Source organism: Pseudarthrobacter sp. NPDC058362, from assembly GCF_042723515.1.
Lineage (GTDB): Bacteria > Actinomycetota > Actinomycetes > Actinomycetales > Micrococcaceae > Arthrobacter.
On record NZ_JBHXIW010000001.1, the window covers coordinates 673,225 to 786,675 of the forward strand.

114 protein-coding genes and 1 tRNA gene (2 of these 115 cut by a window edge) are annotated in these 113,451 nt (G+C 65.2%); 75 read left to right on the top strand and 40 right to left on the bottom strand.

The genetic code is table 11. From position 1 onward, the window contains the following. The 6 genes from ACFWIX_RS03200 to ACFWIX_RS03225 form a co-directional block, all read left to right on the top strand. Positions 1-3,046, top strand: the 3' portion of a protein-coding gene (locus tag ACFWIX_RS03200; protein ID WP_377214662.1) for a DNA-directed RNA polymerase subunit beta'. Its footprint begins 854 nt before the window's first position; the window shows 3,046 of its 3,900 coding nt (coding positions 855-3,900); its start codon lies off the left edge, out of view; the stop codon is at positions 3,044-3,046. A 402-nt stretch (positions 3,047-3,448) separates the two neighbouring features. After that, the gene (gene rpsL / locus ACFWIX_RS03205) at positions 3,449-3,823 is read left to right on the top strand and encodes a 30S ribosomal protein S12 (protein WP_009358312.1); all 375 of its coding nucleotides are present in this window, start codon (positions 3,449-3,451) and stop codon (positions 3,821-3,823) included. A gap of 1 nt (position 3,824) precedes the next feature. Then, positions 3,825-4,295, top strand: coding sequence for a 30S ribosomal protein S7 (gene rpsG / locus ACFWIX_RS03210; RefSeq protein ID WP_003803829.1), 471 nt, complete (start codon positions 3,825-3,827; stop codon positions 4,293-4,295). 69 nt (positions 4,296-4,364) lie between these two features. Next, on the top strand, positions 4,365-6,479 hold the full coding sequence (gene fusA / locus ACFWIX_RS03215) for an elongation factor G (protein WP_377214663.1): 2,115 nt from the start codon (positions 4,365-4,367) through the stop codon (positions 6,477-6,479). A gap of 261 nt (positions 6,480-6,740) precedes the next feature. Beyond that, on the top strand, positions 6,741-7,931 hold the full coding sequence (gene tuf, locus ACFWIX_RS03220) for an elongation factor Tu (RefSeq protein WP_377214664.1): 1,191 nt from the start codon (positions 6,741-6,743) through the stop codon (positions 7,929-7,931). A gap of 111 nt (positions 7,932-8,042) precedes the next feature. Next, complete coding sequence (locus tag ACFWIX_RS03225; RefSeq protein WP_377214665.1) at positions 8,043-8,168, top strand: hypothetical protein; 126 nt, start codon at positions 8,043-8,045, stop codon at positions 8,166-8,168. Positions 8,169-8,170: 2 nt separating this feature from the next. Here the strand turns inward: ACFWIX_RS03225 and ACFWIX_RS03230 are convergent, their stop codons facing one another. After that, positions 8,171-9,607 (bottom strand): GH1 family beta-glucosidase, encoded by a 1,437-nt coding sequence (locus ACFWIX_RS03230; RefSeq protein WP_377214666.1) that lies wholly within the window; start codon positions 9,605-9,607, stop codon positions 8,171-8,173. A gap of 398 nt (positions 9,608-10,005) precedes the next feature. On the opposite strand from ACFWIX_RS03230, the gene rpsJ reads away from it, so the two are divergent. The 23 genes from rpsJ to map all read left to right on the top strand — a co-directional run bounded on the left by rpsJ (position 10,006) and on the right by map (position 23,006). Continuing rightward, positions 10,006-10,314, top strand: a complete 309-nt coding sequence (gene rpsJ / locus ACFWIX_RS03235; RefSeq protein ID WP_003803825.1) for a 30S ribosomal protein S10 — start codon at positions 10,006-10,008, stop codon at positions 10,312-10,314. Positions 10,315-10,331: 17 nt separating this feature from the next. Then, complete coding sequence (gene rplC, locus ACFWIX_RS03240; RefSeq protein WP_377214667.1) at positions 10,332-10,982, top strand: 50S ribosomal protein L3; 651 nt, start codon at positions 10,332-10,334, stop codon at positions 10,980-10,982. Between the two features lie 4 nt (positions 10,983-10,986). Continuing rightward, entirely contained in the window at positions 10,987-11,610 is a 624-nt protein-coding gene (gene rplD, locus ACFWIX_RS03245) for a 50S ribosomal protein L4 (protein WP_377214668.1), read from the top strand. Beyond that, positions 11,607-11,912, top strand: a complete 306-nt coding sequence (gene rplW / locus ACFWIX_RS03250; RefSeq protein WP_009358306.1) for a 50S ribosomal protein L23 — start codon at positions 11,607-11,609, stop codon at positions 11,910-11,912. Before rplD ends, rplW begins: the two co-directional genes overlap by 4 nt. 29 nt (positions 11,913-11,941) lie before the next feature. Then, positions 11,942-12,781 carry a 50S ribosomal protein L2 gene (gene rplB, locus ACFWIX_RS03255; RefSeq protein WP_050684394.1) on the top strand — a complete coding sequence of 280 codons (840 nt, stop codon included), beginning with the start codon at positions 11,942-11,944 and terminating at the stop codon, positions 12,779-12,781. A 12-nt stretch (positions 12,782-12,793) separates the two neighbouring features. Next, complete coding sequence (rpsS, locus tag ACFWIX_RS03260) at positions 12,794-13,075, top strand: 30S ribosomal protein S19 (protein WP_003803803.1); 282 nt, start codon at positions 12,794-12,796, stop codon at positions 13,073-13,075. 38 nt (positions 13,076-13,113) lie between these two features. After that, positions 13,114-13,479: a 50S ribosomal protein L22 gene (rplV, locus tag ACFWIX_RS03265; protein ID WP_009358304.1), complete on the top strand. Its 366-nt coding sequence runs from the start codon at positions 13,114-13,116 to the stop codon at positions 13,477-13,479. After that, positions 13,480-14,313 (top strand): 30S ribosomal protein S3, encoded by an 834-nt coding sequence (gene rpsC / locus ACFWIX_RS03270; RefSeq protein WP_377214669.1) that lies wholly within the window; start codon positions 13,480-13,482, stop codon positions 14,311-14,313. Then, positions 14,314-14,730, top strand: coding sequence for a 50S ribosomal protein L16 (gene rplP / locus ACFWIX_RS03275; protein WP_050054315.1), 417 nt, complete (start codon positions 14,314-14,316; stop codon positions 14,728-14,730). A 2-nt stretch (positions 14,731-14,732) separates the two neighbouring features. Next, positions 14,733-15,062: a 50S ribosomal protein L29 gene (gene rpmC / locus ACFWIX_RS03280; RefSeq protein ID WP_013601828.1), complete on the top strand. Its 330-nt coding sequence runs from the start codon at positions 14,733-14,735 to the stop codon at positions 15,060-15,062. Beyond that, positions 15,059-15,364: a 30S ribosomal protein S17 gene (rpsQ, locus tag ACFWIX_RS03285; RefSeq protein ID WP_009358300.1), complete on the top strand. Its 306-nt coding sequence runs from the start codon at positions 15,059-15,061 to the stop codon at positions 15,362-15,364. Before rpmC ends, rpsQ begins: the two co-directional genes overlap by 4 nt. 493 nt (positions 15,365-15,857) lie before the next feature. Next, positions 15,858-16,226 (top strand): 50S ribosomal protein L14, encoded by a 369-nt coding sequence (rplN, locus tag ACFWIX_RS03290; protein ID WP_009358299.1) that lies wholly within the window; start codon positions 15,858-15,860, stop codon positions 16,224-16,226. Between the two features lie 3 nt (positions 16,227-16,229). Next, positions 16,230-16,592, top strand: a complete 363-nt coding sequence (rplX, locus tag ACFWIX_RS03295) for a 50S ribosomal protein L24 (RefSeq protein ID WP_377214670.1) — start codon at positions 16,230-16,232, stop codon at positions 16,590-16,592. Beyond that, a complete protein-coding gene (rplE, locus tag ACFWIX_RS03300) occupies positions 16,592-17,173 on the top strand; it encodes a 50S ribosomal protein L5 (RefSeq protein WP_066277862.1) in 582 nt (193 codons plus the stop codon). Before rplX ends, rplE begins: the two co-directional genes overlap by 1 nt. A 79-nt stretch (positions 17,174-17,252) precedes the next feature. After that, positions 17,253-17,651: a 30S ribosomal protein S8 gene (gene rpsH, locus ACFWIX_RS03305; protein WP_079596674.1), complete on the top strand. Its 399-nt coding sequence runs from the start codon at positions 17,253-17,255 to the stop codon at positions 17,649-17,651. A gap of 18 nt (positions 17,652-17,669) precedes the next feature. Then, a complete protein-coding gene (gene rplF, locus ACFWIX_RS03310; RefSeq protein WP_377214671.1) occupies positions 17,670-18,206 on the top strand; it encodes a 50S ribosomal protein L6 in 537 nt (178 codons plus the stop codon). Between the two features lie 2 nt (positions 18,207-18,208). Then, entirely contained in the window at positions 18,209-18,592 is a 384-nt protein-coding gene (gene rplR / locus ACFWIX_RS03315) for a 50S ribosomal protein L18 (protein WP_079596676.1), read from the top strand. Then, entirely contained in the window at positions 18,589-19,311 is a 723-nt protein-coding gene (gene rpsE, locus ACFWIX_RS03320; RefSeq protein WP_377214672.1) for a 30S ribosomal protein S5, read from the top strand. The genes rplR and rpsE overlap by 4 nt, the downstream gene beginning before the upstream one ends. 2 nt (positions 19,312-19,313) lie before the next feature. Then, positions 19,314-19,520, top strand: a complete 207-nt coding sequence (gene rpmD, locus ACFWIX_RS03325; protein WP_377214673.1) for a 50S ribosomal protein L30 — start codon at positions 19,314-19,316, stop codon at positions 19,518-19,520. Then, entirely contained in the window at positions 19,521-20,006 is a 486-nt protein-coding gene (gene rplO / locus ACFWIX_RS03330) for a 50S ribosomal protein L15 (protein ID WP_377214674.1), read from the top strand. Positions 20,007-20,222: 216 nt separating this feature from the next. Beyond that, on the top strand, positions 20,223-21,533 hold the full coding sequence (secY, locus tag ACFWIX_RS03335; RefSeq protein ID WP_377214675.1) for a preprotein translocase subunit SecY: 1,311 nt from the start codon (positions 20,223-20,225) through the stop codon (positions 21,531-21,533). A gap of 5 nt (positions 21,534-21,538) precedes the next feature. Then, positions 21,539-22,108 carry an adenylate kinase gene (locus ACFWIX_RS03340; RefSeq protein ID WP_377214922.1) on the top strand — a complete coding sequence of 190 codons (570 nt, stop codon included), beginning with the start codon at positions 21,539-21,541 and terminating at the stop codon, positions 22,106-22,108. A 70-nt stretch (positions 22,109-22,178) separates the two neighbouring features. Further along, a complete protein-coding gene (gene map, locus ACFWIX_RS03345) occupies positions 22,179-23,006 on the top strand; it encodes a type I methionyl aminopeptidase (protein ID WP_377214676.1) in 828 nt (275 codons plus the stop codon). A gap of 156 nt (positions 23,007-23,162) precedes the next feature. Here the strand turns inward: map and ACFWIX_RS03350 are convergent, their stop codons facing one another. The 3 genes from ACFWIX_RS03350 to ACFWIX_RS03360 all read right to left on the bottom strand — a co-directional run bounded on the left by ACFWIX_RS03350 (position 23,163) and on the right by ACFWIX_RS03360 (position 26,499). Continuing rightward, the gene (locus ACFWIX_RS03350; RefSeq protein WP_377214677.1) at positions 23,163-24,521 is read right to left on the bottom strand and encodes an ABC transporter substrate-binding protein; all 1,359 of its coding nucleotides are present in this window, start codon (positions 24,519-24,521) and stop codon (positions 23,163-23,165) included. A 110-nt stretch (positions 24,522-24,631) separates the two neighbouring features. Next, positions 24,632-25,540, bottom strand: a complete 909-nt coding sequence (locus tag ACFWIX_RS03355; RefSeq protein WP_377214678.1) for a carbohydrate ABC transporter permease — start codon at positions 25,538-25,540, stop codon at positions 24,632-24,634. Next, complete coding sequence (locus tag ACFWIX_RS03360) at positions 25,537-26,499, bottom strand: carbohydrate ABC transporter permease (RefSeq protein ID WP_377214679.1); 963 nt, start codon at positions 26,497-26,499, stop codon at positions 25,537-25,539. Before ACFWIX_RS03360 ends, ACFWIX_RS03355 begins: the two co-directional genes overlap by 4 nt. Before the next feature lie 202 nt (positions 26,500-26,701). Between ACFWIX_RS03360 and ACFWIX_RS03365 the strand changes: the two genes are divergently transcribed. The 8 genes from ACFWIX_RS03365 to ACFWIX_RS03400 all read left to right on the top strand — a co-directional run bounded on the left by ACFWIX_RS03365 (position 26,702) and on the right by ACFWIX_RS03400 (position 31,959). Continuing rightward, the gene (locus ACFWIX_RS03365) at positions 26,702-27,643 is read left to right on the top strand and encodes a P1 family peptidase (RefSeq protein ID WP_377214680.1); all 942 of its coding nucleotides are present in this window, start codon (positions 26,702-26,704) and stop codon (positions 27,641-27,643) included. Between the two features lie 172 nt (positions 27,644-27,815). Then, positions 27,816-28,037, top strand: a complete 222-nt coding sequence (gene infA, locus ACFWIX_RS03370; RefSeq protein ID WP_009358723.1) for a translation initiation factor IF-1 — start codon at positions 27,816-27,818, stop codon at positions 28,035-28,037. 70 nt (positions 28,038-28,107) lie between these two features. Next, positions 28,108-28,221 (top strand): 50S ribosomal protein L36, encoded by a 114-nt coding sequence (gene rpmJ, locus ACFWIX_RS03375; protein ID WP_009358722.1) that lies wholly within the window; start codon positions 28,108-28,110, stop codon positions 28,219-28,221. Between the two features lie 184 nt (positions 28,222-28,405). Beyond that, a complete protein-coding gene (gene rpsM, locus ACFWIX_RS03380; protein WP_003803743.1) occupies positions 28,406-28,780 on the top strand; it encodes a 30S ribosomal protein S13 in 375 nt (124 codons plus the stop codon). 57 nt (positions 28,781-28,837) lie between these two features. After that, positions 28,838-29,239: a 30S ribosomal protein S11 gene (gene rpsK / locus ACFWIX_RS03385; RefSeq protein ID WP_009358720.1), complete on the top strand. Its 402-nt coding sequence runs from the start codon at positions 28,838-28,840 to the stop codon at positions 29,237-29,239. Positions 29,240-29,370: 131 nt separating this feature from the next. Then, positions 29,371-30,381, top strand: coding sequence for a DNA-directed RNA polymerase subunit alpha (locus ACFWIX_RS03390; RefSeq protein ID WP_377214681.1), 1,011 nt, complete (start codon positions 29,371-29,373; stop codon positions 30,379-30,381). A gap of 68 nt (positions 30,382-30,449) precedes the next feature. Further along, on the top strand, positions 30,450-31,037 hold the full coding sequence (gene rplQ, locus ACFWIX_RS03395) for a 50S ribosomal protein L17 (RefSeq protein WP_377214682.1): 588 nt from the start codon (positions 30,450-30,452) through the stop codon (positions 31,035-31,037). A 31-nt stretch (positions 31,038-31,068) separates the two neighbouring features. Continuing rightward, complete coding sequence (locus tag ACFWIX_RS03400) at positions 31,069-31,959, top strand: tRNA pseudouridine synthase A (protein WP_377214683.1); 891 nt, start codon at positions 31,069-31,071, stop codon at positions 31,957-31,959. 6 nt (positions 31,960-31,965) lie between these two features. On the opposite strand, the gene ACFWIX_RS03405 is transcribed toward ACFWIX_RS03400, so the two are convergent. Then, positions 31,966-33,348, bottom strand: a complete 1,383-nt coding sequence (locus ACFWIX_RS03405) for a sensor histidine kinase (RefSeq protein WP_377214684.1) — start codon at positions 33,346-33,348, stop codon at positions 31,966-31,968. 541 nt (positions 33,349-33,889) lie between these two features. Between ACFWIX_RS03405 and ACFWIX_RS03410 the strand changes: the two genes are divergently transcribed. Continuing rightward, positions 33,890-34,660 (top strand): response regulator transcription factor, encoded by a 771-nt coding sequence (locus ACFWIX_RS03410; RefSeq protein ID WP_377214685.1) that lies wholly within the window; start codon positions 33,890-33,892, stop codon positions 34,658-34,660. 13 nt (positions 34,661-34,673) lie between these two features. On the opposite strand, the gene ACFWIX_RS03415 is transcribed toward ACFWIX_RS03410, so the two are convergent. The 19 genes from ACFWIX_RS03415 to ACFWIX_RS03505 form a co-directional block, all read right to left on the bottom strand. Then, positions 34,674-35,159 carry an Hpt domain-containing protein gene (locus tag ACFWIX_RS03415; protein ID WP_377214686.1) on the bottom strand — a complete coding sequence of 162 codons (486 nt, stop codon included), beginning with the start codon at positions 35,157-35,159 and terminating at the stop codon, positions 34,674-34,676. A gap of 87 nt (positions 35,160-35,246) precedes the next feature. Beyond that, the gene (locus ACFWIX_RS03420; RefSeq protein WP_377214687.1) at positions 35,247-36,131 is read right to left on the bottom strand and encodes a type II secretion system F family protein; all 885 of its coding nucleotides are present in this window, start codon (positions 36,129-36,131) and stop codon (positions 35,247-35,249) included. 7 nt (positions 36,132-36,138) lie between these two features. Next, complete coding sequence (locus ACFWIX_RS03425) at positions 36,139-37,071, bottom strand: type II secretion system F family protein (protein WP_377214688.1); 933 nt, start codon at positions 37,069-37,071, stop codon at positions 36,139-36,141. A 10-nt stretch (positions 37,072-37,081) separates the two neighbouring features. Continuing rightward, complete coding sequence (locus ACFWIX_RS03430; protein WP_377214689.1) at positions 37,082-38,641, bottom strand: CpaF family protein; 1,560 nt, start codon at positions 38,639-38,641, stop codon at positions 37,082-37,084. Continuing rightward, on the bottom strand, positions 38,638-39,837 hold the full coding sequence (locus tag ACFWIX_RS03435; protein ID WP_377214690.1) for a CpaE family protein: 1,200 nt from the start codon (positions 39,835-39,837) through the stop codon (positions 38,638-38,640). Before ACFWIX_RS03435 ends, ACFWIX_RS03430 begins: the two co-directional genes overlap by 4 nt. After that, positions 39,834-40,589 carry a Flp pilus assembly protein CpaB gene (locus ACFWIX_RS03440; RefSeq protein WP_377214691.1) on the bottom strand — a complete coding sequence of 252 codons (756 nt, stop codon included), beginning with the start codon at positions 40,587-40,589 and terminating at the stop codon, positions 39,834-39,836. The genes ACFWIX_RS03435 and ACFWIX_RS03440 overlap by 4 nt, the downstream gene beginning before the upstream one ends. Before the next feature lie 35 nt (positions 40,590-40,624). Then, on the bottom strand, positions 40,625-41,659 hold the full coding sequence (locus tag ACFWIX_RS03445) for a pilus assembly protein TadG-related protein (RefSeq protein WP_377214692.1): 1,035 nt from the start codon (positions 41,657-41,659) through the stop codon (positions 40,625-40,627). Further along, positions 41,647-42,021, bottom strand: a complete 375-nt coding sequence (locus tag ACFWIX_RS03450; protein WP_377214693.1) for a TadE/TadG family type IV pilus assembly protein — start codon at positions 42,019-42,021, stop codon at positions 41,647-41,649. Before ACFWIX_RS03450 ends, ACFWIX_RS03445 begins: the two co-directional genes overlap by 13 nt. Before the next feature lie 64 nt (positions 42,022-42,085). Next, complete coding sequence (locus tag ACFWIX_RS03455) at positions 42,086-42,298, bottom strand: Flp family type IVb pilin (RefSeq protein ID WP_377214694.1); 213 nt, start codon at positions 42,296-42,298, stop codon at positions 42,086-42,088. 293 nt (positions 42,299-42,591) lie between these two features. Further along, the gene (locus tag ACFWIX_RS03460; RefSeq protein WP_377214695.1) at positions 42,592-42,795 is read right to left on the bottom strand and encodes a Flp family type IVb pilin; all 204 of its coding nucleotides are present in this window, start codon (positions 42,793-42,795) and stop codon (positions 42,592-42,594) included. Between the two features lie 246 nt (positions 42,796-43,041). After that, positions 43,042-43,920, bottom strand: a complete 879-nt coding sequence (locus tag ACFWIX_RS03465; protein WP_377214696.1) for a type II secretion system F family protein — start codon at positions 43,918-43,920, stop codon at positions 43,042-43,044. Positions 43,921-43,929: 9 nt separating this feature from the next. After that, positions 43,930-44,694 carry a type II secretion system F family protein gene (locus ACFWIX_RS03470; protein WP_377214697.1) on the bottom strand — a complete coding sequence of 255 codons (765 nt, stop codon included), beginning with the start codon at positions 44,692-44,694 and terminating at the stop codon, positions 43,930-43,932. 179 nt (positions 44,695-44,873) lie between these two features. Continuing rightward, the gene (locus ACFWIX_RS03475) at positions 44,874-46,343 is read right to left on the bottom strand and encodes a CpaF family protein (protein WP_377214698.1); all 1,470 of its coding nucleotides are present in this window, start codon (positions 46,341-46,343) and stop codon (positions 44,874-44,876) included. Then, on the bottom strand, positions 46,340-47,539 hold the full coding sequence (locus tag ACFWIX_RS03480) for a CpaE family protein (protein ID WP_377214699.1): 1,200 nt from the start codon (positions 47,537-47,539) through the stop codon (positions 46,340-46,342). Before ACFWIX_RS03480 ends, ACFWIX_RS03475 begins: the two co-directional genes overlap by 4 nt. After that, complete coding sequence (locus ACFWIX_RS03485) at positions 47,539-48,192, bottom strand: Flp pilus assembly protein CpaB (RefSeq protein WP_377214700.1); 654 nt, start codon at positions 48,190-48,192, stop codon at positions 47,539-47,541. Before ACFWIX_RS03485 ends, ACFWIX_RS03480 begins: the two co-directional genes overlap by 1 nt. 172 nt (positions 48,193-48,364) lie before the next feature. Further along, positions 48,365-49,405: a pilus assembly protein TadG-related protein gene (locus ACFWIX_RS03490; RefSeq protein ID WP_377214701.1), complete on the bottom strand. Its 1,041-nt coding sequence runs from the start codon at positions 49,403-49,405 to the stop codon at positions 48,365-48,367. Further along, positions 49,405-49,812, bottom strand: a complete 408-nt coding sequence (locus ACFWIX_RS03495) for a TadE/TadG family type IV pilus assembly protein (protein ID WP_377214702.1) — start codon at positions 49,810-49,812, stop codon at positions 49,405-49,407. The genes ACFWIX_RS03490 and ACFWIX_RS03495 overlap by 1 nt, the downstream gene beginning before the upstream one ends. Before the next feature lie 112 nt (positions 49,813-49,924). Continuing rightward, positions 49,925-50,116, bottom strand: a complete 192-nt coding sequence (locus tag ACFWIX_RS03500; protein ID WP_377214703.1) for a Flp family type IVb pilin — start codon at positions 50,114-50,116, stop codon at positions 49,925-49,927. Positions 50,117-50,348: 232 nt separating this feature from the next. Continuing rightward, positions 50,349-51,011: a prepilin peptidase gene (locus ACFWIX_RS03505; protein WP_377214704.1), complete on the bottom strand. Its 663-nt coding sequence runs from the start codon at positions 51,009-51,011 to the stop codon at positions 50,349-50,351. A 296-nt stretch (positions 51,012-51,307) separates the two neighbouring features. Here ACFWIX_RS03505 and rplM point away from each other — a divergent pair, with 296 nt between their 5' ends. The 3 genes from rplM (at position 51,308) to glmM (ending at position 53,865) form a co-directional block, all read left to right on the top strand. Next, the gene (rplM, locus tag ACFWIX_RS03510) at positions 51,308-51,751 is read left to right on the top strand and encodes a 50S ribosomal protein L13 (RefSeq protein WP_377214923.1); all 444 of its coding nucleotides are present in this window, start codon (positions 51,308-51,310) and stop codon (positions 51,749-51,751) included. Positions 51,752-51,789: 38 nt separating this feature from the next. Beyond that, on the top strand, positions 51,790-52,293 hold the full coding sequence (gene rpsI, locus ACFWIX_RS03515; protein ID WP_050054349.1) for a 30S ribosomal protein S9: 504 nt from the start codon (positions 51,790-51,792) through the stop codon (positions 52,291-52,293). A 210-nt stretch (positions 52,294-52,503) separates the two neighbouring features. Further along, entirely contained in the window at positions 52,504-53,865 is a 1,362-nt protein-coding gene (gene glmM, locus ACFWIX_RS03520; protein WP_377214705.1) for a phosphoglucosamine mutase, read from the top strand. Positions 53,866-53,931: 66 nt separating this feature from the next. Here glmM and mscL read toward each other — a convergent pair whose 3' ends face one another. The 4 genes from mscL to coaA all read right to left on the bottom strand — a co-directional run bounded on the left by mscL (position 53,932) and on the right by coaA (position 57,500). After that, a complete protein-coding gene (gene mscL / locus ACFWIX_RS03525) occupies positions 53,932-54,336 on the bottom strand; it encodes a large conductance mechanosensitive channel protein MscL (protein ID WP_377214706.1) in 405 nt (134 codons plus the stop codon). 10 nt (positions 54,337-54,346) lie between these two features. Continuing rightward, positions 54,347-55,588, bottom strand: a complete 1,242-nt coding sequence (locus ACFWIX_RS03530) for a glycosyltransferase family 87 protein (RefSeq protein ID WP_377214707.1) — start codon at positions 55,586-55,588, stop codon at positions 54,347-54,349. A 104-nt stretch (positions 55,589-55,692) separates the two neighbouring features. After that, entirely contained in the window at positions 55,693-56,529 is an 837-nt protein-coding gene (locus ACFWIX_RS03535) for a D-alanyl-D-alanine carboxypeptidase family protein (RefSeq protein WP_377214708.1), read from the bottom strand. A gap of 5 nt (positions 56,530-56,534) precedes the next feature. Continuing rightward, a complete protein-coding gene (gene coaA / locus ACFWIX_RS03540; RefSeq protein WP_377214709.1) occupies positions 56,535-57,500 on the bottom strand; it encodes a type I pantothenate kinase in 966 nt (321 codons plus the stop codon). A 146-nt stretch (positions 57,501-57,646) separates the two neighbouring features. On the opposite strand from coaA, the gene glmS reads away from it, so the two are divergent. The 9 genes from glmS (at position 57,647) to ACFWIX_RS03585 (ending at position 71,770) form a co-directional block, all read left to right on the top strand. Then, positions 57,647-59,539 carry a glutamine--fructose-6-phosphate transaminase (isomerizing) gene (gene glmS, locus ACFWIX_RS03545; protein WP_377214710.1) on the top strand — a complete coding sequence of 631 codons (1,893 nt, stop codon included), beginning with the start codon at positions 57,647-57,649 and terminating at the stop codon, positions 59,537-59,539. Between the two features lie 81 nt (positions 59,540-59,620). Next, positions 59,621-61,051 (top strand): hypothetical protein, encoded by a 1,431-nt coding sequence (locus tag ACFWIX_RS03550; RefSeq protein ID WP_377214711.1) that lies wholly within the window; start codon positions 59,621-59,623, stop codon positions 61,049-61,051. 50 nt (positions 61,052-61,101) lie between these two features. Then, the gene (locus ACFWIX_RS03555) at positions 61,102-61,449 is read left to right on the top strand and encodes a holo-ACP synthase (RefSeq protein ID WP_377214712.1); all 348 of its coding nucleotides are present in this window, start codon (positions 61,102-61,104) and stop codon (positions 61,447-61,449) included. Positions 61,450-61,474: 25 nt separating this feature from the next. Further along, complete coding sequence (locus tag ACFWIX_RS03560) at positions 61,475-63,058, top strand: NAD(P)H-hydrate epimerase (RefSeq protein WP_377214713.1); 1,584 nt, start codon at positions 61,475-61,477, stop codon at positions 63,056-63,058. 66 nt (positions 63,059-63,124) lie between these two features. Then, entirely contained in the window at positions 63,125-65,380 is a 2,256-nt protein-coding gene (glgX, locus tag ACFWIX_RS03565) for a glycogen debranching protein GlgX (RefSeq protein WP_377214714.1), read from the top strand. Continuing rightward, positions 65,377-67,701: a malto-oligosyltrehalose synthase gene (treY, locus tag ACFWIX_RS03570; protein WP_377214715.1), complete on the top strand. Its 2,325-nt coding sequence runs from the start codon at positions 65,377-65,379 to the stop codon at positions 67,699-67,701. The genes glgX and treY overlap by 4 nt, the downstream gene beginning before the upstream one ends. Continuing rightward, a complete protein-coding gene (gene treZ, locus ACFWIX_RS03575) occupies positions 67,698-69,476 on the top strand; it encodes a malto-oligosyltrehalose trehalohydrolase (protein WP_377214716.1) in 1,779 nt (592 codons plus the stop codon). The genes treY and treZ overlap by 4 nt, the downstream gene beginning before the upstream one ends. Before the next feature lie 5 nt (positions 69,477-69,481). After that, positions 69,482-70,522, top strand: coding sequence for an L-glyceraldehyde 3-phosphate reductase (gene mgrA, locus ACFWIX_RS03580; RefSeq protein ID WP_377214717.1), 1,041 nt, complete (start codon positions 69,482-69,484; stop codon positions 70,520-70,522). Positions 70,523-70,684: 162 nt separating this feature from the next. Next, positions 70,685-71,770 carry an inositol-3-phosphate synthase gene (locus tag ACFWIX_RS03585; protein WP_377214718.1) on the top strand — a complete coding sequence of 362 codons (1,086 nt, stop codon included), beginning with the start codon at positions 70,685-70,687 and terminating at the stop codon, positions 71,768-71,770. A 201-nt stretch (positions 71,771-71,971) separates the two neighbouring features. Here the strand turns inward: ACFWIX_RS03585 and ACFWIX_RS03590 are convergent, their stop codons facing one another. From ACFWIX_RS03590 to ACFWIX_RS03605, 4 genes are all read right to left on the bottom strand, one after another. After that, complete coding sequence (locus tag ACFWIX_RS03590; protein WP_377214719.1) at positions 71,972-72,925, bottom strand: DUF559 domain-containing protein; 954 nt, start codon at positions 72,923-72,925, stop codon at positions 71,972-71,974. A gap of 166 nt (positions 72,926-73,091) precedes the next feature. Continuing rightward, positions 73,092-74,768, bottom strand: coding sequence for a formate--tetrahydrofolate ligase (locus ACFWIX_RS03595; protein ID WP_377214720.1), 1,677 nt, complete (start codon positions 74,766-74,768; stop codon positions 73,092-73,094). 10 nt (positions 74,769-74,778) lie between these two features. Further along, positions 74,779-76,044 carry a D-inositol-3-phosphate glycosyltransferase gene (mshA, locus tag ACFWIX_RS03600; RefSeq protein WP_377214721.1) on the bottom strand — a complete coding sequence of 422 codons (1,266 nt, stop codon included), beginning with the start codon at positions 76,042-76,044 and terminating at the stop codon, positions 74,779-74,781. A gap of 61 nt (positions 76,045-76,105) precedes the next feature. Then, entirely contained in the window at positions 76,106-77,584 is a 1,479-nt protein-coding gene (locus ACFWIX_RS03605) for a 6-phospho-beta-glucosidase (RefSeq protein ID WP_377214722.1), read from the bottom strand. 70 nt (positions 77,585-77,654) lie between these two features. Between ACFWIX_RS03605 and ACFWIX_RS03610 the strand changes: the two genes are divergently transcribed. The 6 genes from ACFWIX_RS03610 (at position 77,655) to tsaD (ending at position 82,895) form a co-directional block, all read left to right on the top strand. Further along, on the top strand, positions 77,655-78,746 hold the full coding sequence (locus ACFWIX_RS03610) for a carbohydrate kinase family protein (protein WP_377214723.1): 1,092 nt from the start codon (positions 77,655-77,657) through the stop codon (positions 78,744-78,746). A gap of 61 nt (positions 78,747-78,807) precedes the next feature. Beyond that, on the top strand, positions 78,808-80,028 hold the full coding sequence (alr, locus tag ACFWIX_RS03615) for an alanine racemase (RefSeq protein WP_377214724.1): 1,221 nt from the start codon (positions 78,808-78,810) through the stop codon (positions 80,026-80,028). Then, entirely contained in the window at positions 80,025-80,597 is a 573-nt protein-coding gene (gene tsaE / locus ACFWIX_RS03620; protein ID WP_377214725.1) for a tRNA (adenosine(37)-N6)-threonylcarbamoyltransferase complex ATPase subunit type 1 TsaE, read from the top strand. Before alr ends, tsaE begins: the two co-directional genes overlap by 4 nt. After that, entirely contained in the window at positions 80,597-81,262 is a 666-nt protein-coding gene (tsaB, locus tag ACFWIX_RS03625) for a tRNA (adenosine(37)-N6)-threonylcarbamoyltransferase complex dimerization subunit type 1 TsaB (RefSeq protein WP_377214726.1), read from the top strand. The genes tsaE and tsaB overlap by 1 nt, the downstream gene beginning before the upstream one ends. 41 nt (positions 81,263-81,303) lie before the next feature. After that, entirely contained in the window at positions 81,304-81,786 is a 483-nt protein-coding gene (gene rimI, locus ACFWIX_RS03630) for a ribosomal protein S18-alanine N-acetyltransferase (protein WP_377214924.1), read from the top strand. Continuing rightward, complete coding sequence (tsaD, locus tag ACFWIX_RS03635) at positions 81,783-82,895, top strand: tRNA (adenosine(37)-N6)-threonylcarbamoyltransferase complex transferase subunit TsaD (RefSeq protein ID WP_377214727.1); 1,113 nt, start codon at positions 81,783-81,785, stop codon at positions 82,893-82,895. Before rimI ends, tsaD begins: the two co-directional genes overlap by 4 nt. Positions 82,896-82,955: 60 nt before the next feature. Here tsaD and ACFWIX_RS03640 read toward each other — a convergent pair whose 3' ends face one another. Beyond that, entirely contained in the window at positions 82,956-84,107 is a 1,152-nt protein-coding gene (locus ACFWIX_RS03640) for a glutamate--cysteine ligase (RefSeq protein ID WP_377214728.1), read from the bottom strand. Between the two features lie 377 nt (positions 84,108-84,484). Between ACFWIX_RS03640 and ACFWIX_RS03645 the strand changes: the two genes are divergently transcribed. Together ACFWIX_RS03645 and ACFWIX_RS03650 are read left to right on the top strand one after the other, a co-directional pair. After that, on the top strand, positions 84,485-85,918 hold the full coding sequence (locus tag ACFWIX_RS03645; RefSeq protein ID WP_377214925.1) for a glycoside hydrolase family 3 protein: 1,434 nt from the start codon (positions 84,485-84,487) through the stop codon (positions 85,916-85,918). Between the two features lie 75 nt (positions 85,919-85,993). Further along, a complete protein-coding gene (locus ACFWIX_RS03650) occupies positions 85,994-86,812 on the top strand; it encodes a shikimate 5-dehydrogenase (RefSeq protein ID WP_377214729.1) in 819 nt (272 codons plus the stop codon). Positions 86,813-86,818: 6 nt separating this feature from the next. Here ACFWIX_RS03650 and ACFWIX_RS03655 read toward each other — a convergent pair whose 3' ends face one another. Further along, the gene (locus tag ACFWIX_RS03655; protein WP_377214730.1) at positions 86,819-88,045 is read right to left on the bottom strand and encodes an SAM-dependent methyltransferase; all 1,227 of its coding nucleotides are present in this window, start codon (positions 88,043-88,045) and stop codon (positions 86,819-86,821) included. A gap of 53 nt (positions 88,046-88,098) precedes the next feature. Between ACFWIX_RS03655 and ACFWIX_RS03660 the strand changes: the two genes are divergently transcribed. Further along, entirely contained in the window at positions 88,099-88,494 is a 396-nt protein-coding gene (locus ACFWIX_RS03660) for a hypothetical protein (protein ID WP_377214731.1), read from the top strand. Here the strand turns inward: ACFWIX_RS03660 and ACFWIX_RS03665 are convergent. Then, positions 88,419-89,360: a DMT family transporter gene (locus ACFWIX_RS03665; protein WP_377214732.1), complete on the bottom strand. Its 942-nt coding sequence runs from the start codon at positions 89,358-89,360 to the stop codon at positions 88,419-88,421. The two genes, ACFWIX_RS03660 and ACFWIX_RS03665, sit on opposite strands and share 76 nt — an antisense overlap. 227 nt (positions 89,361-89,587) lie before the next feature. On the opposite strand from ACFWIX_RS03665, the gene groES reads away from it, so the two are divergent. The 12 genes from groES to ACFWIX_RS03725 all read left to right on the top strand — a co-directional run bounded on the left by groES (position 89,588) and on the right by ACFWIX_RS03725 (position 108,016). Further along, positions 89,588-89,881, top strand: a complete 294-nt coding sequence (gene groES, locus ACFWIX_RS03670) for a co-chaperone GroES (protein ID WP_003805290.1) — start codon at positions 89,588-89,590, stop codon at positions 89,879-89,881. A 79-nt stretch (positions 89,882-89,960) separates the two neighbouring features. Then, entirely contained in the window at positions 89,961-91,571 is a 1,611-nt protein-coding gene (gene groL, locus ACFWIX_RS03675) for a chaperonin GroEL (RefSeq protein ID WP_377214733.1), read from the top strand. Positions 91,572-91,679: 108 nt separating this feature from the next. Beyond that, a complete protein-coding gene (locus ACFWIX_RS03680; RefSeq protein ID WP_377214734.1) occupies positions 91,680-93,203 on the top strand; it encodes an ATP-dependent DNA ligase in 1,524 nt (507 codons plus the stop codon). Between the two features lie 101 nt (positions 93,204-93,304). Beyond that, positions 93,305-95,407 carry an acyltransferase family protein gene (locus ACFWIX_RS03685; RefSeq protein ID WP_377214735.1) on the top strand — a complete coding sequence of 701 codons (2,103 nt, stop codon included), beginning with the start codon at positions 93,305-93,307 and terminating at the stop codon, positions 95,405-95,407. 216 nt (positions 95,408-95,623) lie between these two features. After that, positions 95,624-97,135 carry an IMP dehydrogenase gene (gene guaB / locus ACFWIX_RS03690; RefSeq protein WP_377214736.1) on the top strand — a complete coding sequence of 504 codons (1,512 nt, stop codon included), beginning with the start codon at positions 95,624-95,626 and terminating at the stop codon, positions 97,133-97,135. Between the two features lie 89 nt (positions 97,136-97,224). Next, a complete protein-coding gene (locus ACFWIX_RS03695; RefSeq protein WP_377214737.1) occupies positions 97,225-98,361 on the top strand; it encodes a GuaB3 family IMP dehydrogenase-related protein in 1,137 nt (378 codons plus the stop codon). Positions 98,362-98,437: 76 nt separating this feature from the next. Then, entirely contained in the window at positions 98,438-100,177 is a 1,740-nt protein-coding gene (locus ACFWIX_RS03700; RefSeq protein WP_377214738.1) for a glycerol-3-phosphate dehydrogenase/oxidase, read from the top strand. A 42-nt stretch (positions 100,178-100,219) separates the two neighbouring features. Then, entirely contained in the window at positions 100,220-100,708 is a 489-nt protein-coding gene (locus ACFWIX_RS03705) for a PTS sugar transporter subunit IIA (RefSeq protein WP_377214739.1), read from the top strand. Between the two features lie 58 nt (positions 100,709-100,766). Beyond that, on the top strand, positions 100,767-101,606 hold the full coding sequence (locus ACFWIX_RS03710; RefSeq protein WP_377214740.1) for an SURF1 family protein: 840 nt from the start codon (positions 100,767-100,769) through the stop codon (positions 101,604-101,606). After that, positions 101,603-102,106 carry a DUF3817 domain-containing protein gene (locus ACFWIX_RS03715; RefSeq protein WP_377214741.1) on the top strand — a complete coding sequence of 168 codons (504 nt, stop codon included), beginning with the start codon at positions 101,603-101,605 and terminating at the stop codon, positions 102,104-102,106. Before ACFWIX_RS03710 ends, ACFWIX_RS03715 begins: the two co-directional genes overlap by 4 nt. Before the next feature lie 72 nt (positions 102,107-102,178). Further along, positions 102,179-103,768 (top strand): glutamine-hydrolyzing GMP synthase, encoded by a 1,590-nt coding sequence (gene guaA, locus ACFWIX_RS03720; RefSeq protein ID WP_377214742.1) that lies wholly within the window; start codon positions 102,179-102,181, stop codon positions 103,766-103,768. Between the two features lie 129 nt (positions 103,769-103,897). Then, positions 103,898-108,016 carry an AAA family ATPase gene (locus ACFWIX_RS03725; RefSeq protein WP_377214743.1) on the top strand — a complete coding sequence of 1,373 codons (4,119 nt, stop codon included), beginning with the start codon at positions 103,898-103,900 and terminating at the stop codon, positions 108,014-108,016. Between the two features lie 8 nt (positions 108,017-108,024). Here ACFWIX_RS03725 and ACFWIX_RS03730 read toward each other — a convergent pair whose 3' ends face one another. The 3 genes from ACFWIX_RS03730 to ACFWIX_RS03740 form a co-directional block, all read right to left on the bottom strand. After that, positions 108,025-108,789, bottom strand: a complete 765-nt coding sequence (locus ACFWIX_RS03730) for a Flp pilus assembly protein CpaB (protein ID WP_377214744.1) — start codon at positions 108,787-108,789, stop codon at positions 108,025-108,027. A gap of 116 nt (positions 108,790-108,905) precedes the next feature. Then, entirely contained in the window at positions 108,906-109,169 is a 264-nt protein-coding gene (locus ACFWIX_RS03735; protein ID WP_377214745.1) for an FmdB family zinc ribbon protein, read from the bottom strand. A gap of 134 nt (positions 109,170-109,303) precedes the next feature. Beyond that, positions 109,304-109,936, bottom strand: coding sequence for a 5-formyltetrahydrofolate cyclo-ligase (locus ACFWIX_RS03740; protein WP_377214746.1), 633 nt, complete (start codon positions 109,934-109,936; stop codon positions 109,304-109,306). A 66-nt stretch (positions 109,937-110,002) separates the two neighbouring features. Between ACFWIX_RS03740 and galU the strand changes: the two genes are divergently transcribed. The 4 genes from galU to ACFWIX_RS03760 all read left to right on the top strand — a co-directional run bounded on the left by galU (position 110,003) and on the right by ACFWIX_RS03760 (position 112,689). Continuing rightward, entirely contained in the window at positions 110,003-110,908 is a 906-nt protein-coding gene (galU, locus tag ACFWIX_RS03745; protein WP_377214747.1) for a UTP--glucose-1-phosphate uridylyltransferase GalU, read from the top strand. Between the two features lie 4 nt (positions 110,909-110,912). Next, a complete protein-coding gene (locus ACFWIX_RS03750) occupies positions 110,913-111,533 on the top strand; it encodes a GNAT family N-acetyltransferase (protein ID WP_377214748.1) in 621 nt (206 codons plus the stop codon). A gap of 81 nt (positions 111,534-111,614) precedes the next feature. Continuing rightward, complete coding sequence (locus tag ACFWIX_RS03755; protein WP_377214749.1) at positions 111,615-112,547, top strand: hypothetical protein; 933 nt, start codon at positions 111,615-111,617, stop codon at positions 112,545-112,547. Positions 112,548-112,616: 69 nt separating this feature from the next. Continuing rightward, positions 112,617-112,689 (top strand) — tRNA-Ala (locus tag ACFWIX_RS03760). Between the two features lie 20 nt (positions 112,690-112,709). Here ACFWIX_RS03760 and ACFWIX_RS03765 read toward each other — a convergent pair. Both ACFWIX_RS03765 and corA read right to left on the bottom strand, forming a co-directional pair. Further along, positions 112,710-113,216 (bottom strand): hypothetical protein, encoded by a 507-nt coding sequence (locus ACFWIX_RS03765; protein ID WP_377214750.1) that lies wholly within the window; start codon positions 113,214-113,216, stop codon positions 112,710-112,712. Between the two features lie 4 nt (positions 113,217-113,220). Then, on the bottom strand, positions 113,221-113,451 hold the end of the coding sequence (gene corA, locus ACFWIX_RS03770; protein WP_377214751.1) for a magnesium/cobalt transporter CorA. Its footprint extends 765 nt past the window's final position; the window shows 231 of its 996 coding nt (coding positions 766-996); its start codon lies off the right edge, out of view — the gene reads right to left on this strand; its stop codon occupies positions 113,221-113,223.

The following is a 113,451-nucleotide window of genomic DNA, read 5'->3' on the forward strand; positions in this document are numbered from 1 at the left end:
GGGCCAGCGCAAGACCCGTGCCCTCAAGCGCCTGAAGGTGGTCAACGCGTTCCTGACCACCAACAACAGCCCGCTTGGCATGGTCCTCGACGCCGTCCCGGTGATCCCGCCGGAACTGCGCCCCATGGTCCAGCTGGACGGTGGCCGCTTCGCGACCTCCGACCTCAACGACCTGTACCGCCGCGTGATCAACCGGAACAACCGCCTCAAGCGCCTGCTTGACCTGGGCGCTCCGGAGATCATCGTCAACAACGAGAAACGCATGCTTCAGGAAGCTGTTGACAGCCTCTTCGACAACGGCCGCCGCGGCCGTCCCGTCACCGGCCCGGGCAACCGTCCGCTGAAGTCCCTGAGCGACATGCTCAAGGGCAAGCAGGGCCGTTTCCGCCAGAACCTCCTCGGCAAGCGCGTCGACTACTCCGGCCGTTCGGTCATCGTCGTTGGCCCGCAGCTGAAGCTGCACCAGTGCGGCCTGCCCAAGCAGATGGCCCTGGAGCTCTTCAAGCCGTTCGTGATGAAGCGCCTGGTCGACCTCAACCACGCGCAGAACATCAAGTCGGCCAAGCGGATGGTTGAGCGCTACCGCCCGCAGGTCTGGGACGTCCTGGAAGAGATCATCACCGAACACCCGGTGCTGCTCAACCGTGCACCTACCCTGCACCGCCTGGGTATCCAGGCGTTCGAGCCGCAGCTTGTTGAAGGCAAGGCCATCCAGCTTCACCCGCTGGTGTGTGGTGCGTTCAACGCCGACTTCGACGGCGACCAGATGGCAGTGCACCTGCCGCTGAGCCCCGAGGCGCAGGCTGAGGCACGCATCCTGATGCTGTCCTCGAACAACATCCTGAAGCCCTCTGACGGACGTCCGGTCACCCTGCCTTCGCAGGATATGATCATCGGCCTCTACCACCTGACCACCAAGCGCGTTGGTTCCGCAGGTGAAGGCCGCGTCTTCGGTTCGGTTTCCGAAGCCATCATGGCGTTCGATGCCCGCGAGCTGCACCTGAACTCGCAGGTTAAGATCCGCCTTGAAGGGTTCGTACCGTACGCCGGCTGGGAAGCTCCGGAAGGCTGGGAGCCGGGTCAGCCCGCACTCGTCCAGACCTCCCTGGGCCAGGTTCTCTTCAACGAAACCCTGCCCGAGGACTACCCCTGGGTTGAAGCTGTTGCCGACAAGGGCGAACTGTCCCGCATCGTCAACGACCTCGCCGAGCGCTACCCGAAGGTCGTCACCGCGGCAACGCTGGACAACCTGAAGGATGCCGGTTTCTACTGGGCCACCCGCTCCGGCGTCACCGTTGCCATCTCGGACATCGAGGTTCCGGCCGCCAAGCCGGAGATCCTCGCCGGTTACGAGGAGCGCGCGGCCAAGATCCAGGGCCAGTACGACAAGGGCCTGATCGACGACGACGAGCGCCGCCAGGAACTGATCGAGATCTGGAACAAGGCCACCAACGAGATCGCTTCGGTGATGCGCGAGAGCCTGTCCCCGATGAACACGATCAACCGCATGGTGTCCTCCGGTGCACGTGGTAACTGGATGCAGGTCCGCCAGATCGCGGGTATCCGTGGCCTGGTGGCCAACCCGAAGGGTGAGATCATCCCGCGTCCCATCAAGTCCTCCTACCGCGAGGGCCTGTCGGTGCTGGAATACTTCATCGCCACCCACGGTGCACGTAAGGGTCTTGCCGACACTGCGCTGCGTACCGCCAACTCGGGTTACCTGACCCGCCGTCTGGTGGACGTCTCTCAGGACGTCATCGTCCGCGAAGAGGACTGCGGCACCGAGCGTGGCCTGGTTACGCCCATCGCCGTCGCCGATTCCAACGGTGAGCTGGTCCTGGACGAGAACGTCGAGAACAGTGCCTACGCACGTACGCTGGCCGTCGACGTCGTCGACTCCGAGGGCAAGGTCCTCGCAGCCGCCGGCACCGACTGCGGCGACGTCGTCATCGACGAGCTGTTCAAGGCAGGCATCACCGAGGTCAAGGTCCGCTCCGTACTCACGTGTGAGTCCAGCGTCGGCACCTGCGCGCTCTGCTATGGCCGTTCGCTGGCCACCGGCAAGACCGTGGACATCGGCGAGGCCGTCGGCATCATCGCTGCACAGTCCATCGGTGAGCCCGGTACCCAGCTGACCATGCGTACGTTCCACACCGGTGGTGCAGTTTCCGCCAGCGGTGGCGACGACATCACCCAGGGTCTGCCCCGTATCCAGGAGCTCTTCGAAGCCCGTACTCCGAAGGGTGTTGCGCCGATTGCCGAGGCAGCCGGCCGCATCACCATCGAAGAGTCCGAGCGCCAGATGCGCCTGGTCATCACCCCGGATGACGGAACCGAAGAGATCGCGTACCCGGTCCTGCGCCGTTCACGCCTGCTGATCGAAGACGGCGACCACGTTGCCGTCGGCCAGAAGCTGATCAACGGTCCTGTGGACCCCAAGCAGGTCCTGCGCATCATGGGTCCCCGCGCCGCACAGAAGTTCCTGGTGGACGAAGTGCAGGGCGTGTACCGCAGCCAGGGCATCGGTATCCACGACAAGCATGTCGAGGTTATCGTCCGCCAGATGCTGCGCCGCGTCACGGTCATCGAGTCCGGCGAATCGGACCTGCTCCCCGGCGAACTCGCCGAGCGCAGCCGCTTCGAGGACGCCAACCGCCGCGTTGTATCCGAGGGCAAGACTCCGGCATCCGGACGTCCCGAGCTCATGGGTATCACCAAGGCGTCGCTGGCCACCGAGTCCTGGCTGTCCGCAGCTTCCTTCCAGGAGACCACCCGCGTCCTGACGCAGGCGGCCATGGAAGGCAAGAGCGATCCGCTGCTTGGCCTCAAGGAGAACGTCATCATCGGTAAGCTGATCCCGGCCGGCACGGGCCTCCCGCGCTACACCGAGGTCACTGTCGAGCCCACTGAAGAAGCGAAGGCCAACCTGTTCACTGGCCCCAGCGCATTCAGTGACTTCTCGTACGACACCCTGGGCGGCGACGGAGCTCCTGAGTTCCACGCCATCCCGCTGGATGACTACGACCTGGGCAACGACTTCCGGTAAACGGTGATTCTTGCCGGCCCCGTCTCGCCCTGCTTTGGCAGGGGGAGGCGGGGTCTCCTCTTTAACCCAACTGGGGGAGTGGGGCCGCCGATTAAGGGGTGGGGGCCGTCCATGCTAGACTTGTTACCAATTGTTATTGTGGCAGTGGATGAGAGCGCCGGCTCCAGCTGAAAGGCTGAGCCAGAGCGACGTTTCCGGTTTGCAGGGTTCTTGTGCAACGTATGCCACATTTTTGCATGCCTAGGGAACATTGCAGACGCTTTGCCGGCCCTGGTGTGCGATCCGACTATTAAAGGCTTCGCCTTCGCCGCCTGGAGTTCAACTTCAAGGCCCGGGCGGCGGGGCAACGCAACAAGAGAGTGGCCGGAAGCGGCTGCTCCGGATAAAACGGAGAACACGAGAGTGCCTACGATTAACCAGCTGGTCCGCAAGGGCCGCACGCCTAAGGTCTCAAAGACCAAGGCTCCCGCGCTTAAGGGCAGCCCGATGCGCCGCGGTGTTTGCACCCGCGTCTACACCACCACCCCGAAGAAGCCGAACTCGGCTCTGCGTAAGGTGGCACGTGTGCGCCTCAACGGCGGCGTGGAAGTAACCGCCTACATCCCCGGTGTTGGCCACAACCTGCAGGAGCACTCCATTGTGCTCGTTCGCGGTGGTCGTGTGAAGGACCTTCCGGGTGTCCGCTACAAGATCGTCCGTGGCGCCCTCGATACCCAGGGTGTGAAGAACCGTAAGCAGGCACGCAGCCGCTACGGCGCAAAGATGGAGAAGAAGTAATATGCCTCGCAAGGGTCCGGCCCCCAAGCGGCCGCTCGTTTCGGATCCGGTTTACGGCTCCCCGCTGGTAACCCAGCTCATCAACAAGGTGCTCGTTGACGGCAAGAAGTCCACGGCAGAGCGCATCGTTTACGGTGCACTCGAAGGCGCACGCGCCAAGTCCGGCGGCGACCCCGTTGCAGCCCTCAAGAAGGCCATGGACAACGTCAAGCCTTCCCTCGAGGTCCGCTCCCGCCGTGTCGGTGGCGCCACCTACCAGGTTCCGGTTGAGGTCAAGCCGGGCCGTTCCACCGCACTTGCACTGCGCTGGCTGGTCGGCTACTCCAAGGCCCGCCGCGAGAAGACGATGACCGAACGCCTCCAGAACGAAATCCTGGATGCATCCAACGGTCTCGGTGCCGCTGTGAAGCGTCGCGAAGACACCCACAAGATGGCCGAGTCCAACAAGGCCTTCGCACACTACCGCTGGTAATACTTCCCGGACGCCGCCGGCTCAACCGAGCCGGCGGCGAACGTGTAGTCCATCCCAAAAGGAGACCCCGTGGCACAGGACGTGCTTACCGACCTTAGTAAGGTCCGCAACATCGGCATCATGGCCCACATTGATGCCGGCAAGACCACCACCACCGAGCGCATCCTGTTCTACACGGGTGTGAACCACAAGATCGGCGAAACGCACGACGGCGCTTCGACCACTGACTGGATGGAACAGGAAAAGGAACGCGGCATCACCATCACGTCTGCCGCCGTGACCTGCTTCTGGGAAAACAACCAGATCAACATCATCGACACCCCCGGCCACGTGGACTTCACCGTTGAGGTTGAGCGCTCCCTGCGCGTCCTCGACGGCGCGGTTGCCGTCTTCGATGGCAAGGAAGGCGTTGAGCCGCAGTCCGAGACCGTTTGGCGCCAGGCTGACAAGTACAACGTTCCCCGCATCTGCTTCGTCAACAAGATGGACAAGCTGGGTGCTGACTTCTACTTCACCGTAGACACCATCATCAGCCGCCTCGGCGCCAAGCCGCTGGTCATGCAGCTGCCCATCGGTGCAGAGAACGACTTCATTGGCGTCGTGGACCTGCTCTACATGCGCGCACTGGTTTGGCCCGGCGACGCAAAGGGCGACGTCACCATGGGTGCCAAGTACGAGATCCGCGAGATCCCGGCTGACCTCCAGGAAAAGGCTGAAGAGTACCGCGCAGCGCTCGTAGAGACCGTTGCAGAGTCCTCCGAAGAACTCATGGAGAAGTACCTCGAGGGCGAAGAGATCTCGATCGACGAGCTCAAGGCCGGCATCCGCAAGATGACCATCAACTCCGAGCTGTACCCGATCTTCTGCGGTTCTGCGTTCAAGAACCGTGGCGTTCAGCCCATGCTCGATGCCGTGGTGGACTACCTGCCGAACCCGCTCGACGTCCCGCCGATGGTCGGCCACGACCCCCGCGACGAAGAGAAGGAACTGACCCGCAAGCCTTCCGCTGAAGAGCCCTTCTCCGCACTGGCCTTCAAGATTGCCGCGCACCCGTTCTTCGGCCAGCTCACCTTCATCCGCGTGTACTCCGGTCACGTGGAAGCAGGCGCCCAGGTGGTCAACTCCACCAAGGGCAAGAAGGAGCGCATCGGCAAGCTCTTCCAGATGCACGCCAACAAGGAAATGCCCGTCGAGGGCGCTACCGCCGGCCACATCTACGCTGCGATCGGCCTGAAGGACACCACCACCGGTGACACCCTTTGCGACGCTGCCAACCAGATCGTCCTGGAATCCATGAGCTTCCCGGAGCCGGTGATCTCGGTTGCCATTGAGCCGAACACCAAGGGTGACCAGGAGAAGCTCTCCACGGCCATCCAGAAGCTCTCCGCTGAGGACCCCACCTTCCAGGTGTCCCTCAACGAAGACACCGGCCAGACGATCATCGCCGGCATGGGCGAGCTCCACCTGGACATCCTGGTGGACCGCATGCGCCGCGAGTTCAAGGTCGAGGCCAACGTGGGCAAGCCCCAGGTTGCCTACCGCGAAACCATCAAGCGTGCTGTGGAGCGTCACGACTACACGCACAAGAAGCAGACCGGTGGTTCGGGCCAGTTCGCAAAGATCCAGATCGCGATCGAGCCGCTGGACACCGCCGAGGGCGAGCTGTACGAGTTCGAGAACAAGGTCACCGGTGGCCGTGTTCCGCGTGAATACATCCCGTCTGTCGACGCTGGTATCCAGGATGCACTGAATGACGGTGTCCTGGCCGGCTACCCGGTGGTCGGCATCAAGGCGACGCTGGTTGACGGCGCCTACCACGATGTTGACTCTTCGGAAATGGCGTTCAAGATCGCCGGCCGGATGGCTTTCAAGGAAGCCGCCCGCAAGGCGAACCCTGTTCTGCTCGAACCGCTGATGGATGTCGAGGTCCGCACCCCTGAGGAATACATGGGTGAAGTTATCGGTGACCTCAACTCCCGCCGTGGCCAGATGCAGTCCATGGAGGACGCACAGGGTGTCAAGGTCATCCGCGCGCACGTTCCGCTGTCCGGCATGTTCGGCTACATCGGTGACCTGCGTTCGAAGACCCAGGGCCGCGCTGTGTACTCCATGACGTTCAACAGCTACGCCGAGGTCCCGAAGGCAGTTGCCGACGAGATCATCCAGAAGACCCGCGGCGAATAGTCCTTCGGACGCTCGCAGCGAACAACCTCGGCTGGGCCTTCCGGTTCCGGAAGGCCGAGCCGGTGCAGATGGCCGGAAGCGGCCGGCACAGTCCGTTCAACCGGATTCCGGCCATCTGCACGAACAGGCTCAAGGGACTAGTATTAGTTCCTGAATCTGCAATTTCACCAATCCAAAGCCCCCAAGTAGACTTGCCTGAGTTTCTGCCGCGAGAAGCGCGGCCGAAGGGCAAGCCATTTGAAAACGTTCTAGGAGGAACCTGTGGCAAAGGCAAAGTTCGAGCGGACTAAGCCGCACGTCAACATCGGCACCATCGGTCACGTTGACCACGGTAAGACGACGCTGACGGCCGCCATTTCCAAGGTGCTGTACGACAAGTACCCGGATCTCAACGAGAAGCGCGACTTCGCGTCGATCGACTCTGCTCCCGAAGAGCGTCAGCGCGGTATTACCATCAACATCTCCCACGTGGAGTACCAGACCGAGAAGCGTCACTACGCACACGTTGACGCCCCCGGTCACGCTGACTACATCAAGAACATGATCACCGGTGCTGCCCAGATGGACGGCGCAATCCTCGTGGTTGCTGCTACCGACGGCCCCATGGCACAGACCCGCGAGCACGTTCTGCTCGCCCGCCAGGTTGGTGTTCCCTACCTGCTGGTCGCGCTGAACAAGTCCGACATGGTTGAGGACGAGGAACTCCTCGACCTCGTCGAAATGGAAGTTCGCGAACTGCTCAGCTCGCAGGGCTTCGACGGCGACGAGGCACCCGTTGTGCGCGTTTCCGGCCTGAAGGCGCTGGAAGGCGACCCCGAGTGGGTCAAGTCCGTTGAGGACCTGATGGCTGCAGTCGACGAGTCCGTTCCGGACCCCGTACGTGACCGCGACAAGCCGTTCCTGATGCCGATTGAAGACGTCTTCACCATCACCGGCCGTGGCACCGTTGTTACGGGCCGCGCCGAGCGTGGAACCCTCGCCATCAACTCCGAGGTCGAGATCGTCGGTATCCGCCCGGTCCAGAAGACCACGGTTACCGGTATCGAGATGTTCCACAAGCAGCTCGACGAAGCATGGGCCGGCGAGAACTGTGGCCTGCTGCTCCGTGGCCTGAAGCGCGACGATGTCGAGCGTGGCCAGGTTGTCGTCAAGCCGGGTTCCATCACCCCGCACACCGACTTCGAGGCAAACGTCTACATCCTCTCCAAGGACGAAGGCGGACGCCACAACCCGTTCTACTCGAACTACCGCCCGCAGTTCTACTTCCGTACGACGGACGTTACCGGCGTTATCACCCTGCCTGAGGGCACGGAAATGGTTATGCCCGGCGACAACACTGAGATGACCGTTGCGCTCATCCAGCCGATCGCAATGGAAGAGGGCCTCGGCTTCGCAATCCGTGAAGGTGGCCGCACCGTTGGTTCGGGACGTGTTACCAAGATCATCAAGTAACTCTTGCTGACCTGAAGGACAGCCCCGCTGCTACTGCAGCGGGGCTGTCTTTTCTTTAACGCGTTCCGTCACCGGCCGCTGTTACTGTTGCAGGGTCGAAAGGAGTCCACCGTGGACTGGCTCATCTTCCTGATCATCGCCGCAGCCGTGGTGGCCGGCGTGTTCTGGGCGAAGAAGTATTTCCGGCACGAGATTGACCGTGCCAAGCGGATCAACCGGGCCAACAAGAACCAGTAGGACTAGTCCCGCGTGACCTTCCGTGCCATGGAGAGCGTCCGGTACCAGTAGAAGGACTGCTTCGGGGTTCGTTTCTGTGTTTCGAAATCGACATGGACCAGCCCGAACCGCTGTGAATAGCCGGCGGCCCACTCGAAGTTGTCCATTAGTGTCCACACGTAGTAACCCCGCAGGTCCACGCCGTCAGCGGCGCCCCCGGGAGCCGTCGCATCAAGGGCTGCGCGCAGGTGTGACGCCAAGTAGCTGACCCGCCGCCCGTCGTCGTACGTCCCCGAGACCGTGTCCGGCTCCGGGAAGCTGGCACCGCCCTCGGTGATGTAAACAGGCGGCAGGGCGGATTCATAGCGGTCCCGGAGCTCCGCGAGGAGGACCCCGAGGTGGTCCGGTGCCACGGGCCAGCCGAATCCGGTGCTGCCGTACTCCGGGTAGCCCACCTCGTGGAATGGCAGCCTGGCTACCGACTTATGTACGTCGGCCGGGATCGAGGCGCTGCCCCGGCCCAGAGCTACCCTCACCGGGAAGTAGTAGTTCAGGCCGTAGAAGTCCAGCGGCTGGTGGATGGTGCGCAGGTCCTCGTCCGAAATACGGCCTATCGAACGCAGCCAGGGGCGGGCATAGAGCGGGAGGCGGGGGTAGCGGCCCAGCAGCACCGGATCCGCGTAGATTCGGTTCATGAGGAGGTCGTACAGTCGGGCCACCAGGCGGTCACCCGGCGTCCGTCCCGCCGGCCGTACCGGCGCGTGCAGGTTGGTGATGCCAACCGTGCCGGTCACGCCGGCTGCTCGGAGGGCCTGCGCGCCGAGCCCATGGGCCAGGAGCTGGTGGTGGATGGCCGGCAGCGCATCGAACAGCAGCGCGTGTCCGGGGGCGTGGACGCCGAGCGCGTAGCCGTTCAGCGTGACCGATACCGGCTCGTTCAGGGTGACCCATTGTGCGACGCGGTCGCCGAACCGTTCGCCGGCGGCCGCTGCGTACTCGCCAAACCGCAGCGCGGTCTCGCGGCTCAGCCAGCCGCCGTCGTGCTCCAGCGGCAGCGGCGTGTCCCAGTGGTACAGCGTAGCCATGGGGGAGATACCGGCGGCGAGGAGCTGGTCGATCAGGCGGTCGTAGAAGTCCAGGCCCTCGTTGTTGATAGCCCCGCGGCCGTCCGGCTGGATGCGGGGCCAGGACAGCGAGAAGCGATAGGAGTCCACTCCGAGTTCCCGCAACAGGGCCACGTCCTCCGGCAGCCGGTTGTAGTGGTCGCAGGCTACTGCGGGGGAGTGCCCGTCAATGATGGTCCCCGGTTTCTCGGCGAAAGCGTCCCACCCGGACGGTCCGCGGCCGCCGGTGCGGAGCGCGCCCTCGATTTGGAACGCGGCGGCTGCCACGCCCAGGACGAACGACGGCGGGATGCGGCTGGCAAGGTCAGTCGCCGAATCGGTGCTTTCCAGCGTCATCCCACTATCATCCATTCACGGAGCGGGACAGGCAATGGCTGCGCCAAGCCATGTGGATAAGGGCTGATTCGCTTCTGCCGCAGATTTCCGGCATACTAGATGAGTTGTTCAAGCGCTTCTTCGCGTCCCGATCCGGATAATGCCGGATGCCAGGGTCCAAGTGGAAGACCAAACATAACCCACCCCAATGGAACTGCGGAAATATGCGTGAAACTGCGCGACACGCCCGACCGCGGGGGTCGGTTGCGCCGGCAAGGTGAGGAACCCGGATTCATCCGGATTCAGTTTGTGCGGCGGATGGTGGTTACGACCTCAAATGCTTCGGCAGCCATACAACGAGTAAGTGAACAGGGCAGCCCTAACCAGGGGAAGCACAGACTGAAAGAGAGTCAGGCGACATGGCGGGACAAAAAATCCGCATCCGGCTGAAGTCATACGACCACGAGGTCATTGACGTTTCAGCACGGAAGATCGTTGAGACGGTCACGCGCGCAGGCGCAACGGTAGTGGGCCCCGTGCCGCTGCCGACGGAGAAGAACGTGTACTGCGTGATCCGCTCTCCGCACAAGTACAAGGACAGCCGCGAGCACTTTGAAATGCGCACGCACAAGCGTCTTATCGACATCATCGATCCCACGCCCAAGGCCGTCGACTCGCTCATGCGCCTCGACCTGCCGGCCGACGTGAACATCGAAATCAAGCTGTAGGGAGGTGCTGAGAGACTATGACCGCAACCCGTAACGTAAAGGGCCTGCTGGGCACGAAGCTCGGCATGACCCAGGTCTGGGACGAGAACAACAAGCTCATCCCCGTCACTGTGGTCCAGGCAGACTCGAACGTCATCACCCAGCTGCGCAACGCTGAGACCGATGGCTACGTCGCCGTTCAGATCGGCTATGGCCAGATCGACCCCCGCAAGGTCACCAAGCCGCTGGCTGGTCACTTTGAGAAGGCAGGCGTCACGCCTCGCCGCCACGTCGTCGAACTCCGTACCGCAGATGCTGCTGAGTACGAGCTGGGCCAGGAGCTCTCCGTTGAGCTCTTCGAAGCCGGCCAGAAGATCGACGTCATTGGCACCACCAAGGGTAAGGGCTTCGCCGGTGTTATGAAGCGTCACGGCTTCTCCGGTGTCGGCGCTTCCCACGGTGCCCACAAGAACCACCGTAAGCCCGGTTCAATCGGTGGCGCATCCACCCCGAGCCGCGTCTTCAAGGGCATGAGAATGGCCGGCCGCATGGGCGCCGTTCGCCACACCACGCTGAACCTCACGGTCCACGCGGTTGACGTCGAGAAGTCGCTGCTCCTGATCAAGGGTGCCGTTCCCGGTGCCCGCGGCCAGGTCGTCTTCGTACGCACTGCCGTGAAGGGAGCCTAGTTCAATGGCTAACACTGTCCAGGTTGACCTGCCTGCAGAGATCTTCGACGTTCAGACCAACGTGCCGCTGCTGCACCAGGTTGTCGTTGCCCAGCTCGCTGCTGCTCGCCAGGGTACCCACAAGACCAAGACCCGCGCCGAGGTTTCCGGTGCAGGCCGCAAGCCGTTCAAGCAGAAGGGCACCGGCCGCGCCCGTCAGGGTTCTATCCGTGCTCCGCACATGACCGGCGGTGGCGTTGTCCACGGTCCCACCCCGCGTGACTACAGCCAGCGCACCCCCAAGAAGATGATTGCTGCTGCACTGCGCGGCGCACTGTCTGACCGGGCACGCAACGGCCGTATCCACGTTGTTGCAGACCTGGTTGAAGGCTCCAAGCCCTCCGCCAAGACTGCACTGGCTACGCTGCGCGGCGTTTCCGACCGCAAGAACCTGCTGGTCGTTATCGAGCGCGCCAACGATGTTGCTGCACTGTCAGTGCGCAACCTCGCCGGTGTTCACGTTCTGTACGCAGACCAGCTGAACACCTACGACGTTCTCGTGTCTGATGACGTTGTCTTCACCAAGGCTGCCTACGACGCATTCGTTGCCGGCAAGGCAGTGGCAAAGAACGAGGAGGATGCCAAGTGAGTGCAGCCACCATCAAGGATCCGCGCGACGTTGTGCTTGCACCCGTCGTTTCGGAAAAGAGCTACGGCCTGATCGACGAGGGCAAGTACACCTTCCTGGTGGACCCCCGTTCGAACAAGACCGAGATCAAGCTGGCCGTGGAGAAGATTTTCTCCGTCAAGGTCGAATCGATCAACACCATCAACCGTGCCGGTAAGCGCAAGCGCACCAAATTCGGATGGGGTACCCGCAAGAACACCAAGCGTGCGATTGTCACCCTCAAAGAAGGCACCATCGACATCTTCGGCGGTCCGCTCTCGTAGCGGAGACCACTTTAACGAGGAAATAAATTATGGGAATCCGTAAATACAAGCCGACTACCCCGGGCCGTCGTGGCTCGAGCGTAGCGGACTTCACCGAAATCACGCGGTCGACGCCGGAAAAGTCGTTGGTACGTCCGCTGCCCAAGAAGGGCGGCCGTAACAACACCGGTAAGATCACCACCCGTCACAAGGGTGGTGGACACAAGCGCCAGTACCGTCTGATCGACTTCCGTCGCCACGACAAGGACGGCGTCAACGCCCGCGTTGCCGAAATCGAGTACGACCCGAACCGTACGGCTCGCATCGCGCTCCTGCACTACGTTGATGGCACCAAGCGTTACATCATCGCTCCCAACAAGCTGTCCCAGGGTGACGTTGTAGAAGCAGGTGCCGGCGCTGACATCAAGCCCGGTAACAACCTGCCGCTGCTGAACATCCCGGTGGGTACCGTTATCCACGCAGTTGAACTGCGTCCGGGTGGCGGCGCCAAGATGGGCCGCTCCGCCGGTGCATCCATCCAGCTCGTTGCCAAGGAAGGCCGCTTCGCCCAGCTGCGCCTGCCTTCCGGCGAAATCCGCAACGTTGACGTGCGCTGCCGCGCAACGGTCGGCGAGGTCGGCAACGCCGAGCAGTCGAACATCAACTGGGGCAAGGCCGGCCGTATGCGGTGGAAGGGCGTCCGCCCGACCGTCCGTGGTGTCGCCATGAACCCGGTTGACCACCCGCACGGTGGTGGTGAGGGTAAGACGTCCGGTGGACGTAACCCCGTCAACCCGAACGGTAAGCGGGAAGGCCGCACGCGCCGCCCCAACAAAGAGAGCGACAAGCTTATTGTGCGTCGCCGTCGTACTGGCAAGAACAAGCGATAGGAGCCTGGACACATGCCACGCAGCCTGAAAAAAGGTCCTTTCGTTGACCAGCACCTCTTTGTGAAGGTAGCCAGGGAAAACGAAAAGGGCACCAAGAACGTCATCAAGACCTGGTCCCGCCGTTCGATGATCATCCCCGACATGCTCGGACACACGATCGCCGTACACGACGGACGCAAGCACATCCCGGTGTTTGTCACTGAGTCGATGGTCGGGCACAAGCTCGGCGAATTCGCTCCCACGCGGACTTTCCGCGGCCATGTCAAGGACGACCGTAAGGGCAAGCGCCGCTAGGCGCCTGCACTTACGTCAAAGACGAGAGAAGGAAAGCAATGGAAGCCAAGGCAATTGCGCGTCACATCCGCGTAACGCCTATGAAGGCCCGGCGCGTCGTCAACCTTGTTCGTGGATTGCAAGCGAATGAGGCTCTGGCAATTCTGAAGTTTGCCCCGCAGGCAGCTTCGGAGCCGGTATTCAAGGTAGTACAGTCGGCAATCTCCAACGCCCGGGTCCTCGCGGACCGCGACGGCGTGGCGTTTGACGAAGGTGACCTCATCATCAGCGAAGCGTTTGTTGATGAAGGCCCGACCATGAAGCGGTTCCAGCCGCGTGCCCAGGGTCGTGCATTTCAGATCAAGAAGCGCACCAGCCACATCACCGTGGTAGTCGCTACCCCGGAGAAAGAGGAGGCTCGCTAAGTGGGACAGAAAGTAAACCCGCACGGGTTCCGACTCGGCATCACCACCGATCACGTATCGCACTGGTTCGCTGACAGCACCAAGGCCGGACAGCGGTACAAGGACTTCGTTCGCGAAGACATCCGCATCCGCCAGCTCATGTCCACGGGCATGGAGCGCGCAGGCATCGCCAAGGTCGAGATCGAGCGCACCCGTGACCGCGTCCGCGTGGACATCCACACGGCACGTCCGGGCATCGTCATCGGCCGCCGCGGAGCAGAAGCAGACCGCATCCGCGGCGAGCTCGAAAAGCTCACCGGCAAGCAGGTCCAGCTGAACATCCTCGAGGTCAAGAACCCCGAGATGGAAGCACAGCTTGTTGCCCAGGGCGTTGCTGAGCAGCTGACTTCCCGCGTGGCTTTCCGCCGTGCGATGAAGAAGGCCATGCAGTCCGCACAGCGTGCAGGTGCCAAGGGCATCCGTATCGCCTGCTCCGGTCGACTGGGTGGCGCTGAAATGTCCCGCTCGGAGTTCTACCGCGAAGGCCGTGTGCCCCTGCACACCCTCCGCGCGAACATCGACTACGGCTTCTACGAAGCCAAGACCACCTTCGGCCGCATCGGCGTGAAGGTTTGGATCTACAAGGGTGACGTCACCGCCAAGGAACTGGCCGCCCAGGCCGCTTCCGCCCCGTCCCGCGGCCGCTCCGGCGACCGTCCGGGCCGTCCGGGTGGCGCTGACCGTGGTGACCGCCGCCGTCGTAACGACCGCCCGGCCGCCGAAGCAGCTCCTGCTGCCGAGGCACCCGCGGTTGAGGCTGCACCCGCTGCAGCAGTAGAAGGAGGACAGGCTTAAATGCTTATCCCACGTCGAGTCAAGCACCGCAAGCAGCACCACCCGGGTCGTTCCGGCGCTGCTACGGGCGGCACCAAGGTCACCTTCGGTGAGTACGGCATCCAGGCCCTGAGCCCGGCATACGTCACGAACCGTCAGATCGAGTCTGCACGTATCGCGATGACCCGCCACATCAAGCGTGGCGGTAAGGTCTGGATCAACATCTACCCGGACCGTCCCCTGACCAAGAAGCCGGCCGAAACCCGCATGGGTTCCGGTAAGGGTTCGCCGGAATGGTGGGTCGCAAACGTCAAGCCGGGCCGGGTTCTCTTCGAGATCTCCGGCGTCGAAGAATCGGTAGCACGCGAGGCACTCCGCCTGGCAATCCACAAGCTCCCGTTGAAGGCACGCATTCTGCGTCGCGAAGGTGGTGAATAGAAATGGCAGTAGGATCCAAGGATCTGGCTCCCGCACAGCTGGACGGTTTCGACAACGAGCGTCTCGTTGAAGAACTCCGCAAGGCCAAGGAAGAGCTGTTCAACCTGCGTTTCCAGTCCGCCACCGGTCAGCTGGAGAACCACGGTCGCCTGCGCGCGGTAAAGAAGGACATCGCCCGCATCTACACCGTTCTCCGTGAGCGCGAGCTGGGCATTCGTGCCGAGGTTGCCGCACCGGTTGTGGAAGCCAAGGAAGAGAAGAAGTCCAAGAAGGCTGCAACCAAGAAGGCCGAGCCGGCTGAAACGGTTGAGACCGAGGAGGATGCCAAGTGAGTGAAAAGGACCAGAACGTGACGGAAACTGCTACCGCAGCCACGGCTGAGCAGCGCGGTTACCGCAAAACGCGTCGCGGCTACGTGGTCTCGGACAAGATGGAAAAGACCATCGTTGTCCAGGTTGAGGACCGCGTGAAGCACGCACTGTACGGCAAGGTCATCCGCCGTACCTCCAAGGTCAAGGCACACGATGAGAACAACACCGCCGGTATCGGCGACCTCGTTGTTATCGCCGAGACCCGTCCGCTGTCCGCCACCAAGAACTGGCGGCTCGTGGAAATCCTCGAGAAGGCCAAGTAGCAGCTGCTGCTTCGCCGTGTGGCCCCTGCTCCGTTCGCGGAGCGGGGGCTTCCTCGTTTAACTCCCACGGGTTGTGTGCGCGTCACGGAGAGCACGCTTTTGGAACCAGTACGACGGCGGGACCGCGGCTTTCCGGGGGAGGGGCAGCCGGGGCGGGCCAAAAGGCTGCCGTGCGTGACGCCGTCGTCCGTCTTGCGGGGGAGCGCTGCCGGGTGATATGGGGATCCCGCCGAAACGTGCTAGGATATTGAGTTTGTATGGCGCCTTTTGCGCGCCGTCATCAACCTCGTAAACAAGCGTGCCGCAGCATAGTGCCCCCTTGCGCCCAGGAGCAGTCCTGGACCGGATGGGAGCAACTGCTTCCGGCACGGGAGTTTAGGCCTGGTCTGGCAAAATCCAGGCAGGTCAAGAGACACCCCGATCAACCGTTCCGCAAGGCTCATTCCGTAGCAAGATCACGGCCTGAGAACCGGCGCGACGCAAGGAGTAAATAGTGATTCAGCAGGAGTCGCGGCTCAAGGTCGCCGACAACACGGGTGCTAAGGAAATCCTTACCATTCGCGTTCTCGGTGGATCCGGTCGTCGCTACGCAGGCATCGGTGACGTCATTGTCGCCACCGTCAAGGATGCAATCCCTGGCGGCAACGTAAAGAAGGGCGATGTTGTCAAGGCAGTCATCGTCCGTACCAAGAAGGAACGCCGCCGTGCGGATGGTTCCTACATCAAGTTTGACGAGAACGCAGCTGTAATCCTGAAGGGTGACGGTGACCCCCGCGGTACCCGTATCTTCGGACCGGTTGGTCGTGAACTGCGTGACAAGAAGTTCATGAAGATCGTTTCTCTGGCTCCGGAGGTGCTCTAGTCCATGGCTGCAAAGATCAAGAAGGGTGACCTGGTTCAGGTCATCACTGGCGCCAAGGCTGAGCGCGGCGGCGACCGCGGCAAGCAGGGCAAGGTCCTGCGCGTGTTCACCGACACCAACCGCGTGCTGGTCGAAGGCATCAACCGCGTCACCAAGCACACCAAGGCCGGTCAGTCCCAGCGCGGCACCAACACCGGTGGCATCGAGGTTGTTGAGGCCCCGATCCACATCTCCAACGTGGCTCTGGTAGACCCGTCCACCAAGAAGCCCACCCGCGTTGGCTTCCGCACCGAAACCGTTGAGCGCAACGGCAAGAAGCGCGAAGTCCGCATCCGCGTGGCCAAGAGCTCAGGGAAGGACATCTAATGACTGAGACTCTCGAGACTCCGGCAACGAAGATCGTTCCTCGTCTGAAGACCAAGTACGCCGAATCCATCAAGAGCACGCTCATTGAGGAATTCAAGTACGAAAACGTCAACCAGGTTCCGCGCCTCGTCAAGGTTGTTGTGAACATGGGTGTTGGAGATGCCGCCAAGGACTCCAAGCTGATCGACGGCGCTGTCCGCGACCTCACCCAGATCACCGGCCAGAAGCCGCAGGTAACCAAGGCCCGCAAGTCCATCGCACAGTTCAAGCTGCGCGAAGGCATGCCCATCGGTGCACACGCAACTCTGCGTGGCGACCGCATGTGGGAATTCCTGGACCGCCTGGTCACCCTCGCCCTGCCCCGTATCCGGGACTTCCGTGGCCTGAGTGGCAAGCAGTTCGATGGCAACGGCAACTACACCTTCGGTCTGACCGAGCAGGTTATGTTCCACGAAATCGACCAGGACAAGATCGACCGCGTCCGCGGTATGGACATCACGGTTGTTACCACTGCCAAGACCGATGACGAGGGCCGCGCGCTGCTGAAGGCGCTTGGTTTCCCGTTCAAGGCCGAAGACTAATCCAACTACGTAAAAGGTCCGGCGGTGCTGCCTGAGGGCACTCCGCGGAAACCGTTACGAGGAAGGGCAAGAGCCCACCATGACAATGACAGATCCTGTCGCAGACATGCTCACGCGTCTGCGCAATGCAAACTCGGCATACCACGACACCGTGTCCATGCCGTACAGCAAGCTCAAGGCACGCGTTGCTGACATCCTGAAGGCAGAAGGCTTCATCGCCGGCTGGAAGGAAGAGGACGCTGAGGTTGGCAAGAAGCTGACCATCGAGCTCAAGTTCGGTCCGAACCGCGAGCGTTCCATCGCTGGCGTTCGCCGTATCTCCAAGCCGGGCCTGCGTGTTTACGCAAAGTCCACCAACCTGCCGCACGTGCTCGGTGGCCTGGGTGTCGCAATCCTGTCCACCTCTTCCGGCCTCCTGACTGACAAGCAGGCCGGCAAGAAGGGCGTGGGCGGCGAAGTCCTCGCGTACGTCTGGTAACGGGAAAGGAAGAGAATAATGTCACGTATTGGACGTCTCCCCATCACCGTTCCTGCCGGCGTTGAGGTCAAGGTTGACGGCTCTGTCGTCAGCGTCAAGGGTGCCAAGGGCGAGCTGAACCACACTGTGGCCAGCCCGATCGAGGTCACTCTGGAAGCAGACACCCTGACTGTCGCCCGCCCGAACGACGAGCGCGCCTCCCGTTCACTCCACGGCCTGACCCGCACCCTGATCTCCAACATGATCGAGGGCGTTACCAAGGGCTACGAGAAGAAGCTTGAAATTGTCGGTACCGGTTACCGCGTTCAGGCCAAGGGATCTGACCTTGAGTTCGCTCTGGGTTACAGCCACCCGGTCAGCGTCACCGCTCCGGCTGGCATCACCTTTGCAGTTGAGGGTCCGACCAAGCTCTCTGTTTCAGGTATCAACAAGCAGCAGGTCGGCGAGGTTGCTGCCAACATTCGCAAGCTGCGGAAGCCGGACCCCTACAAGGGCAAGGGCATCCGTTACGCCGGCGAGGTCATCCGCCGCAAGGTCGGAAAGGCTGGTAAGTAACCATGGCCATCTCAATTAACAAGAAGCGTACGAACAAGAGCAAGTCTGCTTCGCGCAGCCGCCGCCAGCTTCGTATCCGTAAGCGCATCTCCGGTACGGCTGTACGTCCTCGTCTGGTCGTCAACCGCTCCGCACGCCACGTATTCGTCCAGGTTGTCGATGACACCAAGGGCCTGACCGTAGCGAGCGCCTCCACCCTGGAAGCCGACCTTCGTGCATTCGACGGCGACAAGACTGCCAAGGCCAAGCGCGTTGGCGAACTGGTTGCCGAGCGTGCCAAGGCTGCAGGTATCGAAGCTGTTGTCTTCGACCGTGGTGGCAACAAGTACCACGGCCGGATCGCCGCCGTCGCTGACGGTGCACGTGAAGGTGGGCTGTCGCTGTGACGGAAGCAAACAAGGAAAAGGACACTGTGTCTGCAGATCAGAAGGCGACTGAAGCCGTAGCTGCCGCTGAGACCACTGCCCCCGCAGCTGCCGACGACCGCCGTGGCGGCGCTCGTCGCGGCGAGCGTGGCGACCGTGGCCAGGGCCGCGGCGACCGTGGTGGCCGTGGCGGCCGCGACGGCGGCCGTGAAGCCGAGAAGAGCCAGTTCGTAGAGCGCGTTGTCACCATCAACCGCGTTTCCAAGGTGGTCAAGGGTGGTCGTCGCTTCAGCTTCACCGCCCTGGTCGTCGTTGGTGACGGTAACGGCATGGTCGGCGTGGGCTACGGCAAGGCCAAGGAAGTTCCCGCTGCAATCGCGAAGGGTGTTGAAGAGGCCAAGAAGTCCTTCTTCCGCGTCCCCCGCGTTGGCAACACCATCCCGCACCGCGTTCAGGGTGAAGCCGCTGCCGGCGTCGTAATGCTGCGTCCGGCCTCTGCCGGTACCGGTGTTATCGCCGGTGGCCCGGTCCGTGCAGTACTGGAGTGCGTGGGCATCCACGACATCCTCTCCAAGTCGCTCGGTTCCTCCAACGCGATCAACATCGTTCACGCGACCGTTGACGCGCTGAAGCGCCTCGAAGAGCCGGCAGCAGTGGCAGCACGCCGCGGCCTGCCGCTGGACGAGATCGCTCCCCAGGCGCTGGTGAAGGCTCTCCTGAACCCGAAGGCAGGTGCCTAGTTATGGCTAAGAACCTGGTCCCCTCCGACGTTCAGTTGGAGATCACTCAGATCAAGTCCGCCATTGGCGGCAAGCAGAACCAGCGCGAAACCCTGCGGTCCCTCGGCCTGAAGCGGATCGGACACACCGTTGTCCGCACCGCCGACGCCGTGACCGTTGGCATGCTCAACACGGTTCCGCACCTGGTAAAGGTAGAGGAGGCGAAGTAAATGGCAGAGAAGACTGCTGAAAAGGCGCAGGCTGCTGAGAAGCAGAATGCCCTGAAGGTTCACCACCTGCGTCCCGCCCAGGGTGCCAAGACCGCCAAGACCCGTGTTGGTCGTGGTGAGGCTTCCAAGGGTAAGACCGCCGGTCGCGGTACCAAGGGTACGAAGGCCCGCTACCAGATCAAGGCTGGCTTTGCCGGCGGCCAGCTGCCGCTGCACATGCGCCTGCCGAAGCTGCGCGGTTTCAAGAACCCGTTCCGCGTTGAGTTCCAGGTTGTGAACCTGGACAAGCTCAACGAGCTGTTCCCCGAAGGTGGCGCTGTCACCGTGGAGAACTTGGTCGAAAAGGGCGCCGTTCGCAAGAACCAGCCCGTCAAGGTGCTGGGCACCGGCGACATCACCGTCAAGGTTGACGTCACCGCCCACGCATTCTCGGCCAGCGCGGCTGACAAGATCGCTGCTGCAGGCGGAAGCACCACCACCCTCTAGGGTGATGGGGCAACAGCCTGTTCGTTGAACTCCCGGTATCTGGCCTTCGGGTCCGGATGCCGGGAGTTTTTCATTTCCGCCGGGCGTGTTTTCGCCGCCATCCGGCGCATCCGGGCTGCTGCCGATTGTTCGCATGGCGCATGCAACGGTTAGACTCGGTTGTTGGGATTTATAGATCCCCATCACATCACTCTTCTTCACACCACAGGAGGACGCTTGCTTAGCGCATTTGGCCGGGCCTTTCGCACGCCTGATCTGCGACGCAAGTTGTTGTTCACGCTGGGAATCATCACCATCTTCCGCTTGGGCGCCTTCATTCCCTCGCCTGGTGTGGACTACCAGAATGTCCAGCAATGCTTGCAGAACGGTCAAACGGCAGGCGGGCTGTACCAGCTCGTAAACCTGTTCAGCGGCGGGGCCCTGCTGCAGGTGTCGATCTTTGCCCTGGGCATCATGCCGTACATCACGGCCAGCATCATCGTGCAGCTCCTCCGGGTGGTCATTCCCCGCTTCCAGGAGCTGTACGAGGAAGGCGCGGCGGGTCAGTCCAAACTCACCCAGTACACGCGCTACCTCACCATTGCACTGGGCCTGCTGAACGCCACCACCCTGGTGTCGCTGGCCCGTTCGGGGCAGCTCCTGCCCGGCTGTGCATTGCCCATCATCCCCAATGACAGCGTGGTCACCACCATTCTGCTCATCATCACGCTGACCGCGGGCACCGGCCTCATCATGTGGATGGGCGAACTGGTCACGGAGAAGGGCGTGGGCAACGGTATGTCGCTGCTCATCTTTACCTCCATTGCTGCCACGTTCCCCACCTCGCTGGGCGCGATCTGGACCTCGCAGGGCCCGGGGACTTTCTTCATCGTCCTGGGCATCGGCCTGCTGACGGTGGCACTGGTGGTCTTCGTGGAACAGTCGCAGCGACGCGTTCCCGTGCAGTATGCCAAGCGGATGATTGGCCGCCGGACCGTCGGCGGGACCAGCACCTACATCCCCATCAAGGTCAACATGGCCGGTGTTATCCCGGTGATCTTCGCCTCCTCCATGCTCTACCTGCCCGGGTTGATCTCGCAGTTCAACCAGCCGCAGGCCGGCGAGCAGATGCAGCCGTGGGTCGAATGGATCAACAACAACCTGGTCCGCGGTGACCAGCCGATCTACATGGTGCTGTACTTCGCCATGATCGTGTTCTTTACCTACTTCTACGTCGCGATCACCTTCAACCCTGAAGAGGTCTCGGACAACATGAAGAAGTACGGCGGTTTCATTCCGGGTATCCGCGCCGGGAAACCGACCGCTGACTACCTGCAGTACGTGCTCTCCCGTATCACGCTCCCCGGCGCCCTCTACCTGGGCTTCGTGGCGCTGATACCGCTGGTGGCACTGGTGCTGATCAACGCAAACCAGAACTTCCCGTTCGGTGGCACCTCGATCCTGATCATGGTGGGCGTTGGTCTGGAAACCGTCAAGCAGATTGATGCGCAGCTACAACAACGTCACTACGAAGGGCTTTTGCGATGACGAGAATGCTGATTATTGGACCTCCCGGTTCCGGCAAGGGAACGCAGGCGGAACGGATTTCGGAGCGCCTCGGCGTCGTGCCGATTTCCACCGGGGATATTTTCCGGGCCAACGTCAAGGGTGAGACCCCGCTTGGCATCGAGGCCAAGAAGTACATGGACGCCGGCGACTTCGTTCCGGACAGCGTGACCAACAAGATGGTCCGCGACCGCCTGGGCGAGTCTGACGTCGAGAGCGGCTTCCTTCTGGACGGCTACCCCCGGACCACCGCGCAGGTGGACTACCTGGACCAGATCCTCGCGGAGGAACAGGAGAAGCTGGACGTCGTCCTGCAGCTCACCGCCGATGATGAGGAACTGGTAAGCCGCCTCCTGGGCCGTGCCAAGGAAACCGGCCGGAGCGACGACAATGAGGCCGTCATCCGCCACCGCCTTGACCTCTACCACGAGCAGACTGAAGCCGTGGTAGCCAAGTACGCCGAACGCGGCATCCTGACCCAGGTTGACGGCATCGGCGCCATCGACGAAGTGACGGACCGCGTCATGCAGGCCATCAAGGCAGCACAGGCAGCCTGATCCAGGCCACCGGACATTGAGGCTCCTCCCCGATCAAGGGAGGAGCCTCAGCCATTTGAAAGGACACACCATGGCGTTTGGCCAGCCCCGCATCGAGTACAAGACCAACGAGCAGATGCGCACCATGCACGAAGCCGGACTGGTGCTGAGCCGTGCCCTGGACGCTGCCGTGGCAGCCGCCGCGCCGGGGGTCACCACCAAGCACCTGGACGACGTCTTCGCCGCTGTTCTCAACGAGGCGGGCGCGAAGTCAAACTTCCTTGGGTACCACGGCTTTCCCGCAACGATCTGCACCTCCGTTAATGAGGAAGTGGTGCACGGGATTCCCGGCAGCCGAGTCCTGGAGGGTGGCGACATCATCTCCATCGACGGCGGCGCGATCGTCAACGGCTGGCATTCCGATTCGGCGCGGACCGTCATCGTGGGCACGGCCAGCCCTGAGGACCAGCGCCTTTCGGACGTGACGCGCGCGGCGATGTGGCGTGGGATAGCCGCACTGGCTACCGGCACGCACGTAGGCGACATCGGCGCCGCCATCGACGACTACGTCTCGTCAGTTCCGGGCAAGCCCCTGGGCATCCTCGAAGACTACGTGGGCCACGGCATTGGCTCCGAAATGCACATGGCGCCGGACGTCCTGAACTACCGCACCAGCCACCGCGGCCCCAAGATCAAGCCCGGCCTCTGCCTGGCAATTGAGCCCATGCTGGTGCTCGGCGGCATCGAAACGGCCGTCCTGGAGGACGACTGGACCGTGGTCACCACGGACGGCAAGCGTTCCTGCCAGTGGGAGCACTCCGTTGCAGTCCACGAAAAGGGCATCTGGGTGCTTTCAGCGCCCGACGGCGGTGCGGAGCACCTGGTGCCCCTCGGCGTCACCCCGGTACCGATCCCGTAAGGTCCGCGCCGCTTGTCGATGCCCGCTACGGTTTCGGACATGCGCCCCTCGATCCCGGGGTGCGGAAGTCCGAAACCGTAGCGGACGTCCGGATCTGAATAATCCCTGGCGGCCACCCACTACGGTGGCGGCCAGGGATTTTGCGTATCAGGAGGACTAGGCCTTCAGCTTGGGCTTGACGTCCTTGGTGTACAGGCCTTCGAGCGTAGTCTTCAGTTCGGTCATGGTGGCCTTGACGTCCGCCTTTTGGGTGAGGATCTTTGCCGCTGCCTTGGCCATCTCCTGGTCAGCGCCGGGAAGGAAGGCCCTGGCGTTGTCCTGGACCCGGGTGACGGCAAGCTGGTCCATGGCGGTCTTGATCTGCGGCGTCTTGGCCAGGACCGCGGTCATGTCGGCTGACTTGCGGATGGGCATGTAACCGGTAGCCGCAGAGAACTCCGCGGTGTTCTCCGGCTCCGTCACGAACTGCAGGAACATGGCAGCCGCCAACTGCTCCTCGCGGGTCACGCCACTGGGTATCCCCAGGCCGGCACCGCCCGTGGGGCAGACCTCCGTCTTGGCCTTGGAGCCGCCCGGCAGGAATCCCACGCCCACGTTGAAGGACGCGGATTTGAGGATGCCGATCAGCGATCCAGTGGAGGACACGGTGGCGGAAGCGAGGCCGGCCGCGAAGTCGTCCGCGGAGTCTTTGGACGAGACCCCGGCCCAGCTGTCCTTGTAGACCGAGTCCTGGACTTCCTGGAGGGCGGCAACGGATTCCGCCGAATCGCAGGTGATGTCCCAGTCCTTGGACCACGCGCCTCCTTCGCCCCAGAGATTGTTCTGCAGCGTCCAGCCGGCGTAGCCCGCCAGGGCCGGGTGCATGAACGCGTACTGCGCGCCGGAGGCGGCCTTGAGCTTGGGCGCCCACTCGGCGAATTCCTGCCAGGTCGCCGGCGCCCTGTCCGGCAGGCCTGCGGCCTTGAAGTGGTCCTTGTTGTAGTAGAAGAGCGGGGTGGAACGGCCGTAGGGCAGCGCCCACTGCTTGCCGTCGTACTTGTAGTCGTTGACCAGTGACGTACGGAAATCGTCCAAAGGAACGTTCAGTTGGCTGATGAGTGAGTCCAGCGGAATGATGCTGTCGTTCAGGTAGTAGCGGAACCACCAGACGTCTGAGAGGACCACCAGTGCGGGCAGGCCTGATTTCGCCGCCTGTGCCGTCTGGAACTTCTGGGCGATTTCCTCGTAGTTGGCTCCTGCGGTCACGAGGTTGACCTTGATGTCCGGGTATTTCTCCTGGAACTTCGAGATCATGGCCTTTTCTACGTCCTGCGACTTACCGGGGTGGTTGGACCAGAAGTCGATGGTCGCCGCGGGCCTCACATCCTTGAAATCCAGGTCTGCGGCCGTTGTTGACGAGTTCCCGCCGGTGGAGGGGCCGCTACAGGCGGTCAATGCGGCGACTCCCGTTCCTGCGCCCGCCAGGGAGAGGAAGAGCCTGCGGCCAAGCGCAGGGATTACTGGGTTTGCTGCCAAGGTAATGCCTTTCTGTGGACCGGGACAGTGTGCTGTAGCGCAGCCGCGCCCGTTTCTTGATGCGGTGGAGGGGAGAAAGATTTACGTACGATGGCGGTCGGCTGGTTAGGTCAGCCGGTGACGCTTCCCTGGGTCAGGCCTGCCACGATGTAGCGCTGCAGCATGGCAAAGACGACGAGGATGGGCAGGATCACCAGTACCGCGCCGGCCATCATGATGCCCCAGCCGGCGCCGTTGCCTTCGGAGTTCTGCAGGAGCGTGAGGCCCACTGGCAGGGTCATGCTTTCGGGCCGGTCCGTGATGATCAGCGGCCAGATGTATTCGTTCCACTCGCTGACCACGGTAACCAGGGCAACGGTGGCGATGGACGGCAGCGATACCGGCACCACCACCTGCCACAGCCGGCGCCAATGCCCGGCACCGTCGATTTCGGCCGCTTCGAGGATGGAGCCGGGAAGGGTGAGGAAATGCTGGCGCAGCAGGAAGGTGCCGAATGCCGTGCCGAGCCCCGGAAGGATAATCCCCCACAGGGTGTTCTTGCCGCCGAGGCCCGCGATCAGGATGTAGTTCGGCAGGATCGATACTTGCGGCGGAACCATCAGCGCCACCAGGATCAGGACGAAGATCAGCTTCTTGGCCGGGAACCGCACGAACACCAGGGCGTACGCGGTCAGGACGGCAAGCACCACTTTGATGGTGGAGCCGATGAGGGTGACCAGGGTGCTGTTGAGGAAGAACTGCCCAAAGGGGACCGTGGTCATGGCCACCCGGTAGTTCTCCGGGTTAAGCGATTCCGGCAGCACCCTGAGGTCCAGGGTTACGATTTCGCCCGGCTGCTTGAAGGAGCTGAGCACCATCCACAGCAGCGGGAGGAAGACCACGAGGGTGGCTGCCGCCAGCGGAAGGTACCCGCCGGCCAGCGTCCGGGCCAGGTTCGCCCAGGAAAACGGGCCGGCCGGCACGCCGGAGGCGCCGCCGTCGTGCGTTCCCTGTGGCCGGGGACTGGTTGCGATGCTCATGAATAATGCACCTTCCGCTCCACGAAACGGAGCTGCAGGACTGTGATTACCAGCAGGATGGCGAACAGCACCACGGAGATGGCTGCTGAATATCCGGCCCGGTTGTAGGCGCCGAAGGCCTGGAGGTACGCCTCGTAAATAAGGGTGCTGGTACCGGCTCCCAGCGGTGTCATTATCCGAATGAGGTCAAAGGCCTGCAGGGAACTAAGCATCGTGGTGATGAGGAGGAAGAACGTGGTGGGCGAGAGGAGCGGCAGCGAAATGCTCAGGAAGCGCCGCATGTTTCCGGCGCCGTCCAGGGCGGCGGCCTCCATGACGTCCTTCGGCAGCGACTGGAGCCCCGCGAGGAATACCACCGCGCAGTAGCCGAGGTTCTTCCACACGTAGACGATGATCACCATGGCCAGCGAGAGCTGTGGATCGTTGATCCACTGCGGACTCTGCTGCCCCAGGCCGCGCAGCAGCCATGCAAGCACTCCGTAGCCGGGGTCGAAGATGAAGAGCCACACCAGGCCGACGCCCACGCCCGAAAGGACGTAGGGCGCAAAGACCGCGGCCCGGGCAAAGGTCGTCCCCCGGACCTTCCTGTTAAGGGCGAGTGCCACCAGCAGTCCCAGCACCATGGATCCGCCCACCGTCAACAGCGTAAACACTGCTGTGGTGCCCAGGACGTTGGCCGCATCAGGGCTGGTGAAGAAGGTCAGGTAGTTGTCCAGGCCCACCACTACGGCTGAGGCTGAGCCCAGCGTCCAGTCCAGCGTGGAGTAGTAGATGTTGTTGAGCAGCGGGAGGTAGGTGAACGTCCCGATCAGTGCGAGGTTAGGCAGCGCCAGGGCAAGGAAGACACCGAAATCCCGGCGGGACCGGGCCGACCAGCGCTTGTGGGGGACGGGGCCTGGCGCAGCAGCGTCCGGTGCGGGCGGCGCGGCGGTGCTGGTCTCCGAGAGGTGAATAGTCATGGATCTCTCACGGAATGGGCCTGGCTTCAGGCCGGCGGGAGGGGAGTCGGTTCTCACTTCACCACATTCCTTCAGTCGCAAAGCCGGAATACCGGCCGCTTCGCCGAGTATTGGCCGAGCCTTCCCTCCACGTTCACCGATCGTTCTGCCCCTTCCCAACTGGGTCGCGACCTAGTTGGGGAGTGGGGGGAGAATAGGTGGCATGGGAGCGGCGGGAGCTATCACTGACGTGCCGGGGATCCGGGTGGGCCATGAGCAGAAGTCCGACGGCGGCTGGCTGACCGGCGTGACGGTGGTCCTCCCACCGCCGGGGACGGTGGGCTCCGTGGACGTGCAGGGCGGCGGGCCCGCCACGCACGAGACCGATGCGCTCGATCCCACCACCCTGGTCAGCCAGGTGGACGCCGTCGTTCTCACCGGAGGCAGCGCTTACGGCCTTGCGGCAGCAGCGGGAGCGCAGCGCTGGTGCGAGGAACAGGGTCGGGGTTTTGCCGTCCCCGGGGGAGTGGTGCCGATCGTCCCGGCGGCCGCGATCTTCGACCTCGGCAGGGGCGGGGACTTCTCGGCGCGCCCGACGCCGGACATGGGCTATGCGGCCACGGCCGCCGCCGCTTCGCAAGGGGAAGGGCATGAGGTAGCCCGCGGAAATGTCGGTGCCGGCACCGGTGCTCTCATAGGGAGGGGTCGGTTTAAAGGCGGAATCGGCGCGGCCTCCGTCACGTTGGAGGACGGCATTGTCGTGGGGGCACTTGCTGTGGTGAACGCGCTCGGCCTGCCGTTCGACGCGACCGCCCAGCAGCCTGAGCCCGGCCGCGGTGCCCCGCTCAACACCACTCTTGTCGTTGTCGCCACCAACGCCGCCCTGGACGTCGCCGAATGCAAGAGAACGGCTTCCGCCTCGCACGCCGGGATCGCAAGGGCGCTCAACCCAAGCCACACGCTGGCGGACGGGGATACCGTCTTCTGCCTGGCGACCGGGGCGGTGGCACTCGGCGGTGCCGATGAAGCTGCCCGCCGCCTTGGCATGATCACCCTGCAAAGTGCGGCAGCCGACGTCGTACGTTCCGCGGTCCTGGACGGGGTGGCGCGCGCTGAAGCCGTGCACACTGCCGCGGGAGAATATGGTGCGTACCGCAGTGTTTAGGTTATGATTGCCAATTTCTCATTTCCGGCCGGACAGGGTAGTGTTGTTTGTTGGTTGTCTGGACCGCCGCGCCCTTTTGGGCTCCGGAACCGGCAATCGATCCAACAAAAACGTTCGTGGCCATGCCCGGTGCAATCCGGCAGGGCTGCGGCAACAACAGTTAGCGGAGGGTATGGCCAAGAAGGACGGGGTCATTGAGATCGAAGGCGTTGTGACCGAGGCGCTGCCTAACGCGATGTTTCGCGTTGAGCTCACCAACAAGCACATCGTCCTGGCACACATCTCTGGAAAGATGCGTCAGCACTACATTCGAATCCTTCCGGAGGACCGCGTAGTGGTGGAGCTGAGCCCGTACGACCTCACCCGTGGTCGTATCGTCTACCGCTACAAGTAAATTGCTGGGCGGCGCCAGCGCAAGCCGGCCGCTGCTCCAGCTGACCAACTGTTACACGCAAAGGAATGCCATGAAGGTCAAGCCGAGCGTCAAGCAGATCTGCGAAAAGTGCAAAGTGATCCGCCGTAATGGCCGGGTCATGGTGATCTGCGAGAACCCGCGCCACAAGCAGCGCCAGGGCTAATTTCCTTCTCTGAAGGAAATCCTGGGTTGCTAACCCACGCAAGTAAATAAAGGCAGCACAAGCTGATCTGGAACACCAAGCTCTAACGAGTCCGGACAGCTAACCCCCGGTCGGAGGCTGGGGCCGTACGGAATGTGCGGGTGTACTGCCTACGACCTCCGGTTTATCAAGGAGTACTGCCACTATGGCTCGTCTCGCTGGCGTAGACATTCCCCGCGAAAAGCGGCTGGAAATTGCGCTTACTTACATCTACGGCGTGGGCAAGACCCGTGCACACGAAACCCTGGCTGCCACTGGCATCAGCGCTGACGTCCGCGTTAAGGACCTCACCGATGCACAGCTGGTTGAGCTGCGTGACTACATTGAAGGCAACTACAAGGTTGAGGGTGACCTTCGCCGCGAAGTAGCAGCCGACATCCGCCGCAAGGTTGAAATCGGCAGCTACGAAGGCCTGCGCCACCGCAAGGGCCTGCCCGTACGCGGTCAGCGTACGAAGACCAACGCACGTACCCGCAAGGGCCCGAAGCGTACCGTCGCCGGCAAGAAGAAGGCTCGTTAAAATCCCGTCCGGGATTTTTGACGGAGCTTTCCCCAATAACTTTCTGTAGGAGAAAAAATGCCCCCGAAGACTCGTGGCGCGGTTCGCAAGCCGCGTAAGAAGGACAAGAAGAATATCGCGCTGGGCCAGGCGCACATCAAGAGCACGTTCAACAACACCATCGTGTCCATCACGGACCCGACCGGTGCTGTGATCTCCTGGGCTTCCTCCGGTGAGGTTGGCTTCAAGGGCTCGCGTAAGTCCACCCCCTTCGCAGCACAGATGGCTGCCGAAGCTGCTGCAAAGCGTGCCCAGGAGCACGGCATGCGCAAGGTTGACGTTTTCGTCAAGGGACCGGGCTCCGGCCGCGAGACCGCAATCCGTTCGCTGCAGGCCGCTGGCCTCGAGGTTGGCTCCATCCAGGACGTCACCCCCGCAGCACACAACGGCTGCCGTCCGCCCAAGCGCCGCCGCGTCTAAGGTTTCCAGCGCTGTTTGAGCTTGCCCGGACCAGCGATGGACCGGGCAAGCCCAGCGCGTTAAGTCTTCAGACCGAATTTCCACCACCTGTGTTGCGTCATATAGCGGATGCTCGCCGAAAGGAAACCTAAGTGCTCATTGCACAGCGCCCCACCCTCTCCGAAGAGGTCGTCTCCGAAAACCGCTCGCGTTTCATCATTGAACCGCTGGAACCGGGCTTCGGCTACACCCTTGGAAACTCCCTCCGCCGTACCCTGCTCTCCTCCATCCCCGGTGCCGCTGTAACCAGCATCCGGATCGATGGCGTGCTGCACGAGTTCACCACGGTTCCGGGTGTCAAGGAAGATGTCACTGAGATCATCCTGAACATCAAGAGCCTGTCGGTTTCCTCCGAGCACGATGAGCCGGTTGTTGCCTACCTGCGCAAGCAGGGCCCCGGAGTCGTCACCGCCGCGGACATTGCTCCGCCGGCCGGCGTCGAATTCCACAACCCGGATCTGCACATTGCCACGCTGAACTCGAAGGGCAAGTTCGAACTCGAACTGACCATCGAGCGCGGCCGCGGCTACGTTTCGGCAGCTCAGAACAAGTCCGGCGATGCAGAGATCGGCCGTATTCCGGTCGACTCCATCTACTCGCCGGTGCTGAAGGTTACTTTCCGCGTGGAAGCAACCCGTGTCGAGCAGCGCACCGACTTCGACAAGCTGATTGTCGACGTCGAGACCAAGCCGGCCATCGCCCCGCGCGACGCCGTGGCTTCCGCAGGCACCACCCTGGTGGAACTGTTCGGTCTGGCCCGTGAGCTGAACACCGCAGCTGAAGGTATCGAGATCGGCCCGTCGCCGACGGACGCTGCCCTGGCAGCCGACATGGCACTGCCGATCGAGGATCTGGACCTCACCGTCCGGTCCTACAACTGCCTCAAGCGTGAGGGCATCCACACCGTGGGTGAACTCGTTGCCCGCTCCGAGGCTGACCTGATGGACATCCGCAACTTCGGTGCGAAGTCCATTGACGAGGTCAAGGCAAAGCTGGTTGAACTGGGCCTGTCCCTCAAGGACTCGCCTCCCGGTTTTGACCTCGCAGCACGCGCCGCAGCAATCGAAGAGGACGACGCCGCCTTCGGCGACGACGAACTCTAAACCAGATCCTGGCCGCCGGGCAGCACCACGGAGTGCAGCCCACGGCTTCCATATGAGGAGAAACAATTATGCCTACCCCCACTAAGGGTCCGCGCCTCGGAGGCGGCCCGGCTCACGAGCGCCTCATGCTCGCGAACCTGGCAGCAGCACTGTTCGAGCACAAGCGGATCACCACCACGGTGACCAAGGCCAAGCGCCTGAAGCCGTACGCTGAGCGCCTGGTGACCTTCGCCAAGCGTGGCGACCTCGCTTCCCGCCGCCGCGTTCTCGGCCTGATCAGCAACAAGGGCGTCGTCCACGAGCTGTTCACCGATATCGCACAGGCAGTGGAGAACCGCGACGGCGGCTACACCCGCATCACCAAGATCGGCAACCGCAAGGGCGACAACGCTCCCATGGCTGTTATCGAACTGGTGCTGGAGCCCGTTTCCGCCAAGCAGGCCGTAGTTGCTGAAGCAACCGCAGCTGCCAAGCGCGATGCAGACAAGGCTGCTCCGGCTGCCGAGGAAGCTCCCGAGGCCGAGGTTGTTGAGACCGAAGCTGCCGAAGCTCCTGCCGCTGAGGAAACTGCCGCTGAAGAGACCGCAACCGAAGAGGCTCCTGCCGCTGAGGAAGCTGCCGAAGCACCCGCTGCCGAGGAGAAGGACGCGAAGTAATTCGCTGTCCGCTTCGCATAGACTTGAGTCTATGAACCACCAAAAACCCGCGGCCCCCGTATCAGGGGGCGGCGGGTTTTTGCGTATCCGGCTTGATCTTTCGTACGACGGCGGCCCCTTCAGCGGGTGGGCCCTGCAGCCTGGCCGGCGGACCGTCCAGGGGGTCCTTGAGGAGGCGCTGGAGCTGCTGGTGCGCCGGCCCGTGCGTGTAACCGTCGCCGGCCGCACGGATGCCGGCGTCCATGCACGTGGCCAGGTGGTCCATCTGGACCTCAGCGAGGCCGAGTGGCTGGGACTGCCGCGCGGGCATGAACTGGACCCCGCCGTCGCGCTTCTCCGTCGGCTCCGCGGCGCGCTGAGCCGCATCCTGGGTGACCTCACCGGCGCGGTCGAGGTGCACAGCGCCACGCCGGCGCCTGTTGGATTCGACGCGCGGTTCTCGGCTCTGTGGCGCCGCTACAGCTACCGGATCGCAGACGGTCCGGCGCTCTGGGACCCGCTGGAGCGGTACTTCACGCTGTGGCACAAGAACCCGTTGGACGTGTCACTGCTCAACGAGGGCGCGGCCAAGCTGCTGGGCCTGCAGAATTTCCTGTCCTTCTGTAAACCGCGTGAGGGGGCCACCACGGTCCGGGAACTGCAGCGATTTGAGTTCCGGCGCAGCGAGGACGGGGTGATCGTTGCTACCGTTCAGGCGGACGCCTTCTGCCACAACATGGTGCGGGCGCTGATCGGTTCCGCGCTGTACGTGGGGGAGGGCGCTGTGGAGCCGGGTTGGTTGTATGACCGGCTCCTGGCGCAAAAACGGGACGCGAAGTCCGTCCTGGCAGCCCCTCACCCGCTCGTGCTGGAGGAAGTGGCATACCCGTCAGACGGCGAACTCCTGGCCCGCGCCGAGCTGACCCGGGCGCTGCGGGAGTAATCGGTTCTAGAACGACGGCGGCGGGCCGTCTGCTGGCAGCGTCAGGGTGAACGTGCTGCCCTGGCCCTTGCCGCTCTGGCAGGAGATGGTGCCGCCGTGGCGTTCCACGATCATCTTGGTGATGGACAGCCCCAGGCCTGCGCCGGAAATCGAGGAGTTCCGCGCCGTCTCTGTCCGGAAGAACCGTTTGAACACCTTGGCGGCGTCTTCACTGCTCATACCCATGCCCGTGTCGCTGACGCTGAGCCGGATCCACTCGTCGCTGGCCCAGGCGCTGATGCTGACCTGGCCGCCGCCGGGGGAGTACTTGATGGCGTTCGACACCAGGTTGTCCAGCGCCTGCCCGATCCGCAGCGGATCCGCGTAGGCCCACAGCGGGGAAGGGACATCTGCGGTCAGCCGTATGTTCGCCCGCTCTGCCTGCGTCCGGGCTGAACCCACGCTGGTCTCCACCAGACTGGCCAGGTCCGTCCGCTTAGGGTGCACATTGAGTGCGGCCGAGGCAGAGGCGGTGAGGTCCGAAACGAGGGCCAGCAGGCGTTCGGAGTTCCGCTGGATCACCGTGAGCCGCTGGACCAGGTCGGCAGCAAGGCTGGGGTCTTCCAGGATCAGGTCAATGTTGCCGAGGATGGAATTGAGCGGGCTCCGGAATTCATGGGAAACATTGGACACGAGTTCTTCGTTTGCCGCCAAGGCCTCCACGAGATTGGTCACGTCACTGTAAACAACTACGGCGCCAGTGCGGTTCCCGTTGTCCGAAATCAGGGGACGGGCTGCGGTGGAGATGGCGCGCTGGTCTCCGTCTTCGCCGATCCAGACCAAGTAATCGGAAAAGGATTCGCCGGCAATGGCGCGCTGCAGGGGGTGTTTGTGCCGGGACAGGGGCGTGCGTTTGTCCAAGGCGTAGATCGCCTGGCGTTCCTGGTTCTGCGGGTCTTCCGTCTGGGCCACCAGTTCATGGAACAGCCGCTGCCGGTCGTTGGTCAGCAGGTGCCGGCCCTGGGGGTCGACGGCGATAATCCCGACGTCGGTGGCGTCCAGGACCGTCTGAAGCAGCCGTTCGCGTTTGTTGCTGGCGTCCAGGAGTTCCCGTAGTTTCGCGTCCTTCTGGGCGAGCTCGCGCTGCTGCATCCGGAGGTTAATGCTTGCGAAGCGGATTGCCAGCGACACGGCCAGCATCATGAGGGGAAACAGGATGGCGGAAGTGATGTCCGTGGCAGTGACGGCCGGAAACTTCAGAAGCAGGCTGGGCACCATGATCAGCAGTGGACCGATAAAACTGAGGACCAGGCTGGTGCGGGTGATCATTCCAGAGGCGGAGAGCCAGATGACCGGGAAAACCACCAGCACGGCAAGCCCGGGCAGGAGGGGCATCGCTCCGTTGCGCATCAGTCCAATAGCCAGAAAATCAAGTATAGGAATGAGCAGGTAAGGCCTATGCGGCAGGCGTTCCCATGGGACGGCAAAGCTCGCCAGGAATAAAAGCATATGGAGGAGTACGCCGGCAATGTAAAGCGGGTTGGAGAGCAGGGTGGGCCAGGCAAAGGGAGTAGCTATAGCCAGCGCCGTCACGATCAATGTGAGCGGCAGTTGGCACAAGGCGGTCTGCCCACGAAGTCCTATCTCGCGGAAGAAACGGCCCGGTCCACGCTGGAAATACGACTCAGCCATGAACGCGGTTCAGGCCCCGCATATAGTCCTGCCAGCTACAAAATTCCGCGCACGGCGGTTCCACGATCCCCATCTTCACCAAGCCCCATCTTCTCGGTTCGTATTACACATCCACTGTCATGGTAATTGACTTTTTCTAATCAATCTTCCCTCTGATGTCATCAGGCCTGCTTACTAGTAGCGTATAAAGGGTAAGAGCAGCATGTCACCGGCGCTGGGCTGGTGAGGGGGACATGTTTGCCTTGCATGGGGATAGCAGATGGATGATCTAGGTGTAGCTGTAGTAATTGAAGACGACGCGGATGTGCGCAACCTCCTCGAAGGGGTATTGAGTCAAGCCGGTTTCGAAGTCCACACAGCATCCGATGGCAAAGCCGGTGTCGAGGTGGTCCGGGAAAAGGACGCCCACGTTGTTACGCTCGACGTGGGCCTGCCGGATATCGACGGATTTGAGGTTCTGCGCCGAATCCGCCACTTCAGCGACGCTTATGTGGTCATGCTGACGGGCCGGACCGAAGAACCGGATCTGCTTTCCGCCCTCAACGCCGGCGCCGATGACTACATCGCCAAGCCGTTCCGGCCGAGGGAACTCCGTGCACGGGTCGCGGCGATGCTGCGCAGGCCCCGTCATGAGGTCAGCACAGCCGCGGCCGTGCCCGCTACCCCGGCAGCGGCTCCCAGGGAGGACCCAGCCGTGTTCCGGCACAATGGGCTGGTCCTTAACTACCGGACGCGTACCGTGGAAGTGCAGGGCGAGCCCCTGAACCTGACCAGGAGCGAATTCGACCTGCTCCACGTTCTGTTGCGTGGCCGCGGGGCCGTGTGCAGCCGGGCGGACTTAGTCCGGGCGGTCCGCGGGGAGTTCTACGATCAGGACACGTACATCAGCGAAGCGGATGAGCGGGCGGTGGAGGTTCACGTGGGCAACCTGAGGAGAAAGCTGAAAGAAAACCAGCATTCACCGCGGTGGCTGCAGACTGTTCGTGGCGTGGGCTACCGGCTGGCGCCGGCCAGGACCGACGCAGTGTAATTACCGCGAGTCCCTACCTGTGTTCCAGGTCCTGTCCGCCGGCCACGATATAGGTGGACTGGAGCTCGGACACGGTCTGGCTGCCATCGATGGCCACCCGCTCCATGAGGAGCCGTCCCTGTCCGAAATCGCCCTGCCGGACGACATTTTCGAGGAGTTCGGCCAGCTTGGAGAGCCGCTCGCCGCCCAGCATGGCGGAGGTGATCTTCAGGCTGATGGCGGCGTCGAGGCAGGCTGCTACGTCCTGGCGTTCCACGGCCGACGCGAGCCGCGTGTACCGCTGGTCCCACATGTCCGCGTAGTCCTGCGCGAAGCGCTTGGCCAGGGCGGGTCCGGCGAGTTCTGCTTCCAGATCGTCCAGTACGGCCACGTTAACGAGCGGCAAGAGATCCACCGCCTCCAGTGACGGTGCGGGTTCCGCAACCGGAGGCACCCACGACGGGAAAGCAGCGGCTGTGCTGCTCTCCTCGCTGGTGGCGCCGGGATCTGGGCTGTACATGGTTCAAGGCTACTTCCTGCAGTTCTGTTGAGGTGGTGAATTCGGGTGATCCTGTGGAAACCTTGAGGGTTGCCGTAGGTTTGTGGCTCACTGCCCGCTGAACGTGATGACGGTGTTGACCACCGCCGGGCCCAGGATGGCAATGAAGAGCACAGGGAAGATGAAGAACAGCAGCGGAAAGAGGATCATGACGGGCAGCTTCATGGCCTTTTCCTCCGCGCGCTGGCGGCGTTTGACACGCATCACCTTGGCCTGGATCCGCAGGACCTGACTGATGGCAATGCCATAGGTGTCTGCCTGGATGACGGCCTGAACGAAGCTGCGCAGCTCGGGGATGTTGGTCCGGTCCGCCAGTGCTTGATAAGACTCACGGCGGCTGCGGCCGACCTGCATGTCCTGCAGGGTGCGTACCAGTTCCTCCGCCAGCGGGCCCTTGCCGTTGGCTCCCGCACGGGCCATCGCACCCTCGAATCCGAGGCCGGCCTCGACGGAAATAAGCATCTGGTCCAGGGTGTTGGCCAACTCTAGTTGCATGGTCTTCTGGCGCTCCTGACCCTTGCTGTAGAGCAGGAGGTCGGGGATGAAGTATCCCAGGACCACCACGAACAAGCCGGCGAACTTCATCATGGGGGTTCCGCCGGTCATGGTGAGATACAAACCCAGGGTGGCGCCGATGACGCCTAGTCCAAGTTTGGAACCGAGCACTTTTCCCAGCGGCATGGACTCGGGCCGTCCAGCCAGCGAAAGCAGCCGGTCAAGAAAAGCAACGTAGGTCGGCGGCGTGAGGCGCCTGCCTACGGTTTCCAGAAGGCCGGGTGAGGTGACGTCTTCCACGACGACGGGCGCGGCGCCGCGTGCCAGCAGCTCGCTTGCCGCGGTGCGCCCCGGCTTATCCACGGTGAGGACGGACCAGGTCAGACCTGCCAGCGGGACGCAGACAAGGAAAATGGCGAGGAGAACAACAATGCTCATGGCTGCCTCAGAACTTCAGGTCGATGATTTTGCGCATCCACAGCGAACCGATGATCATCAGGATGAAGGATGCCCCGATCAGGCCCCAGCCCAATGGGTGGGTAAAGAGGGAGTTCATGTAGTTGGGGCTTACGGCTAGCAGCATCGCCACGATGCCGAAAGGCATGGCAATCAGGATGTAGGCGGAAAACTTTCCCTCCGCCGCAAGGGACTTGATGTGCCCCTTGATTTCGCTGCGCTCGCGGATGGTTTCGCCAACCTGGTCCAGGACTTCCGCGAGATTGCCGCCCACCTCGCGGTTGATCTGGATTGCCTGGGAAATCCAGACAAAGTCCTCGTTCTTCATACGCTCGGCTGTGTCATTCAGGGCGGACAACAGGTCCCGGCCCAGGCTGGTCTCCGTGATGACCCGGCGCATTTCCTCCGAAGTAGGCTTCTGGGATTCGGTAGCGGCGGCATCAATAGCGCGTAGGATACTGTGGCCAGCGCGGAGGCCGCCGGAGAGCAACTGGAGGGTGTCGCCCAGCTGGGTGTCGAACGCTGCGCGGCGCTTGCCCGCAAGGAACCCCAGCGCGAGCTTGCCCACAAAAGGAGCCATCAGCGCCAAGAGGAGTCCCACCAGTGGACCAACCGTCACGAGCCCAACCAGCATGCCAACTCCGGATCCGATGCCGATCAGCAGGAAGAATTCCGCCTGACTAAGCCGCAGCCCCGCTTCCTCCAAGTCCGCTTGGGAGAAGGCCTTGACGGTGCGCCCTTCCAAGACCCGTTCGATTGACCGCACAGCGGAGCCGGCAAAGCGGGTGAGGAATGACGGCGGCTCCGTTTCAAACGGACGACGGCGGTCCAGCGGCACCGCGGGTGCGCCCGGCACGAGCACGGCGAAGCCCAAGAGGACGACCGCCAACAGGACACTAAGGGTTCCGAGGGCAAGTGTCATGGCGCTACCGTCACCTGCCTGCCGGAGCCTGCGGAGCCGCGAACACGCCGGGCGAGACATGGATGCCCATGTCTTCGAACCGGTCGATGAAGCGAGGCCGGATACCCGTAGCCACGGGCTTCCCAAGGAAACGGCCATGTCCGTCCACGCCGGCCGAGTAGTCGAAGACGAAGGCGTCCTGGAGGGTCACGATGTCCCCTTCCATGCCTTGGACTTCCGTGACGTGGGTGATCCGTCGGGATCCGTCGCGAAGCCGGGAAATCTGTACGACGAGGTTGACGGCCGATGCTATCTGCTCCCGGATGGCGCGCAAGGGCAGGTCCATGCCCGCCATGAGCACGAGGGTTTCCAGACGGGCTACGGCGTCGCGCGGTGAGTTGGAGTGCACGGTGGATAGGGAGCCGTCGTGGCCGGTGTTCATGGCCTGCAGCATGTCCAGGGACTCCCCGCCGCGGACCTCACCGACCACGATCCTGTCGGGGCGCATACGCAGTGAGTTCCGGAGTAGCTCGCGGATGGTCACCTCGCCCTTGCCTTCGGTGTTGGGCGGCCGGCTCTCGAGCCGGACCACGTGTTCCTGCTGGATCTGCAATTCCACGGCATCCTCGATCGTGACGATGCGCTCATCGTGGGGCAGGAAGGAGGAGAGGACGTTGAGCAGGGTGGTCTTACCCGTACCGGTACCACCGGAGACGATGATGTTGAGCTTAGCCTTGACGCAGGCGTTAAGCAGTTCAGCCATTTCGGGGGTGAGGGTGCCGAAATCGATGAGGTTCTGGACTGTCAGGGGAGTCTTGCTGAATTTACGAATGGTCAGCGAGGAACCGCCCACAGCCAACGGCGGAATAACCGCATTAACACGGGATCCGTCTTCGAGGCGGGCATCCACCAGCGGGGACGATTCGTCGATGCGGCGGCCCACCTTGGATACGATCCGCTCGATGACCTTGCGGAGGTGCTCTTCCGAGCTGAAGCGGGAATCGGATAGCGTCAGCTTGCCCTTCCGTTCAACATAGATCTGGTCCATGCGGTTGACCATGATTTCGGAGACGTCGGGGTCGTCCAACAGACGCTGGAGAGGGCCATAGCCCAGAACATCGTCGGCCACATCCTGGACGAGGCGGGTGCGTTCCTCCGGCGACAATGGCACCTGTTCGGCATCGATGATGCGCATCAGTTCTTCCTTGGCGGAGGTGCGCAGCTCGTGTTCGGTGGCAGCCGCGTCGTTAAAGCGCGTGCCCATTCGTTCGAAAAGTGCGGTGGCCGCCCGGTGTTTCAGCGCTGCGAAGACATCCACAGGCTGCGCCTTAGGCGCTGGCCGGGGGCCGCCGCCGGACGCTGGAGGCGCAGTTTTTGGCGCGGCAGGCTTGATCTTGGCTGCGGACGGCGCGGGGCTGACGTACCGGGATTCCCGGCTGGGCTCCGGAGCGGTCGCCGCGTCGGGCGCGGGGGACGGCTGGGGCGATTCCAGCAGGGCTGTGCCCTTGCCGGAGCTTTGATTGCGGTTGTTGCCGTCCTGGGCTGGGTTGTTCCGGCCCTGGACAGCATTGATCCGTTCGGAGAGTTTCATCTGATAACCACCCTTCGGTGCAGTTTCCGCTGGGTCTGGGTACGCCAGGCCGGGTTGAAGCGTTCCACCAGGTGGCGGAGGCTCTTGACGGCAGGGTCCCGCTTGGATTCCTGGAGGACAGGGACGCCCCGGTTGGTAGACAAGGCCACGGCTTTAGACCGGGGGATGCTCACGTCGACCGGGGCGCCGATGGTGGATTCAACGTCCTGGATGGTGAGCCCGGACTTTGCATCCGCCATATTAAGGACCACGTGCCGTGATTCGGGCATGATCTCGAGCTGCCGGAGTACTTCCAGGCCGGACCGGAGGCCGCGGAGGCTGGGTATGTCCATGCCGCTGACCCAAACGGCATCGGTGCACTGTTCCATGGCTGCCAGGCCGATTTCCTGCATGCCTGGGGCTGTGTCCACCACTACGTACTGGAACTCCTGGGAGAGCTGCTCCAGCAGGCGGGTGACGTGTTCGGGCGTGATGTGGTCCGCGTCCACCGGGTTGGGCGGTGCGCACAGGGCGTAGATCCCGGCCGGGTGCACCGTGAGGAAGGCTTTCAGCACCAGGGAGTCCTGGCTGGCTGCCGGCGTGACCGCGTCTGTGACTGTGTGCTCGGGGTCGAGGTACAGGCCCGAGGCGACGTCGCCGAACTGGAGGTCCAGGTCAACGATGACCACGCTCATGGGCGCGATCCGGCTCAGACCGATGGCGATGTTGGTGGCGATGGTGGTCTTGCCAACACCGCCCTTGGGGGAGAAGACCCCAATCACCAGGCCCTTGCCGCCGTTTTCCGCGGGCGGCTCCTCATGATTGCGGTGGCGGGTGGCGAAGGACTGGCAGGCACGCTCAAGCAGTACGCGGATTTCCGCAGCCTCTGCGTGGGGGCTGAGGATATCGCGGATGCCGGCCCGCATGGCGTGTAGAACCAGGTCGGGGTCATCGTCACTGACCAGCACCACGCTGAGCTCGGGCAGCTGGACGTCGAAGACCTTGGCGAACGTGAGGGCGTCTTCGTAGGGCACATCCGGCCCAATGATAAGCACCTCCGGCTGTTCCTCGTCCAGCAACGAGAACAGTTCGACGGGGCCGGCCGGGAGAATGTCCGAGGCGATGGTCTGGACGCTGCCGCGTATCCCGTTCGAGACGGCGTCGCGCAGCTTCTGGTCGAACTCGACGTTGGGGGAAAGCAGGACGAAGCGGCTCACTTGTAGATCACTTCTTTGCGCTCGATAGGGGATCCGTTGTCCTTGGCGTCCAGCGGTTCCTTCGTGAGCCAAAGCCGCCCGAACTCCGAGGCAAAGACGATCTTGCCGGCGTCGATGTCGTTGACGGCAACCGTGAGCATCAGGGAACCCTCTGGAAGGGTGGTGTCCTGGGGGTTTGATCCGTCCTCGGCTTCCTCCGTACTCGCTGCCTGCGGGGCGCGCTGGACGGCGGTGACGAGGGCTTTGCGGATGCTCATCTGGGTGGTCGCGTCCTTTTCGTTTGCCGGATCAGCACCCGCTTCGAATGACAGGAACATACCCACCCGATCACCGACGGCAATCCGGCCACCGGCGATGCGCTGGGGTTCGAGCTGGAAAGAGACTTCTTGCATGCCGGCGGGTACTTCAACGGCTCCGCTCTCCTTGGCTTCTTCCGGAGCGACAAGGCGCTCGGCCAGAAGCTGCTCTCCTGGGATTAAGTCCACGGCGGCCACAGTGCCGGCTTTGTCGTCCAAGGTGGATAGGGCCGAGGTGGCCTTGCCCGCCGCCGGAACACTCTGGGTCTCCAGCGAAGCCGTCATTTCTTCGACGGGAGTGCCAGCAGGGATGGCGGTCTTTACCACGAGGACATCGACAGGTTGCGTCCCGGCCAGCGCGCGTTGGTCGGCGCCTTGTGCATATACGACGATCAGGATGGCTCCCACGATCGCCAGGGCAACCGCAGCAGTTCCGGCGAGCATGCGAGACTTCACGTTCTACTCCTAACGAAGGTTCTTGTTCTTTGGATTTACAGGACGGGCCGTGCAATGGTTGCGCCGTACTCGTCCACTGGGCCCAAGGTATAACCGTCGGCCAACGACGTGTATTTGATGAACTTGCCGATGATGCCGCGGCACTCTCCCCGGCATTCGTTGGAGGAGGTGACCCCGGGGGCCGAACCGGCACGGTTCTGGAAAGTGTTGGGAGCGATGCTGTCGCCGCTGAACTTCCAGCCAGTGACCTCGAACGCTGCGAAGGCCACCATGCTATAGATGGCACCGTTACCGGTACCGGTTACTTTGTTGAAGATGGGCAGGAGGACTGTGACCGTGCGGCCGGCGCTGATTTCGCTGGCCCATTTGTTCAACGTGTCACTACAGTTGGCGGGCGCGTTGTTGCCTGGGTCGCTGCCGCCTTCACTGACGGCCAAGTCGATGGAGCCGCCGCACTTGCCGGGGTCCTGGACCAGCCAGCCGAAGCCGCCTTCCACGGCGGCGCCCGATGGCCCGTAATTGCAGTCGGGATTGGCGTTCTTGCCGTGGTCCTGGAGCCGCTGCAGCTCGCCGTCGATCTTGTCCTTTACCTGGCATACGGAAAAGGCGAGGGGAAACGCGGTGCGCCCGGCCCGGGCGCTGCCCCACACAGCCGAGCCACGCGCTCCAACTTCTGCGGAGGGGATACCTAAGGCGTTCGCGAAGAATAGGGACACTGAATTTTCCACTCCGCCAGGTTCCTTCGCAGCCGTGGTCACGGAGACCTTACGGGCTGTTTTGTCGAGCTGGACGGAGTAAACCTTGCTTATTCCGTCCAAGGCGTTCTTGCTGGCCAGCTCGCTGGTCAGTGTGGAGGTAGTGGAACATTGGCTGCTGGCAGAGTCCCGGGCACACTTTTGGGCCAGCGCAACAGCAGAAGCGTCAGCGCCGTTCTGAAGCTGGGCGCGCTCTGAATAGATGACGCCCACATCTACGGCGATGGCCACAAAGCCCAGCAGAGCTACCAGGAGGAGGGCGACGATGACGCTGACTGCCCCGCGCTCAGGGTTTCTGGCCGCTATCCGCCGCACAGCATGACCCCTTTTCCTTGGAGGGGGAACGGCCCCGCGATTCCGGTGATGGTGGCCAAGGTGTAATTAATGGTGAGCGTGACTTGGTTACCAGCACTGCATACCTCGCTGCTGAGCGTGATGTCGGAGCTGGGAATGCTCGTGCTAACAGATGCTGCCGCGTTCTTCGCGGCGGTTCTGGCAGCGGCAGGATCGTTGGAGATTGCCATCACCCGGGCCCCGTCCCGCGCGGCGTTTGTCAAGGTGATCTGGGCGTTGTAGGCCCGGCCGAATTCGACCGTTCCAAGAACCAACAACAAGAGGAGGGGCAACAGGATAGAGAATTCGACGGCGGCCGCGCCGCGTTCGGAACCGCTCTTCACCTGTTGCTCCTCCTCTCCTTGGAAGACTGTTGTCCGGGGTTAGCGGACAATCGGATGGCCTTATCTATGTGGTCGCGGGCTTGGGCTTGACCGAGCCTGAGATGTTGTTGAAGAGATCGGTGAGGTTCGTGCCGAGCGCTGTTACGGCGATGATGATGACGACGGCGATGAGGCCGACCATGATGCCGTATTCAACCGCGGTGGCGCCCTTTTCGCTGCGGAGGCGGTTCTGCAGGTTGAAGCCGAGGGTCTGGAGGGTTGCGATGAGGGAAAGCATGATTTTTACTCCTGAGCGAGTGTCGTTGGGGTGGCTGGTCCGTCACCAGCTCTAAAAAGAAGTTAGCAAGCAAAAAAGCACTTAAGACGGGATCTTGGAACTTCCTGCGCAAAGGCTTCACGAGTTGGGTAAATCCTGCGTTTTCGCTTCGGCCCCTGCGTTTCGGGCGATTGACTTTGGTTCGTTTGCTTAGTGCACGAGCTTAGGGCTGTTAGTGAGCGAGATTAGGCCGCCGTTAGGGTCGGGAAGGCCTTGTGGTCCATGGGCGGTTGCGCGAACCAGGACCGTGGTCGTTACGTTGCGGCGGGGGCGGGGGCGGCCGGCGGTTTGACCTTGCCGGAGATGTTATTGAAGAGGTCTGTGAGATTGGTCCCGAGCGCGGTCACCGCAATGATGATGACAACGGCGATGAGGCCGACCATGATTCCGTACTCCACCGCGGTGGCGCCCTTTTCTGCGCGGAGGCGGATCATGAACTTCGTGTACAGGGAGAGCATTTCTTACTCCTGAGCGAGTTGGGGGCTGGTCCTTCACCAGCTCTGATACAAAGCTAGCAACGTGATTTCGGCCCGTGTCAATACCTTGACACATCCTGCGGAAAGCCTTTCGACGCTGTATATTTACCGCGTTTTTCCTGCGTCAACGTCGGGTTGGACGCCTGACACGACAAATGGACCCCCTCGGTTCTGGGTTCCGAGGGGGTCCGGTCTGTAGGGCGCCTGGCGGCGCTGGGGCAACGAAGGTCAGAAGAGAAGTCTTGAAATGCTGAGCGCTGCGGGCCCTAAGAGGACGATGAAGAGCACCGGGAAGATGAAGAGCATCAGAGGGAACAACACCTTTACCGGGAGCTTCATGGCCTTTTCTTCAGCCCTCTGCCTGCGCCGGACCCTTGACTGCTGGGCTTGCGTACGGAGGACTCTGGCCAGCCCGATGCCGTACTTGTCGGCCTGTACCACTGCCCTGACGAAGCTCCGCAGCTCCGCCACGGAGGAGCGGTCCGCCATCGCCTGGTAGGCCTCCTGCCGGGGGCGTCCCACCTGCATGTCCTGGAGCGTTCGGGTCAGCTCCTGGGCGAGGGGACCCTCTCCATGCTGGCCGGCACGGGCCATCGCCGCTTCGAACCCGAGGCCCGCTTCGACGGAGATCAGCATCTGGTCCAGCGTGTTCGGCAGTTCCAGCTGTATGGCCTGCTGGCGTTTGATGCCCCTGTTGTAGACCAGCAGGTCCGGGACGAAGTAGGCAAGGGCTGCGATAAACAGGCCGGTTGCGACGTTCTGGAGTGAAGGAGCGTTCCGGAACATAACAATGGCCAGGACTGCCGCTACCAGGGCAAGCAATGGTTTGATCACAAGAAGCTTTTCCAATGGCATCGATACCGGACGACCCGCCAACGCGAGCCAACGGTCCAGTTTCGCCTCGTAGCTCCCGGGCGTCAGCCGTTTGGCCACGCCCAGCATCATGGGCGCCCGCGCCGCCGCTGTGGATCCGTTCTGCGTGAAGCCCTGGCCGAGGTTTGTCCGGATGGCGAGGGCCCCGGTGTGGTCCAACGTAGCCAGCACATAGGTGAAGTAAGCAAGCGGAAGTACCACCGCAGCAATGATCAGCCAACCAACGGGAGTCATGGCGTCCTCCTAGAACTTAATCTTGACGATGCGGCTCATCCAAAAACCGCCGATGACGAACATGACCGCACTTACCGCGATCATCAGGTTTCCTGCCGGTTCGTCCACGAAAACCTTCATGTAGGTCGGGTTTACGAACGAAAGCATTACAGCAACGGCCACCGGCATGCCCATCAGGATGATGGCGGAGATCCTGCCCTCTGCGCTAAGCGACCGCACCTGGCCTTTGATCTCGGTCCGCTCCCGGATAGTGGCGGCAACCTGCTCCAGCACTTCTGCCAGATCCCCGCCGACTTCCCGGTTGATCTGGATCGCCTGGCCTACCCAGCGGAAATCCTCGCTGTCCATTCGGTCGGCCGTCTCCTCGAGGGCCAGGCCAAGGTCCTTACCGATGCGGGTTTCGTTGACGATACGGCGCAGTTCCTCCGAGGTGGGGGCTTCGGATTCCAGCCCGGCTGCCTCAATGGAACGGATTACGCTATGACCGGCCCGGAGACCTCCGACGAGCATCTGGAGAGTATCAATCAGCTGGCCCTCGAACTTGCCCTGTCTCTTGTCCGTTCGAAGCGTCAGGACCAACCGGATAATAAAGGGCGAAGCCGCTCCGAGAAGAACACCCAGGACCGGGTTGGTGAGAAGCGAGCCCACGAAGCCCAACAGCAGGGCGACCACCGCCACCAGGAGAGTGAAATCGGCCGGCCCCAGCTTGACGCCGGCGTTATAGAGCAGGTCCCGGTTGAATGGTCCGCCCGATTTGCCAAGAGCTTTGTCCACGCCCCCAACAAGCGTATGGGAGACCCTGCTCAGCGGTGTGGCTGTCTGGACCCCTTCCGGTCGGCGCCGCGCCATCGGAATGGCCCCGTTGGTCGGTCTGAGAACTACAAGGAAAAGAACCAGCAAAGCGCCAAGACACAGGACGACGGCAGTTGCCAGTAGCAATGGTGACTCCATTGCTACCGCCTCCCATAGGGTGCCATGTCTGCACCAAATACTGCCGGCGAAACCGAGATGCCCACTTCTGCGAAGCGGTCGAGGAATCGGGGACGGATTCCTGTGGATGCAGGCTTGCCCAGGAACCGGCCCTGCGGGTCCATTCCGGCTGAATAATCAAAGAGGAAAACGTCCTGCAAGGTGACAATTTCCCCTTCCATGCCCTGGACCTCCGTCACGTGCGTGACGCGCCGGCTGCCATCGCGAAGCCTGGTGACCTGGACGATCAGATCCACAGCGGATGCCACCTGCTCCCTGATGGCACGCAATGGAAGATCCATCCCTGCCATCAGCACCAGCGTCTCCAGGCGGGCGATCGCATCTCTGGGCGAATTGGCGTGCACTGTTGACAGAGAGCCGTCGTGGCCAGTGTTCATGGCCTGGAGCATATCCAGCGACTCGCCGCCACGGACTTCGCCAACGATGATTCGGTCGGGCCGCATGCGCAGGGAGTTCCTCACCAACTCGCGGATATTGACGGCGCCCTTGCCTTCAATGTTGGGAGGCCTGCTTTCCAACCGGACCACGTGCTCCTGCTGCAACTGCAGTTCGACGGCATCCTCGATGGTGACAATGCGGTCGTCTTCGGGGATAAACGAGGAGAGAACGTTCAGCAGCGTCGTTTTGCCGGTACCCGTGCCGCCGGAAACGATGACGTTGAGCCGCGCCTTAACGCAGGCGCTGAGCAGTTCTGCCATCTCCACCGTCAGCGAGCCCCATTCGATGAGGTTACGGACCGTGAGGGGTACATGGCTGAACTTCCGGATGGTTAGCGACGGGCCGTTCACGGCCAAGGGCGGAATGATCGCATTGACACGTGAGCCGTCCTCCAGTCGGGCGTCCACCAGTGGGGAAGATTCGTCGATACGTCGGCCTACCTTGGAGACGATGCGTTCGATTACCTTACGGAGGTGGTCGTCAGAGCTGAACTGCGCTCCTGTGAGGTGCAGGTGCCCGCCGCGCTCGATATAGATCTGGTCGAACCTGTTGACCATGATTTCCGTCACGGACGGATCCTCCAGCAGTCGCTGGAGGGGACCAAAACCCATGACCTCGTCGGCGATTTCCCGAATGAGGCGACGGCGTTCTTCCGGAGACAGGGGAACCTGTTCTTCATCTATGACGGCCGAGAGCTCTTCAACCGCTGATGCCCGCAGGTCCTCCTCTGACGACGCTGAATCGCCGAACCGTGTTCCCATCCGTTCAAAGAGGGCCAGGGCTGCGCGCTGCTTGAGCCCTGCGAGCGCGTCCACGGACTGTGCCGGCGGTGCCGCAGTGGCGCTCAGTGTTGCGGCCAGCGGACTGCGGGCAGGCTGTGACGGTACTTCTGCATAGGCTGCCGGCGGTGTGGCGGCCGCTGCTGCCGGGGCATCCTGCGTGGCCGCAACCGGATTTTCTGTAGCTGACTTGGCCAGCCGATCTGAAAGCCTCACGATACAACCACCCTCCGGTGCAGTTTGTTGTGGGAAGAGGAGACCCATGCCGGGTCGAAGCGGTCCACCAGCTTCTTCAAACCCTTGGAAGCTGAATCCCTGGTGGTGCTCTGCAGCACCGGGACGCCGCGATTTGTGGAAAAAGGCAGGGTCCGCGAACGCGGGACCACTGCATCGATGGGTACGCCGATGGTGGCCTCCACATCCTGGACTGAGAGGCCGCTCTTACGGTCGGCGAAATTGAGGACCGTATGGCGGCCCTGCGGTATGAGTTGAAGTTCCTTGAGGACACTGAAGCACTTGCGCAGCCCCCTGACACTCGGCACGTCCATGCCGCACACCCACACGGCATCCGTTGCCTGCTCCAGGGTCGCCAGGACGTGCTCGCCAAGGCCCGGAGCGGTGTCCACCACCACGTACTTGAACTCGCTTGCCAGTTGGTTGATGAGCCGGCTCACGTGGTCCGCGGTGATGTAGTCCGACTCCGCCGGGGTGCGGGGCGCGCAGAGGGCATAAATTCCGGCCGGGTGGACCGTAAGGTAAGCCTTCAGCACCATGGAGTCCTGGGACGCAGACCCGTGGACGGCCTCGGTGATGCAGTGCTCGGGCTCCAACAGAAGACCGGATGCCACGTCACCGAACTGCAGGTCAAGGTCCACGATGACCACGCCCATGGGCGCCACCTTGCCCAGTCCGATGGCCAGGTTGGTGGCTACGGTGGTCTTCCCCACGCCGCCTTTGGGGGACATAACGGCGACTACCCTTCCGCGTTCCTGCCCTGATTCCGCCGCCGGGGCCATGCCCCTCCGGCGGCTGGCAGAAGCAAGACATGCCCGTTCCAGCAGTACCCGGAGGTCGTTGATGACGATGTCCGGAGTGAGCACATCCCGGATCCCTGAGTGCATCGCCTTAAGTACGAGGTCCGGCGTGGGCTCGGCCACCAGCAGCAGGCTGACCTCGGGATATTGCAGGTCGAAGACTGTAGCAAGTTTCAGGGCCTCATCCGGAGTGACACCGGGACCCAGGATCAGCACCTCGGGTGGGGCTCCGGAGAGCTGGCGGAATACATCGTCGGGACCGCCTGCCAGCACTTCGGGCGTCAGGGTCTGCAGTTCGCCGTGGAGGGCTCCTGTTATGGCCTGACGAATTCTTGCCTCGAAGTCGCGGACGGCGGTGATGGCTACAAACCGGCTCATTAGTACAGCCCTCCAAGGGTGGTGACCGGGGGGTCGCTCTTGGTGCTGGAATCGGTCTGTTTCGCCAGCCAGATCGTGCCGAACTCTGCGCCGAATACGAGCTTGGCGGCGTCTGCATCGGTGCGGGCTACCGTGACAAATGCCGACCCGTTGGGCATTTGTACGCCATTCTGGGAATCCTGGGACTCGGACCCGGTCTTCTTGGTGTCAGGCGCGGCTTTCTGGACGGCTGTGACCAGGACGTCGTGGAACAGAATCCCGGTGGACTGCTTCCAGCCCTTGAGTTCGGCTGGCACACGGGCACCGGCGGGAATGTCCTCTTCGGTCTTGAACGAGGTGAAGACCGTGACCTTATCTCCGGCTTCGATCCGCCCGCCTAGGAGGCGTTCAGGAGTCAGGAGCACAGTGACTTCCTCGAGGCCCTTGGGGACTGGAACGGTGCCAGGCACCAGCTCCCTTGGGTCCACCAGGCGCGAGGCCAGGAGCTGTTCCCCCGGCTGCAGGGCTACGGAGGTCACTTTGCCGTTCTGGTCGCCGAGGCTCTCCAGTGCCCCCTCGGGAACTGCAGCCTGCGGGATTGATTCTTCCTGGACGAACTTGTTGAGCTCCTCCGCCTTAGTTCCTGCGGGTACGGACTCTTTTACGACCAGCACGTTGACGGGTTCCAGCCCTTGCGCCGCTCTGTTGTCGGCTCCTTGTACATAAACCACAAGCAGTACAGTTCCGATGACGGCTAATACCAGAGCCGCAATGCCTCCCAGTAGGCGTGATTTCACGAGATTTCTCCTTCTTCTTTAATTGGTTCGCGAGTGGAGAGGCCGGCGGCTACTCCGAGAGCCAAACTGCGGTTGCGCCGTAGTTTGGTGTTCCACCACTCGCTGCAAGCCCCTCTTCGAGGGTCACGTAGCGGGTGAAGAAGCCCTGAATGCCCCGGCAGTTGCCATTGCACGAGGGGGCGGCAGGGTCCAGATTCGTCAGTGATGGGCCTCCGCCAAACTTGTATCCGGTGACCTGGAAGGCGATAAAGCCGGTCAATCCGTACGTTGCGTGTTGTCCCGTTCCGGTCGCAGTGCTGAAGATGGGAACCAGGATGGGATCGTCCAACAGGGTGGAAATGATGGACGTGCATTCTGAGGGAAAATCGTTGCCCGGATCATTTCCGATTTCGGAGGCCGCGATATCAATGTCTGCGGTGCACCCCGAATCCCGGTCAAGCCATCCGAATCCACCCTCGGCATAGCCGTTTTGGGGAGCGCAACCGGGGTAATCCGGAGTGTTCTCGTCATAGCGCAGGAGAATGTGCGTCGGAATGGGGTCACCCGTGAAGCTGCCCGTCGAGTTAAGCTCGGCAAGCTGGCTGGGTGAAAGGTATTGCTCGAAGACGCATTGGCTAATGGTCCAGGGCAGTGTCGTCGCTCGGGAGGGCGCGCCCCAGGATGCTTCTGCTACTGCATGGATGGAAGTCGCCTCGTGTCCCAGGACCCGGGCAAAATACAAGGTAAAGCTGTCGTCCGCGGAGCCGACGGGCTGGGCGTTGGTTTCAACCCGTACCGAGGTTGCGCTGGGCTGTGTAACGGAGAAGACCCCGCTGAACCCGTCGTTGGCGTTATCGTCCGCGAGCCGATTGCCCGGATCCGTCATGGCAGTCGGGCAGCTGATCCCTTTTGCACAGTCCCCGGCGATCGCCAGGGCGGTAGCGTCAGCTCCAGTCTGAAGTTGTGTCTTCTCGGCGTACATGGCCCCGACGTCGACGGCAAGGGCGGCAAATCCCAGGAGCACCACCATGGAAAAGGCCACGACGACGGCGGCTGCGCCCCGTTCGTTGTCCTTCCGCGTGGCGAATGTTCCTGGGCCGGGACACGTCATTAACCGCCGCATCGCATTACTCCTGTTCCGTTCAGCGTCATGGGGAAGAGGCCCGGTGACCCGAACCAGCCGGAGTCGAGGAATCCGGACATGGAGGAGAGGGTCACACTGGTTGTGACTTCGACGTTGCTTCCGTCCGAACAACTGGCAGCGTTGTCTGTCACGGTGACGCCCAGCCCGTCCAGCGAGGGAGCGGCGCCCAGGGCGGTCCCTTCGACATCAAGCGAGCCGTCGTCATAGTGGATCGCAGCATGCCGCGCACCTTCCCGGGCAGCCTGCGTCAATGAGTTCTGAATGTTGAATACCCGGCCGAACTCCATGGTGCCGATGAGGATCAAAAGCAGCAGAGGAAGGATGAATGCCATCTCGACGGCTACTGCGCCGCGCTCTTTCTGTTTCGGTTTCAAACCGTCCCCCAGGGTCTATAAGGCCAGCTGATTGCCGGTCTAATGGATGGATGGCGGAACTGGTTCCGGCGGGCCCGGGTGGGCCCGCCGGAACCAGTTGCGCGTGGATCGATCAGAGCTGGCCTTCAACCTCGCCGAAGAGGAGGTTGATTCCCGTGCCGAGGGCTGTGGCGCCGACGGCAACCACGATGGCGATCAGGGCGACCATCAGGCCGTACTCCACCATCGTTGCTCCCTTTTCGGAAGCCAGGCGGTCCTTGATGCCGGCGATGAAAGCGGTCATTGAGACCATGAGAGAAGTCATTGTTATTTCCTTAAATTCGGTGAAATGGATTAATTGAATTTCAACGAATTACCAGCTACCCCATTCAATCCCAGCGGCTGGCCTTCGCTAAGACGAGATTGTCATTCGGGGAATTAGGCAACAATGCGTAGTGGTACTCGACTTTTCGGGCGCGGAAAAATGGCCGCTACTTGGAAATTGCGGGGGAGTACTCAGAAACGGACGTCCCGGCAGCGGCCGGAGGGTCGGCGGGCTAGTCCAGGAGAAGTGCGACGCCGGCCGCGGCGGCCAGCATAGACGGGCCGTGGGCCACCTCTGTACCCTTGCCACGCCGCCGTACACTGACGAGCCCAAGAGTGATGACGCCATTAAGGATGAAGCCGAGGAGCGCGCCATAGAGTAGGTGGCTCCAGCCCAAGTAGCCCAGGTACAGGCCGAGGGGGCCGGCCAGCTTGACGTCACCCATCCCCAGGCCCGACGGCGAGATAAGCGCCAGCATTAAATAGGCAGCGAAAAGGATTGCGGCGCCCAGCAGGCCGCGGACAAGTCCGGTTGCATATCCGCTGACTGCCCACGCAAGTACCAGCAATAAAGCGCCCCCGGCGAGCAGGGCCAGAACCAATGGATTCGGCAACAGATGCTGGGTGAGATCGGTCCGTGCCAACTGGGCGCCCAATATGCCCAACAAAAGAAACGCCGGCAGTTCCGGAGCACTCCCAAACCGAAGCGCGAACGCGGCGCAGGCTGCTCCGGTGACTGCCGCCGTCGTAATCCTGACAGGAAGTGCGGGGAGGTCGCCCAGGCGGGGCATGGTCCTGGCGATCAGGAGTTCCGCGAGCGGGGAGAGGACAAAGCCCAGCACGGCTGCGCCCAACGAGAGCCACGGCGAAACGTCCCCGCTCGGCGTCAATATCACTGCATCCCCCCCGCGTTCCTCAGGCCGGCCAGGACCCGGTCGGCATCCGGTAGCCCCATTTTGACCCGGAACCCCCTGACGCGCTAATCTTGGTAGTCGTTGTGCGTGTCCTATTCCGATGGTGCGTGCCCGCTTGAGAATCCAGTTGCAGGATGACTACTCGACGTGCACATTCGGAACCACAGGATGACTGGTTACATGGAGCCCTCACCTCTGTTCCGGTAGCGCGCAGACAGTAGGTGCACGAGCTAGTGACACCTAAACAAGAACGCCAGAACAAGAACGAGGCAAACACCGTGCGTACGTACACCCCGAAGCCCGGCGATATCAACCGCCAGTGGCACGTCATTGACGCCACAGACGTTGTCCTTGGCCGTCTTGCAAGCCAGACCGCAATCCTGCTGCGCGGCAAGCACAAGGCCACCTATGCATCCCACATGGACATGGGCGACTTCGTCATCATCATCAACGCTGAAAAGGTTGCCCTCACCGGCGCCAAGCTGGAGCAGAAGCGCGCATACCGCCACTCCGGCTACCCGGGCGGCCTGACCTCCGTCAACTACGCGGAACTCCTGGAAACCAACCCGGTCCGCGCCGTGGAGAAGGCCATCAAGGGCATGCTCCCCAAGAACTCCCTGGCTGCACAGCAGCTGGGCAAGCTGAAGGTGTACCGCGGTGCTGAGCACCCCCACGCCGCCCAGCAGCCCAAGACTTTCGAAATCACCCAGGTCGCCCAGTAGTCCTGGCCACCAAGCAACTTATCTATACAAGGAGAATCGTGGCTCAGAACGAAGAGACCACCGAGGCCGTCGAGGCCGAGGAAACCCTGACCAGCTACACCTCTGAAAGCTCAGCTGCCGAAGCTGCGCCGAAGAAGGAGCGCCCGGCCCTGACCGTTGCCGGCGCAGCAGTTGGCCGCCGCAAGGAAGCCGTTGCACGCGTCCGCGTCGTGCCCGGCTCCGGCAAGTGGACCATCAACGGCCGCGCGCTGGACAACTACTTCCCGAACAAGCTGCACCAGCAGGACGTCAACGAGCCCTTCAAGATCCTCGATCTCGAAGGCGCCTACGACGTTATCGCCCGCATCCACGGCGGCGGCATCTCCGGCCAGGCCGGCGCCCTGCGTCTCGGCATCGCCCGTTCGCTGAACGAGATCGACGTCGAGAACAACCGCGCCACGCTGAAGAAGGCCGGTTACCTGTCCCGCGACGCCCGTGTCATCGAGCGTAAGAAGGCCGGTCTCAAGAAGGCCCGCAAGGCCCAGCAGTACTCCAAGCGCTAAAAAGGCGCCTTCCCGGAATGTGGCCGCTGGCGCGACCACATTCCGGGGCCCGCGGCGCTTTTTATCGCTTGGCTCCACAAGCGCAAGCGCCGCTTACGCAGAAGCCCGTTCCGCCGATTGGCGGGGCGGGCTTCTGCCGTTTAACCGCCGTCCAAAGTCGTATGGCCAGCCGATTCAGGGCGTTCACGCCCCATCAACTAGACTTAGCCGGTGTCTAGATTATTTGGAACAGATGGTGTCCGGGGCCTGGCGAACGGACTGTTGACAGCAGAGCTGGCGATGAAGCTGGCCCAAGCGGCCGCCGTCGTGCTTGGCCACGACCGGGCCGCCAACGGATCCCGGCCCCGCGCCGTCGTCGCGCGGGACCCGCGTGCGAGTGGTGAATTCATCGCAGCAGCCGTGGAAGCCGGTCTTTCCAGTTCGGGTGTGGACGTCTACGACGCCGGCGTTCTGCCCACCCCCGCTGCTGCCTACCTCGTTGCAGACCTGGACGCGGACTTCGGCGTCATGATCTCTGCGTCGCACAACCCCGCGCCGGACAACGGCATCAAGTTCTTCGCCAAGGGAGGGCAGAAGCTTCCCGATGACGTCGAAGACGCCATCGAGGCTCAAATGGGCGGTGAGGCTCCGCGCCCCGTCGGCGCCGACGTTGGACGCATCCAGCGCTTCTCCGACGCCGAAGACCGCTATATTGTCCACCTCCTCGGCACCCTGCCGCACCGCCTGGACGGCCTGAAGGTAGTCCTGGACTGCGCCCATGGTGCTGCGAGCGGTTGTTCCCCGCAGCTGTTCAAGGACGCCGGCGCCGACGTCTTCGTCATTGGAGCGGAGCCGGATGGCCTGAACATCAACGACGGCGTGGGCTCCACACACCTCGGTCCGCTCAAAGCCGCCGTCGTGGAGCGCGGCGCCGACCTTGGCATCGCCCACGACGGTGACGCCGACCGCTGCCTCGCCGTCGACCACGAGGGCAATGAGGTGGACGGCGACCAGATTATGGCGATCCTTGCCGTGGCCCTGAAGGCCTCCGGCAAGTTGAAGGATGACGTCCTCGTGGCGACTGTCATGAGCAACCTGGGCCTCAAAATAGCGCTCAAGGAGGCGGGCATCAGCATCCGCGAGACGGCCGTCGGGGACCGCTATGTGCTTGAAGGCATGCGCGAGGGCGGCTTCAATCTCGGCGGCGAGCAGTCCGGCCACGTAATTTTCGCTGATCACGCCACCACCGGCGACGGACTGCTGACCGGTCTTCAGTTGGCGGCGCAGGTGGCCCTGAGCGGCCGGCCCCTGAAAGAACTGGCAAGAGTGATGACGAAACTTCCTCAGGTACTGATCAACGTCAAGGGTGTGGACCGCAGCCGTGTGGGCAGCAGCGACAGCCTGGCCGCGGCAGTCCGTGCCGCCGAAGCGCAGCTCGGCGACACCGGCCGAGTCCTCCTCCGGCCGTCCGGCACGGAACCGGTAGTCCGCGTCATGGTCGAAGCCGGGGACGAGGCCACCGCGCAGTCGATTGCCGAAAGCCTGGCGCAGGTAGTCCGCACCGAGCTTGCCCTGGAACTGGTCAGCGACTGATCCGAGAGATTAACTAACTGCGGCCCGCCTCCGTCCCGGAAGCGGGCCGCCGCGGTTCCTGGCAGGCTAGAGGTTCCGGCTCCGCAAGGAGTCGCGGATCTCTGTGAGCAGTGCAATCTGCGGGTCCTCAGCAGACTCCTCTTTCACGTCGTGCTTGATCCCCAGCCGCCGGTTTCGGAACTCGATCATGTGGTTCATGGGGACCACCACCACGAAGTAGATTGCGGCGGCGATCAGCAGGAAGTTGACGATGGCCGTCAGCAGAACGCCGAACTCCACGGCATTGCCGTTGAAGTCGACCCTGCCGAAACTGTCGAAGTTCGGCGAGCCTACGAGGCCCGCGATCAGCGGCATGAGGACCTTGTTCACTAGGGCCGTAACGACGGCGCCGAAGGCGGTGCCGATGACGACCGCGACGGCAAGGTCAACGACATTGCCCTTCATGATGAAGTTCTTAAATCCTGTCAGCATGTCATCAAACCTATCGTGGACGACGTGCTGGCAGTTCAGATCGCAGTGCCCGGAGGCTTGCTACCCAGATGGCGGCCAGGGGGAGTGCGGACCACGGCGCATCCAGCGCCGAGAGCCAGGGGGACATGCCGGCGGCCAGGTGGAGGGGCGCGACCAGCCACATGAGGACAAACGCCAGGACGACGGCGACACGCAGTCCCGGATGAGGCCATCGGTCCAGGAGGTAGACGGCCACGGGAACGAACAGCACGGCGTCGTAGGTGGCAAGGTGAGGCGAAAACGTCAGGCTCGTCGCAAGCGTTGCGATCAGCACGGTGGCGGTGTCTGCAGTCGCGCCGTGCCGTAACAGCACCGTGAGCAGCACGGCCGCGCCGATCGGCAGTGAGATGAGCGTCAGAATGGGCGCGACTGCCTGGCCCCACTCCGGCGGCAACAAGGACTGCAGCAGTGACGGCAGCCCTGTCATCTTCCAGGCCTGGCCCTCCTGCACTTCTGTCATGTAGAGCGGACTGGCAAGCGCCGCCGTCCATTGCCGGATGCCGTCGACACCGACCAGGGCCAGGGAAGCGGCCGCAATGGCGGTGACACTGACAATGAAAGCTGCCAGCGCCTTGTAGCTGCGGACGGCCAGCAACACCAGCGGTATCACCAGGACGAGCTGCGGTTTGGTGAACCCCAGTCCTAGCACCGCGCCCGCCCAGCCCGGGTAACCGTGGGTAAAGAGCCGGATGCCGATAAGCCAGACGGCCAGCACGAACGCCGAGTCCTGCCCGCTGCCCAGCGCTTCGAAAGTCGGCGGCGCTGCCAAGGCGCACAGTAGGACTGTCGTCCGCCGGTTCTGGAAAAGACGCGGTGCCAGGAACCTCAGACCCAGGAAGCACCACCACAGCAGCGCCGCGTTGAGGACAAACCATAGGATGCCGCTGAGGTTATAGGGAATCAGCGCGAGGGGGGCGTAAAGCGCGGCCACCACCGGGAGTGAGACAAACCAGGCCAGCGGTACCTCGGCCCCCAGCTCGCGGCCCTGGAGCTCTGATTGAACCGCCGGATCATAGAGGTTGTCGGCGCCGTCCAGCAGCAACCGCCCGCCGGTCCAGTGAGCCAGGTAGTCCGGAAGGAAAGCGCCCTGTGTGCCGGGGTCGATGATCCGGGCGAGGCTGCCGGCCAGTAACCCTACAGCCCCGGCAACGATGAGTAGAATCGGGTAGACCCGCAATCGCTGCGGAGTGATCAAGGCATCGATGCGCGGCACGACGCGCCGAAGCAGGCTTGTTCGACGTCCGGGTTCAGCTTCCCTTGGTTTCCCCACCATGGAAGGGACACTACAGGACCGGGAAAACCGCGGGACGGAAGCACCTAGGCATACCCCGGCGCCGCACCCGCCCCGAAGTATTCCTCCAGTGTGTGCACGCCCTTTTGCGCCATGTCCGAGGCTGCCTCGACCCCGACGTAACGCAGGTGCCACGGCTCGTAGTAGTAGCCCGTGATCGGATGGAACATCCACGGGTAGCGGACCACGAACCCGAAGCGGTGCCCGTTCGCCTTCACCCACACGGCGGCTGGCTGGTCCGCGAAGCATGGCTGAAAACCGCACGCTCCGCCGCCGTCGGCGATGTCGAAGGCCCAGCCGGTCTGATGCTCGGAATATCCCGGCCGAGCACTCGCCGTGTCCGCATCCGCCTGCCCGCGCGCTGCCACGTGGCTGTTATAGGTCGCCGTCTGCGCCGCGAAGGAGCGGTACCCGCTCGCCAGGACCAGGGCGACGCCGTCCGCCGCGGCAGCCGCGAACATCGCCTCGGCCGCCGCCGCCGTCGTGCTGTTCAGCAGTGCAGCCTCCCCGGACGCCGTGGTGGCGACCGCGGGCCGCACTAAATCTGCCGGTGCAAAATCTGCAGGGGCAAGCGGCCGGTGCTTATTGACAATCAACCAGGGACTCGTCGGGTCGGTGAGTGAAAAGCGCGACGGCTTGCCCGCTGCCGCTTTGGTTGGCGAGGGAGCGGGCCTGGCAGCCACAGTGGCGCGTGCCGTCGTCGGGCTTGCGGAGGGTGAAGTCGACGCCGGTGGAACGGCCGACGACGGCGTCCCCGCCTTGGGAGCCTCGTGCGTGCAGGCGGTCAGTACAGTCAGCCCCGTCCCGGCTGCGAGGAAGCGTGCGAAGGAGCGGCGCGACGGCGGACCGCAGTCCTGGCACATGTGTGTTAAACCTTCCTCAGGAGCATGCGGCGGATTGAGTGATCCGCGTCCTTGGTGAGCACCAGCTGCGCCCGGCCCCTGGTGGGGAGCACGTTCTCCTCGAGGTTGGGCTCGTTGATGCGCTTCCAGATATCGCGCGCGGTACGCTCGGCCTCTTCGTCGGAAAGCGTGGCGTAACGGTGGAAGTAGGACTCCGGCTGGGAGAAGGCGGTGCTCTGGAGCTTGCGGAAACGCTCCACGTACCACTCCTCGATGTAGGAGGTCTTTGCGTCCACATAGATCGAAAAATCGAAGAAGTCGCTCAGGGCGAGGCCCTGCCGGCCGTCATGGCGGGGGCGGGCCGGTGCGAGGACATTCAGGCCTTCGACGATCAGGACGTCGGGGCGGCGGACGACAACTTCCTTGCCGGGCACGATGTCGTACGTAACGTGTGAGTACCAGGGTGCGCGGACTTCTTCGGCGCCGCCTTTGATCTCGCTGACGAACCGCAGCAGGGCACGCCGGTCGTAGGACTCCGGGAAGCCCTTGCGCTCCAGCAGCTGCCGGCGCTTCAGCTCGGCCAGCGGGTACAGGAAGCCATCCGTGGTAATCAGCTCAACGTTTGGGGTGCCGGGCCAGCGCCGCAGCATCTCGCGGAGCACGCGCGCAATGGTGGATTTGCCGACGGCGACAGACCCCGCCACGCCGATCACAAAAGGGGTCCGCTGAGTCTGCTCGCCCAGGAACGTGGTGGTTGCTGCGTGAAGCTGACCTGCGGCCTCCACGTAGAGGTGGAGAAGCCGTGACAGGGGGAGGTAGACCTCGCGGATCTCCTTCATATCCAGGGGATCGCCGAGGCCCCGCAGGCGGACAATGTCCTCCTCATTGAGGGGCTGTTCCATTTGGGCGGCGAGCCGGGACCAGGTCTGCCGGTCCAGCTCGACGAACGGGGACACACCCTCGCCGTTGGCCTCGTTGCGTTGCAAAGTCACCCTAGAGATTCTGCCCCGCGCCCGGCGCAGAGCGAAATGCGGGGCTGCTGGTCAGCCCCTTCGCCGATGTGCGGTTGCCCCGGCGGACCTGTGCTGCAGGACACCTCGGTTTAGATCTCCCCGCGCCAGCCGATACTCTTGAGCCTATGTGTGGAATCGTGGGATACGTGGGCCGTTCCGTTGACGGCGTGGTTAATGGTCACAGTGCGCTGGATGTGGTCCTTGAGGGCCTTCGGCGGCTGGAGTACCGGGGTTATGACTCTGCCGGTGTGGCTGTTGTATCCGGAGGCTCCATCGAGTCCCGGAAGAAGTCCGGCAAGCTGGCCAACCTGGTGGCAGAGCTGGAGGCACGCCCGCTGCCAGAAGCTCTGACCGGAATCGGGCATACGCGCTGGGCAACCCATGGCGGCCCCACGGACCGCAACGCGCACCCGCACCTGTCCGATGGCGGCAAGCTCGCCGTCATCCACAACGGCATCATCGAAAACTTCGCCGAGCTGAAGCAGGAACTGCTTTCCAAGGGCGTGACCTTCCTGTCCGAGACGGACACCGAGGTCGCGGCGGCCCTGCTGGGCGACATCTTCCGCAACAAGCTCGGCGGCGACACCGCCAACGGCGGCCTGACCCGCGCCATGGAGCTGGCCTGCCAGCGGCTCGAGGGTGCCTTTACTCTCTTGGCGGTCCACGCGGACCAGCCGGATGTCGTGGTGGCTGCACGGCGCAACTCCCCGCTGGTGGTCGGACTGGGCGAGGGCGAGAATTTCCTGGGCTCGGACGTCTCCGGGTTCATCGACTACACCCGCCGGGCGGTAGAGCTCGGCCAGGACCAGATCGTGACCATCACGGCTGACACGGTGGACATCACGGACTTCCATGGCAATCCGGCCCAGGGCAAGGAATACCATGTGGACTGGGACCCTGCTTCGGCTGAAAAGGGCGGCTTCTCCTCGTTCATGGAGAAGGAAATCCATGACCAGCCCGACGCCGTGGCGCAGACCCTCCTGGGCCGCTCGGACATCAACGGCAAGCTGACCCTGGACGAGCTTCGCATTGACCCGGAGCTGCTCAAGCAGGTCAACAAGATCATCGTCCTGGCCTGCGGCACCGCTGCCTACGCCGGCACAGTGGCCAAGTACGCCATCGAAAACTGGTGCCGGATCCCCACCGAGGTGGAGCTCGCGCACGAGTTCCGCTACCGCGACCCGATCCTGGACTCCAACACCCTGGTGGTTTCCATCAGCCAGTCCGGCGAGACCATGGACACCCTGATGGCGGTCCGCTACGCCCGCGAGCAGGGCGCCAAGACCATTTCCATCTGCAACACCAACGGCTCCACCATCCCTCGTGAATCCGACGCCGTGCTCTACACCCACGCCGGCCCGGAGATCGCCGTGGCCTCCACCAAGGCGTTTCTGGCGCAGATCACCGCCGCCTACCTGCTGGGCCTGTATTTGGCACAGCTGCGCGGAAACATCTTCTCCGGCCAGATCAAGGACGTACTGGCGGACCTGGGCAAGATCCCGGCGAAGATCCAGACCATCCTCGACGGCGCCGGGCCCCTCCGCGAACTGGCCCGCAGCATGGCGGACGAAAACTCCGTCCTGTTCCTGGGCCGCCACGTCGGCTACCCCGTGGCCCTCGAGGGCGCGCTCAAGCTCAAGGAAATCGCCTACATCCACGCTGAAGGCTTCGCCGCCGGCGAGCTCAAGCACGGCCCCATCGCCCTGATCGACGAAGGCCAGCCTGTGTTCGTGGTGGTCCCGTCCCCCCGCGGCCGTGACTCGCTGCACTCCAAGGTTGTCTCCAACATCCAGGAAGTCCGCGCCCGCGGCGCCCGGACGCTGGTCATTGCCGAAGAAGGCGACGAAGCGGTCAAGGCCTACGCCGAGCACGTCTTCTACGTTCCGGAGACGCCCACGCTGCTGATGCCGCTGCTCACCACGGTTCCGCTGCAGATCTTCGCCGCGGAACTGGCAGCAGCCAAGGGCTACGACGTGGACCAGCCGCGCAACCTCGCCAAGAGCGTCACCGTCGAGTAGTTGACCGCTTGAGCAAGACTTGAGCCAAAAATGAACTGATCCAGTACAACCCAGGGCCCTGAGGTCGATATCGTAGGGCTCATGGGGGAGGCCCGGATCGACACTCGTGGGAGCGGCAGCCGCCGGACGGCCGGCGGCGACTTGAAGGCGGGCCTCAGACCCTGGATTCTTGCGTGGCTGGCATTTTTGCCGTACGCGATTATCCGCTCGGAGAACCTCGCCGAATCGGACACGTTCTGGCAAGTTCGGACCGGTTTATGGACGATGACGGAAGGTCGTCTTCCCCTCGTGGATCCCTTCTCATGGACGGCCGCGGGGAAACCCTGGACGCTCAACTCCTGGGCGTTTAATGTTTTGGTCGGCCTTGGGTATGAAGCGGCTGGCCTGGCGGGGGTGGCTTTCATCGCAGCATGCCTGGTCGCGGCAATCGGCGGATTGCTTCTGTATCTGGCCCGCGAGTTGGGTGCGGCTCCGCTGCCGTCCGCCGTCGTTCTGTTGGCCGGGGCGCCGCTGTTGATGCTTTACCTGTCGGCGCGACCCCAGCTTGTAGATTATGTGTCAGTGCTTGCGCTTGCTGTCTTGCTGCGGAGGTTGCTCGACGGGCGCAGGCCTGGGTGGTTACTCCTTGCCGTCGGTGTTCTGACGGTCCTTTGGGTGAACCTGCATGCGGCTGCCCTGCTCGGCGTGGCGATCGCTGGTACCAGTGGCTTGTTGGCACTTCTGGGGACGCGGACGCGTCGGCGGGCCGGGTGGCTTTTCGCTGCTGCGGTGGTGATTTTCATCGGCGCCATGGTCAACCCCTATGGAACCGGTCTGCTGGCCCAGACGGTGCAGGTCAAGGCTGAGTCGGCAGACATCACCGAGTGGCAGGCACTTAATCCGGCGGACCCCCTCCAACTCGTGCTGTTTGCGATAGGCCTGTTGGGTCTGGCCATTGCAGCCAAGCGGCGTGACCCGGTCCTTTGTGGAGCCTTGGCGGTGAGCGCAGCCGGATCTGTGGCCGCCATGCGTATTCTCCCGATCCTGGTCTTGCTGGCATTGCCCGTGTTAGCTGCAGCCATGTCCCGTGGTGCTGTCCTCCGCTATCTCTGCAGCCGGAGCAGAATGATTTCCACGGGCGCGGTTGTTCTGCTGTCGTTCGTCTTTGGAGCCGCGCTAATTAACTTTCCCTACTTCGGCCGGCCGGATCCCACGCATTTTCCGGACGCGGCGGTCAAAGCCATCCCCTCCGGTTGCACGTTGTTCAATGACTACCGACTGGGCGGCCTGGTCATCCTGCAACGGCCTGATGTCCGGGTTTCCATCGATTCGCGGAATGACCTCTACGGGGCGGACGCAGTCAGACAATCAGCCCGGGTGGCCACCGGCCGCGTCGACCCAGACCAAGGACTTGCTGGTGCAGGCTGTGTGCTGGTTCATCCCGATGGGGGGCTGGCGCAACGGTTGCGGAACAGCCCCGAGTGGAAGTTGACCTCGGCCGAGCCCGCGGCGGTCTTGTTTGTTCGCCGCTGAGATGTGGCCGTGGCGGCTTCCGTCAGAAACGTCACCGTAGAATAAGCCGCATGATCGTAGGCATTGGCGTAGACGTTGTAGACATCGAGCGGTTCGGCCGGCAGCTGGAGCGGACGCCGGGACTCCGGGACCGGCTGTTCGTGCCGGCAGAGCGGGACCTGCACACGCGGTCCCTCGCCGCCCGGTTCGCCGCCAAGGAAGCCGTGGCCAAGGTCCTGGGCGCCCCTGCCGGGATGAACTGGCAGGACTGCTGGATCGGCCTGGACGAAAACGGGCCCACCCTCCAGGTCAAAGGCACCGTCCTGGCCGTCGCCGAGGCCAAGGGAGTCAAGCGCTGGCACCTGTCCATGAGCCACGACGGCGGGATCGCCACCGCGATGGTCGTGGCCGAGCGCTAAGCCGCCCGCGCGGGGAACCGGCACGATGATCAGCGCGTACACCGGAACGCAGGTCCGGACGGCCGAGGAACCACTCCTCGCCGCCGGTCTGGGCGGTGTCCTCATGCAGCGCGCCGCCCATGGCCTCGCCGCCGGCATCATCAACGAACTTCGGACCCGCGGCCGCCGTCTTTACGGTGCCCGCGTCGTGGTGCTCACCGGCAAAGGCAACAACGGCGGCGATGGCCTCTTCGCCGCCGCTTTACTCGCGGGCAGGGGCATGCGGACGACGGCGGTACTCACCTCCGACGGCGCCCACACCGACGCCCTCGCTGCCTTCGAACGGGCCGGGGGCCGGGTGCACCGCCTGGCGCCGGACACGCTGCCGAAGCTCGCCGCGGAAGCCGGGCGCGCCGACGTCGTCATCGATGCCGTGCTGGGGACCGGCGCCCGGGGCGGCCTTCGGGGGCGTGCCGCCGACCTGGCCACCGCCCTGCTCGCGGCTCACCGCCCGGGGCTCGTTGTGGCCTGCGACCTGCCCAGCGGAGTGGACGCGGACACCGGCGAAGCAGCCGGGCCTGTCCTGCCCGCGGACCTGACCGTCACCTTCGGCGCGGCCAAAGCCGGCCTGCTCGCCGACCCCGGTGCGGACTACGCGGGCCGGGTGCAAGTGGTGCCCATCGGCATCGAAAAGTACTTGCCCATGCCCTCTCTCCGCAGACTGGACCCGGAAGACCTTGGCGCCCTCCTGCCCAGTCCGCCCCGGCGCGCCCACAAATACTCCCGCGGCGTGCTCGGCATAGTGGCCGGTTCCGCCGACTATCCCGGCGCCGCGGTCCTGGCCTGCCGCGGCGCACTGGCCGCCGGGGCGGGCATGGTCCGCTACCTTGGGCCTCCCGCTGTCGCGGACCTGGTGCGCCAGTCCTGTCCCGAGGTCGTCTGCAGCACAGGGTCAGTCGCAGACAACCGGGTCCAGGCCTGGCTGGTGGGCTCCGGGATGGGCCCGGGGGACCACGAACAGCTCAAGCGCGCCCGCGACGCCGTCGCGTCCGGCCTGCCAATAGTGGCCGACGCCGGGGCGCTGCCGGCGCTGCCCGACATCCTCGCGCCGCAGGTGGTGCTGACCCCGCACGCAGGTGAACTGGCCGCTCTCCTGACGCGGCTCGCCGCGGATACCGGCCGCGAGGCAGTGGAGGCGGGAACGCTCGCCGCCGTCCGCCGCGCCGCCGGCCTCACCGAGGCGACCGTCCTGCTCAAAGGCGCCACCACCCTTGTCGCTTCGCCCTTCCAGGATTTCTACAGCCAGTCGGACGGCACGCCGTGGCTCGCCACGGCCGGCAGCGGGGACGTCCTCGCCGGCGTCATCGGTGCGCTGCTCGCCCAGGTGGGGTCCGACGTCGGACGCTTCCGTGACGCGGGCATCGACCCGGACGAACATTGGGCGGCGATTGCCGCGCTGGGAGCGGCGCTGCACGGGCTGGCGGGGAGGTCGGCGTCGGAAGCGCGCTCAGGCGGGCCGATCACTGCTGGCGTAATTGCCGACGCAATACCCGATGCCTGGGGTAAAGTCAGCATGCTTAGTAGCGTTGGCTTCCCGGAGCGTCATAGTCGGGGGCAGCGGCTACGGTAGGCAGAGGTTCGCATCGGCAGCTGGAGGTCCCGGACCTTCGGGTGCCGAACAATATAGAGGAGCAAGATGGAAGTCTGGCCTGGATCGGCTTATCCCCTGGGTGCCACGTACAACGGAACGGGCACGAACTTCGCCCTGTTCAGCGAACGCGCCGAGAAAGTGGAACTCTGCCTCTTCGACGACGACCTCGTGGAAACCCGCATCACCCTGGATGAAGTGGACGGGTACGTCTGGCACTGCTACATCCCGCAGGTCCAGCCGGGCCAGAAATACGGCTACCGGGTCCACGGCCCGTACGATCCCAGCTCCGGCAACCGCTTCAACCCCAACAAACTCCTGCTGGATCCGTATGCGAAGGCCGTGCACGGCCAGATCGACTGGGACCCGGCGCTGTTCACGTACAACCTGGGCGAGCCCGACTCCATCAATGACGCGGATTCCGCCAAGCACATGATGCTCGGCGTAGTCATCAACCCCTACTTTGACTGGGAAGGGGACCAGAACCTGCGGATTCCCTACCACCAGTCAGTCATCTACGAGGCACACGTCAAAGGCCTCACCCAGCTCCACCCCGAAATCCCCGAGGAGCAGCGCGGCACCTACGCCGGCGTGGCGCACCCGGCGGTGATCTCGCACCTGCAGAAGCTGGGCGTGACGGCGATCGAGCTCATGCCGGTGCACCAGTTCGTCAACGACGGCACGCTGCAGGACAAGGGCCTGAACAATTACTGGGGCTACAACACCATCGGCTTCTTCGCCCCGCAGAACACGTACAGCTCCACCGGGGACACCGGCCAGCAGGTCCAGGATTTCAAGGCGATGGTCCGGTCCCTGCACAAGGCCGGGATCGAAGTCATCCTGGATGTGGTCTATAACCACACCGCCGAGGGCAACCACCTGGGTCCCACGCTGTCCTTCAAGGGCATCGACAACGCCGCTTACTACCGGCTCATGGATGGCGACGAAAAGCACTACATGGACTACACGGGCACGGGCAACTCCCTCAACGTTCGGCACCCGCACTCCCTGCAGCTCATCATGGACTCGCTGCGCTACTGGGTCACCGAGATGCACGTGGACGGTTTCCGCTTCGACCTGGCCTCCACCTTGGCCCGAGAGTTCTACGACGTGGACAAGCTCTCCACCTTCTTCGAACTCATCCAGCAGGATCCGGTGGTCTCGCAGGTCAAGCTCATCGCCGAGCCCTGGGACGTGGGGCCAGGCGGCTACCAGGTGGGTAACTTCCCACCGCAGTGGACGGAATGGAACGGCAAGTACCGCGACACCGTCCGGGACTTCTGGCGCGGCGAGCCCGCCACCCTCGGCGAGTTCGCTTCCCGCATCACCGGCTCCGCGGACCTCTATGAGCACTCCGGCCGGCGTCCCGTGGCGTCGATCAACTTCGTCACCGCACACGACGGCTTCACCCTGGCAGACCTGGTGTCCTACAACGAGAAGCACAACGAAGCCAACGGCGAGGACAACAACGACGGCGAATCCCACAACCGCTCCTGGAACTGCGGCGCGGAGGGGCCCACCGACGATCCGTCGGTCCTGGCGCTCCGGGCCCGCCAGCAGCGCAACTTCATCGCCTCGCTGCTCCTGTCCCAGGGCGTGCCCATGCTGCTGCACGGCGACGAGATGGGCCGTACCCAGCAGGGCAACAACAATGGCTACTGCCAGGACTCAGAGCTGACCTGGATGAACTGGGACAACATCGACCAGCCGCTGGTGGAGTTCACCGCGGCCGTCAACGCGCTGCGCGCCAAGCACCCCACGTTCCGTCGGAGCAGGTTCTTCGACGGCCGTCCGGTGCTCCGCGGCGAAGGCGAGCGGCTGCCGGACATCGTCTGGCTGGACCCGTCCGGCGAAACCATGAAGCCGGAAGCCTGGGACAGCGGCTTTGGCCGGTCCGTCGGCGTGTTCCTTAATGGTGACGGCATCCAGGGCAAGGACAGCCGCGGCCGCAGGATCACCGACGTGAACTTCCTGCTGTACTTCAACGCCCACGATGACACGGTGAAGTTCACCCTGCCGCCCGACGAGTACGCTCCCGCATGGGACGTCATGATCGATACCGCCGGGCAGAACGCCGACACCCAACCGGTGGCCGCGGGGGAGCCGCTTCCGGTGGAAGCCAAGTCCCTGGTGGTGCTGCGAGCACACACCGTGGAAGAGGTGGAGCCGGACCACTCGGTGGCCGCGTCCCTGGCCGCCCTGACGCAGTCCACCACCAGCGAGGCCGAATCCATCAGCACCCCGGTGGTGGCTGAACCGGGCAAGACCACCAAGGTGGGCGCGCGGAAGGCAGACGCCAAGTGAGGGTGCCTGCATCCACCTACCGGCTCCAGATCCGCCGCGGCTTCACCCTGTTCGACGCCGCGGCCACGGTCCCCTACCTGAAGTCGCTCGGGGCGGACTGGGTGTACCTGTCGCCGATCCTTACGGCGGAGCAGGGCTCGGACCACGGCTACGACGTGACCGACCCGTCCGCCGTGGACCCGGAACGCGGCGGGCCCGAGGGCCTGGCGGCGCTGTCCCGCGCCGCACGCGAACACGGGATGGGCGTCCTGGTGGACATCGTCCCCAACCACGTGGGCGTTGCCTCGCCGCCGCAGAACCCCTGGTGGTGGTCCCTGCTGAGGGAGGGGCGGGAGTCACCGTACGCTGACGCGTTCGACGTCGACTGGGACCTGGGAGGGGGACGGATCCGGCTGCCGATGCTCGGCTCGGATGACGACCTGGACAAGCTGGAAGTCGTGGACGGTGAGCTGCGCTACTACGACCACCGGTTCCCGATCGCCCCCGGCACGTACACCGAGGGCGATTCACCCCGGGACGTGCACAACCGCCAGCATTATGAGCTGATGGACTGGCGCCGCGCCGACGCCGAGCTGAACTACCGCCGCTTCTTCGCCGTGACCACCTTGGCCGGGATCCGGGTGGAGGATCCGCAGGTCTTCGAGGAGGCCCATGCAGAGGTGGGGCGCTGGTTCCGCGAGGGGCTCGTGGACGGCCTCCGCGTGGACCACCCGGACGGGCTGGCAGACCCCGCCGGCTACCTGCGCTGGCTCAAGGACCTGACCGGCGGAGCGTACGTGCTGGTGGAGAAGATCCTGGAACCGGGGGAGTCCCTGCCGGGCGAGTTCGCCACAGAGGGCACCACCGGCTACGACGCGCTCGCGGACGTGGACCGGGTGTTCGTCGATCCGGCAGGGGAGGCCGCCCTGGATGCGCTGGACGCTTCGCTGCGCGGAACTTCCGGGCCGGCCGACTATGCAGAGATGATCCGGGGCACCAAGCGCATGATCGCCGACGGCATCCTCCGCTCCGAGGTCCTGCGCCTGGCCCGTCTGGTGCCGGAATCACATGGCCTCGCCACTGAAGACGCCGCGGATGCCATCGCCGAGATCATCGCCTCTTTCCCGGTATACCGGACCTACCTGCCCACGGGTGCGGAGGTCCTCAAAGAGGCGTGCGAATCCGCAGCCGCGCACCGGCCGGACCTGGAGGTGGCCGTGGGAACCCTCCTGCCGCTGCTGCTGGACCCTGCCAACCCCATTGCGGTGCGATTCCAGCAGACCTCAGGCATGGTCATGGCCAAGGGCGTGGAGGACACCGCGTTCTACCGCTACACCCGCCTGGGAACCCTGACCGAGGTGGGTGCCGAACCCACCGAGTTCGCCGTTGCCCCGGACGAATTCCACCAGCGGATGGCCCGGCGCCAGGCCGAACTGCCGCTGTCCATGACCACGCTGTCCACGCACGACACGAAGCGCAGCGAGGACGCCCGGGCCCGGATTTCCGTCCTTGCGGAACTGCCGGACGAATGGGCCGGCACGCTCGCTTCCCTGCGGCAGCTCGCGCCGATTCCCGACGGACCGTACGAGAACCTGCTCTGGCAGGCCGTCATCGGAGCCTGGCCCGCGAGCCGGGAGCGGCTGCAGGGCTACGCCCAAAAGGCAGCCCGCGAGGCTGGCAACTCCACCACCTGGACCAATCCGGACGTGGGCTTCGAGTCCAGCGTCCGCGCCGCGGTGGACGCAGCGTTCGACGACGCCCGCGTCACCAGGGTGGTTGAGGACTTCGTGGCACGGATCGAGGCCTATGCGGCGTCCAACTCGCTGGCCGCCAAGCTGGTGCAGCTCACCATGCCCGGCGTGCCGGACGTCTACCAGGGAAGTGAATTCTGGGAGCGTTCGCTGACGGACCCGGACAACCGGCGCCCGGTGGATTATGCGGTCCGGCAGGCGGAGCTGGAGAAGCTCGACGGCGGGACGTTGCCGGCGTCCGGCACGGAACCTGCCAAGCTCCTGGTCACCTCGCGGGCACTCCGGGTGCGCAGGGACCGGCCGGAGCTGTTCCAGGGGTACGCCCCCGTGCGTGCCACCGGAGCCGCCGCCGGGCACCTGCTCGGATTCTCGCGGGGCGACGGAGCTCCCGGGGCGGTGACCCTGGCTACCCGGCTCCCGGCGGGACTGGAGGCGGCGGGTGGATGGCGGGATACCGCCGTCGTGCTTTCCGCTGTAATGCGTGACGAACTGACCGGTGCCGTGCACGGGCCCGGCGCCGTTAGCGTGGCGGACGTGCTGGGTACCTACCCGGTGGCGCTGCTGGTGCCGGTGGAAGGGGAACAAGGATGACCGTGGAAAACAGCGGGCCCGGACGTTTCGACGTGTGGGCGCCGGAGGCTTCGTCTGTCGTGTTGCTGGCCGGCGGCCGGGAATACCCGATGACGCTCAGGGAGCCTGCGCCCGGCGCGGAAGGGTGGTGGACCGCCGCCGACGCCCCTGCGCAGGGCGAACTGGACTACGGCTACCTGCTGGACGGCGACAGCCATCCGCTGCCTGACCCCCGGTCCCGGCGGGTGCCGTCCGGAGTCCATGGCCTGTCCAGGACCTTCGACCAGGCCGCCCACGCCTGGCAGGACTCCGGCTGGCGCGGCAAGGACCTGCGGGGCTCGGTGATCTACGAGCTGCACATCGGCACGTTCACGCCCGCGGGGACGCTGGATGCCGCTGCGGAAAAGCTCGGGTACTTGGCGGATCTGGGCGTCGACTTCGTGGAACTCCTGCCGGTGAACGGGTTCAACGGAACCCACAACTGGGGCTACGACGGCGTCCAGTGGTACGCGGTGCATGAAGGCTACGGCGGCCCGGCGGCATACCAGCGCTTCGTGGACGCCGCGCACGGTGCCGGGTTGGGTGTTATCCAGGATGTGGTCTACAACCACCTGGGTCCCAGCGGCAACTACCTTCCCCGGTTCGGGCCCTACCTCAAGCAGGGGGACGCGAACACGTGGGGCGACTCGGTGAACCTGGACGGGCCCGGCTCGGACGTGGTGCGGGAGTACATCCTGGACAACGCCGCGCTGTGGCTGCGCGACTACCACGTGGACGGGCTGCGGCTCGATGCGGTGCACGCGCTGCGCGACGAGCGGGCCGTGCACATCCTCGAGGACCTGGGCGCGCTGGGCGACGCGGTGGCCGCGGAGACGGGGCTGCCGAAGACGCTCATCGCCGAATCGGACCTGAACAACCCGCGCCTGCTCTACCCGCGCGATGCCAACGGCTACGGGCTGGCGGGGCAGTGGAGCGATGACTTCCACCACGCGGTCCACGTGAACGTCAGCGGCGAAACCACCGGGTACTACGCCGACTTCTCCTCCCTGGGGGTGCTTGCGAAGGTCCTGCGGGACGGGTTTCTGCACGACGGCAGCTACTCCAGCTTCCGCGGCCGGCACCACGGGCGGCCCATCAACACCTCCCTGGTGCACCCGTCGGCGCTGGTGGTCTGCAGCCAGAACCACGACCAGATCGGCAACCGCGCCACGGGGGACCGGCTATCACAGTCGCTTTCCTATGGCCAGCTTGCGGTGGCCGCCGTGCTCACGCTGACCTCGCCGTTCACGCCGATGCTGTTCATGGGCGAGGAATACGGGGCCACCACCCCTTGGCAGTTCTTCACCTCCCATCCGGAGCCGGAGCTTGGACGGGCTACCGCGGAAGGGCGTATCCGGGAGTTTGAGCGCATGGGGTGGGATCCCGCCGTCGTACCCGATCCCCAGGATCCGGAAACGTTCCGGCGCTCCACGCTGGACTGGACGGAGGCGGAGACCGGCGACCATGCCCGGCTGCTGGAGCTCTACCGTTCGCTGACCGCCCTGCGCAAGCGGCATCCGGACCTTGCCGGCGGCGGGTTCGCGGAGACGGACGTCACGTACGACGACGACGCGCACTGGCTGCGGTTCAGGCGCGGGAGCGTTGAGGTGCTGCTCAATTTCTCCGACGCCAAAATCCGCCTGGACGGCGCTGGCCGGGTGCTCCTGGCAACCGACATTGGTTCCAGCCTGAACGCCGACACCGCCGAGCTGGCGCCATGGAGTGCCGTGATCCTCACCACGAGCCTGACAGGATAGAACGTATGACTTATTCAGCAGCGGACAACCGCTATGACACCATGCCCTACCGCCGCGTCGGCCGCAGCGGGTTGCGCCTCCCAGCCATCTCGCTGGGCCTGTGGCACAACTTCGGCGACGACATGCCCTTCGAGGTGCAGCGCGAGATCCTGCGCCGCGCATTCGACCTCGGCGTAAACCACTTCGACCTGGCCAACAACTACGGTCCGCCACCGGGATCCGCGGAGACCAACTTCGGCCGCCACCTGCGGGACGACTTCAAGCGGTACCGGGACGAACTGGTCATCTCCACGAAGGCCGGCTACCTCATGTGGCCCGGACCCTACGGCGAGTGGGGCTCCAGGAAGTACTTGCTGTCCAGCCTGGACCAGTCCCTGCAGCGCATGGGGCTGGACTATGTGGACATCTTCTACAGCCACCGGCCGGATCCTGAGACGCCCATGGAGGAGACGATGGGCGCCCTGGATCAGGCCGTCCGGTCCGGCAAGGCCCTCTACGCCGGTATCTCGTCCTACACCCCGGAGCAGACACTGGAGGCCGCCCGGATCCTGAAAGAGCTCGGCACGCCGCTGCTGATCCACCAGCCCAGCTACTCCATGCTGAACCGCTGGACTGAGGACGGCACGCCCAACCTGTACGAAGCACTGGACCAGGTGGGAGCAGGGTCCATCGCGTTCTCCCCGCTGGCCCAGGGCATGCTCACGGACCGCTACCTCAACGGCATCCCCGCCGACTCACGGGCCGCGAAGGGCCGGTCACTGGCCCAGGACTCCATTACCGACGAGAAACTGGACCGGGTCCGCGGGCTGAGCCGCATCGCCGAAAGCCGCGGCCAGACACTGGCGCAGATGGCGATCGCCTGGATCCTGCGGGACCAGCCGAAGGGTTCGCCCGTCACTTCGGCCCTGGTGGGTGCCTCCAGCGTCCGCCAGCTTGAGGATTCGTTGTCCGCCATCAACAACCTGTCCTTCACGGCAGAGGAACTGACGGCCATCGACGAGTTCGCGGTGGAGTCGGACATCAACCTCTGGAAGCAGCCGGGCTGAGCGCTCATTGATGTTACGGAGCGGGGCCGGGGGAACAATCCCCGGCCCCGCTCAGTTGGGTAGTATGAAAAGGCGCCGCGCGGCGCCGTGCCGGCCGGCCGCCGTCGTACTTTATTCCTCGGCAGTATCCGGCGGGCTGACGTTTGTCCTCAAAGGAGTTCCGTGTCTTCACATCCGATCCGTGTTGCTATCGTCGGCGTAGGAAACTGTGCCGCTTCGCTGGTCCAGGGCGTCCACTACTACCGGGACGCTGACCCCAAGGCCACGATTCCGGGCCTGATGCACGTTGAGTTTGGCCAGTACCACGTGGGTGACGTGGAGTTCGTCGCCGCATTCGACGTCGACGGCAAGAAGGTGGGCAACGACCTCGCCGATGCTATCCTCGCCAGCGAAAACAACACCATCAAGATCGCGGATGTGCCGCCCACCGGCGTAACCGTCCAGCGCGGCCACACCCTTGACGGCCTGGGCAAGTACTACCTCGAGACCATTGAGGAATCCACCGAAGAGCCCGTAGACGTGGTGCAGGCGCTCAAGGACGCCAAGGCTGACGTCATGGTGTGCTACCTGCCCGTCGGTTCCCAGGACGCCGCCGAGTTCTACGCCCAGGCCGCCATCGACGCCGGCGTTGCGTTCGTCAACGCCCTGCCCGTGTTCATCGCCGGCACCAAGGAGTGGGCCGACAAGTTCACTGCCGCCGGTGTGCCGATCGTTGGCGACGACATCAAGAGCCAGATCGGTGCCACCATCACGCACCGCGTCATGGCCAAGCTGTTCGAAGACCGCGGCGTCACGCTGGACCGCACTTACCAGCTGAACGTCGGCGGCAACATGGACTTCAAGAACATGCTGGAGCGGGACCGTCTCGAGTCCAAGAAAATCTCCAAGACGCAGGCCGTGACCTCCAACGTCGAAGCCGAGCTGGCCGCCAAGGACGTGCACATCGGCCCCTCCGACTACGTCCAGTGGCTCGATGACCGCAAGTGGGCCTTCGTCCGGCTGGAAGGCCGCAACTTCGGTGACGCTCCCGTGTCGCTGGAGTACAAGCTGGAGGTCTGGGATTCACCGAACTCTGCCGGCGTGATCATCGATGCAATCCGTGCCGCCAAGATCGGCCTGGACCGCGGCATCGGCGGCCCGCTGCTCTCGGCGTCGAGCTACTTCATGAAGTCCCCGCCGGAGCAGTTCAACGACGACCTCGCCCGTGAAAAGGTCGAGGCCTTCATCCGCGGAGACCTGGAGCGCTAACCCCCTCACCCCTGGACGCTCTCTCACTTAATGTGGGTTTCCCTCTGACGCTCTCTCATTCTTTGATGGGGGAGCGTCAAGGGTTTAATGACCGAAATGCGGCTGCGGAGGGTTCAGCCGCTACGCTCTCTCACTTAACGCCGCATCCCTCCCAACGCTCTCTCACTTGATGCCGGTTGTTGCGGGACGCTCCCTCAGCTGCTATCCCGCGAAGCCCGTTGCCAGGGGGTGGTCGAGCCAGCACGTCCGCAGTGCCCGCTTGATTTTTGACACTGCACCGTCGAAATTGTCCGCGAGATCGTCCTTGCCGAAAACCAGCACGGTCCAGCCCGCCGCTTCAAAGCTCTTATCCCGTCGGCGATCGCTGAGTATCTGTTCGGCAACGAGGTGATGTCCGCCGTCGTACTGGATCGCAAGCCGGCGATGGCGGTAACCAATATCGGCCGACGGCGACCGGTCATCTCCCGCGCGCAACAGCACCTGGAGTTCGGGTTCCGGCAGCCCGGCGTCGACCATCGCAAGGCGGAGCAGGGACTCGGGCGCTGAGTCGGCCCCTATGCGCATGAGCTCGAGCGCTTCACGGGCCCGCACAACGCCCTGGAGGTTCGGATGCCGGGCCACCATTTCACGCAGCCCGGCGATCGTGTCGTAAGGCTTCGATCTTGCTTCGAAGGCGAGGCGGGGCATGCGAATGAGCTCATCGCCCATGGCCACAAGATTATGCAGCGGCAAAATCCGGGCCATATCGAGCCACGTGCGGGAGCGGGTGCTCAGGCGGATGCCATCCACCTGTTCGACTTCGTTCGAGTGAGCCACGACAGTGTGGCCGAAAACGCCCTTCCGTCTGGCCGCCGGCAGTGAACGGGGCTTGCTCAAGTGAAGCTCCGTGGTATCGGAGAGCCAGGGTGGCAATAGCTGGCACCGAATCCTGGCGGCTGTGACATGCGATATCCAAGCACCGGGGGAGGTCTCGGACAGTGCCCGGGCAGCATCTTCGAGGTCGAAATCCCAGCCAGCGGGACGGTAGAGTCCCCGGCTGACGTTGATCACATCCTTCCGGCGCAACCGGCCCGGCGTGACACCGGCAATCCTCGCGGAGTCGAATGTGAACGGCGCGGAGGCCAGCGCTCCTGGCAACATGGTTGGCTGTCGCATGCTGGCATTGTGCCCGAAATGCCACAACCCTGCAGGAGTTATCCACAGGAAGATGTGGCGCAATCTGTTAGGTGAGAGAGGGTTGGTGGGGAGGCGGCGTTAGGTGAGAGAGGGTTGGTGGGGAGGCGGCGTCAGGTGAGAGAGGGTTGGATGGCGGGAGGCGGCGTCAGGCGAGGCCTACCGGGTTGCCTTCCGCGTCCACGTCCATGCGCATCGCGGCGGGGGTGGTTGGAAGCCCGGGCATGGTCATCACCGCACCGGTCAGCGCCACGATGAACCCGGCCCCGGTCTTGGGCAGCAGATCGCGGACGTGGATGGTGAAGCCCTTGGGGGCGCCGAGCCGGGTGGCGTCGTCCGTGAACGAATACTGGGTCTTGGCCATGCAGACGGGGAGCCCGCCCCAGCCGTTCCGTTCGATTTCCGCGAGCCGCTTCAGCGCCGGCACGGAGAAGTCCACGCCGTCGGCGCCGTATACCTCCTGAACGATGGTGCGGATCTTTTCCTCCACAGGAAGCTCCAGCGGGTACAGGTGGTGGAAGTTGTTCGGCCGCGAAACGGCGTCAGCCACAAGGGCAGCGAGTTCGTCGCCGCCGTCCCCGCCTCCGCCGCGGCCCCAGACATCCGCCACCGCAGCCGGGACGCCCTCAGCGGCGCACCATGCCAGGAGCCAGTCGAGTTCTTCGGGAGAGTCCGAACCGAAGCGATTGATGGCCACCACCGGTACCACTCCGAACTTTTCGACGTTGCGCACGTGCCGCTGCAGGTTGCAGACACCGGCCTCGAGCGCTGACAGGTCCGGCGTGGTGAGCTGGTCCTTGGCTGCCCCGCCCTGCATCTTCAGGGCCCGCACGGTGGCCACCACCACCACGGCGGAGGGAGCCAGGCCGCCGAAGCGCGCCTTGATGTCCATGAACTTTTCTGCGCCCAGGTCCGCGCCGAAGCCCGCCTCGGTGACCACGATGTCCGCCAGCCGACGTGCCGTCTGGGTGGCAATCAGCGAGTTGCAGCCGTGGGCGATGTTCGCGAAGGGCCCGCCATGGACCAGCGCCGGGGTACCCGCGATGGTCTGGACCAGGTTCGGCTTGATGGCCTCCTTCAACAGCAATGTCAGAGCGCCCTCCACTCCGAGGTCCGCCACCGTCACAGGAGCGCGGTCGTACGTGTAGCCGAAGGTGATGCGGCCCAGACGGCTGCGAAGGTCCGCCAGGTCCGTGGCCAGGCAAAATACCGCCATGATCTCGGATGCCACGGTGATGTCGAACCCGTCCTGCCGCGGCACACCCTGCGTGGGCCCGCCCAGCCCGATGACCACCTCGCGGAGGGCCCGGTCGTTCATGTCCAGCACGCGTTTGAATGTCATCCGCCGCGGGTCGATGTTCAGCGCATTGCCCTGGTAGATGTGGTTGTCCACCAGAGCCATCAGCGCGTTGTTGGCGGAGGTGATGGCGTGGAAGTCACCGGTGAAGTGCAGGTTGATCTCATCCATCGGCAGCACTTGGGAGTATCCTCCGCCGGTGGCGCCGCCTTTCATTCCCAGGACGGGTCCCAGCGACGGCTCGCGCAACGCGATCATCACCTTGTGCCCGGCGCGGGCCAGCGAATCGGCGAGCCCCACCGTGGTGGTGGACTTGCCCTCGCCCGCCGGTGTGGGAGAGACCGCCGACACCAGCACCACTTTTCCATGCGGGCCAGGCGCAACCAGCCGTGCGGGGTCGATTTTCGCCTTGTACCGCCCGTAGTATTCCACCGCCTCCGGGTTGACCCCCGCGGCGGCCGCAATGTCCTCGATGGGAAGGATCCGCGCAGTCCGCGCTATTTCCAGGTCGGTGGGAAGGCTGGGCATTGCTCTCCTGTCAGGACGCGGGGACCGCCGGCACAAGGCGGGGCCCCACATGGTTGTCGACGGCGGCGTGGTAGCTTTCGAGCGTGATGGCGGCTGTGCGGGACCAGCCGGAGTTCTGCGCGCGGATCGCAGCAGCCCGCCCCATGTCCCGGCGGGTCTCGGGGTCGTCGTACAGCGCCTCAAGGGCGTCCGCCCAGTCGGCAGCGTGATGCCCGTCCACCAACAGGCCGGTCCGGCCGTGGAAGATGGCGCGCGAAAGGCCGCCCACCCGGGTGGCAACCACCGGGGTCCCGCAGGCCTGTGCTTCCAGCGCCACCAGCCCAAAGGATTCGCTGAAAGAGGGCATCACCACAACATCGGCCGCCCGGAACCATGCCGCCAGCTCAGGCGCCTTGACCGGCGGAAGCTGCGTGACGGCGTCGTCCATTCCTGCCTCGGCGATCAGGCACCGCAGGTTGAATTCCTTGTTTCCGCTCAGCGAGCCGAGGATGGTGACGCGCAGGTCGATGTCCGGCCGGCGCCGGCGCAGGATTGCCGCGGCCTTGACCAGCACTTGGGGCCCCTTCAGCCGCTGGATCCGGCCAGCGAAAACCAAGTGGAACTGGTCCTCACCGACCCCGTGCTCTTTCCTGGCCCGGGCGCGGAAGGCAGGGGTGAAGGTGTCCAGGTCAACGCCGGGAGGTGCGATATCAATGCGGTCGTATCCGGCGCCGTAGTGTGACACAAGCTCCGCGGCCTCGGCGCTCGTGTTGGCAATGAGCCGTGCGGCACCGTCAACGATCCGGTGTTCGCCCAGTTCCCGGCGCCGCGGTTCGGGCTGTTCGCCGGATTCGAGGAGCTGGTTCTTGACCTTGGCCATGGTGTGCATCGTGTGAACCAGCGGCACGCCCCACAGGGCGGCCAGCTCCAGCCCGGCGATCCCGGACACCCAGTAGTGGGAGTGGATGACGTCATAGCGGCCGTGCGGCTGGCGGCGGCGGATTTGCTCGATTTCGGCGACCATGCTGTGCAGCAGTCCCGGCAGCTCCTCCTTGGGAAGCTTGCGCGGCGGGCCCGCCAGGACGTTGTGGACACAGACGCCCGGGTCGGGATGTTCGACGGCGGGCTGGCCGGCCGAGGTGGCGCGGGTGAAGATCTCCACTTCCACGCCCGCCTCCGCCAGCGACGATGCGAGCTCGCGGATATAGACGTTCATGCCGCCCGCGTCGCCGGATCCGGGCTGTTCCATGGGGGAGGTGTGCAGTGAAAGCAGTGCGACCCTGCGGATCAATGCCATGGGACCTCCTTCCGGGCGCCGGACGGCGCGGGCTCCGGGTCAGTGCGCGTTCGATAAAACACTACTCCCCACCTGCTTCCGGCCGCCGCCCCCAGCCGTCCCCTGACCCGCCCCACAGCCGCGCCAGCTCCGGGAACGCGGCCTCGTACCCGGCCAGCAGACGCGCTGCCAGGTCCGTCGACCCCACGAGGGGATGCCGGGCGAAGGCCTCGAACGCGGTTTCCCTGTTGCCCTCCGTCACGGCACGGACCGTGAGCCGCTCCACGTCTTTGACGGCGCGCAGCAGCTTGAGCTGTTCCTCCGGCGGGGCGGCCTGCGGGATGGGCGCGGCGCCGTCGGGGGTCACCGTGCAGGGAAGTTCGACGACGGCGTCCGCCGGCAGACCCGGAATGGCAGGCAGGGCGGTGGCCTGGTTCGCCGTGGCCGGGTCCGCCGTCGCCGGGTCCGCCGGTTCGAGGACGTTCCGCGTGTTGAGGATCAGCTGTGCCCCGCCGGCGCCTGCCCCGCCGTGGCCGCCCTCGCCGCGCCCCGACAACGCGGCCATCGCAGCGAGGGCCACCCGCTCGTAGCCTCCTCCTGCCAGGTCCTCTTCATTCCGGCGCTCCCCGTCCCGGCGTGCCTCCGCGAGATAGCCTTCCTCCCGGGAGCGGCGCGCCTCCTCCCATAACCGGTAGGCGTCCGGGCCTGCCGCCGCCAGGCGCGGGTAGAGGTCCGTCTGCTGCCCGTGGATGCTTTCTCCGCGGGTCTGCGGCATGGCGTCCATGGACTCCAGCGCGGCGTCGAGCCGGTAGTAGTAATAGAGGTACTCGTTGGGCAGTGCGCCCAGGTCCGCCAGGAACGGCTGGGGGAAGAGACGGCCCTCTTCGAAGGACTGGAGGGCAGCGGGGTCGGCGAGAAGGCGGGGCAACACGTCCAGGCCCCCCGACTCCAGGCGGTAAAGCCAGCCGAGGTGGTTCAGCCCGTAGTAGCCCACGCCGTCGAGCGCTCCCGGTGGAAGCTTCACCCCGGCCGCCCGCGCCGCCCGGTGCACCAGCCCGCCCGCCGAATCGCAGATGCCGATGACCCGGCGGCCCAGCACCGGCACCAGTGCCTCCGTGACCATCCCGGCCGGGTTGGTGAAGTTGATCAGCCACGCCGCTGGACAGATCTCCGTCATCTGCCGGGCGAGGTCCAGCATGTGCGGAATGGTGCGGAGGGCGTAGGAGATGCCTCCGGCGCCGGTGGTCTCCTGGCCCAGCAGGCCAAGGCCCCGGGCAACTGACTCATCGGCCACGCGCCCGGCCGTTCCGCCGGGCCGGATGGCGGCGAACACCATGTCCGCCCCGGCCAGCCCTTCCCGGAGGCTGGTGGTGGTGCGTATGCGCAGGCGGGGCTCCGGCACCGGCATGCTGTCCAGGACGGCGCGGATGGCCGCCAGCCGGGCGGGATCGACGTCGAACAGCACCAGTTCCGAGGCCAGCCCCGCGAAGCGTCCGGACGTCAGCGCCCGGTAGATCAGGGGCACCCGGAAACCCCCGCCGCCTGCAATCAGAAGCCGCATAGGAAGCAGTCTAGGCCCGGGGCAAGGCAGGCCCTACCGGATGTCCGCGGCAGGGCGTAGTGTGCCGGACATGGACGCGATTCCAGCCCGCCCGTTTGATCCCCTGGCCGGCGTCCGCCCGGCGGGCCAGGAGGGATTCGACCTGCTGCTGGCCGGCACCGTGTTCCAGGACATCATCTTCACCGGGCTGCCGCATGGTCCGGAGCCCGGCACCGAAATCTGGAGCGACGGCATGGGCAGCTGCCCCGGCGGCGTGGCCAACCAGGCCATCGCAGCCGCACGGTTGGGCCTGCGCACGGGGCTGGCCGCGGCGTTCGGCGATGACGGCTACGGGGATTTCAACTGGAAGATCCTTTCCGCCCAGGAACGCGTGGACCTGAGCTTGTCGCGGCGCGTCCCGGGATGGCATTCGCCGGTGACAGTCTCGCTTTGCGTGGATCGGGACCGCTCCATGGTCACGCACGGCCACGCCGCCCCGGTGACGTCCTCCGAGCTGATCGGTGAGCCGCCGCCCACGCTCGCCGGCATCGCGGAGGTGGGGGTGGAAATCGAACCGTGGGCCAAAGCCGCCCACAAGGCCGGAGTGAAGCTGTTCGGGGACGTCGGCTGGGATCCCAGCGGCGAGTGGGCGCCGGTCCGGCTGGACAACCTCCAGTACTTCCACGCGTTCCTGCCCAACCAGCGCGAGGCGATGGCGTTCACGGGAAAGGACGATCCCTGGAGCGCCCTGTACGCGCTCGCGGACCGGGTTCCCGTTGCAGTGGTGACCCTCGGCGCGCAGGGTGCCATGGCGGTGGACTCCGAAACTGGGGAGGAGGAGTGGGTGCCCTCGCTTCCCGTCAAGGCCTACGACCCCACCGGCGCCGGGGACTGCTTCGATGCCGCGTTCATTGTCGGCAGTCTTGCGGGGTGGCCACTGGGGAACAGGCTGCGGTTCGCCAACCTCTGCGCCTCCCTGGCCGTCCAGGAGGTGGGCGGTTCGTTGGCGGCCCCGGGCTGGGGCGACATCGCGGACTGGTGGAAGCGGGCCAATGCCCGGCCGGAGCGGCAAATGAGCCAGTGGCTGCGCCGCTTCGCGTTCCTTGCGGACATCATCCAGGACGTTCCGCTGGCGGCCCAGCGCAGGGCGGCCGCGACGATCGCACACCTTTCGGACGCCTGACGGCCGGGCCGGCCGGGTGCCGGATTATTCGGCCGGAAGGGCCCGCACTAGAATCAGTAGCGTGACTACCCCCGCAACCACCGGTGAATTCAGTGCTGCCCCCGGCCGGGAGCCGCGCCACGAGCGCTCCGCTGTCATCGATCTCGACGCCATCCGCCACAACGTCCGCAGGCTCGCCGCCGCCGCATCGCCGGCCAAGGTCATGGCCGTGGTGAAGGCCGATGCCTACGGGCACGGCGCCGTCCCCGTCGCCAGGGCCGCCCTCGAAGCAGGGGCCACCTGGCTGGGTGTCGCCCACATCTCCGAGGCACTGTCCCTCCGTGCCGCCGGTATCGATGCACCCCTGCTGGCCTGGCTGCACACCACCGAAAGCAACTTCGGCGCTGCCGTGGCAGCCGGAATCGACATTGGCTGCTCGGGCTGGGAGCTGGACTACATCGTGGCAGCGGCCCGTGAACAGGAACGCCCCGCCCGCATCCATCTGAAGGTGGACACCGGCCTGGGCCGCAACGGCGCTGCTCCGGAAGCCTGGGACCGGCTGCTCGGACAGGCCGTGGAGTACCAGGACCAGGGCCTGCTGCGGGTGGTGGGAATCTTCTCCCACCTCGCCGTGGCGGACGAACCGGAACGGCCGGAAACGGATCAGCAACTCGCCGCTTTCCGGGAGGTTCTCGCGCTCGCCGAGGATGCCGGAATCGACCTGGAAGTCCGGCACCTAGCCAACACCCCGGCCACGCTTTCGCGGCCGGACACGCATTTCGACCTGGTACGTGTTGGCCTCGGGATCTACGGACTGTCGCCGTTTGACGGCACCACATCCGCGGAGCTCGGCCTGCGGCCGGCCATGTCGCTGCGCACGCTGGTGTCGCAGTGCAAGGCCGTCCCCGACGGGCAGGGCGTCTCCTATGGCCTTCGCTACCACACGGACGGACCCAGCACGCTCGCGCTGATCCCCGTGGGGTACGCCGACGGCGTACCGCGCGTCGCCACGGGGGGCCCGGTCCGGCTCGCGGGCCGGACCTACCCCGTGGTGGGCAGGATCGCCATGGACCAGATGGTCATCGACCTCGGCGGGTCACCGGACGCGGGTGCCGGACTGCTGGGCGCCGAAGCTGAGCTGTTCGGGGACGGAGCCGACGGCGGCCCCACCGCCGACGACTGGGCACGCGCCGCCGGGACCATCAACTATGAGGTGGTCACCCGGATCAGCCCGCGGGTTCCGCGGCGTTTCATCAACGAGGCGGATCCGCTGGCCGCCCCCGCTGCGGAGGCCACCCGATGAGCGGTCCCGCATCGCCGGCTTGGGAAAAGACGTTGAGCGCGACGACGGCGGACCAGACCCACGCCCTCGGCGCACGGCTCGCCGGCGTGCTGCAGCCCGGGGACCTTGTGGTGCTCTCCGGCGAGCTGGGTGCCGGCAAGACGACGTTCACCCAGGGCCTGGGGGAGGGCCTGGGCGTGCGCGCCGGGGTCATTTCCCCCACCTTCGTCCTGGTCCGTATCCACCCCAACCTGCCGGACGGCCCCCGGCCCGGTGGCCCGGACCTGGTCCACGTGGACGCCTACCGGCTGGGCTCCGCGGCAGAGATCGACGACATTGACCTGGAAAACACCATGGACACCGCCGTCACCGTGGTGGAGTGGGGCCGCGACAGGGTGGAACACCTGAGCGAGAGCCGGCTGGAGATCGACCTGCACCGTGCCATCGGCGGAGCGGCGGCGGAATCGAAACTGGACGAAGGCGACGTCCTGGACTTCGACGAAGCAGACGTGGACGAGCCCCGGACCATCGTCATGCGCGGCTACGGTCCGCGCTGGCCGGCCGCCCCGGACCTGGAAGGACCCCGCTGATGCTCATCCTGGCCATCGATACCTCTGCCGTAGCCAGCGCCGCCCTGGTCCACTCCACGGACGGTGTCATAGCGGGCTTCGCCACCGAGGACACCCGCAGCCATGCCGAGGTACTGGCGCCCGGGATTGAAGCCATGCTGGCCGGCGCGGGCGCGACTGGGGCGGACATCGACGCGCTGGTCACCGGCGTGGGGCCGGGACCTTTCACCGGGCTGCGCTCCGGCATCGCCACCGCCCGCACCCTCGCCTTCGTTTGGGGAAAACCGCTGCACGGCCTGATGAGCCTGGACGCCATCGCCCTGGAAGTTGCCGATTCCTCCACCACGGCCCGGGACTTCCTGGTGGTGACGGATGCCCGCCGCAAAGAGGTGTACTGGGCGCGGTATTCCCTCGTGGACGGCGGGCTCCCGCAGTTGGTGGACGGCCCGCACGTCGGGTCCGCCGCGGACCTTCCGGAGCTGCCGGCGTTCGGTGCAGGGGCGGGACTTTACGCTGATCTGTTGAAGGCCGATCCGGGGTTCGCCGGGCAGCAGCCTGATGCGGCACACCTGGGCCGGTTCGCGCTGGCGAGGCTGATCGCCGGCGGCACGCTCCTGGACTCGACGCCGCTGTACCTGCGCGAGTCCGACGCGCAGGTGCCCGGTCCCCGAAAGCGGGCCCTGTGACTACTCCGGCAGAAGGGAGCCCGGGCATCACCCTGCGGGCCATGACACCGGAGGACGTCGCCGCAGTCCACGCCCTGGAACAGCGGCTCTTCCCGGTGGATGCCTGGCCGCTGCAGATGTTCGTGGACGAACTGTCCCAGCCGGAGACCCGCAGCTATGTCGTCGCCGAGGGCGCCAGCGGGATTGTGGGCTATGCCGGGCTGATGTGCATCGAGCCCATCGCGGACGTCCAGACGATCGCCGTCGTGCCCGAATCGGAAGGGCGCGGCATCGGCAGCACCCTCCTGGCTGCCCTGATCGCCGAGGCCCGGCAGCGCCGGGCCGCCGACGTGCTGCTGGAGGTCCGCGCCGACAACCCCCGTGCCCAGCAGTTGTACCTGCGGTTCGGCTTCGAACAAATCCACGTGCGCCCGCGCTATTACCGCGACGGCGTGGACGCACTCATCATGCGGCTCCAGCTCAGCGGCGCACCCGCCGAGCAGACAAGTGTGGACCAGACCAACAAGGAAGCAGGCCAGCCATGAACCGCTCGCAGCCACTGGTGCTGGGGATCGAGTCGTCCTGTGACGAGACAGGCGTGGGGATCGTCCGCGGCACCACCCTGCTGACCAACACCGTCTCGTCGTCCATGGACGAGCACGTGCGGTTCGGCGGGGTCATTCCGGAAATCGCGTCCCGGGCGCACCTGGACGCCTTCGTTCCTACGCTGCAGGAGGCCCTGGACGATGCCGGCGTCGCGCTTGACGACGTCGACGCCCTCGCCGTCACCGCCGGGCCCGGCCTGGCCGGTGCGCTCATGGTGGGCGTCTGCGCGGCCAAAGCACTGGCCGTGGCCACCGGAAAGCCGCTGTACGCGATCAACCACTTGGTGGCGCACGTGGGGGTCGGGCTGCTCGACGGCGGGCCCGGCACCGCTGCGGCGACAGGTGCCGGGGCCGCCCCCAGGCTTCCCGAAAACCTCGGTGCCCTGCTGGTCTCCGGGGGGCACACGGAAATCCTGCGCATCAACAGCATCACGGACGACGTCGTGCTCCTCGGCTCCACCATCGATGACGCCGCGGGCGAAGCCTTCGACAAGGTGGCCCGCATCCTGGGACTCGGTTACCCGGGCGGTCCGGCCATCGACAAGGCGGCCCGGGAAGGCAATCCCAAAGCCATCCGGTTCCCGCGCGGCCTCACCCAGCCGAAGTACATGGGCACAGCGGAGGAACCCGGACCACACCGTTACGACTGGTCCTTCAGCGGTCTGAAGACGGCCGTGGCGCGCTGCGTGGAGCAGTTCGAGGCACGCGGTGAAGAGGTGCCCGTGGCCGACATCGCAGCGGCGTTCCAGGAGGCAGTGGTGGACGTGGTGTCAGCCAAGGCTGTCCTGGCCTGCCGGGAGCAGGGCATTCAGGACGTCCTGCTGGGCGGCGGCGTGGCGGCGAACTCCAGGCTCCGCGAACTGACCGGGCAGCGGTGCGCATCCGCCGGGATCAGGCTCCATGTGCCGCCGCTGGGCCTTTGCACGGACAACGGCGCGATGGTGGCTGCCCTGGGTGCCCAGCTGGTGATGGCAGGAGTGGCGCCGAGCGGTATCAAGTTCGCCCCGGACTCGTCACTGCCGGTCACCTCGGTCTCCCTCGGCGCCTAGAACCCGACGAGGCGGGGGTAGAGCGGGGCCAGGGGGCCAGGGGGCGGAGCCAGGGCAGGGTCAGGCGGTCGGGCCGCTGCGCATCTGGCGGACCAGGTCCAGGACCACAGCCTGCAGGTTGCCGCCGTTCTCTTCGGCCACCCGGCGCTGGCGCTGGTACCCGGCCCCGCGGCGGATGATCTTCTCGACATCGGCAAGTTCGTCCGAGCAGCGCAGCTTGGCGGCCACGGGCTCCAGCCGGTTCAGCGTCTCCAGCAGGTGGTCCGTGACCAGCTGTTCGCGGCCGGACGCGTCCAGGATGATGATGGCGTCCATTCCGTACCGGGCTGCGCGCCACTTGTTTTCCTGGACATGCCAGGGCTGCATGGTGGGGATGGTGCCCCCGTTGTCCAGGGTGGTGGAGAATTCGTCCACCAGGCACTGGGTCAGCGCGGCCACCGCTCCCACTTCTTCCAGCGTCGCCAGGCCATCGCAGATGCGCATCTCGATGGTGCCCAGGGCGGGCACCGGGCGGATATCCCAGCGGATCTCGGAGATGGTGTCGATGACCCCGGTGGTGAACATGTCCTGGACGTAGGATTCGTATTCCTCCCAGGTACCGAACTGGAAGGGCAGGCCGGCGGTGGGAAGCTGCTGGAACATCAGCGCACGCTGTGATGCGTAGCCGGTGTCCTCGCCGCCCCAGAACGGGCTGGATGCGGACAGCGCCTGGAAGTGCGGAAAGTAGTTGACCAGCCCGTCCAGCACCGGCAGCGCCTTTTCGCGGCGGTCCAGGCCAACGTGCACGTGCACCCCGTAAATGACCATCTGCCGGCCCCACCACTGGGTACGGTCGATCAACTTCGCGTACCGCGCCTTGTCCGTGACCGGCTGCAGCTGCGGCGGGCTGAACGGGTGGCTTCCGGCGCAGAACAGCTCCACGCCCATGGGATCGGTGATTTCACGGACGGCCGCCACGGAGCGGGCGAGGTCTTCCTTCGCCTCGGCGGCAGTTTCGCAGATGCCGGTGACCAGTTCCACCGTGTTGAGCAGCAGTTCCTGCTTGATGTGGGGGTGCTCATCGTCTTCGTTCAGCTCCGGGTGCCGGGCTGCGACGCCGCGGAGGACCTCGTTGGCCACGGAAGCCAGCTCGCCGGTCCTGCCGTCCACCAGCGCAAGCTCCCATTCAACCCCGAGGGTTGATTGCCGCGAAGCAGCGAAGTCGATCTCCACGCGTTTCCTCACTGTCCTGTTTGCCGCTGGCTGGTGCCGCTGACAGGCTGCTGCCGGCAGGCGAACGGATGGTTCCAGTCTAGTGCAGGGGTAGCATCGGAGTGATGGCCCCGTTCCAGCAGCACCGTGAGAGTCTTCACACCAGCGTCCGCGTCATTGCGGCGGCAGCCGCATCAGCACTCCTCATTTCGTGCGCGCCGGCCCCGGCACCCGGCCCGCCGTCGTCGGCCGCTTCCAGCCCCGCCGCGCCCTCCGAAACAGAACGCACGACGCCGGGCCCTGCCCCGTCCTCCCCGTCACCGGATCCTCGCTCCCGGCCCCTCGGCTGGGGACCCGAACAGCAGGACGCGGAGGCGGCCGCCGCCGCAGTCGCCGCGATGACACCAGAGGAAAAAGCCGGGCAGGTGATCCTGCCGTTCTTCACGGGCCGGGACGTGGAGGCCCACGCCAAGGTGATTGAGCGCCTGCACCTGGCCGGGTCCATCATCATGGGGGACAACGTCCCCGTGGACGCCGCCGGAGCGGTCAAGCCCGACGCCATGAGGGCTGTCAACCAGCGGCTCGCGAAGGCCTCTTCCGGGCGGCCCTGGCCCGGCATCATCGCCGTGGACCAAGAGGGCGGACAGGTCTCGCGCCTGGGCCGGCCGCTGACTGAATGGCCGTCTCCCATGAGCTACGGCGCAGCCGGAAACGGCGCGCTGGCCAGGCTGTCGGGGAAGGCACTGGCCTCGGAGCTGGCCCATCTCGGCTTCAACATGGACTTTGCCCCCGACGCGGACGTGACCATGGGGCCGAAAGATCCCACGATCGGTGCCCGGTCCTTCTCGGCGGACCCGGCCGTGGCAGCGTCCCTGTCCGTGGAGTTCTCCCGCGGCCTGCTCCAGGCGGGCATCCTGCCTTCCGCCAAGCATTTTCCGGGGCATGGTTCGGTCACCGCGGATTCGCACCTCAGCCTTCCCGTGCAGGGTGCCGGCCGTGCCCGGCTCGAAGCCCGCGACTGGAAGCCGTTCCGCGCAGCCGTGGAGGCCGGCGTTCCGATGGTGATGACCGGGCACATTGCTGTGCCCGCGCTCGAGTCCGGCGTCCCGGCGTCGTTGTCCAAGGCCACGTACGGCGCGCTCCGGGACTTCGGGTTCGACGGTGTGGCCGTGACCGACGCCCTGAACATGTCCGCTGTCAAGGGCAGATACCCGGACGGGCAGGCCGCCGTCCTGGCGCTGGCCGCGGGCGCCGACCTGCTGCTCATGCCCGCGGACGCGGCACAGGCCCACGCCGCCGTCGTCCAAGCCGTCACGAACGGCGTCCTTTCCGTGGAGCGCCTGGACGAGGCTGCCGTCCGCGTGGCCACCATGATGCACTGGCGCGGACGCATGGGTGCGCCTGCCGGAACACCGCCGGGCAGCGGGGCGGCCCTGTCTTCACGCGTCTCGGCCGCCGCCGTCACCGTCCTGGCTGGCAAGTGCCAGGGGCCGCTGGTCCCGGGTGCCGTGCGTGTGACGGGCGGGGCTCCCCGCGACCGGGCGCTGTTCGCCGCTGCGGCGGGGCGGGCAGGACTCAGGATGGGCTCAGGCCCGGTGGTGGACCTCGTGGGTTTCGGCGGCAGGCCGGGGAGGGGCGATATTGCGGTGGCGCTGGACGCACCATGGTCCCTCGCAGGGTCCCCGGCCCCGGTGAAACTGGCGATCTACGGCCGGACGCCGGGCGCCTTCGACGCGCTGGCAGCCGTGCTGGCCGGGAAGGCGACGGCCCCTGGAAAGCTGCCGGCCGCCGTCGGACGTTACCCGGCGGGAACCGGGTGCCCAACTAAGTAGCACCAAGTGTCGTTTTGGGGTATCAAAACGACACTTGGCGCTACCTAGTTGGGCCGGGGCGGGTTAAATGGTTCCGTGCCCATCCTGAATAAAGACATGACCCTCTGTATCTCACTGTCGGCGCGTCCCAGCAATAACGGGACCCGCTTCCACAACCACCTGTATGAGCAGCTTGGCCTGAACTGGATCTACAAGGCGTTCGCGCCGGCCAACCTGGAGCAGGCGATCGCCGGGGTCCGCGGCCTTGGCATCCGGGGCTGTGCCGTGTCCATGCCGTACAAGGAGGACGTGATCGCGCTGGTGGACCGGATGGATCCGTCCGCCTTGGCGATCGACTCGGTGAACACCATCGTCAACACCGACGGGCACCTCACGGCCTACAACACGGATTACACCGCCATCGAACAGCTGCTTGCCACCAACGCCGTGCCCACCGGCTACTCCGTGTTGGTGCAGGGCGCCGGCGGCATGGCCAAGGCTACGGTTGCCGCGCTGCGCGACGCCGGCTTCCGGAACGTCACTGTCGTTGCGCGGAACGAGGGGGCCGGGCGGGCGCTCGCAGAGCAGTACGGTTTCCACTGGCAGCCGGCGCTGGAGGGCGCCACCGCGGACCTCATCATCAACGTGACGCCCATCGGCATGGCCGGAGGCGTCGAGGCGGACGCGCTGTCCTTCCCGCAGGAAGCGGTCGACGCCGCCCGGCTGGTTTTCGACGTCGTGGCACTTCCGGCCGAAACACCGCTGATCCGGGCGGCCCGCGCTGCCGGCAAGCCGGTGATTACGGGGGCTGAGGTGGCCACCATCCAGGCACTGGAGCAGTTTGTGCTCTACACCGGCATCCGGCCCTCGCCGGAGCAGGTGCGCGCGGCCGAGGAGTTTATGCGGGCGCAGTAGCGGCGCCTACGCCGGTTCCACCACCACGGCCACCCGGTCCTCGCCGATGCGGGTCAGCACCAGGGTGGCGGTCTTCCCGGCTCCCTTCCGGGCAGGCTTGCCGGAGGGGAGCAGTTGTTTGCGCAGCTCTTCCGGGGTCACGGCCGTGCCGCGTTTCTTGATGTCCAGTACCGTGATGCCGGTGTCCTTCACCCAGGCCTTGAGCGCCTTGACGTTATAAGGCATGACCTCCAGGACCCGGTAGGCGCGCGCGAAGGGGTTGTCGACCAGTTCCGGCGCGCAGATGTAGGCGATGTGCTCGTCCACCAGGTGCCCGCCGAGCTGGAGCGCGACGTCGGCCACGAGCCCCGCACGGATCACAGCCCCGTCGGGTTCGTACAGGTAGCCTTCCACGGCTCCGACCGGCGCGTCCCGGCCTGCTCCGAAGTCCTCGCCGCTGGTTATTTCGGCCGCTCCCTGCGGACCAAGGACCAGTGCGGCGCGGCGGACGCCGGGACGGCTGACCGCGTTGAACCACAGCGTCACTTCGGTGACGTCGCCGCCCACGGAGACCCACTGGGCCTCGCAGCCAGCCGGCACGGACTCGTGCGGCATGCCCGGGCCCATCTTCACGCCCACCGCCTTGCCGGTGGCGGCCAGTGCCTCCACGAAGGACAGCGGAGGGGAGAAGGCCTCCGGATCCCAGATCCTCCGGGTGCCGGACGTGGAGGTGACCCGGCGCGCGGGATCCAGCCAGACGCCGTCGGCGTCCTCCAGGGATACCGCCGTGGCATCGGCGTGGACCACCGTTGCGTTGGGGAAGGGAATCAGGTTGACGGTGGCGCAGGCAGCGGTGGTTTCGTCCATCTCCACGGCGGTAACCGTGAGGTCCAGCGACGCCATGGCCAGGGAGTCTGCTCCGATCCCGCAGCCCAGGTCCGCCACGTGCCGGATTCCGGCGGCTGCGAAGCGCTCGGCATGGCGGGCAGCGACATTCAACCGGGTGGCCTGCTCCAGGCCGGCCTGGGTGAAGAGCATCCGCGCGGCGAACTCGCCAAACTTCGCTTCGGCCCGCGTCCGGAGCCGCGACTGGGTGAGGACGGCGGACACGAGCGCGGGGGAGTGGCCGGCCTTGCGGAGCGCTGCGTTCAGGTGGAACGACTCGTCCTCCCGGTACGGGCCCAGGGAGCCCAGCAGGTCCCAGCCTTCGGGGGTGAGCAGCGGCGCAATCTGGTCCTGGGGAGCTTCAGCCATGGGTTCCAGCCTAGTGGAGGAGCATCACGCCCGATGCCGATAGGGTTGATGGCATGAACGACGCAGCGGGTCCCCGGCAGGACGGAATGAACGGTTCAACGGGCAGCGGAGCCCCGCGTAGAGGACCGGCCCGGGTTGCCCGGCCGGTGCTCATCGCCGGCGCCACGGTGGCCGTGGTCTGCGTGGCGCTCCTGGTCATCATCTTCATGCTGGACGCGTTCAACGCCACCGTCTACTCCGTGGGCGGCAACAGCATCCAGGATGATACGCAGGAGGCCCAGGACATCCGCGGACTGTACACCGGTGCCCGCGTGGGCAGCATCGTGGTCCTGGTGGTGTCGCTCCTGGCGGCCGCCGCGGCCGCCGTCGTGCTTTACCGCGGACGCGGCGCGGGAGCAGGGGACGACGACGCCGACGAGGACGTCGACTTCGAGGACCTGGGCCGCTGAGGCCCGCCCTGCCGCTGCCCCACGCTGGTCAGGAGCACCCCTGAAATCACCAGGATACCGCCCAGCACCTGCGGCACCGTGATGGGCTGGCCCAGCAGCATCGTGATGATGGCGGTGAACACGGCAATGAGGTTGAGGTAATTTCCGGCATTTGCCGGCGTGGTGCGCTTCAGGGCGAGGTTCCACAACAGGTACGAGCCCAGCGATGGGAAGACCACGATGAATGCCAGGGACCATGCCTCGGCGGGAGCGGAGGGCAGGCCTGTGCCCGTGGCGGCCGCGATCGGAGCCAGGACGGCGGCGGCCATGGCCACCTGGACGGCGGTGGATGTGATGGCCGGAAGCGACTGCCGGCGGGCCAGGACCGTGTAGCCGGCCCACACCGTGATGGCGGCGAGGATCAGCAGTTCCCCGGCCTTCAGGGAGAACGTCAGCAGGCGGTGGAGCTCGCCGCCGGTGAGGACCAGCAGCACACCCGCCAGGCCCAGCGCTATTCCCAGCCAGCTGACCGGTGCCGGCCGGTCGCGGAAGAGCACTACGGCGAGGATCATGATCAGGGCCGGGTTGGCTGCGGTGACCAGCGAGGCATTCAGGGCGGAGGTGTGCCCCAGGGCGCTGTACAGCAGCAGCGTGTAGCCGGTCATTCCCAGGCAGCTGAGGAGGAGCAGGCGCGGCCACTGCCGCAGGACGGCGCGCCAGTCCGGCCGGTCGATGGCCTGGGCAAGGACCAGCAGCGGCAGCGCGGCCAGCGCCCAGCGCCAGAACGTCAGCTGGAGCGGGGCCATGGTCTCGACGGCGGCATGGCCCACCACGAAGTTGCCGGCCCAGAACAGGGTGGCCAGGGTCAGGTAAATGGCAGCTCGCACCGCTCAAATCTACAGGCCCCAGCGTCCGCCCGTGACGAAAATACTGGCACTCGCCTTGACCGAGTGCTAACCCGTGCATAGAGTCTTCATTAGCACTCTCCCCAGGTGGGTGCTAACACATGTAGAGCTGCCAGCCAGGCTGCTGCCGGCACCGCGACGACGGTTTGCCAGCCAGGGCGGGAAAGCTTTCCAGTCCACGAATTTGCTGACGAAAAGGAGAGGTCCGAGTGTCGGTCTCTATTAAGCCTCTTGAGGATCGTATTGTTGTCCGCCCGCTCGAAGCCGAGCAGACCACGGCTTCCGGCCTGGTGATCCCGGACTCCGCACAGGAGAAGCCCCAGGAAGGCGAAGTTGTTGCAGTAGGCCCCGGCCGCTTCGAAGACGGCAACCGCGTACCTGTTGACGTAGCCGTCGGCGACGTCGTCATCTACTCCAAGTACGGCGGAACCGAAGTCAAGACCGGTGGCACCGAGTACCTCGTGCTGTCCGCCCGCGACGTCCTGGCGATCGTCGTCAAGTAACCTCCGGATCCCCGTGCTGCCGGGTCGGCCTTCGGGCCGGCCCGTGGTGCGGGGTTTCTGTCTTTGAAAGGACACCACCATGGCAAAGCAGCTTGCGTTTGATGACGCTGCCCGCCGGGCCCTCGAGGCCGGCATCGATAAGCTCGCCAACACCGTCAAGGTGACGCTCGGTCCGCGCGGCCGCAACGTCGTCCTGGACAAGAAGTGGGGCGCGCCCACCATCACGAACGACGGCGTGACCATCGCCCGCGAAGTGGAACTGGACGATCCTTACGAAAACCTTGGCGCCCAGCTGGCCAAGGAAGTCGCCACCAAGACCAACGATGTTGCCGGTGACGGCACCACCACCGCCACGGTCCTTGCACAGGCGTTGGTTAAGGAAGGCCTGCGCAACGTTGCCGCAGGTGCGGCTCCCGGCCAGATCAAGCGCGGCATCGAGGTTTCCGTCGAAGCCGTCGCTGCCCGCCTGCTCGAGAACGCCCGCCCGGTCGAAGGCACCCAGGTCGCCAGCGTCGCCTCCATCTCCGCCCAGAGCGACGAGGTCGGCGAGCTCCTCGCCGAGGCATTCGGCAAGGTGGGCAAGGATGGTGTGATCACCATCGAGGAATCGTCCACCACTCAGACTGAACTGGTCCTCACCGAGGGCATGCAGTTCGACAAGGGCTACCTGTCCCCGTACTTCGTGACGGACGCCGAACGCCAGGAAGCCGTCCTGGAAGACGCGCTGATCCTGATCAACCAGGGCAAGATTTCCTCCGTGCAGGAATTCCTGCCGCTGCTGGAAAAGGCGCTGCAGAGTTCCAAGCCGCTGTTCATCATCGCCGAAGACGTTGACGGCGAGGCCCTGTCCACGCTGATCGTCAACCGCATCCGCGGCACCCTGAACGTCGTGGCTGTCAAGGCTCCGGGCTTCGGCGACCGCCGCAAGGCCATGCTGCAGGACATCGCCACCCTCACCGGTGCGCAGGTTGTCTCCCCGGAACTGGGCCTGAGCCTGGACACCGTGGGCCTTGAGGTGCTGGGCACCGCCCGCCGCATCACGGTCACCAAAGACAACACCACCATCGTGGACGGCGCCGGCTCCGCAGAGGACGTCGCCGCCCGCGTGGCGCAGCTCCGCGCGGAACTGACCCGCACGGACTCCGACTGGGACAAGGAAAAGCTCCAGGAGCGCCTGGCCAAGCTGGCCGGCGGCATCGGCGTCATCAAGGTCGGCGCTGCCACCGAGGTTGAGCTGAAGGAAAAGAAGCACCGCATCGAGGACGCTGTGTCCTCCACCCGCGCTGCCCTCGAAGAAGGCATCGTTGCCGGCGGCGGTTCAGCCCTGATCCACGCCCTGAAGGCCCTGGATGAGGACCCGGCCGTCCAGGCACTCGAAGGCGATGCTGCCGCTGCTGTGGGAATCGTCCGCCGCGCGCTGGTACAACCGCTGCGCTGGATTGCCCAGAACGCCGGCTTCGACGGTTACGTCATTACCGCCAAGGTTGCCGAACTCGAGACCAACCACGGCTTCAACGCCAAATCCGGCGAGTACGAGGACCTGATCGCCGCTGGCGTGATCGACCCCGTCAAGGTGACCCGTGCGGCGCTCCGCAACGCGGCCTCCATTGCCGCCCTGGTCCTCACCACCGAAACCCTCGTGGTGGAGAAGCCGGCCGAGGAAGACGAGCACGCAGGCCACAGCCACTGAGCCGTCAGCCAAGCTAGCAACACTCTGTAACGAAGAACCGGTCCGGCGTCAGCCGGGCCGGTTTTTCGTCTGCCCCTGTCCCGGTCGCCCCGTGGCAGACTGGTGCCCATGCTGCTCGACGAGCTCGTGAAAACCACTGATGCGGTCGCCTCCACACGATCCCGGACTGCCAAGATCGAAGCACTCGCTGGGCTGCTGGGCCGGCTCGAACCCACGGAAGTCGCCGCCGCCGTCGGCCTGCTCATCGCCAGGCCGCGGCAGGGGCGTGTGGGAGTGGGCTGGCGGGGAGTGTCGGCCGCCAAAGCAACGCCCGCGGCCGAACCGGGCCTGACCATCGCCGACGTCGATGCCGCCCTTGACGGCCTCCTCGGCAGCGTCGGAGCCGGATCCGCCGCGGAGCGCGCCACCACGCTCCGGTCGTTGATGTCGGCCGCAACCGCGCGGGAACAAGCGTTCCTTGCCGGGGTGCTCCTGGGTGAGCTTCGCACCGGTGCCCTGGAAGGCGTACTCATGGATGCTGTCGCCCGCGCCGCCGGTCGTCCCGTCGAAGCGGTGCGACGTGCCGCGATGCTCTCCGGCGACCTGGGCGGCACCGCCCTGCTGGCGCTCACCGGAACGGAAACCGGACTCAACGGGGTGGGGCTCGTCGTCGGACGCCCCGTGCAGCCCATGCTCGCCGCCACGGCCTCGAGCGTCGGCGCCGCCCTTGAGGCCACCGGGGAGGCTTCGGTGGAATACAAGCTCGACGGCGCCCGCATCCAGGTGCACCGGTCCGGCGATGAAGTACGCATCTACACCCGCACCCTGGCGGAAGTGACGCACCGTCTGCCCGAGGTGGCGGACCTGGTACGGAGCCTCCCGGTGCGCGACGTGATCCTCGATGGCGAAACACTCGCCTTGGGCGAGGACGGTGCGCCGCGGCCGTTCCAGGAGACCATGTCACGCTTCGGGGCGGACCAGGCGCGCTCCACGGTGCTGCATCCGTGGTTCTTCGATGTGCTGCACCTGGACGGCCGGGACCTGCTGGATGAGCCGCTGGCGGAGCGGCTCGCGGTCCTCGAGGGTATCGCGCCCGGTCACAGGATTCCCGGGCAGATCACAGCTGACCCGGCGGTGGCCGAAAACGTCTCGCGCCAGGCGCTCGCCGCCGGACATGAGGGGGTGATGGTGAAGGCAGTGGGCTCTTCCTACGCGGCCGGTCGGCGCGGGTCCAATTGGATCAAGGTCAAGCCCGTGCTGACGTACGACCTGGTGGTGCTCGCGTGCGAATGGGGGTCGGGGCGGCGGACAGGCATGCTGTCCAACCTGCACCTCGGCGCGCTCGATCCCACCGGCGAGTTCGGCGAACCCGGCAGATATGTGATGGTCGGGAAGACCTTCAAGGGCCTCACGGACGAACTTCTGCGCTGGCAGACGGAGCGGTTCCAGGAGATCGAGGTTCGGCGTACGGCAAGCACCGTCTGGGTGGAGCCGGTCACGGTGGTGGAAATAGCGATCGACGGCGTACAGCTGTCCACGCGCTACCCGGGCGGCATCGCCCTCCGGTTCGCCCGGGTCAAGCGCTATCGGGACGACAAATCGCCCGCCGAAGCGGACACCATCCAGACGCTGCGCGCCCTCCTCCGCTCCTGACGGGGAGCCGCTTTTCCCATGTGATGGTCCGGCCCGTTTAGGGGTCGGAGATCCATTTCGGCTAAACTTGAGGGCTTGTGATGGGCTCCGAAGGGTTATCCATGTCGAATCTCAGGACCACAGCAGCGCCGAACGAAGGCGCCATACAGCCGAAAAGCAGCCGCAAACCCGCGTTCCGCCCCGAGGTGCAAGGCCTGCGCGCCCTTGCGGTCCTCATGGTGGTGGCCTACCACGTTTGGCTGGGCCGGGTGTCCGGCGGCGTAGACGTCTTCCTCCTGATCTCGGCGTTCCTGCTGACCCTGTCGTTCGTCCGGAAGGCCGAGTCCGGCAGCCCGTTCCGGCTCGCCGCGCACTGGCTGCACCTGTTCAAGCGGCTGCTGCCCGCCGCCGTCGTGGTGATCCTCGGCGCGCTGGCAGGGACCTGGCTCTTCCTGCCGCAAAGCCGCTGGCCGGACATCCTGGACCAGGCCTGGGCTTCCCTCCTGTACCGCCAGAACTGGCTGCTTGCCGACACCGCCGTGGACTACTACGCCCAGGAGCACGCCGGCGCCAGCCCGCTGCAGCACTTCTGGTCCCTGTCGATTCAGGGGCAGGTCTTCATTCTCTGGCCCCTCATGCTGGCTGGCTGCGCCGCCCTTCTCCCGCTGCTGCGGCGACTTCCTGAGCGTGTCCCCGGTGCCCGACTGGCTGCTTCCCGCCTGACCTACCGCGGCCTGCTGGCGCTCGTGTTCGGAACCGTTTTTGCCGTCTCGCTTACCTATTCCGTGGAGCAGACGGCCACCAACCAGGCCTACGCATACTTCGACACCAGGACCCGGTTGTGGGAGTTTGCCCTGGGTTCGCTGCTGGCTTTGTCGCTGCCCTACCTGAAGCCGGGGAAGGCTGTCCGGGTCATCTTGGGCTGGGCAGGCGTCGCCGCGATGGTGGCCTGTGGACTCCTCCTCACGGTGGACCGCTCGTTCCCTGGGTTCGTTGCCCTGTGGCCCACCGTCGCCGCCGCCGCGGTCATTGTGGCAGGCAAGAGCGGCAGCCGGTTCGGGGTGGACAGGATCCTCAGCAGCCGGCCCCTGGTGGCGCTCGGGGACAACTCCTATGCCCTCTACCTGTGGCATTGGCCCATCCTGGTTCTTTCGCTCGCCGCCACGGGTGTGCAGGACCCCAACCTTTCGCAGGGACTGTGGATCGTGGGCGCATCCATTGCGTTGGCGGTGCTGACCACGCGCTTTGTGGAAAAGCCCCTTCGTGACTGGCACTGGCCGCAGCGTCGCACCTGGCGGAATGCCGTCGTAGTCGTTGCCTGCGGGGCCCTCCTGGCGGGCCCCGTGGCCGTCTGGCAAACCACGCTCAGTGCCGAGGAAAGCGCGACGGCGGCCCAGCCCAAGGAGCTCACGCCGGGTGCCGCTGCACTCAGCCCGGAGAACGTCGGCCAGCCCGTCCCGGAGGCACGGACCATTCCGGGGCCCACCGCGCTGGACAATGACTGGGCGGGTATCAGCGATCCATGCGTCGGAGACAACGCAACGGACGATCCCATCCTCGAGGGCTGCCGCCAGCAGCTGCCGGAGGGCCACATCACCAAGCGGATCGTGGTGCTGGGCGACTCCCACTCCCAGCAGTACCTGGCCGCGCTGGAGCCGCTGGCCGCCGAACGGGGTTGGCAGCTGGTCACCCTCCTGATGCCCGCCTGCCGTTTCGGCGCCGAGTCGGATGCGCGGAACGAGGAATGCAACGCCTATAACAGTGCCGCTTCCTCCTACGTCCTGGAGCATCGGCCGGATGCGGTCTTCACTGTTGCCTCGCTGACCCACGAGCTGGCGCCGTACGAGACGGACGTGCCCGGCTACCTGGAAGGCATCCGGCCGTTTGCGGATGCCGGGATCGAGATCATCGGGATCCGCGACAACCCACGGTTCACCTTTAACATGCCCGAGTGTGCCCAGCGCAGCGGCGCCGAGGCACCTGAGTGCAACCCGCCCCTGGGCGAATCCCTGGCGGAGCCGTCGCCGCTGGAGAATTACCGCGGCAAGGTCAAGGGCCTCCACCTGATGGACATGAGCGACTTTATCTGCGCGGATGGCGTGTGCCCGGCGGTGGTCGGAAACATCTACGTGTATAAGGATGACAACCACCTGAGCCGGACTTACGTGGAGAGCATGGCGCCCATGTTCAAGGAGCGGCTGCTCGCGGCCACGGGCTGGAAGTAGGCCGGATTCCGCGTAGCCCGGTGGGGTTGCTCACATCAGCTGTGCGGAATAGGGGGATCGGCCCCAAGGTTCTAATATTTACTCAACACTTCCTGCCCCGGACCTGCCCGCAGGCCCTGGACAGTGCCGACCTTCTGCACAGGCCAGTCCCGTAATGACGGGCTGGTCATCAGCTGCAACCCCTACCCGCCAGCAACCAAGGTAAGAGGCGCACTCATGACCGAGCCCGAACACAACCCATTTGGCTTCATTGGCCTGACCTACGACGACGTCCTGCTGCTTCCCGGCCACACCGACGTCATCCCGTCCGACGCCGACACCTCCTCCCGGATTTCCAAGCGGATCACGGTCCAGACCCCGCTGCTGTCGGCAGCGATGGACACCGTCACCGAATCCCGGATGGCCATTGCCATGGCCCGCCAGGGCGGCCTCGGTGTGGTGCACCGCAACCTTTCCATCGCGGACCAGGCGGACCAGGTGGACCGGGTTAAGCGCAGCGAATCCGGCATGATCACCAACCCGCTGACTATCCGTCCCGAGGCCACGCTGCGGGAGCTGGACGACCTGTGCGCGCAGTACCGCGTGTCCGGCCTGCCCGTGGTGGACCAGGACAACCGGCTGCTGGGCATCGTCACCAACCGGGACACGCGGTTCGTTCCGGAATCGGATTTCCCGCTCCGGCTGGTCAGCGACGTCATGACCAAGATGCCCCTGGTCACCGGACATGTGGGCATCAGCCGTGAGGAAGCCTCGCACAAGCTGGCCACCAACAAGATCGAGAAGCTGCCGCTGGTGGACGACCAGGGCCGCCTTAAGGGCCTGATCACTACCAAGGACTTCACCAAGGCTGAGCAGTACCCGCTGGCCACCAAGGATGACGAAGGCCGCCTCCGCGTGGGTGCCGCCATCGGCTTCTTCGGCGATGGTTGGGAGCGCGCCATGGCACTGGTTGACGCCGGCGTGGACGCACTGTTCGTGGACACGGCCAACGGCCACTCCCAGGGCGTGCTGGACATGATCCGACGGCTCAAGTCGGACCCCGTCGCTGCCCACGTGGATGTCATCGGCGGCCAGGCGGCCACCCGTGAAGGCGCCCAGGCACTGATCGATGCCGGTGCGGACGGCATCAAGGTGGGCGTCGGCCCTGGCTCCATCTGCACCACCCGCGTGGTGGCCGGCGTCGGCGTGCCGCAGATCACCGCCATCTACGAGTCCGCCAAGGCAGCGATTCCTGCCGGAGTTCCCCTGATTGCCGACGGCGGCCTGCAGTATTCGGGCGACATCGGCAAGGCGCTGGTCGCTGGAGCCGACACCGTCATGCTGGGTTCCCTCCTGGCCGGCTGCGACGAGTCCCCGGGCGAGTTGATCTTCGTCAACGGCAAGCAGTTCAAGTCCTACCGCGGCATGGGATCGCTGGGCGCCATGCAGTCCCGCGGCAAGAACACGTCCTACTCCAAGGACCGCTACTTCCAGGCCGACGTCTCCGGCGATGACAAGCTCATCCCCGAAGGCATCGAGGGGCGCGTGGCCTACCGTGGGCCGCTGGCCTCCGTGGCGTACCAACTGGTGGGCGGCCTTCGCCAGACCATGTTCTACACCGGAGCACCCACGGTGTCGGAGCTCAAAGCGCGCGGCAAGTTTGTCCGCATCACCCCGGCAGGCCTGAAGGAATCGCACCCGCACGACATCCAGATGACAGTGGAGGCGCCGAACTACGGTTCGCGCTGACCCTGTTCCGGCCTACACCGAAGGGGCCCGCTTCCGCTGGAAATCCAGCCGAAGCGGGCCCCTTCGGCATGGTCAAGTAAAGTGGTCACGTGACTTACGAGATCGAGATCGGCCGTGGCAAGCGTGGGCGTCGTGCCTACTCCCTGGATGACATTGCAATCGTCCCCAACCGTCGCACCCGCGACCCCAAGGACGTCTCCGTCTCCTGGCAGATTGATGCCTACCAGTTCGGCATGCCGGTAATCGGCGCTCCGATGGACTCTGCAATGTCTCCGCAGACGGCCATCGCGCTGGGCCGTCTCGGCGGACTCGGTGTCCTGGACCTCGAAGGCCTCTGGACCCGCTACGAGGATCCGCAGCCCGTCCTGGACGAGATCGCGCAGCTGGAGGATGAGACCAACAGCCCCGCCGTGACCCGTCGGATGCAGGAACTCTATAAGGCACCCATCCAGCCTGAACTGATTACCTCGCGCCTTGCGGAAATGCGCGACGCCGGCGTGACGGTAGCGGGGTCGCTCACCCCGCAGCGCACCCAGGAGCACTACAAGACCGTGGTGGCCGCCGGCGTCGACATCTTTGTCATCCGCGGCACCACCGTCTCCGCCGAACACGTGTCCAAGGACCACGAGCCGCTGAACCTCAAGCAGTTCATCTACGAACTCGACGTTCCCGTGATCGTGGGCGGCGCGGCCGGCTACACCCCCGCCCTGCACCTCATGCGGACCGGCGCTGCCGGCGTCCTGGTCGGTTTCGGCGGCGGCGCCACTACCACCACCCGCCGCGCCCTCGGCATCCACTCGCCCATGGCATCCGCCATTTCTGACGTTGCTGCCGCACGCCGCGATTACATGGATGAGTCGGGTGGGCGGTACGTCCACGTGATTGCCGACGGCGGCATGGGCACCTCGGGCGACATCGTCAAGGCCATCGCCATGGGCGCCGACGCCGTCATGCTGGGCAGCGCCCTCGCCCGCGCCGAGGAAGCACCCGGTAAGGGCCGGCACTGGGGACAGGAAGCGCACCACCTGGAACTTCCCCGCGGCGACCGCGCCAACGTGGGCACTGTGGGACCGCTCGAGGAAGTGCTGTTCGGGCCGGGGCACCACACAGACGGCACGTCCAACCTTATCGGCGCACTGCGCCGTTCCATGGCGACCACAGGCTACTCGGACCTGAAGGAATTCCAGCGCGTCGACGTCGTGGTTTCCCCGTACCAGGGGAACTGACGCAGCGGAGGCCACAAGCGCCCCGGAAACAAGTAGTGTGGGTTTACTACCGGCACTAGGGTACTGGAGGCGTTCCATGCAGACTGTCCGCGGAAACGGCGGGACACTGGGTCCCGAAGCCAGGGAAGCTGCCATCCAGCGGCTGCGCGAGACGGCGCAGCCCGGCAGGGAACTGGACATCCTCATCGTCGGCGGCGGCATCGTGGGTGCCGGTGCCGCGCTCGACGCCGTGACCCGCGGACTCAGCGTGGGAATCGTCGAAGCGAACGACTGGGCTGCAGGCACCTCATCGCGCTCGTCCAAACTGATCCACGGCGGCCTGCGCTACCTGGAAATGCTGGACTTCGCGCTGGTCAAGGAAGCGCTCCAGGAGCGGGGACTGCTGCTCTCCGAACTTGCCCCGCACCTGGCCAGGCCGGTCCCCTTCCTCTACCCCCTGACCAAGCCGTTCATCGAGCGGCCCTACGTCGGTGCGGGCATCGCCCTGTATGACGCCATGTCCGTCTCCAGCGGCCACAGCAGGGGAGTGCCCTTCCACAAACACCTGACCCGGCGCGGGACACTGCGGGCAGCACCCAGCCTGAAGGACGACGCCTTCGTGGGAGCCATCCGGTACTACGACGGCCAGGTGGACGACGCCAAGTACGTGGCCAACCTGGTCCGGACGGCCGCGCATTACGGTGCGCACGCCGTCAACCAGATGGCGGTCGTTGACTTCCTGCGCGAGGGGGAACGGGTGGTCGGCGCCAAGGTGGCCAACCACGAGGACGGGTCGCAGTTCAACATCCGCGCCAAGCAGGTCATCAATGCCACTGGTGTCTGGACCGACGAAACCCAGGCCATGGTCACTGAACGCGGCCAGTTGAAGGTGCGCGCGTCCAAGGGCATCCACCTGGTGGTACCGAGGGACCGCTTCCAGTCCACCGTTGGCCTCATCCTCCGCACGGAAAAATCGGTGCTTTTCGTCATCCCCTGGGGCAGGCACTGGATCATCGGCACCACGGACACCGAATGGAACCTGGACAAGGCCCATCCGGCCGCATCCAGCAAGGACATCGACTACATCCTGGAGCACGTGAACCGGGTGCTGAAGCGCCCCCTCACCCGCGAGGACGTCGAGGGGGTGTATGCCGGACTCCGGCCCCTGCTGGCCGGCGAGAACGACTCCACCGCCAAGTTGTCCCGCGAACACGTGGTGGCCCACCCCGTTCCCGGCCTGGTGGTGGTGGCCGGCGGAAAGTGGACCACTTACCGCGTGATGGCCAGGGATGCGGTGGATGAGGCCACGCGGACCCTGGACGAGCGGGTGCCGCCCAGCTGTACCGAGACCATCCCGTTGCTGGGTGCCAGTGGATTCCGGGCCGCCTGGAACCGCAGGAACCGCACGGCAGCGGAATCCGGAGTGCATGTGGCCCGGATCGAGCACCTGCTCAACCGGTACGGCTCACTGACGCCCGAAGTCCTGGCCCTGATCGAGGAAAGCCCTGAACTGGCGGAGCCACTGCCCGGCGCAGACGACTACCTGCAGGCTGAGGCGGTCTACGCGGCCACGCATGAGGGTGCCCGGCACGTCCAGGACGTCCTGACCCGGCGCACCCGGATCTCCATCGAAGCGTGGGACCGCGGCGTCTCCGCGGCGCCGGTTGTCGCTAAACTGATGGGTGACGTCCTGGGCTGGAGCGAAGCGCAGCGCGAAAACGAAGTCCGGCACTACATCGCCCGCGTGGACGCCGAGCGCCTGAGCCAGCAGCAGCCTGACGACGAGTCAGCGGATGCCGCCCGCCTGGGCGTGGAAGACATCGTCCCGCTTCGCTGAGGGGCCGGCCGCACCAGCTTTTGCCGACTGAAGGGATACGCCTTGGCGGAACCACTAGACCGCTACGATGCCCACCTCACCACTCCCGGGATGGTCATCCTGGAACTGGACGCAACCGATAAGGAAGACGCCGCCGCCCAGTTGGCCCAGCGACTGTTCGACGCCGGCCGGGTGTCTGACCTGGACGGATTCCTCCGTCACGTCAATGCGCGGGAGCACCAGTTGGCCACCGGCCTGCCCGGCGGCATAGGACTGCCGCACGCCCGCAGCGAGTTTGTCTCCCAGACTTCCATCGCGGTGGGCATCACCAAATACGGCCGGGCCCTCGACTTCGGGGCCGCGGACGGCCCCGCCACCGTCGTCCTCCTCATTGCCACCCCGGCCAGCTCCTTCTCGGACCACCTCGAGGTGCTGGCCACGCTGGCGCGCTCCCTCTCCAAGGAGTCCTTCCGCGAATCCCTGCGCCGCGCCTACGACGCAGAGGTCATCGCCGAACTGATCAACTCCAGCCTGGTATTCTTCGACCACTGACGCTGCCCGGGCTCCTCCCGTTTAGTTGTTCTACAGGAGAACGAAGTACGGTTAAGAGGTGTGGAAAACAGCTCTTAAACCCCGATGGATCGCGGGCTTTGTGTTCGCCATTGCCATCTCCGGGGTCTTTGTGCTGCTCAGCCAATGGCAGTTCGGCCGCTCCACGCAACCCGAGGTCGTGGACAACCCGGCCACCGAGCAGGTCCGGCCCCTGACCGGCACCATCCGGCCCGGCGAGTTCTTTCCGGGCAGCCAAGCGGACCAGATGGTCAGCGCCCGGGGAACGTACGACCCCCGCCGGCAGGTCCTGGTCCCGGACCGCCTGAAGGGTGGCAAACCCGGGTACTGGGTGGTCGCGGCCTTTGCCGTGGACGGCGCACCCCGCCTCAGCGGCGCAGCCGCCACGCCGGCCACCTGGATCCCGGTGGCCCGCGGATGGGTGGCCGATCCCGGTGATGCGGCAGCACCGCCGTCGGGCGTCATTGAACTGACCGGACGCCTCCTGCCCTCCGAAGCGCCCTTGGCCGGAGTGGCGCCCCGGCACGGTGAGGCAACCGCAGTATCGGTGGCCGAGCTGATCAACGACTGGGAAGTCAGCAGCTACCCGGGCTTCATCGCGGCCTCGGCCGAAATGGCCGGCGGCTCGGACGTCAGTGCCGCGGCCGTCAACGGTCCACTGCTTCCGCTGGAGATCGGCCCCCAACCGCCCGCGCAGAAGATCAACTGGCTGAACCTGTTCTACTCGCTCGAATGGGTGGTATTCGCCGGCTTCGCTCTCTTCATCTGGTGGCGCCTGGTCAAGGACGATTACCAGCGGGACCTCGAGGACGCCCTGGACCACGCGCATGCAGGCCCCCCGGCCTCCCCTGACCAACCACAGCAAAAGGCAGACCAATGATCGATCCCAAACCGGCAACCCCCGCCCAGGACGCAGCCACCGCGGCCGGCCGCAAGAAGCGCTTTGGCGGCACCGAGGCCCAAATCCGCTCGGCGCTGAAGTTCTACAAGGTGCTGGCCTACCTGACCGGCGCCATGCTGCTGCTCCTGTGCGCGGAACTGGTGGCCCGCTACGGCTTCGGACAGTACCTCTTTGCGGGCGGCACCAACGCGGTGACCGGCGAACCGTTCGGCTTCGGTTTCGCCGACGCCGAACCCAAGGGAGTGGTCGGCGGGCTGAACCTTTCCGTTACGGTGCTCATCGTGCACGGCTGGATGTACGTGGTGTATCTGATTTCCAACTTCCGGCTGTGGGCCCTGATGCGCTGGCCGTTCCTGAAGCTCGTCCTGCTGGCGCTGGGCGGCGTGGTGCCGTTCCTGTCCTTCATCGTGGAAAAGAAGTTCCACGCCGAAGTCGAGGCTGAATTGGCGGCGAACCCGCAGGCGCCCCGGAGGTACTGACCGGGCGTTCGCTGCGTCACAGCGGGGCCCCTCGAGGTGCGCGGGTATCACGGCGGCCAGTACCCTAGTACGGTGACTACTCCCACTGCATCCCAGACTTCCCAGAAGCCGGTGCTGGTTGTTGACTACGGTGCCCAGTACGCGCAGCTGATTGCCCGCCGCGTCCGGGAAGCGAATGTGTATTCGGAAGTGGTTCCGCATACCTGGTCCACCGAGCAGCTCCTGGCCAAGAACCCTGCCGCCATCATCCTCTCGGGCGGACCTTCCAGCGTCTATGCCGACGGCGCTCCCTCCGTGGGTGCGGACCTCTTCGACGCCGGCGTCCCGGTCTTCGGCATCTGCTACGGGTTCCAGGCAATGGCCAATGCCCTCGGGGGCAAGGTGGACAAGACCGGCCTGCGGGAATACGGGTCTACCCGGACCACCATCCTGGGCGAGGGCCGTTCAGTGCTGGAGGGCATGCCCCAGGACCAGAACACCTGGATGAGCCACGGCGACTCGGTCCACGAGGCCCCCGCAGGCTTCGAAGTCCTGGCCACCACGGCCGGCGCCGAAGTTGCCGCCTTCGCCAACGAGGAAAAGTGCCTCTACGGCGTGCAGTGGCACCCCGAGGTCAAGCACTCCGCCTACGGCCAGCAGGTGCTCGAAAACTTCCTGTTCAAGGGCGCCAAGCTGGAACCCAACTGGACCACCGGCAACATCCTGGAGGAGCAGGTTGAACGCATCCGCCAGCAGGTAGGGGACGCCCGGGTCATCTGCGGCCTCTCCGGCGGTGTCGACTCCGCCGTAGCAGCGGCCCTGGTACAGCGCGCCGTAGGCGACCAGCTCACCTGCGTCTTCGTGGACCACGGCCTGCTGCGTGAAGGCGAAGCCGAACAGGTTGAGCGTGACTTCGTGGCCGCTACCGGCGTCAAGCTGTACGTGGCCAATGAACAGGAACGCTTCCTGTCCGCGCTGGCTGGCGTGAGCGATCCCGAGACCAAGCGGAAGATCATCGGACGCGAATTCATCCGCGCCTTCGAAGAAGCCGAACTGGCCATCATCGCCGAAGCCGCCGCGCACGGCGAGAAGATCAAGTTCCTGGTCCAGGGCACCCTGTACCCCGACGTCGTCGAATCCGGCGGCGGCGAAGGCGCGGCCAACATCAAGAGCCACCACAACGTGGGCGGCCTCCCCGAGGACCTCCAGTTCGAGCTCGTCGAGCCGCTGCGCGCCCTGTTCAAGGACGAGGTCCGCGCCGTTGGCGCCCAGCTGGGCCTGCCCCAGGAAATCGTGGGCCGCCAGCCGTTCCCCGGCCCCGGCCTGGGCATCCGGATCGTTGGCGAGGTCACCAAGGAACGACTGGACCTGCTCCGCAAGGCGGACGCCATCGCCCGCGCCGAACTCACCGCCTCCGGCCTGGACCATGAAGTCTGGCAGATGCCGGTGGTCCTGCTGGCGGACGTCCGCAGTGTGGGTGTCATGGGCGATGGCCGCACTTACGGCCACCCCATCGTGCTCCGTCCGGTCTCCTCCGAAGACGCGATGACGGCTGACTGGTCCCGCCTCCCGTACGAGCTGCTGGCCCGGATTTCGAACCGGATCACCAACGAGGTGGAAGGCGTCAACCGGGTGGTGCTGGATGTCACCAGCAAGCCGCCGGGAACCATCGAATGGGAATAGCACGCTGAGTGGCCGGCCTCCGCTGACGGAGGCCGGCCACTGCTGTTTCCCGGTGAAATCCTCGGCAATTTAGGCTGCCGCAGTGTTGCGGTCTCTCAGTCCGGCGTCTGAGCGGCTACGCTCGAATCTATGCCGGTATGGTCCAGGGCGTCAGGTGCAAGCGCAGAAAAGAAGGCAGTAGTGTCAGTTGGTCAAGGCCACCCGGAAGGCTCGGAAGAGCTGCGAAAATGGCTGTCCGGGCTTAAACCCGTTACCGGGGCGGACACCATGCTGCGTTTTACCAAGACGCCTGAAGGGTCCATCGACCTGACCCATGCCCACCCCTCGGGCCTCGCCCAGCTGATGGCCGGGCGCCGGACCCGCCTGTCCACGCTGATCCGCGACCGGGAGCAGTACGTGGTGGCAGCCCGTGCGTCCCGCAACATCCGCTCCAAGATTTTCGAGCTCTCCAACGACCGCGGCATCGATGCCGGCTACCTCTCCGCGGGAACGGTGGTGTGGACCTCCGCCGTCGGCGGCAAGCCCCAGCGCATCTCGGCACCCGTGATGCTCACAGCCATCACCCTGACCGTCCGCCCCGGGGAGGACGACTTCGAGCTCCAGCTGACCGAGCAGGCCCACATCAACCCGGCCCTCGTACGGCACCTGAAGACCATCCACGGGATTGTGTTCGACGTCAACGCGGTCACCCGGCTGGCCTACAGCACGGCACGCTTCGACCCGCAGCCCGTCCTGGAACGGCTGGCCGCGCTCATCAGGCCGATCCATGGCGCCGAAGCCCAACACAACCTCTTGGTGTCCACATTCGCGGATCTCTCCGGGAATCTGGACGACCCCTGGATCAACGATTCCAGTCCCGTCGTCTCTGCGCTGGCCACGGCGGCCGGCGGCGAAGTGGTGGACGTGCAGGAGCCGGATCCTTCCCGCTTCCCTCCGCTGGACGAGCGGCATCCCCGGGATGAGCTCCTGCTGCTGGACGCGGACCGGGACCAGCAGTACGTGGTGGACGCCGTGCGGGCCGGGGACTCGCTGGTGGTGACCACACCGCCGGGGACGGGCCAGACCCAGACCGCCATCAACACCATCGGTGCCCTCGTGGACGAGGGAAAGACAGTGCTGGTGGTGGGCGACCGCCGGGCCAGCCTCAATGAAGTAACCGGGCAGCTGGATACCCTGGGCCTGGAATCCATCCTCTTCCAACTCTCGGGCAACGTCACCCCGCAGCAGCTCAAGGCGCAGTTGGTGCGTGCCATCGTGCGGAACGAAAAGTCCCTGAAACCCCAGCTGGACAACCTCCACAAGACCCTCACGGAGCACCGCCACGCCCTCATGGACCACGTGGCCTCTCTCCACAACGTCAGGCAGCGCTGGGGCTGCTCGCCGTACCAGGCGATGCAGTCGCTGGCGGAACTCACCTCCATCCACCCCGCGCCAGCCACCACCGTCCGGCTTAAGCGCAGCGTGCTGGACAGCATCCGCGACCGGGAAGAGTTGGCCGGCCGGCTCCGCCGGGCTGCAGAATTGGGCAGTTTCAGCAAGGCCTCCACCACCAGCCCCTGGCATGGAGCCAGGTTGCTCACGCGCAAGGAAACCGAAGAGGCACTGGGGCTGGTCCGGTCCCTCGAGAAGAGCCTGCCGGAGCTGCGCGAACGCATGGGGGCGGTGGCGGATCACGCCGAAATCCGGCTGGGCAAGTCCTTTGCGGAGTGGGGCGAGCAGCTGGAACTGCTGGTGGCCGTCCGTGGAAGCCTGGACAAGTTCACCCCGGACATCTTCGACCGGCCCGTCACCGACCTGATTTCGGCCACGGCACCCGCCGCTTGGCGCCGTGAACGCGGGATTGATCTCACCGCCATGCAGCGCTCCCGCCTGCGCCGTGTGGCCAAGGAGTACGTCCGGCCCGGCGTCCACATCGCAGACCTGCACAGCTCCCTGGTCTTGGTCCAGGAGCAGCGCGCCTTGTGGGACGGCTACGCCACCACGCAGCGCCACCCTGCGGTCCCGTCCGGCCTGGCCGAGATGAATACCATGTACCGGTCGCTGGACCGGGAGCTGGAGCAGCTCGGGGAGGCCCTCCGGCACACCGCGGCCGGCGCTGAACTGGCTGCTGTACCTTATGCGGAACTCATGGATCGCCTGCAGCGGCTGTCCGCGGACGCCGATACGCTGAAAACCCTGCCCGAGCGCACTCTACTGGTGGAGAACATGCGCGAGCACGGGCTGGGGGAGCTGCTGGCAGATCTCGCCGAACGTGAGGTGCCGGCCGGGTCCGTCGCGGCCGAACTGGACCTGGCCTGGTGGCAGTCCGCGCTCGAAGCCATGATCAGCGGCGACGACTACCTTGCCATGTCCGACGGCGAGGCCCTCCGCCAGCTCGAAGCGGAGTACCGCCTCGCTGACAACGCCCACATCGCCAGCGGCTCCGCGCGGCTGCGCTGGGACCTCGCCGAGCGCTGGCGGGGTGCAATCGCAGCCCACCCGCGCCAGGCCGCCCTGCTCCGCAGCCTGCTCAAGGACGGCAGGGTCTCGCTCCCCGCCCTCACCGCCCAGGCGCCGGAGCTGATTTCCAGCCTGGTGCCGGTCTGGTCCGTCAGTCCCTACCTGATGACTGGCCTGCTTCCGGCAGAGCAGCGGTTCGACGCCGTGGTGATTCTCGACGCCGAAGCAACCTCGCTGCAGGCGGTGCTGCCGTCAATCGCCCGAGCCCGGCAGGTCATTGCCTTCGGTGACGCCCGCATTGCCAGCCCCCGGACGTTTACCGTGGGCGTCGAGCGCCTCGCCCCCGGCGAAGCTGCCCACCAGCGGGTGCAGAGCGCGTATGCTGCGCTTTCCGAGGTGCTGCCCGTCTGGCGGCTGAATTTCGTGTACCGTGCGGTGGACGAGGACCTGATCCTCCAGCTCAGCAAGAACTTTTACGACGGCGGCCTCCGCCTCCTGCCCGAGGGACAGACCGCTACGGGGCTGGACCGTTCTCTGTTGGTTGAGTACCTGGCGGACGGAACCGGGCTGCCCAGCGCCAACGACGAGGGCGTCGAGTCCGTAGCGGCCGAGGTCAACCGCGTAGTCCACCTGGTCTTCGAGCACGCCCGGACCCGGCCCAGGACATCCCTGGCCGTGATCACTGCGAGCCTGCGGCACGCGGCCCGGATTGGCGAAGCCATCCGACTCCAGCTGCCCAACCATCCCGGACTGTCTGCCTTCTTTGGGGCGGGCCCTGAATCGTTCCGGGTAGTGGACCTGGAACGTGCACAGGGCCTGGTGCGGGACCACGTCATCTTCTCGCCCGGCTTCGGCCGGACACCCCACGGCCGTGCTTTGCACAACTTCGGTCCGTTGTCGGCTGAAGGCGGCCGGGAAAAGTTCGCGCTGGCCATGACGCGGGCCCGGCGCTCCATGCATGTCCTGACCTGTTTCCGGCCCGAGGACCTGGACCACACGCGGCTGACGCACGGAGCCATGGACCTCTACACGCTGCTGGACCGTGAGATCGCCGGCAACACCGACCTCGGTACGCCGGCCTCCCGCGCCGCAGCCAGCGAACAGGCGCTGGGCGCCGATCCGCTGGTGGCGGATCTGGGGGACCGGCTCCGGGCCCGTGGCGCTCGGGTATGGCACCAGTACGACGGCGCGATTGACGTCGTGGCTGCGGCGGACCCGTTGAGCACGATGGGGCAGGACGACGCGGAACTTCCCCGACCGGTTGCCATTGAGTCCGACGGTACCGAGCAGTACCGGACGATGAGTGTGCGCGAACGGAGCCGGCTGCGGCCGCAGCTGCTGGAGCGCCTGGGCTGGCGATACATGCCGCTGTGGACCATAGAGGTCTTCACCGATCCGTCGTCCTGCGCAGACCGGATTGCCGGCTATCTGGGCCTTGAGAAGATGGTCCTTCCCGGCCGGACGGCGCCTGCCGCCGGATTCCTGGACGACGATGTGGACCAGGCCCTGAATGGCATCGACCTGCGCGATGCCATTGCGGCCCGCGGCGCGGGACCAGAAGCCCATCCATCATTTGAAAAGGAGGCGGGCAGCGTGAGCCCGGACCAGACGAAGGACGGCGCCGCGAACGACGCCGCTGAGGACAGCGCAGCGAAGGGTACGGCTCCGGTGAAACCCAGCCCGGACAAGGCGCTTCCGGACAGGGTGCTTCCGGACAAGGCTGCCGAGGATGATCCCCGGGCGTGGGGCGACCGCGACGAGGACCACGACACGTGGCTCAAGGAGCAGCGGCCTCCGCACTGGGGCTGATCCCAGGGTTACGGCCCCACGAGGACGAAAAACAGCTTTCCGCGGGTGGAGGCCCCCGCCAGGCGGGCCGCCTGCTCTGCTCCGGCAGCCACCACCAGCAGCCCCTCCGTCTCGGCAGTTCCCAGCCACTGGCCGCCGTCCCCGCCATGGGTCGACGTCCACAGGACCGGCACGCCTTTGGCCAGGACCTCCGGAGGACGTGCCTCCTCAAACCCGCCGGTACCAGTGAGGACCACGTTCACCAGCTGGCCAGGGGATACCAATCGGATGGAGGAGGGATCCGCCATGCGCAGGGGCACTGCGGCGGAGCCTGCCGGAGTGCCGGCCAAGAGGCCCGGGCCAACGAGCTGCGCGTCGGTGAGCAGCTGGCCCTTACGCAACGGTCCCGCCAGTTGCCGGCCAACGGCCTGGTCCTGCTCCCCGAAAAAGCCGTCGGCCACCGTCCCTGGAGGTACCTGGACGCGGGCCAAATCCGCACCGTCCAAGGTGGCCCCGGCGGGGAGGTCCCGTGCGGCGGCCACGGCTGCCACCGTGTCCAGCGGCGCCGGCGTCAGTTGGTGGACGGTGCTCGCGGCGGCACCGCATAAGAGCAGCGCCACGGCCAGCCGTCGGTTTCGGTTAAGCCAGCCGGCGAACCGTGCGGGAAACGTCCTGCGGGGCGTAGGTCGCAGCGTACCGGGGCGGCCCGGGCCGCCCCGGTTCGCTGCGATGCGGTTCGTTCGGGTGCGCGATGGTTTCGAACTGGTCCGGCCGTGAAGGAAAAAAGCAGGCATGTGCCCACGGTAGGGGTTCCGGCGACGGTAGGGTCAGGACGGGATTCCGTATGTGGAAAAGCGGATTCCGTGGGTGCAGCAGTGAGGGCGCCCGTTTACGGCCGGATGCCCGCCGGTCAGCTGGCAGCGGCTGCCGGAGCAGGCGTTGCGGGAGCGGCCGCGGGGGTCGACGCCGGCGCGGCCGAAACGGTGTTGCCCTTGGCATCGCGGGAATCGGTACGGTAGAAACCGGAGCCCTTGAAGACCACGCCCACGCTGTTGAACTTCTTGCGCAGAGTTCCCTCGCATTCGGGGCAGGATGTCAATGTGCTGTCCGAGAACGACTGGACAATGTCGAAGGCATGGCCGCAATCCTTGCAGGCATATGCATACGTTGGCACTGGTGCTCCTCCTCTTGGACAAACGAGAGGTCCCGTGCTGCCGGCCGCGGAACCGGTTCATCCGGTCGCCGCATTAGCAGTCGCAGGGCCTGAGTGCCAATTCTACCATCCGCCGGGCTAAGCCTGCGGCCTGGTCATTCTGAGGGAAGCTCCCGAAGACCTCCGGGGGTGAGCACCGCAGGCACCGGTCGGTCGAACGCCTCGGCCGGTATGCGGCCGGCGGGAAGCAGTTCCTCATCGTAGATTACTGCGGCCAGGGGGATCTCCTTCCCGGCGGTTGCCAGGTGTCCCAGGAATTTGTCGTAATAACCCCCGCCCTGGCCGACCCTGTTGCCTTCGACGTCCACCGCGGTGGCCGGAATGAACAGCGCAGCGGCCCCGCCGGCCGTCTCCGGTCCATGCCGGTCGCCCACCGGCTCGAGGATGGGAGCGAAAGGACTCCGCTCAAATTCGGCGGCGGGGCTCCAGTACACCCAAGCGAGTTCCCTGCCCGGTTCGCACACGGGCAGCAGGACGCTGTGCCCTGCCCCGTGCAGGGCTTCGATGAGGCGGAGGGTGGGCGGCTCGAAGCCCACGCTGAGGTAGACGCAGACGGTGCCCGGCGTGCCGGCTGTGATGGAACGCGCCCAGGCCAGGCCGTGCCGGGCCAACGCCGCTGCGGCCGCTTCCCGTTCCTGCACTGTCAGGGACGCCCTGTGCTGCCGGTGGGCCGCCCGAATGGAGTCCTTGGCTGCTGTTGAATCCTGGTGCACGTTACTGCCTTCCATGGTCGCCTCGTAGGTGCCGGGCTTCCGCTGTTACTGAATGCTTGACGCTGACGTTAGATTAGTCCGGTGAGCACCAGTAGCCCGAGAGTCCGCAAAGCCGTCATTCCTGCTGCCGGACTGGGTACCCGGTTCCTGCCCGCCACCAAGGCGATGCCCAAGGAGATGCTCCCCGTGGTGGACAAGCCTGCCATCCAGTATGTCGTGGAGGAAGCCGTCAGCGTGGGCCTCCATGACGTCCTGATGATCACGGGCCGCAGCAAGCGGGCGCTGGAGGACCACTTCGATCGGGTACCTTCCCTCGAATCGACGCTGTCCGACAAAGGAGACACCCGAAAACTCGAGGCCGTCCAGGCTGCCACGAAACTCGGCGACATCCACTATGTCCGCCAGGGCGACCCCAACGGGCTGGGGCATGCAGTCCTGCGGGCCCGCCAGCACGTGGGCGAGGAGCCCTTTGCCGTCCTGCTAGGTGACGACCTCATCGACGCCCGGGACGAACTCCTTGGCACGATGATCGATGTCCAGGCTCGGACGGGAGGCTCCGTGGTGGCACTGATCGAGGTGGAACCTTCGCAGATCAGCGCCTACGGCTGTGCAGACGTCGAGGCGATCGACGGCGAGGGGTACGTTCGGGTCAACCGGCTCGTGGAGAAGCCGTCCCCGGAGGAAGCACCCTCCAACCTGGCGGTGATCGGCCGCTACGTCCTGCACCCGGAAGTGTTCAACGTCCTGGAAAAGACCGGTCCCGGACGCGGCGGTGAGATCCAGCTGACCGATGCGCTGCAGGAGCTGGCAGGCAGCGATGGCGACGGCGGCGGCGTCTACGGCGTGGTATTCAGGGGCCGCCGCTACGACACCGGAGACAAGCTGAGCTACCTCAAAGCCTGCGTGCAGCTTGCCATCGACAGCGAGGACCTGGGCCCGGGGCTGCGGGAATGGCTGCCCGGCTTCGCCGCCGGCCTGTCGAAGTAGCGCCGTGCGGCCCGGCCCAATCTGGCCTGTCACGCTGGACTGCGCCGACCTTGTGCTGCGCCCCATCAGGTACCGGGACAAGCGGGAGTGGACCGAGGTCCGGGCCCGCAACGGTGAGTGGCTCGCCCCGTGGGAGGCATCCAATCCCGACCCTGCCGGCGGCCTGCCGAATTACCGCCAGATGGTCCGTTCCCTGAACGCGCAGGCTGCCCAGGCCACGGCGCTCCCGTTCGTGATCACCGAGCGGATGCCCGGACGTCGGCAACCCGTCATCGTGGGCCAGTTGACTGTGTCGTCGATCGTCTGGGGTTCTGCCATGATGGCCACGCTCGGGTACTGGGTGGATCAGGCACGCGCCGGGCACGGGATCGCGCCCACCGCCGTCGCGCTCGCTACGGACCACTGCTTCCGGACGCTCGGGCTGCACCGGATGGAGATTAACATCCGGCCTGAAAACGGGCCCAGCCTGCGGGTGGTGGAAAAGCTGGGATTCCGTGATGAGGGGTACCGGCCGCGCTTCCTGCATATCAACGGCGAATGGGCAGACCACCGGTCCTTCGCCCTCACCGCCGAGGAGGTGCCGGAGGGGCTGCTGAACCGCTGGCTGGCTGCCAGGCCGTCATAAATCCAGTGATTTGGCGGCTGTGGCACGACACACCGGCGCGAATGCGACGGCAGCCGCCGTGAAGCTCATACGGTTTTGAGTGTGGACTTCCCTCTTAGCAGCTCAGTGATCCTTGTGGTTGCTGTTGCGCTCTGGATTGTTTGGGTTGCCCCGTATGTCCTTCGGAACCGCAGGCAGCGGCTGCTGCCCGCCGGCGACGTGCCGGGGGATGCCCTGACCGATCAAACACCGGACCGGTCCGCCGGCCTCGTGTTGAACGTTGCAGCCCAGCAGGAGAAAGCCATGGACCCCAGGAAGAGCGCAGGAACCGCCAAGGACGCCGCCACTGCCCCTGCCCGGCGGCTGCGCATCCGGTATGGGCGCATGGCACTCGCCCTCGCCGGGCTGCTTTCCCTCGTGACGGCAGCGGTTTCCGGCGCGATGCTGATCTTTGGCCTCGGCAGTCCCGTCCTTCCCGCAGCCTGCCTGGCCGTGACGTTCCTGTCCGTCGTTATCCTGCGGCGCCTCGCTGTCAGCGACCGCCGCCGCCGTGTTAACGCTGCTTTCCGGTCCGCCATGTCGGCGCCCGCCAGCAGCACCCGCACGTCAGGGAGCATGCCGCCCAAGCCCGCCGAACCTGCCCGCGCAGCCTTGCCCGAGCGTCCCCTGTTCGACGCCGAAGCCGGGCAGGACCGGATTAAGCAGCTCACCGCCGTCGAACTCCGGGAAGCCGCGCTGGCCGTTGCGCTGGCTGCCGGCGACACCAGCGCGCCCGCCCAGCCTGCCGCTGCCTCAGGCACGCCGTGGGAGCCCGTTGAGGTGCCCAAGCCGGTCTACGTCGAGGCTGCCAAGGCGGAGCGTCCGGAACCTGAACCACTGGCGCTGCCGGAAGCCCCGAAGGCCGTGGGAAAGCCTTCGCTGAAGCAGGGCGCCGCTCCGGTCCAGGCCGGCGGCGCAGTGGAGCCCCGCCAGCTCACCAAGGCACAGAGCGCCCTCAGCAACCTCGACGACGTCCTGCAGCGCCGCCGCGCCTGACACCCGGTGCGCCGGTTGGCATTAGGCCGCGAAAATTTGTAGCCTAAGGTCACCGGTTCACCCCGGCCGGGGGCTATAGCTCAGTTGGTAGAGCGCTTCGTTCGCATCGAAGAGGTCAGGAGTTCGAATCTCCTTAGCTCCACATTTCCTCCGCGGTCCCGCCTACGACCCGGAGATTCCCTCCACGAGGCGAACGTCCGACTCCATCAGCGGGAGCCCGGCAAGCATGCCGTCAATCCGCTGCAGCGGCTCCTTCGCCTCCGGATCTGCGGCGGCCGCTTCGAGCCACCGGGGTACCTCGCGCGCAACTAGGAACAATGCGGTATTTGTCGCTGCCAATGCCGCCAGCACGTCTGCGAAACACCGCCAGGTCCCGGGCCGCGACACACCGGACGGGACCGCTCCCGGCGGCGGGACGTCGTCCACCACCCAGAGGCTGTGCTCCGCTGCCAGCGCCTTAAGCGCGGCGGGAGGGAGGTCTGGCGCGCACAGCTCGCCGAAACTGAGCCACAAGAGGCCGGGCACGCAGGCTTTCGCCTCGAGGATGTGACCGGCTGCCGCTACGGGCCGCCGCTGGGCGGACGACGGCGGGAACAGGCCGCACATGCCGAGCTGGTGTTGGGTGCCGGGCACGATGATCCGTCCCCGGCTCAGTGCCTCCGGTGCCACGACCCTACAGCCAGCCTTTCTTCTTGAAGATGCCGTACATCAGCCCTGCCGTGGCCAGCATCAGGCCCAGGGACATCGGGTAGCCCCAGGTCCAGTGGAGCTCGGGCATGTGGTCGAAGTTCATGCCGTAGAGGCCCGCCACGAGCGACGGGGCAAAGAAGATGGCGGCCCAGGAAGAGATCTTTTTGACCTGTTCGTTCTGCCGGGCGCTGGCCTCATTTTGGCGGTTGGCGGT

Excerpts from the sequence above, each read along its gene's own strand:
- groL (WP_377214733.1), top strand. The coding sequence starts at position 89,961 with ATGGCAAAGCAGCTTGCGTTTGATGACGCTGCCCGCCGGGCCCTCGAG.
- ACFWIX_RS03605 (WP_377214722.1), bottom strand. The coding sequence starts at position 77,584 with ATGCGGCTTCTGATTGCAGGCGGCGGGGGTTTCCGGGTGCCCCTGATC.
- ACFWIX_RS03685 (WP_377214735.1), top strand. The coding sequence starts at position 93,305 with ATGTCGAATCTCAGGACCACAGCAGCGCCGAACGAAGGCGCCATACAG.
- ACFWIX_RS03340 (WP_377214922.1), top strand. The coding sequence starts at position 21,539 with ATGCTGATTATTGGACCTCCCGGTTCCGGCAAGGGAACGCAGGCGGAA.
- rpmJ (WP_009358722.1), top strand. The coding sequence starts at position 28,108 with ATGAAGGTCAAGCCGAGCGTCAAGCAGATCTGCGAAAAGTGCAAAGTG.
- rplB (WP_050684394.1), top strand. The coding sequence starts at position 11,942 with ATGGGAATCCGTAAATACAAGCCGACTACCCCGGGCCGTCGTGGCTCG.
- rpsS (WP_003803803.1), top strand. The coding sequence starts at position 12,794 with ATGCCACGCAGCCTGAAAAAAGGTCCTTTCGTTGACCAGCACCTCTTT.
- ACFWIX_RS03460 (WP_377214695.1), bottom strand. The coding sequence starts at position 42,795 with ATGCTCTCCCTGTACACGAAGTTCATGATCCGCCTCCGCGCAGAAAAG.
- treZ (WP_377214716.1), top strand. The coding sequence starts at position 67,698 with ATGACCGTGGAAAACAGCGGGCCCGGACGTTTCGACGTGTGGGCGCCG.
- rplQ (WP_377214682.1), top strand. The coding sequence starts at position 30,450 with ATGCCTACCCCCACTAAGGGTCCGCGCCTCGGAGGCGGCCCGGCTCAC.
- ACFWIX_RS03500 (WP_377214703.1), bottom strand. The coding sequence starts at position 50,116 with ATGACTTCTCTCATGGTCTCAATGACCGCTTTCATCGCCGGCATCAAG.
- rpsH (WP_079596674.1), top strand. The coding sequence starts at position 17,253 with ATGACAATGACAGATCCTGTCGCAGACATGCTCACGCGTCTGCGCAAT.
- ACFWIX_RS03490 (WP_377214701.1), bottom strand. The coding sequence starts at position 49,405 with ATGACGTGTCCCGGCCCAGGAACATTCGCCACGCGGAAGGACAACGAA.
- ACFWIX_RS03465 (WP_377214696.1), bottom strand. The coding sequence starts at position 43,920 with ATGACTCCCGTTGGTTGGCTGATCATTGCTGCGGTGGTACTTCCGCTT.
- rplF (WP_377214671.1), top strand. The coding sequence starts at position 17,670 with ATGTCACGTATTGGACGTCTCCCCATCACCGTTCCTGCCGGCGTTGAG.
- ACFWIX_RS03700 (WP_377214738.1), top strand. The coding sequence starts at position 98,438 with ATGCAGACTGTCCGCGGAAACGGCGGGACACTGGGTCCCGAAGCCAGG.
- rplP (WP_050054315.1), top strand. The coding sequence starts at position 14,314 with ATGCTTATCCCACGTCGAGTCAAGCACCGCAAGCAGCACCACCCGGGT.
- glmS (WP_377214710.1), top strand. The coding sequence starts at position 57,647 with ATGTGTGGAATCGTGGGATACGTGGGCCGTTCCGTTGACGGCGTGGTT.
- ACFWIX_RS03400 (WP_377214683.1), top strand. The coding sequence starts at position 31,069 with ATGAACCACCAAAAACCCGCGGCCCCCGTATCAGGGGGCGGCGGGTTT.
- ACFWIX_RS03405 (WP_377214684.1), bottom strand. The coding sequence starts at position 33,348 with ATGCGCAACGGAGCGATGCCCCTCCTGCCCGGGCTTGCCGTGCTGGTG.
- rpmC (WP_013601828.1), top strand. The coding sequence starts at position 14,733 with ATGGCAGTAGGATCCAAGGATCTGGCTCCCGCACAGCTGGACGGTTTC.
- tsaD (WP_377214727.1), top strand. The coding sequence starts at position 81,783 with ATGAACCGCTCGCAGCCACTGGTGCTGGGGATCGAGTCGTCCTGTGAC.
- ACFWIX_RS03740 (WP_377214746.1), bottom strand. The coding sequence starts at position 109,936 with ATGGAAGGCAGTAACGTGCACCAGGATTCAACAGCAGCCAAGGACTCC.
- guaB (WP_377214736.1), top strand. The coding sequence starts at position 95,624 with ATGACCGAGCCCGAACACAACCCATTTGGCTTCATTGGCCTGACCTAC.
- ACFWIX_RS03480 (WP_377214699.1), bottom strand. The coding sequence starts at position 47,539 with ATGAGCCGGTTTGTAGCCATCACCGCCGTCCGCGACTTCGAGGCAAGA.
- ACFWIX_RS03730 (WP_377214744.1), bottom strand. The coding sequence starts at position 108,789 with ATGCCTGCTTTTTTCCTTCACGGCCGGACCAGTTCGAAACCATCGCGC.
- ACFWIX_RS03680 (WP_377214734.1), top strand. The coding sequence starts at position 91,680 with ATGCTGCTCGACGAGCTCGTGAAAACCACTGATGCGGTCGCCTCCACA.
- ACFWIX_RS03365 (WP_377214680.1), top strand. The coding sequence starts at position 26,702 with ATGGGAGCGGCGGGAGCTATCACTGACGTGCCGGGGATCCGGGTGGGC.
- rplE (WP_066277862.1), top strand. The coding sequence starts at position 16,592 with ATGACTGAGACTCTCGAGACTCCGGCAACGAAGATCGTTCCTCGTCTG.
- ACFWIX_RS03645 (WP_377214925.1), top strand. The coding sequence starts at position 84,485 with ATGACACCAGAGGAAAAAGCCGGGCAGGTGATCCTGCCGTTCTTCACG.
- ACFWIX_RS03535 (WP_377214708.1), bottom strand. The coding sequence starts at position 56,529 with ATGTGCCAGGACTGCGGTCCGCCGTCGCGCCGCTCCTTCGCACGCTTC.
- ACFWIX_RS03455 (WP_377214694.1), bottom strand. The coding sequence starts at position 42,298 with ATGCTTTCCCTCATCGCAACCCTCCAGACCCTCGGCTTCAACCTGCAG.
- rpsJ (WP_003803825.1), top strand. The coding sequence starts at position 10,006 with ATGGCGGGACAAAAAATCCGCATCCGGCTGAAGTCATACGACCACGAG.
- ACFWIX_RS03660 (WP_377214731.1), top strand. The coding sequence starts at position 88,099 with ATGAACGACGCAGCGGGTCCCCGGCAGGACGGAATGAACGGTTCAACG.
- ACFWIX_RS03360 (WP_377214679.1), bottom strand. The coding sequence starts at position 26,499 with ATGACTATTCACCTCTCGGAGACCAGCACCGCCGCGCCGCCCGCACCG.
- rpsM (WP_003803743.1), top strand. The coding sequence starts at position 28,406 with ATGGCTCGTCTCGCTGGCGTAGACATTCCCCGCGAAAAGCGGCTGGAA.
- ACFWIX_RS03725 (WP_377214743.1), top strand. The coding sequence starts at position 103,898 with ATGCCGGTATGGTCCAGGGCGTCAGGTGCAAGCGCAGAAAAGAAGGCA.
- rpsK (WP_009358720.1), top strand. The coding sequence starts at position 28,838 with ATGCCCCCGAAGACTCGTGGCGCGGTTCGCAAGCCGCGTAAGAAGGAC.
- ACFWIX_RS03560 (WP_377214713.1), top strand. The coding sequence starts at position 61,475 with ATGATCAGCGCGTACACCGGAACGCAGGTCCGGACGGCCGAGGAACCA.
- rpsG (WP_003803829.1), top strand. The coding sequence starts at position 3,825 with ATGCCTCGCAAGGGTCCGGCCCCCAAGCGGCCGCTCGTTTCGGATCCG.
- ACFWIX_RS03410 (WP_377214685.1), top strand. The coding sequence starts at position 33,890 with ATGGATGATCTAGGTGTAGCTGTAGTAATTGAAGACGACGCGGATGTG.
- ACFWIX_RS03230 (WP_377214666.1), bottom strand. The coding sequence starts at position 9,607 with ATGACGCTGGAAAGCACCGATTCGGCGACTGACCTTGCCAGCCGCATC.
- ACFWIX_RS03610 (WP_377214723.1), top strand. The coding sequence starts at position 77,655 with ATGGACGCGATTCCAGCCCGCCCGTTTGATCCCCTGGCCGGCGTCCGC.
- mgrA (WP_377214717.1), top strand. The coding sequence starts at position 69,482 with ATGACTTATTCAGCAGCGGACAACCGCTATGACACCATGCCCTACCGC.
- ACFWIX_RS03555 (WP_377214712.1), top strand. The coding sequence starts at position 61,102 with ATGATCGTAGGCATTGGCGTAGACGTTGTAGACATCGAGCGGTTCGGC.
- rplV (WP_009358304.1), top strand. The coding sequence starts at position 13,114 with ATGGAAGCCAAGGCAATTGCGCGTCACATCCGCGTAACGCCTATGAAG.
- rplC (WP_377214667.1), top strand. The coding sequence starts at position 10,332 with ATGACCGCAACCCGTAACGTAAAGGGCCTGCTGGGCACGAAGCTCGGC.
- rplR (WP_079596676.1), top strand. The coding sequence starts at position 18,209 with ATGGCCATCTCAATTAACAAGAAGCGTACGAACAAGAGCAAGTCTGCT.
- mscL (WP_377214706.1), bottom strand. The coding sequence starts at position 54,336 with ATGCTGACAGGATTTAAGAACTTCATCATGAAGGGCAATGTCGTTGAC.
- rimI (WP_377214924.1), top strand. The coding sequence starts at position 81,304 with ATGACACCGGAGGACGTCGCCGCAGTCCACGCCCTGGAACAGCGGCTC.
- ACFWIX_RS03550 (WP_377214711.1), top strand. The coding sequence starts at position 59,621 with ATGGGGGAGGCCCGGATCGACACTCGTGGGAGCGGCAGCCGCCGGACG.
- ACFWIX_RS03425 (WP_377214688.1), bottom strand. The coding sequence starts at position 37,071 with ATGACACTTGCCCTCGGAACCCTTAGTGTCCTGTTGGCGGTCGTCCTC.
- ACFWIX_RS03430 (WP_377214689.1), bottom strand. The coding sequence starts at position 38,641 with ATGAAACTCTCCGAACGGATCAATGCTGTCCAGGGCCGGAACAACCCA.
- glgX (WP_377214714.1), top strand. The coding sequence starts at position 63,125 with ATGGAAGTCTGGCCTGGATCGGCTTATCCCCTGGGTGCCACGTACAAC.
- tsaB (WP_377214726.1), top strand. The coding sequence starts at position 80,597 with ATGCTCATCCTGGCCATCGATACCTCTGCCGTAGCCAGCGCCGCCCTG.
- map (WP_377214676.1), top strand. The coding sequence starts at position 22,179 with ATGGCGTTTGGCCAGCCCCGCATCGAGTACAAGACCAACGAGCAGATG.
- ACFWIX_RS03590 (WP_377214719.1), bottom strand. The coding sequence starts at position 72,925 with ATGCGACAGCCAACCATGTTGCCAGGAGCGCTGGCCTCCGCGCCGTTC.
- rplO (WP_377214674.1), top strand. The coding sequence starts at position 19,521 with ATGGCAGAGAAGACTGCTGAAAAGGCGCAGGCTGCTGAGAAGCAGAAT.
- rplD (WP_377214668.1), top strand. The coding sequence starts at position 10,987 with ATGGCTAACACTGTCCAGGTTGACCTGCCTGCAGAGATCTTCGACGTT.
- ACFWIX_RS03655 (WP_377214730.1), bottom strand. The coding sequence starts at position 88,045 with ATGGCTGAAGCTCCCCAGGACCAGATTGCGCCGCTGCTCACCCCCGAA.
- ACFWIX_RS03715 (WP_377214741.1), top strand. The coding sequence starts at position 101,603 with ATGATCGATCCCAAACCGGCAACCCCCGCCCAGGACGCAGCCACCGCG.
- tsaE (WP_377214725.1), top strand. The coding sequence starts at position 80,025 with ATGAGCGGTCCCGCATCGCCGGCTTGGGAAAAGACGTTGAGCGCGACG.
- ACFWIX_RS03420 (WP_377214687.1), bottom strand. The coding sequence starts at position 36,131 with ATGAGCATTGTTGTTCTCCTCGCCATTTTCCTTGTCTGCGTCCCGCTG.
- mshA (WP_377214721.1), bottom strand. The coding sequence starts at position 76,044 with ATGGCATTGATCCGCAGGGTCGCACTGCTTTCACTGCACACCTCCCCC.
- rpmD (WP_377214673.1), top strand. The coding sequence starts at position 19,314 with ATGGCTAAGAACCTGGTCCCCTCCGACGTTCAGTTGGAGATCACTCAG.
- rplX (WP_377214670.1), top strand. The coding sequence starts at position 16,230 with ATGGCTGCAAAGATCAAGAAGGGTGACCTGGTTCAGGTCATCACTGGC.
- infA (WP_009358723.1), top strand. The coding sequence starts at position 27,816 with ATGGCCAAGAAGGACGGGGTCATTGAGATCGAAGGCGTTGTGACCGAG.
- ACFWIX_RS03355 (WP_377214678.1), bottom strand. The coding sequence starts at position 25,540 with ATGAGCATCGCAACCAGTCCCCGGCCACAGGGAACGCACGACGGCGGC.
- ACFWIX_RS03595 (WP_377214720.1), bottom strand. The coding sequence starts at position 74,768 with ATGCCCAGCCTTCCCACCGACCTGGAAATAGCGCGGACTGCGCGGATC.
- ACFWIX_RS03415 (WP_377214686.1), bottom strand. The coding sequence starts at position 35,159 with ATGTACAGCCCAGATCCCGGCGCCACCAGCGAGGAGAGCAGCACAGCC.